Annotated in this window: 107 protein-coding genes and 1 riboswitch (1 of these 108 running past the window's edge); of the genes, 73 read left to right on the top strand and 34 right to left on the bottom strand. The window is 67.2% G+C overall.

The window, feature by feature from the left end; genetic code table 11:
* Window positions 1-409 precede the first annotated feature (409 nt).
* The 4 genes from I6N89_RS25750 (at window position 410) to I6N89_RS11110 (ending at window position 4,796) form a co-directional block, all read left to right on the top strand.
* Window positions 410-871, top strand: a complete 462-nt coding sequence (locus I6N89_RS25750; protein ID WP_207018515.1) for a YadA C-terminal domain-containing protein — start codon at window positions 410-412, stop codon at window positions 869-871.
* A gap of 496 nt (window positions 872-1,367) precedes the next feature.
* Window positions 1,368-3,068: a thiamine pyrophosphate-requiring protein gene (locus I6N89_RS11100; protein ID WP_207018516.1), complete on the top strand. Its 1,701-nt coding sequence runs from the start codon at window positions 1,368-1,370 to the stop codon at window positions 3,066-3,068.
* An 11-nt stretch (window positions 3,069-3,079) separates the two neighbouring features.
* Window positions 3,080-4,291: an alpha-hydroxy acid oxidase gene (locus tag I6N89_RS11105; RefSeq protein WP_207018517.1), complete on the top strand. Its 1,212-nt coding sequence runs from the start codon at window positions 3,080-3,082 to the stop codon at window positions 4,289-4,291.
* The gene (locus I6N89_RS11110) at window positions 4,275-4,796 is read left to right on the top strand and encodes a TIGR02444 family protein (protein WP_207018518.1); all 522 of its coding nucleotides are present in this window, start codon (window positions 4,275-4,277) and stop codon (window positions 4,794-4,796) included. The genes I6N89_RS11105 and I6N89_RS11110 overlap by 17 nt, the downstream gene beginning before the upstream one ends.
* A gap of 6 nt (window positions 4,797-4,802) precedes the next feature.
* Here the strand turns inward: I6N89_RS11110 and I6N89_RS11115 are convergent, their stop codons facing one another.
* Both I6N89_RS11115 and I6N89_RS11120 read right to left on the bottom strand, forming a co-directional pair.
* Entirely contained in the window at window positions 4,803-5,375 is a 573-nt protein-coding gene (locus I6N89_RS11115; protein WP_076703146.1) for a UbiX family flavin prenyltransferase, read from the bottom strand.
* Between the two features lie 84 nt (window positions 5,376-5,459).
* Window positions 5,460-6,392 (bottom strand): LysR family transcriptional regulator, encoded by a 933-nt coding sequence (locus I6N89_RS11120; RefSeq protein WP_207018519.1) that lies wholly within the window; start codon window positions 6,390-6,392, stop codon window positions 5,460-5,462.
* A 124-nt stretch (window positions 6,393-6,516) separates the two neighbouring features.
* On the opposite strand from I6N89_RS11120, the gene I6N89_RS11125 reads away from it, so the two are divergent.
* The 11 genes from I6N89_RS11125 (at window position 6,517) to I6N89_RS11175 (ending at window position 20,561) form a co-directional block, all read left to right on the top strand.
* Window positions 6,517-7,953, top strand: a complete 1,437-nt coding sequence (locus I6N89_RS11125; RefSeq protein WP_207018520.1) for a UbiD family decarboxylase — start codon at window positions 6,517-6,519, stop codon at window positions 7,951-7,953.
* On the top strand, window positions 7,946-9,151 hold the full coding sequence (locus I6N89_RS11130) for a mandelate racemase/muconate lactonizing enzyme family protein (protein ID WP_207018521.1): 1,206 nt from the start codon (window positions 7,946-7,948) through the stop codon (window positions 9,149-9,151). Before I6N89_RS11125 ends, I6N89_RS11130 begins: the two co-directional genes overlap by 8 nt.
* Before the next feature lie 57 nt (window positions 9,152-9,208).
* Window positions 9,209-10,213 carry a TAXI family TRAP transporter solute-binding subunit gene (locus I6N89_RS11135; RefSeq protein ID WP_207018522.1) on the top strand — a complete coding sequence of 335 codons (1,005 nt, stop codon included), beginning with the start codon at window positions 9,209-9,211 and terminating at the stop codon, window positions 10,211-10,213.
* A 79-nt stretch (window positions 10,214-10,292) separates the two neighbouring features.
* Entirely contained in the window at window positions 10,293-10,532 is a 240-nt protein-coding gene (locus I6N89_RS11140; protein WP_207018523.1) for a hypothetical protein, read from the top strand.
* A 60-nt stretch (window positions 10,533-10,592) separates the two neighbouring features.
* On the top strand, window positions 10,593-12,497 hold the full coding sequence (locus I6N89_RS11145) for a TRAP transporter permease (RefSeq protein WP_207018524.1): 1,905 nt from the start codon (window positions 10,593-10,595) through the stop codon (window positions 12,495-12,497).
* The gene (locus I6N89_RS11150) at window positions 12,487-13,959 is read left to right on the top strand and encodes an aldehyde dehydrogenase family protein (RefSeq protein ID WP_236016566.1); all 1,473 of its coding nucleotides are present in this window, start codon (window positions 12,487-12,489) and stop codon (window positions 13,957-13,959) included. The genes I6N89_RS11145 and I6N89_RS11150 overlap by 11 nt, the downstream gene beginning before the upstream one ends.
* A gap of 2 nt (window positions 13,960-13,961) precedes the next feature.
* A complete protein-coding gene (locus I6N89_RS11155; RefSeq protein ID WP_207018526.1) occupies window positions 13,962-16,889 on the top strand; it encodes a xanthine dehydrogenase family protein molybdopterin-binding subunit in 2,928 nt (975 codons plus the stop codon).
* A complete protein-coding gene (locus I6N89_RS11160) occupies window positions 16,886-17,716 on the top strand; it encodes an FAD binding domain-containing protein (RefSeq protein WP_207018527.1) in 831 nt (276 codons plus the stop codon). The genes I6N89_RS11155 and I6N89_RS11160 overlap by 4 nt, the downstream gene beginning before the upstream one ends.
* Window positions 17,713-18,219, top strand: coding sequence for a (2Fe-2S)-binding protein (locus tag I6N89_RS11165; protein ID WP_207018528.1), 507 nt, complete (start codon window positions 17,713-17,715; stop codon window positions 18,217-18,219). Before I6N89_RS11160 ends, I6N89_RS11165 begins: the two co-directional genes overlap by 4 nt.
* Window positions 18,212-19,735: an AMP-binding protein gene (locus tag I6N89_RS11170; protein WP_207018529.1), complete on the top strand. Its 1,524-nt coding sequence runs from the start codon at window positions 18,212-18,214 to the stop codon at window positions 19,733-19,735. Before I6N89_RS11165 ends, I6N89_RS11170 begins: the two co-directional genes overlap by 8 nt.
* A 25-nt stretch (window positions 19,736-19,760) precedes the next feature.
* Window positions 19,761-20,561 (top strand): enoyl-CoA hydratase/isomerase family protein, encoded by an 801-nt coding sequence (locus tag I6N89_RS11175; RefSeq protein ID WP_076703165.1) that lies wholly within the window; start codon window positions 19,761-19,763, stop codon window positions 20,559-20,561.
* 85 nt (window positions 20,562-20,646) lie between these two features.
* On the opposite strand, the gene I6N89_RS11180 is transcribed toward I6N89_RS11175, so the two are convergent.
* Together I6N89_RS11180 and I6N89_RS11185 are read right to left on the bottom strand one after the other, a co-directional pair.
* Window positions 20,647-24,342, bottom strand: coding sequence for an efflux RND transporter permease subunit (locus I6N89_RS11180; RefSeq protein ID WP_207018530.1), 3,696 nt, complete (start codon window positions 24,340-24,342; stop codon window positions 20,647-20,649).
* The gene (locus I6N89_RS11185) at window positions 24,339-25,685 is read right to left on the bottom strand and encodes an efflux RND transporter periplasmic adaptor subunit (protein WP_207018531.1); all 1,347 of its coding nucleotides are present in this window, start codon (window positions 25,683-25,685) and stop codon (window positions 24,339-24,341) included. Before I6N89_RS11185 ends, I6N89_RS11180 begins: the two co-directional genes overlap by 4 nt.
* 290 nt (window positions 25,686-25,975) lie before the next feature.
* Here I6N89_RS11185 and I6N89_RS11190 point away from each other — a divergent pair, with 290 nt between their 5' ends.
* The 3 genes from I6N89_RS11190 (at window position 25,976) to der (ending at window position 29,545) form a co-directional block, all read left to right on the top strand.
* On the top strand, window positions 25,976-26,632 hold the full coding sequence (locus I6N89_RS11190; protein ID WP_207018532.1) for a hypothetical protein: 657 nt from the start codon (window positions 25,976-25,978) through the stop codon (window positions 26,630-26,632).
* Window positions 26,633-26,653: 21 nt separating this feature from the next.
* Entirely contained in the window at window positions 26,654-28,000 is a 1,347-nt protein-coding gene (locus I6N89_RS11195; RefSeq protein WP_236016567.1) for a PQQ-like beta-propeller repeat protein, read from the top strand.
* An 81-nt stretch (window positions 28,001-28,081) separates the two neighbouring features.
* Entirely contained in the window at window positions 28,082-29,545 is a 1,464-nt protein-coding gene (gene der / locus I6N89_RS11200) for a ribosome biogenesis GTPase Der (protein ID WP_207018533.1), read from the top strand.
* Between the two features lie 457 nt (window positions 29,546-30,002).
* On the opposite strand, the gene I6N89_RS11205 is transcribed toward der, so the two are convergent.
* The 3 genes from I6N89_RS11205 to I6N89_RS11215 form a co-directional block, all read right to left on the bottom strand.
* Window positions 30,003-30,374, bottom strand: coding sequence for a DUF2237 family protein (locus tag I6N89_RS11205; RefSeq protein WP_207018534.1), 372 nt, complete (start codon window positions 30,372-30,374; stop codon window positions 30,003-30,005).
* 195 nt (window positions 30,375-30,569) lie between these two features.
* A complete protein-coding gene (pth, locus tag I6N89_RS11210; RefSeq protein ID WP_207018535.1) occupies window positions 30,570-31,256 on the bottom strand; it encodes an aminoacyl-tRNA hydrolase in 687 nt (228 codons plus the stop codon).
* Window positions 31,257-31,410: 154 nt separating this feature from the next.
* On the bottom strand, window positions 31,411-32,031 hold the full coding sequence (locus tag I6N89_RS11215) for a 50S ribosomal protein L25/general stress protein Ctc (RefSeq protein WP_076703258.1): 621 nt from the start codon (window positions 32,029-32,031) through the stop codon (window positions 31,411-31,413).
* Window positions 32,032-32,191: 160 nt separating this feature from the next.
* Between I6N89_RS11215 and I6N89_RS11220 the strand changes: the two genes are divergently transcribed.
* On the top strand, window positions 32,192-33,340 hold the full coding sequence (locus tag I6N89_RS11220; protein ID WP_207018536.1) for an MFS transporter: 1,149 nt from the start codon (window positions 32,192-32,194) through the stop codon (window positions 33,338-33,340).
* Between the two features lie 94 nt (window positions 33,341-33,434).
* Here the strand turns inward: I6N89_RS11220 and I6N89_RS11225 are convergent, their stop codons facing one another.
* Window positions 33,435-34,601: an alpha-hydroxy acid oxidase gene (locus I6N89_RS11225; protein WP_207018537.1), complete on the bottom strand. Its 1,167-nt coding sequence runs from the start codon at window positions 34,599-34,601 to the stop codon at window positions 33,435-33,437.
* Window positions 34,602-34,743: 142 nt separating this feature from the next.
* Here I6N89_RS11225 and I6N89_RS11230 point away from each other — a divergent pair, with 142 nt between their 5' ends.
* Together I6N89_RS11230 and argC are read left to right on the top strand one after the other, a co-directional pair.
* Window positions 34,744-35,511, top strand: a complete 768-nt coding sequence (locus I6N89_RS11230; RefSeq protein WP_207018538.1) for a ZIP family metal transporter — start codon at window positions 34,744-34,746, stop codon at window positions 35,509-35,511.
* 123 nt (window positions 35,512-35,634) lie between these two features.
* Window positions 35,635-36,579, top strand: coding sequence for an N-acetyl-gamma-glutamyl-phosphate reductase (gene argC, locus I6N89_RS11235; protein ID WP_207018539.1), 945 nt, complete (start codon window positions 35,635-35,637; stop codon window positions 36,577-36,579).
* Window positions 36,580-36,688: 109 nt separating this feature from the next.
* Here the strand turns inward: argC and trpA are convergent, their stop codons facing one another.
* Window positions 36,689-37,480 carry a tryptophan synthase subunit alpha gene (trpA, locus tag I6N89_RS11240; RefSeq protein WP_207018540.1) on the bottom strand — a complete coding sequence of 264 codons (792 nt, stop codon included), beginning with the start codon at window positions 37,478-37,480 and terminating at the stop codon, window positions 36,689-36,691.
* A 220-nt stretch (window positions 37,481-37,700) separates the two neighbouring features.
* Between trpA and ppk2 the strand changes: the two genes are divergently transcribed.
* Window positions 37,701-38,660, top strand: a complete 960-nt coding sequence (ppk2, locus tag I6N89_RS11245) for a polyphosphate kinase 2 (protein ID WP_207018541.1) — start codon at window positions 37,701-37,703, stop codon at window positions 38,658-38,660.
* A 19-nt stretch (window positions 38,661-38,679) separates the two neighbouring features.
* On the opposite strand, the gene I6N89_RS11250 is transcribed toward ppk2, so the two are convergent.
* Window positions 38,680-39,321, bottom strand: coding sequence for a TIGR02453 family protein (locus I6N89_RS11250; protein WP_207018542.1), 642 nt, complete (start codon window positions 39,319-39,321; stop codon window positions 38,680-38,682).
* 111 nt (window positions 39,322-39,432) lie between these two features.
* On the opposite strand from I6N89_RS11250, the gene I6N89_RS11255 reads away from it, so the two are divergent.
* The 5 genes from I6N89_RS11255 (at window position 39,433) to I6N89_RS11275 (ending at window position 44,672) form a co-directional block, all read left to right on the top strand.
* Window positions 39,433-40,068: a DUF1007 family protein gene (locus I6N89_RS11255; RefSeq protein WP_207018543.1), complete on the top strand. Its 636-nt coding sequence runs from the start codon at window positions 39,433-39,435 to the stop codon at window positions 40,066-40,068.
* On the top strand, window positions 40,050-40,952 hold the full coding sequence (locus tag I6N89_RS11260; protein ID WP_207018544.1) for a nickel/cobalt transporter: 903 nt from the start codon (window positions 40,050-40,052) through the stop codon (window positions 40,950-40,952). The genes I6N89_RS11255 and I6N89_RS11260 overlap by 19 nt, the downstream gene beginning before the upstream one ends.
* A 349-nt stretch (window positions 40,953-41,301) precedes the next feature.
* On the top strand, window positions 41,302-42,678 hold the full coding sequence (locus I6N89_RS11265) for an MATE family efflux transporter (RefSeq protein WP_207018545.1): 1,377 nt from the start codon (window positions 41,302-41,304) through the stop codon (window positions 42,676-42,678).
* A 39-nt stretch (window positions 42,679-42,717) separates the two neighbouring features.
* Window positions 42,718-43,815, top strand: a complete 1,098-nt coding sequence (gene ychF / locus I6N89_RS11270) for a redox-regulated ATPase YchF (RefSeq protein WP_207018546.1) — start codon at window positions 42,718-42,720, stop codon at window positions 43,813-43,815.
* A 71-nt stretch (window positions 43,816-43,886) separates the two neighbouring features.
* The gene (locus I6N89_RS11275) at window positions 43,887-44,672 is read left to right on the top strand and encodes a hydroxypyruvate isomerase family protein (protein WP_207018547.1); all 786 of its coding nucleotides are present in this window, start codon (window positions 43,887-43,889) and stop codon (window positions 44,670-44,672) included.
* On the opposite strand, the gene I6N89_RS11280 is transcribed toward I6N89_RS11275, so the two are convergent.
* Window positions 44,669-46,042, bottom strand: a complete 1,374-nt coding sequence (locus I6N89_RS11280; protein ID WP_207018548.1) for an FAD-binding oxidoreductase — start codon at window positions 46,040-46,042, stop codon at window positions 44,669-44,671. The two genes, I6N89_RS11275 and I6N89_RS11280, sit on opposite strands and share 4 nt — an antisense overlap.
* A 119-nt stretch (window positions 46,043-46,161) precedes the next feature.
* Between I6N89_RS11280 and I6N89_RS11285 the strand changes: the two genes are divergently transcribed.
* From I6N89_RS11285 to I6N89_RS11295, 3 genes are all read left to right on the top strand, one after another.
* On the top strand, window positions 46,162-46,899 hold the full coding sequence (locus I6N89_RS11285) for an SDR family oxidoreductase (RefSeq protein ID WP_207018549.1): 738 nt from the start codon (window positions 46,162-46,164) through the stop codon (window positions 46,897-46,899).
* A gap of 23 nt (window positions 46,900-46,922) precedes the next feature.
* Window positions 46,923-47,768: a fumarylacetoacetate hydrolase family protein gene (locus I6N89_RS11290; protein WP_207018550.1), complete on the top strand. Its 846-nt coding sequence runs from the start codon at window positions 46,923-46,925 to the stop codon at window positions 47,766-47,768.
* 480 nt (window positions 47,769-48,248) lie between these two features.
* Window positions 48,249-49,592: a cytochrome P450 gene (locus I6N89_RS11295; protein ID WP_207018551.1), complete on the top strand. Its 1,344-nt coding sequence runs from the start codon at window positions 48,249-48,251 to the stop codon at window positions 49,590-49,592.
* Between the two features lie 49 nt (window positions 49,593-49,641).
* On the opposite strand, the gene I6N89_RS11300 is transcribed toward I6N89_RS11295, so the two are convergent.
* From I6N89_RS11300 to I6N89_RS11330, 7 genes are all read right to left on the bottom strand, one after another.
* Window positions 49,642-50,622, bottom strand: a complete 981-nt coding sequence (locus tag I6N89_RS11300) for a HesA/MoeB/ThiF family protein (protein ID WP_207018552.1) — start codon at window positions 50,620-50,622, stop codon at window positions 49,642-49,644.
* A complete protein-coding gene (locus I6N89_RS11305) occupies window positions 50,619-51,215 on the bottom strand; it encodes a thiamine phosphate synthase (protein WP_207018553.1) in 597 nt (198 codons plus the stop codon). The genes I6N89_RS11300 and I6N89_RS11305 overlap by 4 nt, the downstream gene beginning before the upstream one ends.
* Window positions 51,212-51,982, bottom strand: coding sequence for a thiazole synthase (locus I6N89_RS11310; protein ID WP_207018554.1), 771 nt, complete (start codon window positions 51,980-51,982; stop codon window positions 51,212-51,214). Before I6N89_RS11310 ends, I6N89_RS11305 begins: the two co-directional genes overlap by 4 nt.
* Window position 51,983: 1 nt before the next feature.
* Window positions 51,984-52,178, bottom strand: coding sequence for a sulfur carrier protein ThiS (gene thiS / locus I6N89_RS11315; RefSeq protein WP_207018555.1), 195 nt, complete (start codon window positions 52,176-52,178; stop codon window positions 51,984-51,986).
* Complete coding sequence (locus tag I6N89_RS11320; RefSeq protein WP_207018556.1) at window positions 52,162-53,139, bottom strand: FAD-dependent oxidoreductase; 978 nt, start codon at window positions 53,137-53,139, stop codon at window positions 52,162-52,164. Before I6N89_RS11320 ends, thiS begins: the two co-directional genes overlap by 17 nt.
* Window positions 53,136-53,939 (bottom strand): bifunctional hydroxymethylpyrimidine kinase/phosphomethylpyrimidine kinase, encoded by an 804-nt coding sequence (gene thiD / locus I6N89_RS11325; RefSeq protein WP_207018557.1) that lies wholly within the window; start codon window positions 53,937-53,939, stop codon window positions 53,136-53,138. The genes I6N89_RS11320 and thiD overlap by 4 nt, the downstream gene beginning before the upstream one ends.
* A gap of 54 nt (window positions 53,940-53,993) precedes the next feature.
* A riboswitch (TPP riboswitch) is annotated at window positions 53,994-54,094 on the bottom strand.
* A 159-nt stretch (window positions 54,095-54,253) separates the two neighbouring features.
* On the bottom strand, window positions 54,254-55,633 hold the full coding sequence (locus I6N89_RS11330; protein WP_207018558.1) for an aminotransferase: 1,380 nt from the start codon (window positions 55,631-55,633) through the stop codon (window positions 54,254-54,256).
* Between the two features lie 287 nt (window positions 55,634-55,920).
* On the opposite strand from I6N89_RS11330, the gene I6N89_RS11335 reads away from it, so the two are divergent.
* Genes I6N89_RS11335 through I6N89_RS11345 form a run of 3 tightly spaced genes read left to right on the top strand, consistent with a single transcriptional unit; the run spans window position 55,921 to window position 59,507 of the window.
* Window positions 55,921-57,018 (top strand): AbrB family transcriptional regulator, encoded by a 1,098-nt coding sequence (locus I6N89_RS11335; protein ID WP_207018559.1) that lies wholly within the window; start codon window positions 55,921-55,923, stop codon window positions 57,016-57,018.
* 15 nt (window positions 57,019-57,033) lie between these two features.
* Window positions 57,034-58,518 (top strand): aldehyde dehydrogenase, encoded by a 1,485-nt coding sequence (locus I6N89_RS11340; RefSeq protein WP_207018560.1) that lies wholly within the window; start codon window positions 57,034-57,036, stop codon window positions 58,516-58,518.
* Between the two features lie 47 nt (window positions 58,519-58,565).
* Entirely contained in the window at window positions 58,566-59,507 is a 942-nt protein-coding gene (locus tag I6N89_RS11345; RefSeq protein ID WP_207018561.1) for an NAD(P)-dependent oxidoreductase, read from the top strand.
* 18 nt (window positions 59,508-59,525) lie between these two features.
* Here the strand turns inward: I6N89_RS11345 and I6N89_RS11350 are convergent, their stop codons facing one another.
* Window positions 59,526-60,281 carry an IclR family transcriptional regulator gene (locus tag I6N89_RS11350; protein ID WP_268957302.1) on the bottom strand — a complete coding sequence of 252 codons (756 nt, stop codon included), beginning with the start codon at window positions 60,279-60,281 and terminating at the stop codon, window positions 59,526-59,528.
* A 230-nt stretch (window positions 60,282-60,511) separates the two neighbouring features.
* On the opposite strand from I6N89_RS11350, the gene I6N89_RS11355 reads away from it, so the two are divergent.
* The 5 genes from I6N89_RS11355 (at window position 60,512) to I6N89_RS11375 (ending at window position 66,080) form a co-directional block, all read left to right on the top strand.
* Window positions 60,512-61,678, top strand: coding sequence for an extracellular solute-binding protein (locus I6N89_RS11355; RefSeq protein ID WP_207018563.1), 1,167 nt, complete (start codon window positions 60,512-60,514; stop codon window positions 61,676-61,678).
* A gap of 100 nt (window positions 61,679-61,778) precedes the next feature.
* Window positions 61,779-62,861, top strand: a complete 1,083-nt coding sequence (locus I6N89_RS11360) for an ABC transporter ATP-binding protein (protein ID WP_207018564.1) — start codon at window positions 61,779-61,781, stop codon at window positions 62,859-62,861.
* The gene (locus tag I6N89_RS11365) at window positions 62,858-63,862 is read left to right on the top strand and encodes an ABC transporter permease (RefSeq protein ID WP_207018565.1); all 1,005 of its coding nucleotides are present in this window, start codon (window positions 62,858-62,860) and stop codon (window positions 63,860-63,862) included. Before I6N89_RS11360 ends, I6N89_RS11365 begins: the two co-directional genes overlap by 4 nt.
* Window positions 63,859-64,725, top strand: a complete 867-nt coding sequence (locus I6N89_RS11370; protein WP_207018566.1) for an ABC transporter permease — start codon at window positions 63,859-63,861, stop codon at window positions 64,723-64,725. The genes I6N89_RS11365 and I6N89_RS11370 overlap by 4 nt, the downstream gene beginning before the upstream one ends.
* Window positions 64,726-64,745: 20 nt before the next feature.
* Entirely contained in the window at window positions 64,746-66,080 is a 1,335-nt protein-coding gene (locus I6N89_RS11375) for an NAD(P)/FAD-dependent oxidoreductase (protein ID WP_207018567.1), read from the top strand.
* Window positions 66,081-66,170: 90 nt separating this feature from the next.
* Here I6N89_RS11375 and I6N89_RS11380 read toward each other — a convergent pair whose 3' ends face one another.
* The 4 genes from I6N89_RS11380 to dapA all read right to left on the bottom strand — a co-directional run bounded on the left by I6N89_RS11380 (window position 66,171) and on the right by dapA (window position 69,482).
* Complete coding sequence (locus I6N89_RS11380; RefSeq protein WP_207018568.1) at window positions 66,171-66,698, bottom strand: DUF3035 domain-containing protein; 528 nt, start codon at window positions 66,696-66,698, stop codon at window positions 66,171-66,173.
* 53 nt (window positions 66,699-66,751) lie between these two features.
* The gene (gene lspA / locus I6N89_RS11385; protein ID WP_207018569.1) at window positions 66,752-67,231 is read right to left on the bottom strand and encodes a signal peptidase II; all 480 of its coding nucleotides are present in this window, start codon (window positions 67,229-67,231) and stop codon (window positions 66,752-66,754) included.
* A gap of 67 nt (window positions 67,232-67,298) precedes the next feature.
* On the bottom strand, window positions 67,299-68,459 hold the full coding sequence (locus tag I6N89_RS11390; RefSeq protein WP_207018570.1) for a serine hydrolase: 1,161 nt from the start codon (window positions 68,457-68,459) through the stop codon (window positions 67,299-67,301).
* Between the two features lie 147 nt (window positions 68,460-68,606).
* Window positions 68,607-69,482: a 4-hydroxy-tetrahydrodipicolinate synthase gene (dapA, locus tag I6N89_RS11395; RefSeq protein WP_207018571.1), complete on the bottom strand. Its 876-nt coding sequence runs from the start codon at window positions 69,480-69,482 to the stop codon at window positions 68,607-68,609.
* Between the two features lie 135 nt (window positions 69,483-69,617).
* Here dapA and I6N89_RS11400 point away from each other — a divergent pair, with 135 nt between their 5' ends.
* Window positions 69,618-71,567, top strand: a complete 1,950-nt coding sequence (locus I6N89_RS11400; protein WP_207018572.1) for a lytic transglycosylase domain-containing protein — start codon at window positions 69,618-69,620, stop codon at window positions 71,565-71,567.
* A 15-nt stretch (window positions 71,568-71,582) separates the two neighbouring features.
* On the opposite strand, the gene I6N89_RS11405 is transcribed toward I6N89_RS11400, so the two are convergent.
* Window positions 71,583-72,134 carry a TIGR00730 family Rossman fold protein gene (locus tag I6N89_RS11405; protein ID WP_207018573.1) on the bottom strand — a complete coding sequence of 184 codons (552 nt, stop codon included), beginning with the start codon at window positions 72,132-72,134 and terminating at the stop codon, window positions 71,583-71,585.
* A 102-nt stretch (window positions 72,135-72,236) separates the two neighbouring features.
* On the opposite strand from I6N89_RS11405, the gene I6N89_RS11410 reads away from it, so the two are divergent.
* The 6 genes from I6N89_RS11410 to I6N89_RS11435 all read left to right on the top strand — a co-directional run bounded on the left by I6N89_RS11410 (window position 72,237) and on the right by I6N89_RS11435 (window position 79,746).
* A complete protein-coding gene (locus tag I6N89_RS11410) occupies window positions 72,237-73,430 on the top strand; it encodes a LysM peptidoglycan-binding domain-containing protein (protein ID WP_207018574.1) in 1,194 nt (397 codons plus the stop codon).
* Window positions 73,431-73,586: 156 nt separating this feature from the next.
* Complete coding sequence (locus I6N89_RS11415) at window positions 73,587-75,395, top strand: ABCB family ABC transporter ATP-binding protein/permease (protein ID WP_207018575.1); 1,809 nt, start codon at window positions 73,587-73,589, stop codon at window positions 75,393-75,395.
* Between the two features lie 135 nt (window positions 75,396-75,530).
* On the top strand, window positions 75,531-77,675 hold the full coding sequence (locus I6N89_RS11420) for a malate synthase G (RefSeq protein WP_207018576.1): 2,145 nt from the start codon (window positions 75,531-75,533) through the stop codon (window positions 77,673-77,675).
* 173 nt (window positions 77,676-77,848) lie between these two features.
* On the top strand, window positions 77,849-78,277 hold the full coding sequence (locus I6N89_RS11425) for a GlcG/HbpS family heme-binding protein (RefSeq protein ID WP_207018577.1): 429 nt from the start codon (window positions 77,849-77,851) through the stop codon (window positions 78,275-78,277).
* Between the two features lie 65 nt (window positions 78,278-78,342).
* Window positions 78,343-79,119: a gamma-glutamyl-gamma-aminobutyrate hydrolase family protein gene (locus I6N89_RS11430; RefSeq protein ID WP_207018578.1), complete on the top strand. Its 777-nt coding sequence runs from the start codon at window positions 78,343-78,345 to the stop codon at window positions 79,117-79,119.
* A gap of 84 nt (window positions 79,120-79,203) precedes the next feature.
* Window positions 79,204-79,746 carry a flavodoxin domain-containing protein gene (locus I6N89_RS11435; protein ID WP_207018579.1) on the top strand — a complete coding sequence of 181 codons (543 nt, stop codon included), beginning with the start codon at window positions 79,204-79,206 and terminating at the stop codon, window positions 79,744-79,746.
* A 7-nt stretch (window positions 79,747-79,753) separates the two neighbouring features.
* Here I6N89_RS11435 and I6N89_RS11440 read toward each other — a convergent pair whose 3' ends face one another.
* The 8 genes from I6N89_RS11440 to rsxA are packed head-to-tail and all read right to left on the bottom strand — an operon-like array spanning window position 79,754 to window position 86,170.
* Window positions 79,754-80,737, bottom strand: a complete 984-nt coding sequence (locus tag I6N89_RS11440; protein WP_207018580.1) for an FAD-dependent oxidoreductase — start codon at window positions 80,735-80,737, stop codon at window positions 79,754-79,756.
* 39 nt (window positions 80,738-80,776) lie between these two features.
* A complete protein-coding gene (locus I6N89_RS11445) occupies window positions 80,777-81,034 on the bottom strand; it encodes an RnfH family protein (RefSeq protein WP_207018581.1) in 258 nt (85 codons plus the stop codon).
* Window positions 81,031-81,759 (bottom strand): electron transport complex subunit E, encoded by a 729-nt coding sequence (locus I6N89_RS11450; protein ID WP_207018582.1) that lies wholly within the window; start codon window positions 81,757-81,759, stop codon window positions 81,031-81,033. Before I6N89_RS11450 ends, I6N89_RS11445 begins: the two co-directional genes overlap by 4 nt.
* On the bottom strand, window positions 81,759-82,415 hold the full coding sequence (gene rsxG, locus I6N89_RS11455; RefSeq protein WP_207018583.1) for an electron transport complex subunit RsxG: 657 nt from the start codon (window positions 82,413-82,415) through the stop codon (window positions 81,759-81,761). Before rsxG ends, I6N89_RS11450 begins: the two co-directional genes overlap by 1 nt.
* Window positions 82,412-83,476, bottom strand: coding sequence for an RnfABCDGE type electron transport complex subunit D (locus I6N89_RS11460; protein WP_207018584.1), 1,065 nt, complete (start codon window positions 83,474-83,476; stop codon window positions 82,412-82,414). Before I6N89_RS11460 ends, rsxG begins: the two co-directional genes overlap by 4 nt.
* Complete coding sequence (gene rsxC, locus I6N89_RS11465; protein WP_207018585.1) at window positions 83,473-85,008, bottom strand: electron transport complex subunit RsxC; 1,536 nt, start codon at window positions 85,006-85,008, stop codon at window positions 83,473-83,475. The genes I6N89_RS11460 and rsxC overlap by 4 nt, the downstream gene beginning before the upstream one ends.
* A complete protein-coding gene (locus I6N89_RS11470; RefSeq protein WP_207018586.1) occupies window positions 85,005-85,568 on the bottom strand; it encodes an RnfABCDGE type electron transport complex subunit B in 564 nt (187 codons plus the stop codon). Before I6N89_RS11470 ends, rsxC begins: the two co-directional genes overlap by 4 nt.
* Window positions 85,569-85,588: 20 nt before the next feature.
* Window positions 85,589-86,170: an electron transport complex subunit RsxA gene (gene rsxA / locus I6N89_RS11475; protein ID WP_207018587.1), complete on the bottom strand. Its 582-nt coding sequence runs from the start codon at window positions 86,168-86,170 to the stop codon at window positions 85,589-85,591.
* Between the two features lie 661 nt (window positions 86,171-86,831).
* On the opposite strand from rsxA, the gene I6N89_RS11480 reads away from it, so the two are divergent.
* The 5 genes from I6N89_RS11480 (at window position 86,832) to I6N89_RS11500 (ending at window position 89,661) form a co-directional block, all read left to right on the top strand.
* On the top strand, window positions 86,832-87,119 hold the full coding sequence (locus I6N89_RS11480) for a 2Fe-2S iron-sulfur cluster-binding protein (protein ID WP_207018588.1): 288 nt from the start codon (window positions 86,832-86,834) through the stop codon (window positions 87,117-87,119).
* A gap of 48 nt (window positions 87,120-87,167) precedes the next feature.
* Window positions 87,168-87,368, top strand: coding sequence for a 4Fe-4S binding protein (locus I6N89_RS11485; protein WP_207018589.1), 201 nt, complete (start codon window positions 87,168-87,170; stop codon window positions 87,366-87,368).
* A 7-nt stretch (window positions 87,369-87,375) separates the two neighbouring features.
* Window positions 87,376-87,864 (top strand): SoxR reducing system RseC family protein, encoded by a 489-nt coding sequence (locus tag I6N89_RS11490; RefSeq protein ID WP_207018590.1) that lies wholly within the window; start codon window positions 87,376-87,378, stop codon window positions 87,862-87,864.
* A complete protein-coding gene (locus I6N89_RS11495) occupies window positions 87,861-88,958 on the top strand; it encodes an FAD:protein FMN transferase (protein ID WP_207018591.1) in 1,098 nt (365 codons plus the stop codon). The genes I6N89_RS11490 and I6N89_RS11495 overlap by 4 nt, the downstream gene beginning before the upstream one ends.
* 160 nt (window positions 88,959-89,118) lie before the next feature.
* Entirely contained in the window at window positions 89,119-89,661 is a 543-nt protein-coding gene (locus tag I6N89_RS11500) for a peroxiredoxin (protein WP_207018592.1), read from the top strand.
* A 67-nt stretch (window positions 89,662-89,728) separates the two neighbouring features.
* Here the strand turns inward: I6N89_RS11500 and I6N89_RS11505 are convergent, their stop codons facing one another.
* Entirely contained in the window at window positions 89,729-90,868 is a 1,140-nt protein-coding gene (locus tag I6N89_RS11505) for an FUSC family protein (RefSeq protein WP_207018593.1), read from the bottom strand.
* Window positions 90,865-91,335, bottom strand: coding sequence for a MarR family winged helix-turn-helix transcriptional regulator (locus tag I6N89_RS11510; RefSeq protein WP_207018594.1), 471 nt, complete (start codon window positions 91,333-91,335; stop codon window positions 90,865-90,867). Before I6N89_RS11510 ends, I6N89_RS11505 begins: the two co-directional genes overlap by 4 nt.
* A gap of 298 nt (window positions 91,336-91,633) precedes the next feature.
* On the opposite strand from I6N89_RS11510, the gene nifH reads away from it, so the two are divergent.
* The 23 genes from nifH to nifA all read left to right on the top strand — a co-directional run.
* On the top strand, window positions 91,634-92,521 hold the full coding sequence (gene nifH / locus I6N89_RS11515) for a nitrogenase iron protein (protein WP_207018595.1): 888 nt from the start codon (window positions 91,634-91,636) through the stop codon (window positions 92,519-92,521).
* A 112-nt stretch (window positions 92,522-92,633) separates the two neighbouring features.
* Complete coding sequence (nifD, locus tag I6N89_RS11520) at window positions 92,634-94,139, top strand: nitrogenase molybdenum-iron protein alpha chain (protein ID WP_207018596.1); 1,506 nt, start codon at window positions 92,634-92,636, stop codon at window positions 94,137-94,139.
* Window positions 94,140-94,262: 123 nt separating this feature from the next.
* Window positions 94,263-95,801 (top strand): nitrogenase molybdenum-iron protein subunit beta, encoded by a 1,539-nt coding sequence (nifK, locus tag I6N89_RS11525; protein WP_207018597.1) that lies wholly within the window; start codon window positions 94,263-94,265, stop codon window positions 95,799-95,801.
* A gap of 244 nt (window positions 95,802-96,045) precedes the next feature.
* Window positions 96,046-97,686 (top strand): nitrogenase iron-molybdenum cofactor biosynthesis protein NifE, encoded by a 1,641-nt coding sequence (gene nifE / locus I6N89_RS11530; protein ID WP_207018598.1) that lies wholly within the window; start codon window positions 96,046-96,048, stop codon window positions 97,684-97,686.
* 1 nt (window position 97,687) lies between these two features.
* A complete protein-coding gene (nifN, locus tag I6N89_RS11535; RefSeq protein ID WP_207018599.1) occupies window positions 97,688-99,073 on the top strand; it encodes a nitrogenase iron-molybdenum cofactor biosynthesis protein NifN in 1,386 nt (461 codons plus the stop codon).
* On the top strand, window positions 99,048-99,533 hold the full coding sequence (gene nifX / locus I6N89_RS11540; protein ID WP_207018600.1) for a nitrogen fixation protein NifX: 486 nt from the start codon (window positions 99,048-99,050) through the stop codon (window positions 99,531-99,533). Before nifN ends, nifX begins: the two co-directional genes overlap by 26 nt.
* Entirely contained in the window at window positions 99,533-100,003 is a 471-nt protein-coding gene (locus I6N89_RS11545) for a NifX-associated nitrogen fixation protein (protein WP_207018601.1), read from the top strand. Before nifX ends, I6N89_RS11545 begins: the two co-directional genes overlap by 1 nt.
* Window positions 100,004-100,137: 134 nt before the next feature.
* Window positions 100,138-100,347: a CCE_0567 family metalloprotein gene (locus tag I6N89_RS11550; RefSeq protein ID WP_207018602.1), complete on the top strand. Its 210-nt coding sequence runs from the start codon at window positions 100,138-100,140 to the stop codon at window positions 100,345-100,347.
* Between the two features lie 4 nt (window positions 100,348-100,351).
* Window positions 100,352-100,657 (top strand): ferredoxin III, nif-specific, encoded by a 306-nt coding sequence (gene fdxB, locus I6N89_RS11555; protein WP_207018603.1) that lies wholly within the window; start codon window positions 100,352-100,354, stop codon window positions 100,655-100,657.
* On the top strand, window positions 100,641-101,195 hold the full coding sequence (locus I6N89_RS11560; protein ID WP_236016568.1) for a nitrogen fixation protein NifQ: 555 nt from the start codon (window positions 100,641-100,643) through the stop codon (window positions 101,193-101,195). The genes fdxB and I6N89_RS11560 overlap by 17 nt, the downstream gene beginning before the upstream one ends.
* On the top strand, window positions 101,182-101,820 hold the full coding sequence (locus I6N89_RS11565; protein WP_207018604.1) for a hypothetical protein: 639 nt from the start codon (window positions 101,182-101,184) through the stop codon (window positions 101,818-101,820). The genes I6N89_RS11560 and I6N89_RS11565 overlap by 14 nt, the downstream gene beginning before the upstream one ends.
* Before the next feature lie 86 nt (window positions 101,821-101,906).
* Window positions 101,907-102,227, top strand: coding sequence for an iron-sulfur cluster assembly accessory protein (locus I6N89_RS11570; RefSeq protein WP_207018605.1), 321 nt, complete (start codon window positions 101,907-101,909; stop codon window positions 102,225-102,227).
* Window positions 102,228-102,242: 15 nt separating this feature from the next.
* Window positions 102,243-103,262, top strand: coding sequence for a Fe-S cluster assembly protein NifU (gene nifU, locus I6N89_RS11575; protein WP_207018606.1), 1,020 nt, complete (start codon window positions 102,243-102,245; stop codon window positions 103,260-103,262).
* 10 nt (window positions 103,263-103,272) lie between these two features.
* Entirely contained in the window at window positions 103,273-104,490 is a 1,218-nt protein-coding gene (nifS, locus tag I6N89_RS11580) for a cysteine desulfurase NifS (RefSeq protein ID WP_207018607.1), read from the top strand.
* 32 nt (window positions 104,491-104,522) lie between these two features.
* Window positions 104,523-105,725, top strand: coding sequence for a homocitrate synthase (gene nifV / locus I6N89_RS11585; RefSeq protein ID WP_207018608.1), 1,203 nt, complete (start codon window positions 104,523-104,525; stop codon window positions 105,723-105,725).
* Window positions 105,725-106,462 (top strand): serine O-acetyltransferase, encoded by a 738-nt coding sequence (cysE, locus tag I6N89_RS11590; protein ID WP_207018609.1) that lies wholly within the window; start codon window positions 105,725-105,727, stop codon window positions 106,460-106,462. The genes nifV and cysE overlap by 1 nt, the downstream gene beginning before the upstream one ends.
* A 20-nt stretch (window positions 106,463-106,482) precedes the next feature.
* Complete coding sequence (gene nifW, locus I6N89_RS11595; RefSeq protein WP_207018610.1) at window positions 106,483-106,830, top strand: nitrogenase stabilizing/protective protein NifW; 348 nt, start codon at window positions 106,483-106,485, stop codon at window positions 106,828-106,830.
* 8 nt (window positions 106,831-106,838) lie between these two features.
* Window positions 106,839-107,108, top strand: coding sequence for a hypothetical protein (locus tag I6N89_RS11600; RefSeq protein WP_207018611.1), 270 nt, complete (start codon window positions 106,839-106,841; stop codon window positions 107,106-107,108).
* Between the two features lie 14 nt (window positions 107,109-107,122).
* Window positions 107,123-107,863 carry a molybdate ABC transporter substrate-binding protein gene (modA, locus tag I6N89_RS11605; protein ID WP_207018612.1) on the top strand — a complete coding sequence of 247 codons (741 nt, stop codon included), beginning with the start codon at window positions 107,123-107,125 and terminating at the stop codon, window positions 107,861-107,863.
* Window position 107,864: 1 nt separating this feature from the next.
* Complete coding sequence (gene modB / locus I6N89_RS11610; RefSeq protein WP_207018613.1) at window positions 107,865-108,560, top strand: molybdate ABC transporter permease subunit; 696 nt, start codon at window positions 107,865-107,867, stop codon at window positions 108,558-108,560.
* A complete protein-coding gene (locus I6N89_RS11615; RefSeq protein WP_207018614.1) occupies window positions 108,557-109,261 on the top strand; it encodes an ATP-binding cassette domain-containing protein in 705 nt (234 codons plus the stop codon). The genes modB and I6N89_RS11615 overlap by 4 nt, the downstream gene beginning before the upstream one ends.
* 93 nt (window positions 109,262-109,354) lie before the next feature.
* Entirely contained in the window at window positions 109,355-110,635 is a 1,281-nt protein-coding gene (gene rpoN / locus I6N89_RS11620; RefSeq protein WP_207018615.1) for an RNA polymerase factor sigma-54, read from the top strand.
* A 353-nt stretch (window positions 110,636-110,988) separates the two neighbouring features.
* On the top strand, window positions 110,989-111,632 hold the 5' portion of the coding sequence (nifA, locus tag I6N89_RS11625) for a nif-specific transcriptional activator NifA (protein WP_207018616.1). The gene runs 1,033 nt beyond the window's last position; 644 of the gene's 1,677 nt are visible here — the first part of the coding sequence; it begins with the start codon at window positions 110,989-110,991; its stop codon lies off the right edge, out of view.

Here is a 111,632-nt window from a genome sequence, read left to right on the forward strand (position 1 = left end):
GTTGCGCCAATGGTACTGCGACTCAAGTCGTGGGAGAGTAGGTCACCGCCAAACCTAGTAAATACCAAAATCATCTCTCAATACGTTCAAATACCAAAAACACAAAAAAAGCGCCCAAAGGGCGCCTTTTTGCGTTCCAAAATGAGTCCAAACTTCGGAAATAGCGAACACAGAGTCCAAACTCAGCACCGGGTTTGCCGGAGGCTCTGAGCCAGGCTGGGCTAACAATCAAGCCGGGCCACGATGGGGCAGACCAACATCCCTGTGGGGTTGTTATCTTGCTGCGGAACGCTCGCGATGGTGGTAAAACTGTCGCAGCAAAGTCCAGTCATTTCATCAGAGCATAGCTTTGACGGCTTGCTCCGCGTCTAATCGCTTCAGGATTCTTGGGTCGATGAGAGGTGATTCGGTGAAATACGTTCTTGCAGCCATTCTTCTTCTGCCAACTGCCACTCCGGTTTTTTCTCAGGGCCTGTGCGGTTCAGGTTATTGCCTCAGCACCAATTCGGCAGGGGGCGGCGTTTACAAGAGGCGGGGTGACGGCCCCGGCAGGTTTCAAAATCTTTCGCCCGGTGTCGAGGACTCGGATGCTGCGACGGTGGGGCAGCTGAACAGCGCGGTCTCCGGGCTCGAAAGCCTGAAGGAGGAAAGCGCCGCCGGGATCGCGAGCGCCTTCGCGATGTCCCAGATTCCCAGTGTCGGTGCCGGCGACACCTATTCCTTCGGCTTTGGCAGCGGGCTCTATAACGGTGAATCCGCCTTTGCGATCGGCGGGTCGGTTCGATTGCAGAACAATATGGTTTTGAATGGTGGCATGACCACGGATCGTTTCAATAACGGAGTCGGGGCCGGGCTCGGATGGTCCTGGTAGTTCCCGGTAGAAAGTTCGTGAACCGGTTGCGCCTAGCTCAGGACCGTTGAGCCCTTAGGAAACGGGCACGGCCTCTCGATGCGGTCGCCGCGCCGGCCAGGGGTATCAACATCCCGCTGGCAAAGGGGAGCAACGGCTTGTTCCGGGCAGAGGCCATTCGCCGGCGCCGTCCGTGTAGGTGCGTCGAAGCGGTCGGTTGCGCTATGCTGGAATGGGTTAACATCCGCCGGCCACTCGAGCCCACCGGAAACCTGCCGCCAAACGAAGGCAGCCGCAAACTTCTACGAAGATTCGGAAACTGAAACCCGGGTGGCGTAGATACTGAACTCCAGACGCTGCCAAACCCGCGCCGGTCCAGCTCCGTTTCCGCAAGCATTACGCTGCCGCTATGCCCATCGCCGCAATGCTATCGTGAATCGCTATGGGCTGCTGAAGCACTTCCTATTTGAACCGGAGGCGCCTTGGGCCGACACTTGCGCCCAAGGAGGACTATCCCATGAATCAACATCTGACGGACGCGGTGCAGACGGCGACGTCCTCGGCCGCCGACACGCTGCTGACGCAGCTGCAAACCGCCGGGATCGACTTTCTCTTCGCCAATGGCGGCACCGATTTTCCTCCCATTGTCGAAGCCTATTGCAAGGCGGAGGTCGACGGGCGGGCGCTGCCGAAGCCCGTGGTCGTGCCGCATGAGAACACCGCCGTAGCCATGGCGCATGGCGTCTATCTCGCCACCGGGCGGATGCAGGCGGTCATGGTGCATGTGAACGTGGGCACCGCCAATACGATCAACGCGGTGCTGGATGCGAGCCGCGAACAGGTTCCGATGCTGCTGATGGCCGGGCGCTCGCCGTTCTCCGAAAAGGGCCATCACGGCACCCGCACGCGCTATATCCATTGGGCACAGGAGATGTTCGACCAGGCCGGCATGCTGCGCGAGGCGGTGAAGTGGGATTACGAGCTGCACCTCGCCGACCAGGTGCGCGACGTGGTGAACCGCGCGCTGGAGATCGCCGAATCCACGCCCAAGGGGCCGGTCTACCTGACCCTGCCGCGCGACGTGATCGCCGCCGAGGATGCGCGCAGCGAGGAGCAGATCCCGCCGCGCCCGCCGGTCTCCGCCCCCGTGGTGCCGCGCGAGCGGATCGAGGAAATCGCCGGCTGGCTGCGCGAGGCGGAGAAGCCGCTGATCGTCACGGCCAATGCCGGGCGCGATGCGGCGGCCTTCCATGCACTCTCCGAGTTCGCAGAGCGCTACGCAGTGCCGGTGACCAGCTATCACCAGCGCTTTGTTTCTATCTCCACCGAACACCCGTTCGAGGCGGGTCACGATCCCATGCCCTGGGTGCGCGAGGCGGATTTCATCCTGGTGCTGGATTGCGATGTGCCCTGGGTGCCGCAGCTTGCCGAGCCGCGCGCCGACGCGAAGATCGTGCATGTGGGCGAAGACCCGGTCTTCGCCCGCTACCCGATGCGCAGCTTCCGCTCCGACATGTCGCTCGCCGGGCGCCCGGCGGATGTGCTGGAGGGGCTGCTCGACATCCTCGGCCCGTCGCTGCCCAAGGGCGAGGCACGCCGCGAGGCGCTTACGGCCAGGATCGCCGAAGACCGCGCCTCCACCCGCGCCAAGGGCGAGCCGAAAGAGGCGCTGACGCCGGAATATATCAGCCGGGTGATCGGCGAGATCGCTGCGCCGGAAGCGGCCATCGTCAACGAATACCCGCTCAGGGTCGAGCATTGCCAGCGCACCGAGCCGGGCAGCTATTTCGGCCTGTCGCCTGCGGGCGGCCTTGGCTGGGGCCTCGGTGCCGCGCTGGGGATCAAGCTGGCGCAGCCCGAGCGTGACGTGATCTGCACCATGGGCGACGGCGCCTATATCTTCACCAACCCCACCGCCAGCCACTGGGTGGCGCAGGCGCAGGGGCTGCCGGTGCTGACGGTGATCTTCAACAACGCGCTGCATGGTGCGGTGCGCAACTCGACGCTGGCGATGTACCCCGAGGGGCATTCCTCGCGCGGGGGCGGGCGGATGCTGGCCGATCTGAGCCCGGCACCGGCCTTTGAGAGCCTTGCCGGCGCCGAGGGTCTGGGCCTGCGGGTCGAGAGCGTGGCCGAGCTGCGACCGGCGCTGGAAGAGGCGCTTGCCGCGACGCGGGCCGGCCGTCAGGCGCTGGTCAACGTCATCTGCGACTACTGACGGGGGCGAGCATGGCCAAATCCGCCTGGGGCCCCGGGTCGCGCAGCGGGCGCGCGGCGCAGATGACCTATGCCGCGCCCACCTATGAATTCCTTGAGGACCGCGCCCGCCGGCGCGTTCCCAAATTCGCCTTCGATTTCGTGCAGGGCGGCACCGGCGCTGACTGGGGTGTCGAGGTCAACCGCCGCGCGCTCGACGCCATCGAGATCGTTCCGCGCTATGGCGATCTGCGCAAGGCCGATCCCGCCGCCACGCTCTTTGGGCGCAGTTACAGCGCGCCCATCGGCATCGCGCCCACGGGTATGGATGCGCTGATCTGGCCCGGCGCCACCATGTCGCTGGCGCGCGCGGCGAAGGACGGGGATATTCCCTACATCACCGGCACGCTGGCCAATTCCACCATGGAAGAGGTGGCCTCGGTCGCCGGCGGCAACACCTGGTTGCAGCTTTACGGCTTCCCGCGCGACGACCACAAGGTGACCTTCGACATGATCGCCCGCGCCAGGGCGGCGGGGGTGACAGCGATTGTCGCCACGCTCGACGCGCCGGTGCGCGCCAAGCGCCCGCGCGATCTCAACAACCGGCTGGTGGTGCCGTTCCGGCCCACCCCGCGCACCGTCTGGGAAGTGGCCACAGCCCCCGCCTGGAGCATGGCGCTGCTGCGTCACGGGGCGCCGAAATTCGCCAATATCGACCGTTATGTCGACGGCAAGCCGACGCTCGACCGGGTGGCGGGCTTTGTGCAGAAGGAACTGGTGGGCAGCTTCTCCTGGGACGAGATCGCCCGCATGCGCCGGGTCTGGGACGGGGCGCTGATCGTCAAGGGCGTGCTGCATCCCGACGATGCGGTCTCGGCGGTGGACGCCGGGGTCGACGGCATTCTGGTGTCGAATCATGGCGGGCGCCAGTCCGATGCGGCGCCGAGCCCGGCCGACGTGCTGCCGATCATCCGCGACAAGGTGGATGGCAAGGCCACGCTGCTTTTCGACAGCGGCGTGCGCTCGGGGCTCGACGTGGCGCGGGCGCTGGCGCTGGGGGCGGAGGCTGCGTTCTGCGGTCGCGCCTTCCTCTATGCGCTGGCGGCGCTGGGGGACGATGGCGGCAGCCATTTCGCCGGCTTGATCCGCGAGGAATTCGCCGTCACCATGGCGCAGTCGGGGGCGTGGAGCGTCTCGGACCTGCCCAATGTGACGATCCGGCACCGCGATGCCTATTCAGCCTGACCCCGACGCGCATCCGTTCTGGCGCTTTTCCCTCGACCGCTACGGGCGGTCGGGGGTGCCGCCGCTCTGTCTGGAGATCCAGGAGGAGACCGGAGCCGATGTGAACCTGCTGCTCTTCGGGCTTTGGCTGGGCTCCGAGGGCTGGTGCATCACCGGGGCAGGGGCCGGGCGCTGCGCCGAGGCGGTCGCCGCCTGGCATGCGGAGATCGTGCGCCCGCTGCGCGCGGTGCGGCGGCGGCTCAAGGGCTGGCAGGTCTGCCCCGATGCGCCGCGCGAAACCCTGCGCGCCGGCATCCAGAAATGGGAGATCGAGGCCGAGCGGCTGGAGCAGGACATGCTCTTTGCGCTCTACGAGGGGCTGTTGGTGGCAGAACCGGCGCTGATCGAGGCGGAACCCGACCGGGCCGCCGCGATGACGGCCAATCTCGACACCTTCGCGGCGCTGGCGCCCAAGGGAAAAGGCGCGGCGGAGCCACGCGACAAGCTGGTGGCGCTCTGCCTGTAAGGCCGCTCAGGCGTCGTCTTTCCAGCGTTTGACGGTGCCCGTCTCGATATCGAACATGTCCATCACCCGGCCCAGCGTGTGGCCGATCATGTCGTCCAGCGTCTCGGGCTTGGCGTAGAAGGCGGGCACCGGCGGTGCGATGATGGCGCCGATCTCGGCCAGCGTGGTCAGCGTGCGCAGATGGCCCAGATGCAGCGGCGTCTCGCGCAGCATCAGCACCAGACGGCGGCGCTCCTTCAGCACCACATCGGCGGCGCGGGTGAGCAGGGTGGAGGTCACGCCATTGGCAATCTCGGAGGCGGAGCGCACCGAACACGGCGCCACTACCATGCCCAGCGTGTGAAACGAGCCGCTGGAGATCGAGGCGCCGATATCCTCCTGCTTGTACCAGCGGTCGGCGAGCGCGCGGATATCGGCGATCTTCCAGTCGGTTTCATGCGCGACGGTGATCTCGGCGGACCGCGACATGACGAGATGGCTCTCGATGGGCAGATCGCGCAGCATCTGCAACAGCCGGATTCCGTAAATGACGCCCGAAGCGCCGGAAATGCCGACGATCAGCCGGTTGTTTCGTGCCATGACGTGGTCCTCCCGGGCCGCAGAGTGCCAAGCGCGGCATGCGGAAAACAAGATCTTTGACGCGATGGGGGGTATCGCAATCCGCTATGCCGGAGCGTCTTTGTCCTCAAGGGAAACAGATACATCATAGGAAAAGTCGATCATCCGCTCGCGCAGCTCGTCGACCAGCAGCGTGGCCGCGCGCGACAGTGGCCGGTCCGGCGCGGTGATGCAGACCAGACGGCGCGGGATCGCCGGGGTGATCCGGTAGGCTTTCAACTGGCCGGAGCGCAGCGCCCGGCTGACCGCGAGCGGCGGCAGGATGGTGAAGAACTCGGAATTCATCACGAAATCCTCGATGGGTTTGAGGTCGTCGAATTCCATCTGCGGCGCCAGGTTCACCCCGACGGACGAGGCGGCGCGGTCGAGAATCGTGCGCAGCCCGTGACGGGCCGAGGGGATCACGAGCTTCACATCGTTGATGCGCGCATAGTCGACGGGCTCGGGCAGGGGCAGCGGCGTGCCCGCCGCGCCGATGAGCACCAGATCCTCGCAGATGATATCGGTCATCTCCGGCGTGCGTGCCTGCGGCGGCACATTGATGATGATGAGATCGAGCTGCCCGCCACGCAGCATGTCGCTCAGCTCGCCGGTATAGCCGCCCGTCGCGCGCACATGGACATCGGGATATTTCTTGTGAAAGCCCAGCAGCGTATCGACGAGCGCGTTGTTGGCCACCGAGGTGACGACCCCGAGGGTCACCGTGCCGCGGACCTGACCGTCATCCTCCTCGAGCTGCTGACAGGCGGAGCGCAGGTCGCGCAGAATGCCGCTGAAGAGCTGATAGGCCTCGGCGCCGTGCTCCGTCGGCACCATGCCCTTTGGGGTGCGGCTGAAGAGTTGCCGCCCCAGCTCTTCCTCGAGCTTGGAAATCTGCTGGCTGATCGCCGGCTGCACGACATTGAGCCGCTGCGAGGCCCGGGTGACCGAGCCTTCCTCATAGATCGCCGTGAAATATTGCAGCTGCCGCAGTTCCATCGGTTCCTCCGTGGCGGGCGGCCTCTGTGCCGCCCCATAGCAAAGCCCTATACCTTTAATCATTCGATGTTAATGGAAAGTAATACCCGGCCTTCTTACTGTCCACCGCAACGGGAGGACCAGCATGAACGCTTTCGAAGAACAGCGCGGCGTGAAAGCCGCGGCCGCATCTCGGCCCCGTCGGGACATGGATTTGCGCGACTGGCTGATCCGTCTCCATGCCAGCGACCGCCTGGCTACGGCCAAGCCGGGAATGCCGCTGCGATTCGGTGTGGCGGGGCTGGCCAACCGGCTCGACGGTCACAAGGCGCTGGTTGCGCCGGCGCCAGAGGGCAACGAGTCCGGGACGGTTATTTCCGGTCTGCTGTCGCGCCGTGAATGGATGGCCGAGGCGCTTGGCATCGAATCCGACGCGCTGCTCACCGAGTTTCAGAAAGCCGCATCGCAGCCGCTACCCTGCCGCGAGGTCGCAAAGGCCCGCTGTCAGGACAAGGTCTATGAAGGCGATGATATCGACCTGATGCGCCTGCTGCCGATTCCCACCCATAACGAGCATGACAGCGGTGCCTACATCACCGCCGGGCTGATGATCTGCAAGGATCCTGCGACGGGCATCCAGAACGTTTCGATCCACCGGCTTCAGGTTTCCGGTCCGCGCGAGCTGGGGGCGCTGCTGCTGCCGCGCCACACGCTGAACTATTTCAGCACCGCCGAGGCGGCGGGCAAGGATCTCGAGGTTGCCGTGGTGATCGGCGCCTCGCCGGCCTGCCTGCTCGCCTCGCAGGCCATCGTGCCCATCGACGTGGACGAGCTTGAGATCGCCGGCGCGCTCGGCGGGGCGCCGCTCGACGTGGTGCGCTGTGTCGGCAAGGATATCTTTGTGCCGGCGCAGTCGGAGATTGTCATCGAGGGCCGGCTGCTTGCCAATACCATGCGCCCCGAAGGCCCGTTCGGCGAGTTCCCGCAATATTACGGCCCGCGCGCCGACCGCCATGTGATCGAGATCGACGCGGTGACCACCCGCAAGCAGCCGCTTTTCCACACCATCGTGGGCGGCGGGCTGGAGCATCTGATCCTTGGCGGCATCCCGCGCGAGGCGACGATCCTCAACACCATGCAGGCGATGTTCCCGAGCGTGAAGAACGTGCATCTCGCCCCCGGCGGCACCTGCCGGTATCACCTCTATGTGCAGATGGCGCCGCGTCAGCCGGGCGAGGCCAAGAACGTGATCATGGCCGCCTTTGCCGCGCATTACGACATCAAGCATGTGGTCGTGGTGAACGAGGATGTCGATATCTTCGATGCCGAGATGGTCGAATGGGCCGTTGCCACGCGCTTCCAGGCCGACCGCGATCTCGTTGTGATCGGCGGAACCCAGGGCTCCAAGCTCGACCCATCCACCGATGAAGGCTACGGCGCCAAGATGGGCATGGACGCGACCGTGCCGCTCGATGCGCCGGAATTCCGCTTCAAGCGTATCAGCGTGCCGGGCGAGGCCGAGATCGACCTCGACGCCGTGCTCGATACCGCCAGCCCCGACTGGGACGTCTGCGATGACTGAGCTCCTCTCAGCGGAGCATAAGGAGCGCCTGCACGAGGCGCCGCGCGGCGCGCTGCGGATCGCCGATGTGACCGCCTATGCGGTCTCGGTGCCGCTGCCCGAGCATGCGCAGGTGCGGCTCGGCGTCGGGCGCACGATCAAGCGTGACGCCGTTGTGGTCCGTGTGCGCAGCACCGAGGGGCTGACCGGCTGGGGCGAAGCGCATCACGGCCGCGCCCCCACAGCCATTGCGGCCATGGTCAACGATACCCTCGCCGAGGGGCTTGTCGGGCAGGACGGCGGCGATGTGGTTGCGCTGAACCGCCATATGGCGCGGGCGCTGCAACTGACGCAGGGCAGCTCCGGCGCCGCGGCGCTGGCGATCTCGGGCATCGATATGGCGCTCTGGGATCTGCGCGCCCGCGCCGTGGGCTGGCCGCTCTGCCGGCTGCTCGGCGGCGCGCCGAAGCCGGTCGCCGCCTATGCCGGCGGCGTCGCTCTCGGATGGGACGCGCCTGAGGCGCTGGCCGAGGAAGCACGCGGGCTGGTGGCGCGGGGCTTTCGCGCGGTGAAACAGCGCATCGGCGACAGCGTCGAGCGCGATGTCGCGCGGCTGAGAGCCCTGCGCACGGCGCTTGGCCCGGATGTGTCGATCCTCAGCGATGCCAATTCGCTCTATAGCCCGCGTGACGCGCTGCGGATGATGCCGCATCTGTCGGAGCTCGATATCCGCTGGCTCGAAGAGCCCTTCATGCCGCAGGAAATGCGTCGCTACGCCGATGCTGCCGTCTATGCCACGGTGCCGCTCGCGGCGGGGGAGAACCTCTTTACCCGCCAGGACTTCGCCCAGCTCATTGCGGCAGGTGCGGTGACCGAGATCCAGCCGGACCTGTCCAAGGCCGGCGGCATCACCGAGGGGCTGCGCATCGCCGGCATGGCGCTGGCCAACGGGCTCGACATTCACCCGCACGCCTCGATGACCGCGCTCAATGCCGCGGCCACGCTGCATTTCCTCAGCGCCATCGAGGGTGGCGGCTGGCTCGAGGCCGATGTCTCACGTTACAACCCCCTGCGCGACGATCTCGTGCGCGGGGCCCCGCAGATCGGATCGGACGGCTGTGTCCGTGCCGCCGAAACCCCCGGGTTGGGAGTCGAGGTTAACCAAGACTTCCTAAGGGAGCATCCACCGATCCCCGGTTCCGCATATCGCAGGGACTGAGGGCACCACGCCGATACCGGACCGGCTTTTCGTTCGGAACATCAGGGAGGAAACCAGATGAAACTCAATCGCAGATCGCTCATCGCCGGTGGCGCAGCTGTCGTTGCAGGCAGCCTTGCCGGGGTGCCGCTGCGCGCGCAATCGCCCGTGAGCCTCAAGATGGCCTCGTTCAACGTGGGCGGCAGCTGGTATATCTATGCAACCGCGATCGCCGAGCTGGCGCAGGAGAACCTGCCCGAAGGCTCGCGCGTCGAAGTGCTGCCCTATCAGGGTGGCGTCGGCAACCCGATCCTCGTCAACCGCGGCGAGGCCGATATGGGCCTCAGCTTCTCGGCGCTGTCGAACTGGGCCTATAACGGCAAGGTCGTGTTCAACGAGAAAGCCGAAAACATCCGCTCGCTCTTCGGCGGTCTGAACCGTCCGCACCGTCTGGGCATCGTCGTGCGCAAGGATTCCGGCATCGAGAGCCTCGCCGATCTTGGCGAAAAGGGTGGCCGTCTGGTGACGGTGCAGCGCGGCGGCGCCGGCGAGGCACTGGCGCGCATGGCGCTGGAAACCTACGGGCTCGACTACGACGCCGTGCAGAAGGCCGGCGGTCGTGTGTCGAATGTCGACCTGCCGGTGGCGGTGCAGCAGATGCGCGACGGTCAGGCCGACGTGTTCATTCACAATATCGGCTACAAGCAGCCCGACGTGATGGAGCTGGCGCTTGGTGGCAAGGTGAAGTTCATCGCGCTCGGCGACGAGCAGATGCAGGCGCTGGCCGACCAGTACGGCCTTCAGCCGGGTCTGGCGGTCGAAGCCGGCGAGTTCGAGGGCGTGACCGAGGACGTTCCTTCGGTGGGTTACCCGACCGGCGTCATCGCCAACGCGAACATGTCGGATGACGTGGCCTATGCCATCGTCAAGGGCGTCTGCGAAAACCCCGACCGCATCCGCGAGGCGCATGCGTCGCTGGCGGCCTTCGATCCGGCCAAGGCGGGCGAGGCGCTGCGCAACGGCAACGTGCCGCTGCACCCGGGCGCCAAGCGCTATTTCGACGAGGCAGGCACCGGTAACTGATCCGGTCAGCAAGAGCCAGGCGGCGCCGTGGAGACTCGGCGCCGCCACTAGCAGGGAAAGACACGAGGGGGAGGACAACATGAGACGTCAGGTTCGGCATATCGCGCAGGCGGTCTGTCCGGCGAAGACCCTGACCTCCCTTGTGGTCCTCCCGAGGCGCGCGGGCGAGGGGCAGGGCGCCCCGCTGCCGCCGCGCGGGACGCCCGGGCGCATCGGCGCCCGCGTCCGGACCGACGATTTCCGCCCGAGGATCCCGGCGCGCGCCATGCCGCCGCAAAGCGGATCCGCAGGCGAGGACCGCGAGGCCCCCGGTCTCTGACCGCAGGCCGCGCATATTTTGCGACAGGGTGGCCGCCCCGATGCGGCCGGAGGAAACGCGATGGACAAGGCACTCAACACGGCAACGCGCGCGATCGCCCTGGCGATCACCGGGCTGCAACTCTACAGCGTGGTGTTGCAGCCGCTGCCGCTGCACATGCATTACATCCTGATACTCGGGGCGATCTGCCTGCTGGTCTTCGGGCGCAGCCTGGAGGCGCGCAGCCCCGCGCGGCTGGCGATGGATCTGGCCTGGGTCGCGGTGACGCTGGCCTGGCTGATCTACCTCACCGCCAATCACGAGCGCTATCTGATGCGCATCGCCTTTGTCGACCGCCCGACGCAATGGGATGTGGTCGCCGGCATGGCGCTGCTCGCGACGCTGCTCGAGGCGACGCGGCGGGTGGCCGGGATGGGGCTCTTTGTCATCGCGGGGATCTTTGTGGCCTACGGGTTCTTCGGCCATCTGCTGCCGATTTCCATCGGCCATTCCGGCATGGACATGTCGCGCTTTGTCGATGTGGAGGTGCTTTCCAATAACGGCATCTTCGGCATCCCGATGGGCGCCGTGGTCTCCTATATCTTTTACTTCATCCTCTTCGCGACCTTCCTGGAGCTCTCGGGGGGCGGGCAGCTCTTTATCGACCTGGCCTTTGCCCTGACCGGCCGCACACGGGGCGGCCCCGCGAAAAGCGCGGTCATCGCCTCGGGCCTGATGGGCTCGATCAACGGCTCGGCGGTCGCCAACGTGGTCGGCACCGGCACCTTCACCATTCCGCTGATGCGCCGCTTCGGCTACAAGCCGCATTTCTCCGCCGCGGTCGAGGCCGCGTCCTCCACCGGCGGGCAGCTCATGCCGCCGATCATGGGCGCCGCCGCCTTCGTCATGGTCGAGCTGACAGGGCTCGACTATGTGACGATCCTTGCCGGCGCGGCCATTCCGGCGCTGCTCTACTATCTCTCGATCCTCTTCGCCGTCGACCTGACCGCCAAGAAGGACGGGCTGCGCGGCATTCCCAAGGCCGAGCTGCCGGATATCAAGAAGGGCATCTTCAAGCGCCTGCACCTGCTCGCGCCGCTGGTGGTGCTGGTGGGGATGATGGTCAACGGCTCCTCGCTGATGATGTCGGCCATCTATGCCTTTGTCACCGCCATCGCCGCGAGCTTGATCACCAAGGAAACCCGCATCGGCCCGCGCTCGATGCTGAAGGGGCTGGAGCAGTCGGCCTATGCGATCATCGTCGTGGCCATTCCCTGCGCCACCGCCGGTCTGATCATCGGCATCATCGTGCAGACCGGCATCGGGCTGAAATTCACCGGCTTCGTGCTGTCGCTGGCCGAGGGCTCCATGCTGCTGTCGCTGCTGGCGGTGATGGTCGCCTGTATCATACTCGGCATGGGGATGCCCACGGTCTCGGCCTATATCATGGTGGCGATCCTGATGGCGCCGGCGCTGTCGCAGCTCGGCATCTACGTCCTCTCGATCCACCTCTTCATCCTGTATTTCGCGCTGCTCAGTTTCGTCACGCCACCTGTGGCGCTGGCCTCCTACGCGGCGGCGGCTTTGGCCAAGACCGACAGTACCAAGACCGGCCTCACCGCGTTCAAACTCACGCTGCCCGGCTTCATCGTGCCCTTCGCCTTCGTCTACAACCCGGCGCTGGTGATGAATGGCGCGTGGTACGAGATCATGCTGGTCACCGCCACGTCGATGCTGGGCGTCTATGCGCTGGCGGGCTCTGTGGTGGGCATGCATCTGCGCCGCAGCCGGGGGATCGAGCGTCTCGCCGCCTTCGCCTCTGCGGTGATGCTGATCGTGCCGGACCTCATCACGGATATCGTCGGCCTCGCGGTCTTTGCCGGGCTTCTGGTGCTGCAATCTCGCCGCCCGGAGGATGCCGCCGAGCCCCGTGCCAAGTCCGAAGATACCCCTCGTTCGAAGGAAGGATTTCAAGTTGCCGAATGATCTGAGCAACCCCCGCTACGCCGCCACCCATTCCATCGCCGGTCAGCCCTGCGATGCCGGGGACGAGGCGCTTTCGGTCAATCCCGCCACCGGCGAAATCGTCGGGCGCTTCCCGGCGGGCGGCCGGGCCGAGGCCGAGGCGGCGATTGCCGCCGCGCGCGGCGCCTTCGACACCACGCTCTGGGCGCAGTCGCCGCGCCAGCGCCAGATGGTGCTGCTGCGTTGGGCCGATGCCATGGAGCGCGACACCGAAGCCCTGGCCGAGCTGCTGACCCGCACCAACGGCAAGCCGCTGGCGCAGGCCCGTGGCGAGATCGGCGGCGCGGTCTCCGAGATCCGCTATTACGCCGGCCTCACCCGCCACAACCCCGGCCACGCGCTGGAAGTGGCGCCGGGCGAGATCTCGGTCATGCTGCGCGAACCGGCGGGTGTCGCCTCGCTGATCATCCCGTGGAACGCGCCGGCCGTGCTGCTGATCCGCTCGCTGGCCCCGGCGCTGGCGGTGGGCTGCACCACGATCACCAAGCCCGCGCCGCAGACCGCGCTTTTCACCGCGCGCTGCATGGCGCCGCTGATCGCCGATCCGGATGTGCCGGCAGGCGCCGTCAACCTGCTCTTCGAGACCGGCCACGAGATCGCCGAGCTGATGACCACCCACGAGGATGTGGATGTGGTGAGCTTCACCGGCTCCAACCTCGTGGGCCAGCGCATCATGTCCGCCGCCGCGCCGACGATGAAAAAGCTGTCGCTGGAGCTTGGCGGGAAATCCTGCTGCCTGGTGATGGAAGACGCCGATGTCGCCGCCATCGCGCCGAAACTGGCGGGTGCTGCGCTGATCATCTCGGGCCAGCAATGCACCGCCGCGCGCCGCGTGCTGGTGCATGAAAGCCGCTTTGACGAGATGAAGGTGGCGCTTTCCGGCGCCCTTGCCGCCGCGAAAATCGGCAACGGTCTGGACGCGGGCGTCACCATGGGCCCGCTGATCGACGCCGGTTCGCGCGACAAGGTCTGGACCGAGATCGAGGCCAGTTTCGATGCCGCCGACGAGGTCGTCCTGCGCGGCGCGGTGGGCGAGGGGCCGGAGGGAAGCGCCTTCATGTCGCCCTCGCTGGTCGCTCACAGCGACGACAATGCCGGTTTCGTTCAGGAAGAAATCTTTGGCCCGCTGCTGGTGATGGAGCCCTTCGGCTCCGAGGCCGAGGCGGTCGCCAAGGCCAATAACACGGTCTACGGGCTCTCGGCCTCGGTCTGGACCCGGCAGAGCGACACCGCCTGGCGGCTGGCGCGCGCGCTGCGCAACGGCACGGTCTGGATCAACGATCACAACAAGCTCTTTGCCGAGGCCGAGACCGGCGGCTACCGCCGCTCGGGGCTGGGGCGGCTGCACGGCTATGACGCGCTGCTCGATTTCTGCGAACTCAAGCATGTCTATCAGGACGTGGGCGTGATCGGGGCGGCCTGAGCATGACGGTACGGCCAGATACTTTCCGCTCGCCCGAGCGCGTCGAGGACGCGGCGCTTTTGACCGGGCGCGCGCAGTTCGTCGACGATCTGCCGGAGCCGGGCAATTGCCTGCATCTGGCGATCCTGCGCGCGGGCGAGGCGCATGCGAAGATCACGCTCGACATCGCGGCGGCGCAGGCGCTGCCCGGTGTCGTGGCGGTGCTGACCGGCGCGGATGTGGCGGCGCTGACCAAGCCTTTGATGGTCGGCGTGCGCCTGCCCATGGAGTGCTGGCCCATCGCCCAGGACCGGGTGCGCTATGTCGGCGAACCGGTGGCGCTGGTGGTGGCGCGCTCGCGCTACATCGCCGAGGACGCGCTGGCGCTGATCGACGTGGTCTATGAAAAGCTGCCCGCCGTGGTGGCGCCACGCGACGCGCTGGCGGACGAGACGGTGCTGCACGAGAGCGTCGGCAGTAATCTGGTCTCGGACCGCAGCTATCGCTACGGCGATCCCGAGGCGGCCTTTGAAGAGGCGACGCACCGGGTCGAGATCTCGGTCTCCTATCCGCGCAACGCCGTGACGCCCATCGAATGCTACGGGCTCATCGCCGCTTACGATCCGTTCGAAGAGGCCTATGACGTCACCGCAAACTTTCAGGGGCCGTTCTCGATCCACTCGGTGATCTCGCGCGCGCTCAAGGTGCCGGGCAACCGGCTGCGCCTGCGCACGCCGCCGTCTTCGGGCGGCAGCTATGGCGTGAAGCAGGGGATCTTTCCCTATATCGTGCTGGCCTCGGTCGCCGCCCGTGTCGCCGGTGCGCCGGTGAAATGGGTCGAGGACCGGCTGGAGCATCTCACTGCCTCCGTTTCGGCGACCAATCGCGAAACGACGCTGGCGGCGGCGGTGGACGCGGAGGGCCGGGTCACTGCGCTCGATTGGGATCAGCTCGAAGACGTGGGCGCCTATATCCGCGCGCCGGAGCCGGCGACGCTTTACCGGATGCACGGCAATATGTGCGGCGCCTATGACATCCAGAATCTGAGCATCCGCAACCGCGTGGTGGTGACCAACAAGACACCGACCGGGCTGGTGCGCGGCTTTGGCGGGCCGCAGGTCTATTTCGCGCTGGAACGGCTGATGCGCAAGATCGCCGTGACGCTGGGGCTCGACCCGCTGGAGGTGATCGAACGCAACCTGATCCCGGCGGAGGCCTTTCCCTACCGCACCGCCTCGGGTGCGCTCTATGACAGCGGCGATTACCAGAAAGCGCTGGAGATCGGTCGCACCGACGCGCGGCTCGCCGAGCTGCTGGAGCGGCGCGATGTCGCGCGGGCCGAGGGGCGGCTCTATGGCATCGGCTATGCGGTGGCGGTGGAGCCGTCGGTGTCGAACATGGGCTATGTCTCCACCGTTCTGACCAAGGAAGAACGCGCGAAATCCGGCCCCAAGAACGGCGCGCAGGCCACGGCGACCGTGGCGCTCGATCCGCTGGGCTCGGTCAGCGTGCATGTCGCCTCGGCGCCGCAGGGGCAGGGGCACCGCACGGTGCTGGCCGGTGTCGTGGGCAAGGTGCTGGGCCTGCCGGCGGAGGCGGTGCAGGTGCGCACCGATCTCGACACCGGCAAGGACGCCTGGTCCATCGCCTCGGGCAATTATTCCTCGCGCTTTGCCGCCGCCGTTGCTGGCACCGGCAAGCTGGCCGCGACGCGCATGCGCGACCGGCTCGCCGCCATCGCCGCGCCGATGCTGGGTGTGAGCGCGGAAGAGGTGCAGTTCGAGGGCGGCATGGTGACGGCAGAGGGTGCCAAGCCCATCCCCTTTGCCCGGCTCGCGGCCACCAGCCACTGGGCGCCGGGCACCGTGCCCGAGGGCGCCGAACAGGCGCTGCGTGAAACCGTCTACTGGACGCCGCCGCAGCTTGAGGCACCGGACGAGGCCGACCGGGTGAACAGCTCGCTCTGCCACGGATTCATCTTCGATTTCTGCGGTGTCGAGATCGACCGGCTCACCGGCGCGCTGCGCATCGACCGCTATGTGACCGTGCATGACTGTGGGCGCATCCTGCATCAGGGCATGGTCGACGGGCAGATCCGGGGCGGCTATGCCAATGCCATCGGGGCGGCGCTTTACGAGGAGTACGCCTATGACGCGGGCGGGGCCTTTCTGACCGGCACTTTTGCCGATTACCTCGTACCCACCGCGACCGAGGTGCCGGCGCCCGAGATCCACCATCTGGAAACCCCGTCGCCTTTCACGCCGCTGGGCGCCAAGGGCGTGGGTGAGGGCAATTGCATGTCCACACCGGCGTGCCTCGCTAATGCCGCCTCTGATGCTTTGGGGGCGGAGATCCTGACCCTGCCGATGACGCCCGCCCGGCTGCGCGCGCATTTTGCGGGCGAGGAACCGGCGGCGCCCGAAGGCGTGAAACCCGCCGCAGCCCCCGGCGGGCGGGGCCTCACCGGTAGTGGCGAGGTCGAGATCGCGGCGCCGCGCCAGACCGTCTGGGACACGCTGCTCGACCCGGAGACGCTGGAGCGCATCGTGCCTGGCTGTCACGGGGTGAAGAAGGTCACCGACACGCATTTCCGCGCCGATGTCACGCTGGGCGTCGGCCCGGTCAAAGGCCGCTACACCGTCGATGTGAAGCTCACCGATCTGGTCGAGCCGCAAAGCGCCACGCTCTCGGGCGGTGCGCGCGGCGCGCTTGGCTCGGGCGAGGGCTCGGGCCGGGTGGTGCTGGAAGAGACGCCCGAGGGCGGCACGCGGATGCGCTACGATTACGAGGCGCAGGTGGGCGGCAAGGTCGCCGCTGTCGGCGGGCGGATGCTGGATGGTGCCGCGAAGGTGGTGATCGGCCAGTTCTTCCGCGCGCTCGCGGCGCAGACCGGTGGCGGCACGGCGAAATCCGGGTTGCTCGACCGGCTCATGTTCTGGAGGCGCTCATGAAACCGGCTCCTTTCGATTACATCCGCGCCGAGACCCGCGAAGACGCGCTGGCGGCGCTCTCTGAGCATGGCGAGGCGGCGCGCATTCTGGCGGGCGGGCAATCGCTGCTGCCGATGCTCAATATGCGGCTGGCGACGCCCTCGGTGATCGTCGACACCTATAGGCTGAGCCGCGCCGCGCAGATCCGCGAGGCGGGTGATGCCGTCGAGATCGAGGCGGGCGTGACCCAGGCGCGGCTGCTGGGCTGGGACGGACTGGCAAAGGCGTTGCCGCTTTTCGCCAAGGCGCTGCCCTGGGTCGGCCATGCGCAGACCCGCGCGCGGGGCACCGTCTGCGGTTCGGTCGCTCATGCCGACCCCTCCGCCGAGATCCCGCTTTGCGTCGCGGTGCTGGGGGGCGAGGTCGTGCTGTCGAACCGGCGCAAGTCGCGCAAGGTGGCAAGCGGCGAGTTCCATATCGGCATGATGATGACCGACCGTCGCGACGACGAGATGCTGACCGCGCTACGCCTGCCGCGTGCCAAACCGGGCGAGGGTTATGGCTTTGCCGAATACGGCCGTCGCCATGGCGATTTCGCCGTGGTGGCCTGCGCCGCGAAGGTCACCGCCGACAGCATCACATTCGGTGTCGGCGGGGTCGGCGACACGCCCGTGGTCGCGCGCTGGGACGCGCTCGACGGCAGCGCGCTCGACGATGCGCTGAACGCCTGCGCCTGGGGGCTCGGCGCCCGCGATGACGTGCACGCGGATGCGCGCATGCGCCGCGATCTGGTGCGCGGGCTGGGGCGACGGGCCATCGAGGCGGCACGCAGGGAGATCACGGCATGACAACTTTGAGCAAGGACGACACCACGCTCATCCGCCTCACGCTGAACGGGCGCGAGGTCCAGGGCCGGGCCAGCCCGCGCCTGCTGCTGAGCGATTTCCTGCGTCACGAGCTTGGCGCCACCGGCACCCATGTGGGCTGCGAACACGGCGTCTGCGGCGCCTGCACCGTGCGGGTGGACGGCGTCATGGCGCGCTCCTGCCTGATGCTGGCGATGCAGGCCGAGGGGGCGCAGGTCGATACGGTCGAGGGGCTCGCCCCGCAGCCCGACCGGCTCTCGGTGCTTCAGGCCGCGTTCCGCCGCCACCACGCTCTGCAATGCGGCTTCTGCACCGCCGGGATCCTGATGTCGCTCGACACGCTGCTGCGCGACGAGCCGGACGCCGACCGCACCCGTATCGAAGAGGTCGTGGGCGGGCATCTCTGCCGCTGCACCGGCTATGCCCCGATCATTGATGCCGCGCTCGACGCCGCGGCGGAACTCAGAGGAGGAGACCATGTTTGATCTCGCAACCAGCTTTCTTGCCAGCGTCGAGCGCGACCCCGCCCGCATCGCCATTGTCGATGGCGACACGCGGCTGAGCTATGCCGATTGGGCGGGGCGCGTCGGCGCGCTGACCGCCTGGCTGGCAGAGCAGGGCGTCGGCATGGGCGACCATGTGGTGACCGCGCTGCAAAACTCCTGGGAGGCGGCGACGCTGCACTGGGCCTGCCAGTTCGCCGGCGCCATCGTGACGCCCATCAACTGGCGCGCCACCGCCGAAGAGCTGGGCTATGTGCTGGGCGACAGCGCGGCCAGGTTGCTGCTTTGCGAGCCGGTCTCGTCCGAGGTGTCGCAAGAGGCCGCGCAGACGGCGGGCATCCCCTGCTTCGATATCGAGGCGCTGGGGATCGCCGATTTGCCGACGGTCGCGCTGCCGAAACCGGTGATCGGGGCGGAAGACTATTCGCTGATGCTCTACACCTCGGGCACCACCGGCAAGCCCAAGGGCGTGCCGCGCCGGCACCGGGCCGAGCGCGCGGCGGCGGTGGCGCATGTGGCGCAGAACACCTATCGCCAGGGCGAGGTGACGCTGGGCGTGATGCCGCTCTATCACACGATGGGCGTGCGCTCGCTGCTTGCCATGAGCCTCATCGGTGGCACCTTCATCTGCCTGCGCCGCTTCGACGTGGCCGAGGCGCTGCGGCTGATCGCGGCGGAAAAGGTGAGCTGTCTCTACCTCGTGCCGACGCTCTATCACGCTATGCTCGATGCGCCCGATCTGGCGCAGACCGATATCGCCTCGGTGCGGCTCTTGGGCTTTGCCGGCGCGTCGATGTCGGACGGGCTGCTGAAGCGGCTGCAAGAGACCTTCCAGCCGGACCTGTTCGTGAACCACTACGGCTCGTCCGAGGTCTATACCTTCACCATCCACCAGAACGCGCCGTCCAAGCCCGGCTCGGCGGGGCGCGCGGCGCTGAATCAGCGCATCCGCATCGTCGATCCGGCGGCCAAGGATCCTGACGCGCTCTGCCCGCAGGGTGAGGAGGGCGAGATCATCGCCGATCTGGCCGGCGACGAGGCCTTCGAGGGCTATTGGAAACGCCCCGACGGCGACGCGAAATCGCTGCATGGCGGCTGGTATTTCACCGGCGACATGGGCCGTTTCGACGAAGACGGCGACCTCTTTGTGACCGGGCGCACCGACGACATGATCATCACCGGTGGCGAGAACGTCTCGCCGGTCGAGGTCGAGAGCTATATCTCGCTGCTCGACGGCATCGGCGATGTCGCCGTGGTCGGCCTGCCGGACGAGCGCTGGGGCCAGGTCGTGGCGCTCTTCGTGGTGCCGACGCCCGGTATCACCGCCGAGACGATCAAGGCCTATTGCCATGCCGGGCTGCCGGCGCATAAGCGCCCGCGCCGCATCACCTTTGTGACGGAATTGCCGAAATCGCCCGTCGGCAAGCTGCTGCGCCGTCTGCTGATCGCGGGCGAATACACCGAAACCACGCCGGACGCCGAAACCCAGGCGGTCTGACCACATACACCAAGGAGCGACCACTATGACCAAGCATTTCACCGATCTTTCCGGCCAGAGTTTCGACGGCTTCACCGTCGAGGTGGACGAGGCGCGCCAGCGCGGCGACATCATCCTCGACCGCGGCGATTACAACACGATCTCGATGGGCCAGCGCGACGAGCTGCGCGCCGCCTTCGAGGCGCTCGACGCCGATCCGCGCGTCCGCGTGATCGTGCTGCGTGCCATCGGCGAGCATTTCTCCTCGGGCGGCTATATCCGCGGCTTCCTCGAAGCCAGCCCCGAGCATGTCTCGAAACTGGCCGACAATATCGCCGCCCCCGCGCGTTGCGAAAAGCCGGTGATCGTGGCCAACCGCGGCTACACGTTCGGCGTCGGTTTCGAGATCTCGCTGGCCTGCGATTTCCGCCTGGTGACGCCCACCACCCGCTACGCGCTGCCCGAGCAGAAGCTGGGCCAGATCCCCGGCTCCGGCGGCTCGGCGCGTCTGCAAAAGATCGTCGGCATCACCCGGACCAAGGATATCGTGATGCGCTCGCGCCGGATCTCCGGCCAGCAGGCCTATGACTGGGGCATCGCCACCGAGATCCACGAGGACGACCAGCTCGAAGCGGCCACCGACAAGCTTGCCGAAGAGCTGCTGGCCTTCTCGCCGATGGCGCAGCGCACCGCCAAGAAGATGCTGAACCAGGCCGAGGAATGCCACCTTCAGACCGCCATCGAGGTCGAGGGCTACAACTACTCGCGCCTGCGCCAGTCCGACGATTTCCGCGAGGGTGTGCTTGCCTTCCACGAAAAGCGCGCGCCGAAATTCCAGGGCAGCTGAGCTTTTCCGCCTTTGCGGCACTAATCAGGGGCGCCTCCGGGCGCCCCTGTCTTTTTGATCTGCGGGGTTTCCCCGGGGCCTCCGCTTATTCGGCGGCTTTCAGCGGCGGTCGCGTGGCCGGGGCGGGGCTGGCGACGGGCGGCAGGTCATCCCAGAGGATTTCCGGCGCCTTCACCTTGCGGGCCGCCCGCGTCAGCGCCCAGTCGCGCGCCGCGCGGCTGCCGCGCCCGAAGGAGAGCGCCGCCAGCGCCCGGGCGATCCACATCAGATAGGTGTTGAACCACACTCGCAGCGCCAGCATCGCCGGCGTGAAGACCAGCGTCAGCACCGTGGCGATGCCGAGCCCGAAGACCACCGCCGTGGCCAGCGGCTTCCACCAGAGCGAGGTCGGGCTGTCGATGGCATAGCCGCCGCCGAAGAAATCCAGCGACAGGCCGATCATCATCGGGAACAGCCCCGCCATGGTGGTGATCGTGGTCAGCAGTACCGGGCGGATGCGGTCCTCGGCGGTGCGGATGATCGCCTCGATGCGCGGCATATAGCGGGCGTAATCCTGGAAGGTGTCGATCAGCACGATATTGTTGTTCACCACGATCCCGGCCAGCGCCACCACCCCTGTGCCCGACATGATGATAGAGAAGGTCTGGTCCATCACGATCATGCCGAGGAACACCCCTGCGGTCGAGAGCACCACCGCCAGCAACACCAGCACCGAATTATAGAAGCTGTTGAACTGCGCCAGCAGGATGATGAACATCAGCGCAAGGGCTGCGGAAAACGCCTGCGCGAGAAACGCCTGGCTGTCGGCTTCTTCCTCCTGATCGCCGGTCCATTCCCAGGTGACATCGGCGGGCAGGGGATCGGTCTCCAGCCACTCGGTCAGCGCCGCGATCCGTTCGTTCGCCGTGACCTGCACCGCGTGTAGCGCGCCGTTTTCAGCCAGCTCTGCCAGCGTGGCGGCGCTCTGGCCGGTGCCGGGCAGGGTCACATCGTAGCTCTTGCCGCGCAGCGCCACCGCGCCGCCGGAGGCCTCTTTGCCATAGCCCACCGTCTCGCCATCGGCGGTGAACTTCACCAGCCCGTCTCGCACGCCGGCCCGGATGTCGAAATGGCGCTTTTGATCGACGCGTTCGATCTCGGCCAGTTTCGCCACCGGCTGGCGGGTGATGAAATTCGACAGCGGCACCAACCCGTCGCTGGTGCGTACCTTGAGCGTGTCCAGCGTCGAGAGCACGCGGTCTTCTTCGGGCAGGCGCACGCGGATGTCGATCTCCTCGTCGGAGCTGTCCACCCGCATCGTGTCGAGCGTCAGCCCGCGGGTCACCAGCTGCACCATGGCGCCCACGGTCGCCACATCGGCACCGTAGCGCCCGGCTTTTTCCACATCCACGTCGATCTGCCAGTCGATGCCGGGCAGAGGGCGAGTGTCTTCGACGAGCCGCAGCCCGGGCAGGGCGTCGAACTGGGCGCGGGCCTCGGCGGTGGCGTCCTGCAAGGCCTGCCAGTCGTCGGATTTCAGCCGCAGATGCACCGGCTTGGCCGAGGCTGGCCCCATGGCGAGATCCATGATCTCGATCTCGATGCCGGGGATCGCCTGCATCGCCTCCGTGAGCTCCGCCAGAACGATATCGCCGTCGAGCTCGGGCCGGTCGCGGCGATCTTCCCAGCGCACGATTTCCAGCTGGATCTGCCCGATCGTGTCCTTGGGCGCCTCGGCGCCGCCGGTATTCGAACTGAGCCCGCCATCGCCGGCAAAGGCAAAGGCGGTCTCGATTCCGGGATGCGCAAGCACGATGCGCTCGGCGCGGCGCACCAGCGCGTCCTTTTCCTCGAGCGAGAGATTGCCGCGCGCGCGGACATAGACCAGCGCCTGTTCCGGTTCGCTCTCGGTGAAGAACTGCGTGCCGTTGTTGTTCTCGCCGTAATAGCCGAAGACCGAGACCACGAAGAACACCACCGCGCCGATGGTGACGAGCGGCATCACCGGATTGCCCGCGACGAGCTGGATGCCGCGCCCGAAAAGCGTGCGGCGATAGCTGCCGCGGATGCGGGTCGCGCCATGCTCGGGGCGCGCGGCGTCGAGCGCGACGGAGGCCAGCACCGCGAAGGCGACAAACACCGCGACGCCGGGGAGGCGCGCGCCGTAGCCGGAGAACGGGCTGTAGAACAGGAAATCGGGGTTCAGCACCATCATCGCGCCGGTGAACATGCCGAGCAGCGCCACCGGCACCAGCGCGGCGCGCGCCCACCAGCTTGGCCAGGCGCGGCGCAGCTTCTCCGAGGCATGGTGCAGCACACGCGAAAACCGCCCCGAGACGCCGCCCATCACCGGCAGATAGATCAGCGCCACCACCAGCGAGGCTGAGAGCACGAAGATCAGCGTCACCGGCAGCATGCCCATGAACTGCCCCGCGACACCGGGCCAGAACAGCATCGGCAGGAAGGCGCAGAGTGTCGTGGCGGTGGAACTGACCACCGGCCAGAACATGCGCTTGGCGGCCTCGACATAGGCGTGCATCGGGCCGGTGCCCTGGGCGATGCGCTTGTCGGCATATTCCACCACCACGATGGCGCCGTCGACCAGCATGCCCACCGCCAGGATCAGCCCGAACATCACGATGTTCGACACGGTGATTCCCATGCCCCAGAGCAGCAGGAAGCAGAGCAGGAAGGAGGTGGGGATGGCAAAACCCACCAGCAGCGCCGCGCGGGTGCCGAGCGAGGCCAGCACCACGATCATCACCAGCGCGATGGCGGTCAGCACCGACCCTTCGAGCTGTTTGACCATGGAATCCACGATCACGCTCTGGTCGTTTGAGGCGGCGACGGTCACCGAGGCGCGCAGCTCGGGCGGCCAGTCGGCCTGCGCGGCATCCACCACCTCGCGCACCGCCGCCGTGGTGTCGATCAGGTTGAAGCCCTTGCGCTTGACCACCTGGAGCGCAACCGTGCTGTTGCCGTTGAAGCGCGCAGTGCCCTGACGGTCCTCGAAGGTGAGGTGGATCGTGGCGAGATCGCCCAGCGTTACCACCCGGTCGCCATTCACCTTGACCGGCAGGTTGTAGACATCGCGCGGCTCGTCGAAGCTCGACGGGATCTTGACCGAAAACGCGCCGTTGCGGGTTTCGACCTCGCCGGCAGCGACCAGCAGGTTGTTGTTCTGCACCACATTGATCAGCTCGCTGGCGGTGACGTTGTAGCTTTCCAGCCGTAGCGGGTCGATAGTGACTTCGAGCATCTCGTCGCGGTTGCCGGCGATGCCCGCCTCAAGCACCGAATCGAGCGATTCGACCCGGTCCTGAAGATCCTTGACCACCTGTGCCATGGTGCGCTCGGGCACCGGGCCGGTCAGCGAGACGATGAGGATGGGGAACTCCGAGAAATTGATCTCGTTGATCGAGTATTTCTCGGCGCCGTCGGGGAAATCGGCCTCGGCGGTGTTCATGGCGTCGCGCACATCGGCCATGGTCTCGGTCTTGTCCCAGCCGAACTCGAATTCCAGCGCCACGCCGGCATAGCCCTCGGCAGCGGTGCCCGAGAGCGTCTTGAGCCCGTCGAGATCGGCAAGCTCGGTCTCCATCGGCTTGACCAGCAGCTTTTCGCTGTCCTCCGCCGAGATGCCGGGGAAGGGCACCGAGACGAAGAGCGCCGGGATCTCGATATCCGGCTCGCCCTCCTTGGGCAGGGTGACATAGGCATAGGCACCGGCCACCAGCGACAGGAAGACGAAGGCCAGCACCATGCGGGCGCGCCGGGCGGCCCAGTCGACAATGCCGGTCACTGGATCACCTCCTCGAAGCTGGGCACCACGGGCACGCCGTCGGTGACGTATTCCTGACCCACGGTGATCACGTCGACGCTCTCGGGCAGCCCGCCGACCCAGAGCCCGTCGCGGGTGTCGCGCAGGATCTCCACCGGCAGGAAGCGCGCGGTGCCCCCGTCTGAGACCGCACGGATGCCGAGCGCGCCGTCATCGTTCAGGGTAAGCGCCGAGGCGGGCAGCAGATGCGCCATGGCGCCCTCGGCCTCGATCCCGATCTCGGCGGTCTGGCCGGCACGGATCGCCAGATCGGGATTGGGCAGGGTGATGTCGACGCGGAAGGTGCGGGTGGTCTCGTCGGCGCGGCGGGCGACGAAGCTGACGGTGCCGGTCACCATGCGCTCGCCGGTGAGCCGTGCGCCGGCGCGGGCGCCGGTTTTGACGCGGGCCACATCGGTTTCGGGCACGTAGCCCACCAGCCGGATAGGATCGAGCTGGAGCACAGAGGCGCAGCTTGTGCCGACGCTCATCAGGCTGCCGAGCTCGGCGGTGTCGCTTTCCAGCACCCCGGCAAAGGGTGCCTCGATGGCGAGATCGGCGACAGTGCTCTCGGCGCGGGCGACGGAGGCGCGGGCGCTTTCGATCCGCGCCTCCAGCCCGTCGCGCCCGGCACGGGCGGCTTTCAGCCCGGCCTCGGCGCTGCTCACCCCGGCCTCGGCGCTGCGCTGGACGGCGCGGGCGGAGGCCAGTGCTGTGCGCGAGCTGTAGCCGTTCTTGGAAAGCTCCTCGGCGGCGGTGAGGTTGATCTGCGCCTCTTCGAGCTGTGCCTGGGCCTGGGCGAGCGCGGCCTGCGCCTCGGGCACGCGGGCCTCGACCTCGGGGCGCTGGGCTTGCGCTTCAGCCAGCGCCGCCTCGGCCTCGGCCAGCGAGGCGCCGGAGGTGCCGGGGTCGAGCTCGCAGAGCACCTGTCCCGCCTCGACCGCGCTGCCCTTGGGAAGCGGCGTGGAGATCACCCGGCCGCCGGTCTCGGCCATGACCTCGACCTCGCGCGAGGCCTGGGTTTCGCCGCGCAGCACCACGGCGCCGTCGATCTCCTGCGCGGTGGAGCGCATCGCCATGACGGAAACCGCGCCGTCGGGCTTTTCTTCCTCGGCGACCGCTTCGTCGATCGCGGGCGCTGCCTCCTCGGCATCGGAAGCATCAGCGGTCGCATCGGAATTTGACGCGCCGGCGGGCGCATTGGAACTTGACGCGCCGGCGGGCGCGATGGCCTCGGCCCAGCCGATCAGCCGCTCGCGTTCCATGATCACGCCGTAAAGGGCGGCAATCACCAGCAGGGCCGTGAGGATCGAGATAATACGCATCGTCCGGGCCTTTCCACCTTGTCCGCGTCGCGGCGGACATTATTATGATACCATAGCATGACAAGCCCGCCCTATCTGGGCATTGTGCCGCATCCGGTGCGCGGCAAACCGCTTCCCGAAATAACTAAACCGATTAGTTCAGTTTAGCCCTGACCGCTCTGCCGATCAAGCGCTTGTCGAAAATTGCGGCGATTGCGCCCGTGTGCCTGCCGGATCGGCCGGAGGTGATGCCTTGGCAGGCCCGGCGCGGGGCTGTAAGGAGGGGGCAAAGCAAGCGCAGCGAGGCCCCCTTGAGCGACACCGACAGTTTCATCGACGAAGTGACCGAAGAGGTCCGCCGTGACAGGCTTTTCGCGCTGCTCAAGCGCTATGGCTGGTTGGCGGTGCTGCTGGTTCTGGTGCTTGTGGGCGGGGCCGCCTGGCGCGAATATTCCGCCGCGCGCGACCGCGCGGCGGCGCAGGCACTGGGCGACGAGATTCTCGCGGCGCTCGATGCCGATGAGGCGCCGGCGCGGGTCGATGCACTGGCCGCGATCGACGCGCCGACACCCGGCGCCCAGGCGGTTCTGGCGATGCTGACCGCCGCCGAGGCCGGTCGTGCGGATGAAAGTGACGTTGCGGCACAGAGCCTGGAGGCGGTGGCCGCCAATGGCGACGTGCCCGAGATCTACCGCGAGATCGCCGGGTTCAAGGCGCTGAGTCGCCCCGAATCCGGGCTTTCGGTCGAGGAGCGCCGCGTCGGGCTCGAAGCGCTGGCGGTGCCGGGCAAGCCCCTGCGGCTGCTGGCGGAGGAACAGCTGGCGCTGATCGAGATCGAAGAGGGCGCGCGCGAGGACGCGGTGGCGCGGCTGCGGCGCATCATCGAGGATGCCGAGGCCAGCACGGGCTTGCGCCAGCGTGCGTCTCAGTTGATTGTGTCGCTGGGCGGCACGCTCGAGGCTGGGTAAACCGGTGCAAAGACGGCAGGAATGACGGGGGCAGGGCATTTGCGTATCACCACGATCACGGCGGGGCTGCTCGGGCTGACGGTGCTGTCGGCCTGCGAGGAGCCGGAGATCATTCTCTCCGGCGAACGCTACGGCACGCGCGAGGTGCTGCAAACCGAAGCGCCGGTCGAAGACGCCACGCCGGAAAACACCGCGCGCGCCATCGCGCTGCCGGCGGCAAGCCGCAACGCGGACTGGGCGCAGAGCCCGGTCTCGCCCTTTGCGCGGGTCGGCAACGCGGCGCTGGGCGCCTCGCTGCGCCAGGCCTTTGCGGTCAATATCGGCGCCGGCGACAGCCGCCGCGAGCGGCTCAATGTCGATCCGGTGGTCGCCGGCGGCCGCATCTTCACCATGGATGCCGAGCATACGCTCAGCGCGGTCAGCACCGCGGGCGAGATCCTCTGGCAGAAAAGCATGGTGCCCGAACGCGATGCGGCCAAGCAGGCGCAGGGCGGCGGGCTCGCCGCTGCCGGCGACCGGATCTATGTCGCCTCGGGCTTCGGCCGGCTGACCGCGCTCGACGCCGCCACGGGTCGGGAAATCTGGACACAGCGTCTCGGCGGCACCGCAACCGGCGCTCCGACCGTGTCGGGCGGGCTGGTCTATGTCACCTCGGGCGACAGCCGGGGCTGGGCGATCGAGGCCGAGGATGGCCGCATCCGCTGGCAGATCGACGGCATCGAGGACATCCACAACGTGGCCGGCGCGCCGCCGCCGGCGCTGAGCGAAGACAAGGTTATCTTTGCCTTTGGCAGCGGCGCGGTGCAGGCGGCCTTTCGGCAGGGCGGGCTGCGGCTTTGGAGCGCCGATGTGGCGGGCACGCGCAACGGCACGGCGCTGGCGTCGATCTCGGATATTACCGGGGCGCCGGTGATCTCCGGCGAGCGGGTCTTTGTCGGCAACCATTCCGGGCGCGTCGTGGGCTTCAACCTCGGTAGCGGCGAGCGGCTCTGGACGGCGCGCATGGGCGCGCGCGGGCCGGTCTGGCCTGCGGGCGACTCGGTGTTCTTTGTCTCCGACATGAACGCGCTGGTGCGGCTCGACGCCGCCACCGGCGAACAGATCTGGTCGGTGGACCTGCCGGGCTACGAGCCAGTGCGGCGTCCGCAGCGCAAGCGCGACAGCGCCTATGCGCATCACGGGCCGGTTCTGGCTGGCGGGCGTCTGGTGCTGGCCTCCTCGGACGGGCTGCTGCGCAGCTTCAACCCGGAGAACGGCGCGCTGCTCTCGGCCATCGAGATCCCGGGCGGTGCCACCACCGCGCCGGCGGTGGCGGGCGGCACACTCTATGTGGTGACCAAGAAGGGCCAGCTCGTCGCCTATCGCTGAGGCGCGGGCGATGCGTTCACGCCCCTTTCGCCGTGGCGACAAATGCGCTATCGGGGCGGCTTGTGATCAAGGACGCATGAGATGAGCTTTTCCCTCGCCATTGTGGGCCGCCCGAATGTGGGCAAATCCACGCTGTTCAACCGGCTGGTCGGCAAGCGCCTGGCGCTGGTCGACGACCAGCCCGGCGTGACCCGCGACCTGCGCGAGGGCGTGGGCCGGCTGGGCGATCTGCGCTTCACGGTGATCGACACGGCGGGGCTGGAAGAGGCCACCGACGAGAGCCTTCAGGGCCGCATGCGCAAGCTCACCGAGCGCGCGGTGGACATGGCCGATATCTGCCTCTTCATGATCGACGCGCGGGTGGGGGTCACCCCCACCGATGAGGTCTTTGCCGAGATCCTGCGCAAGCGCGCCAAACATGTGATCCTGGCGGCCAACAAGGCCGAGGGCTCCGCCGCCGATGCCGGCGTGCTGGAGGCCTATGCGCTGGGTCTGGGCGAGCCGCTGCGGCTTTCGGCAGAGCATGGCGAGGGCATGCCGGATCTATACGGCACCTTGCAGCCGCTGGCCGATGCCTTTGCCGAGCGCGCCGCCGAGGAGGCACCGGAGACCGATGTGAGCCTCGACGAAGAGGTCTCGGAAGAGGCCGATGAGGCGCTGCCCGAGATTACCGCTGCAAAACCCTTGCAGATCGCCGTCGTGGGCCGGCCCAATGCCGGGAAATCGACGCTGATCAACAAGATCCTCGGCGAGGAGCGGCTGCTGACCGGCCCCGAGGCGGGCATCACCCGCGACGCGATTTCGGTGCGGCTCGACTGGCAGGACGTGCCCATGCGGATCTTTGACACCGCCGGCATGCGCAAGCGCGCCAAGGTGCAGGAAAAGCTGGAGAAACTCTCGGTCTCGGACGGGCTGCGCGCGGTCAAGTTCGCCGAGGTCGTGGTGGTGCTGCTGGATGCGGCGATTCCCTTTGAGCAGCAGGATCTGCGCATCGCCGATCTCGCCGAGCGCGAGGGCCGCGCGGTGGTGGTTGCGGTGAACAAATGGGATGTGGAAGAGCACAAGCAGGAAAAGCTGCGCGATCTGAAAGAGGCCTTCGATCGGCTGCTGCCGCAGCTGCGCGGCGCGCCGCTGGTGACCGTCTCGGCGCGCACCGGGCGCGGGCTCGACCGGCTGCACGCGGCGGTTATCAAGGCGTGGGAGGTCTGGAACCGCCGGGTGCCCACCGGCCAGCTCAACCGCTGGCTGGAAGGAATGATCTCGTCGCACCCGCCGCCCGCGCCGCAGGGCCGGCGGATCAAGCTGCGCTACATGACCCAGGCCAAGACCCGTCCGCCGGGCTTCGTGGTGATGTGCTCGCATCCCGACAAGATCCCCGAAAGCTACACGCGTTATCTGGTCAACGGTCTGCGCGAGAGCTTCGACATGCCGGGCACGCCAATCCGGCTTTATATGCGCGGACAGGGGGACAAGAACCCCTATAAAGGCCGGCGCGAGAAGAACGCCGGGGCGCTGAAAAAGCATCTGGGCAAGCGCAAGGACTGAGCGGGGCATAGCGCTTCGTCTCAGGCATGGCGGGCACAGGTGGCTTTTGGCTTGTCTGCGGCAAGGTCTTCGAGAACCGCAATCGAGTGAGATCCGTCGCCGTCTTCGTATGGGGCCTGAACGGATATGCCGGCCACCGCGCTGATGCGAAAGCCGTTGCCGCTCGCAAACACCCTCATCCGCGAGCAAGGACAGGATGCGGTCGCCGAAACCATCTTGACCACAAGCGGGAGACTTGCCTCCAGCGCAAAGGACCGTTCACCTATTCCTAAGACAAAAACAGATCTGAAAATGCGGTTCCCTTGAATGCCCGCGCGCCTGGGACTTACGCATTGCTGATTTAGGGCAGCAGGAGATGGAACGCCCTCGTGAGTACCTCGCCGAGGAAGACATCCATGGTATTTGACGCGCGTTTCGCGAAGCCCGGACTGGCATGAAAATCGGGGTCCGCTGAGCGTTAGACCGCGTGGCCCTGCAACACCTCCAGCGTCACCACCTCCAGGGCGCGAAGATGCGTCGCCTCCAGCGCCACTTTCGGCGCGCATCCCTCGTCATGGGCCTGAAGGAACCGCATGGCGCAGAGACACCAGCGGTCGCCGGGCTTCAACCCGGGAAAGCGCAGGCCGGGGCGCGGGGTCGAGAGATCGTTGCCGACATAGGCCGAGAAGGCCAGGAACTCCGCCGTCATCACCGCGCAGACCGTGTGGCTGCCGTGATCCTCGGCACAGGTGTTGCAATGACCGTCGCGGAAAAAGCCGGTCAGCGGCTCTGTCGAACAGGGCGAGAGCGGCTCACCCAGCACATTGACGGCAGGCTCTTTTTCGATCATGGCGCGTCTCCTTGCGGGGCAGGGTGACAAAGAGCGGCGTGGCTGTCCAGAGCGGACAGCGGGGAGGTTTCTTGTGTGCGGGAGCGGTGGGCAGATTGCCCACCCTACTGGTCCCTGTGTGTGTCACACCGTCCCGTTCCGTAGGGTGGGCAATCTGCCCACCGTCCGTCTGTCACACCCGACGTCCGAAACCGCTCAACGGAACTTGTCCGCCAGTTTTTGCAGCGCCGAACGGGTGTCGGTCTCAGGCTCCGCTTCGGGCGCCGGGGCAGGGCTCCCGGCTGTCTCCGGCTTGGCGGGGTTCGGCGAGCGTGCCGGCGCCATGCGCCGCGCCACGGCGTTCTGAAAGCCGTTCTGATCGCCTCCTGCCAGCGCCGGGGCGCCGTCCGAGAGCCCGCGCAGCAGATCGTCGAGCCACTCCGCATCCGCCTTGGCGAAATCGTGCAGCACATAGGGTGCCACCAGATCCTTGCGCCCGGGATGCCCGATACCCAGCCGCACCCGCCGATAGGCCTCGCCGATATGCTGGTGGATCGAGCGCAGCCCGTTATGGCCGGCGTGCCCGCCGCCCAGCTTTACCCGGCATTTGCCCGGCGCCAGATCGAGCTCATCGTGGAACACCGTCACATCGCCCGGCTCCAGCTTGAAGAAGCGCATCGCCTCACCCACCGCCTGACCAGAGAGATTCATGAAGGTGCCGGGCTTCAGCAACAGCACCTTCTCGGAGCCGAGCCGCCCCTCGCTCACCTCGCCCTGAAACCGCGCGCGCCAGGGGCCGAAACCGTGATCCTCGGCGATCCGGTCGACGGCCATGAAACCGATATTATGGCGGTTGCCGGCATATTTGCCGCCGGGATTGCCAAGACCCACGAAAATCTGCACCGCGTTTCTCCGAGTTGCGCCGTCCTGTGCCTTAGATAGGGCGGGGAGGCGCGGTTTCACAACCCGTCCCGCGCCGCCTGCCGTCCGGCAAATGCAAAACGGCCCCGCCAGAGCTGGCAGGGCCGTCCGTCTTTCGGTGAAAAGCTGCGGAGGATTATTCCTCGGCGGCCTCTTCTTCATCCTCTTCGGCGTCGCCGGCGCGCAGGCCGCGCGGGGCCGAGATATTGGCGATGACGAAATCGCGGTCGATGGTCGGCTTGGCGCCTTTCGGCAGTTCCACATCCGAGATGTGGATCACGTCGCCGATATCCTTGCCCGCGAGGTCCACGGTGATGTGGTCCGGAATGTCGCCGGCCAGCACGTTCAGCTCGACTTCCTGACGCACGATGGTCAGCACGCCGCCCTTCTTGATGCCGGGCGCGGTGTCCGCGTTGAGGAAATCGACGTGGATGAAGAGGTTGATCCGGCTGGTGCGGCGCAGGCGCATCAGGTCGAAATGCGTCGGCAGGTCCTTGACCACGTCGCGCTGCACGTCGCGGCAGATCACCCGCACATCCTCGTGGCCATCGACCTTGAGGTTGAAGAGCGTCGACTTGAAGCGGCCTGCCTTCAGGCGCTTGAGCAGCTCGTTGAACGGAACCTGGATCGGCAGGGGCTCGCCCTCGCCGCCAAAAACGATCCCCGGAACCATGCCGTCGCGGCGGGCCTGACGAGCGGCGCCCTTGCCTGTCCCCGTCCGTTCCAGGGCTACGAGATCAGGAATCTCACCAGCCATCTTGATATCTCCATAAATAAGGGCAGGGTGCCTCCAAGGCTGTCACCCCGCGTAAGAGCCGCTCCGATAGACCGGATCGCGCAAAGTCTCAACCTTTTTTTGCCGTGCGGCCGGATCAATCGCTCTGGACCCTCCCGTGCGGCCATGGCAGGCGGGCGGCATGGGTTTGAAACGCGATCTTCTGGCCAGCCGTGCGCCGGCGGCGGCGTTTGCGGCGATGGGGCTGTACTGGGGCGGATTCGCCGCGCTGGTGCCGGACCTGAAGCCGCAGGCGCAACTCTCGGACGAAGGGTTCGGTCTGGCCATGCTGATCGCGGCGGTCGGCGCGGTGATGGCGATGTGGCTGGCGCCGCTGGCCGAGCGCCGGCTGGGCCGGCGCGCGCTGCCGGTGCTGATGCTGGTGATGATCGCGACCTTCCTGCTGCCGGGAGTCTCCTACGACTGGCTGGGTTTCACCATCGCCATGACGCTGGCAGCGGGGGCGGTGGGCGTGCTCGATGTGGTGATGAACGCGCAGGTCTCGGCCATCGAGCAGAGTCATGGCCGCTCGCTGATGAACCTCAATCACGGAATCTATTCGCTGGTCTATGCCGCTTCGGCGGTGGGCACCGGTCTGGCGCGAGAGGCCGGCGCCGGCCCGCTCACCGTCTTTTCCTGCCTTGCGGCGATTGCCCTGGGGCTGACGGTCGTCTCCTTCCGCGCGCCGCTTCTGAGGTCGGGCGATGCCCCGGGGGCCACCGGTCGCGCGCCGGGCTGGGCGCTGATCCTGCCCGGGGGCATCGTCATTCTCATCGGCTTTCTGGCGGAACAGGCGACCGAAGGCTGGTCGGCGCTGTATCTGGAGCGCAATCTCGGCGCGGGCGCCGCCGCCGGCTCCGTCGGCCCGGCGCTGCTGGGGTTGACCATGGGGGCGGGGCGGCTCTTTGCGCAATCGCTGGCGCAGCGCTTTTCCGAGCCCTCGGTGATCCGCGCCGGCGCCGCCATTGCCGCGCTCGGCGCAGCCCTTGCCGCCTTCGCACCGGCGCTCTGGCTGGCCTATGCGGGTTTTGCCATCCTGGGGCTCGGCGGTTCGGTGATCGTGCCCATGGCCTTCGCCTTCGTCGGGGCGCGCGTCGCCGCCGACCGGCGCGCCCAGGCGATCTCGCGGCTCTCGGTGATCGGCTATGCCGGTTTCTTCCTCGGCCCGCCGATGATGGGCGGGCTGTCCGGGCAGTTCGGCCTGAACGCCGCCTTCGCCGCGGTGGCGCTGATCCTCGCGCTGATCCCGCTGGCGCTGGTGCCGCTCATGCGCCGCACCCTGAGGCCCTGACCCGGCCCGCGTGTTTCCATTGGCCTGAAATATCCCGGGGGAGGCGCCGCGCAGGCGGCGGCGGGGGCAGCGCCCCCGTGCCCCTCCGGCGATATCACTCTTCCCAGTCGCCGGAAAATCCTTTCGGAATCATGAGGATGTCGCGGTCGACCCCGGTGATGTCCGTGCGCCCGCAAAGCGCCATGGAGGTGTCGAGCTCCTTGTGGATCACCCGCAGCGCCTCCGAGACGCCCGCCTCGCCCATGGCGCCCAGCCCGTAGATATAGGCGCGCCCGGCCCAGCAGCCCTTGGCGCCCATCGCCACCGCCTTGAGCACGTCCTGGCCCGAGCGGATGCCGCTGTCGAGATGCACCTCGATCCTGTCGCCCACCGCATCGAGGATCGGTGTCAGCGCCCGGATCGAGCTCAGTGCGCCGTCGAGCTGCCGCCCGCCGTGGTTGCTGACCACGATGGCATCGGCGCCGACATTGCAGGCCTCCAGCGCGTCGCGTGGATCCATGATGCCCTTGATGATCAGCGGGCCGTCCCACATCTTGCGGAACTGCCGGATCCGGTCCCAGTCGAGCGCCTGGTCGAAGCTTTCGGCGGTCCAGTTGGTCAGGCTGGAGGCGTCGGTCACCCCCTTGGCATGGCCGACGATATTGCCGAAGAAGCGCCGCTTCGTTTGCAGCATCTCCAGCCCCCAAGGGATCTTGGTCATCAGATTGGCGATGGATTTCGGCGTCAGCTTGGGCGGGGCCGAAAGCCCGTTCTTGATGTCCTTGTGACGTTGACCGAGCAGCTGAAGATCCACCGTGATCACCGCCGCCGAGCATCTGGCATCCTTCGCGCGGTCGAAGAGCCGCTGCATGTAATCGTCGTCCTTGATGGTATAGACCTGCATCCAGAACGGCTTGCTGGTGTTCTCCGCCACATCCTCGATCGAACAGATCGACATCGTGGAGAGACAGTAGGGCACGCCGAACTTTTCCGCCGCGCGGGCGGCGAGGATCTCGCCATCGGCATGCTGCATGCCGGTCATCCCCACCGGCGCCAGCGCCAGCGGCATCGCCGCATCCTGCCCGATCATCTGGGTTTTCGTGCTGCGCCCGGTCATGTCGATGGCGACGCGCTGGCGCAGATAGATCTCGTCGAAATCCGAGACGTTCTCGCGGAAGGTCTGCTCGCTCCAGCTGCCGGATTCGCAGTAATCGTAGAACATCTTGGGCACGCGCCGCCGGTAGAGGCGTTTGAGATCCTCGATTTCCGTGATCACGGGCATGGCGCGGTCCTTTCTGGATGAGCGGTCAGGTTTTGTTACCAATTGCGACGATCCCGCGCAATCGCCGAGGCTGGACATTCCCGGCCTCGCGGGCGCAACTGGCGCGGCGATACGGATTTTCAAAGCGGTTCGAGGGCAAGCGATGATCCTGATGGGGTTTCTGGCCAGTCTCGGTGCGGGGCTGATGACGGCGGTGGGCGCGCTGGCGGTGCTGTTCGGACGCGAGATCTCGCGGCGCACCAATGACATGATGCTGGGGTTTGCGGCGGGGGTGATGATCTCGGCTTCGTTCTTCTCGCTGATCCTGCCGGGGATCGAGCGGGGCGAGGTCTATTACGGCTCGACGCTGGCCGCGGCGCTGGCGGCGGGGCTGGGCATCGCGCTCGGGGCGCTGGTGGTGTCGCAGATCAACCGGTGGGTGCCGCATGAGCATTTTGTGACCGGCCCCGAAGGTGCCGATCCGGGCGCGCTGTCAAAGCTCTGGCTGTTCATTCTCGCGATCACCATCCACAATTTTCCCGAAGGCATGGCGGTGGGAATCGGCTTTGGTGGCGGCGATGTCACCAACGGCATGTCGCTGGCCACGGGGATCGGCTTGCAGAACGCGCCGGAGGGTCTGGCGGTGGCGGTGGCGCTGCGCGGGCAGGGCTACGGGCGGCTGCGCAGCGTCTGGATCGCCACGCTGACCGGGCTGGTGGAGCCTGTGGGCGGGCTCATCGGCGTCGCCGGTGTGACCGTCTCGGTCTATGTGCTGCCGGTGGGGCTGACTTTTGCCGCGGGCGCGATGCTTTATATCATCAGCCACGAGATCATTCCCGAGACCCACCGTCATGGCCATCAGAACCGCGCCACCACCGGGCTGATTGCCGGGCTCATCCTGATGATGCTGCTCGACGTGACGCTGGGCTGAGGCGAGGAGAGGCCGCAAGGGCTCGACGAGCGGCGGCGCTCCTCCGCCCTTGCGGGCGTCCTCGCCGTTTCCTTTGCATCCTGTCTCTGCTATACGCGCGACCCGTAACAAAGGAGTCGGGCCATGGCCTACAAGGTGTTCATCGACGGCGAAGCCGGAACCACGGGATTGCAGATCCGCGAGCGTCTCGACGCGCGCGCAGATATCGCGCTGGTACAGGTCGCCCCGGAACGCCGAAAGGATCCGGGCGCGCGCTCCGAGGCGCTGGCCGAGGCCGATGTCGCCATTCTCTGCCTGCCCGACGACGCGGCGCGCGAGACCGTGGCGCTGGCCGAGCCGCATGGCACGCGGATCATCGACGCCTCCACCGCCCACCGCGTGGCCGAGGGCTGGGTTTTCGGCTTTGCCGAGATGGCGAAAGGTCAGCGCGAGGCGATTGCGTCGGCGCGGCATGTGTCGAACCCCGGCTGCTGGTCGACCTGCGCCATCGCGCTGATCCGGCCGCTGGTCGAGGCGGGGCTGATCGTCCCCGGCGCGGCGCCGGCGATTTCCGGCGTCTCGGGCTATACCGGCGGCGGCAAATCGATGATCGCCGAGTTCGAGAGCGGCGAGATGCAGGGCGGCTTTCTCTACGGCGTGAGCCAGGCGCATAAGCACCTGCCGGAGATTGCCAAACACGGGCTGCTGGACGCGGCGCCGGTCTTTGTGCCGTCGGTCGGGGATTACGCTCAGGGCATGGCGGTGGCGGTGCAGTTGCCGGGTCTCGGTGCCGAGGGCTTTGCGGCGGCGGAGGCGGCGCTGCGCGCGGCCTATGCCGGCGAGCGCTTCGTCTCGGTGGTCGATCCCTCGGTGCATGAGCCACGTGTGATGCCGCAGCGGCTCAACGGCACCAACCGGCTGGAGCTGTCGGTGCATGGCAATGCGCAGACCGGCGCGGCGGTGCTGGTGGCGGTGCTCGACAATCTCGGCAAGGGCGCGTCGGGCGCTGCGGTGCAGAACCTCAATATCATGCTGGGCGTCGATGAGGGCGCCGGGCTGGAGGGCGGTGCCGCGGCGGCGGCCGAATAGGCGCGCAGACGTCGCGAGACAAAGGAAACGGCGCGCCCGGTCGGACCGGCGCGCCGTTTTGCGTATTTGCAAAGAGAAGAAGACAGGGGCGCGGCGCCCCTGCCGGATGTCAGGCGCGGTGGGCGCCGTCGGCCAGGGATTTCACGAAGGCCAGCACCTCGGAGGCGGGTTTGCCCTCGGCCTGCGCCGCGACGATGGCCGAGCCCACGACGCAGCCATCGGCGACGCTTGCGATGCTTTCGGCGCTTTCCGGCGTGCGGATGCCGAAGCCCACGATCACCGGCAGATCGGTCTTCGCCTTGATCCGCGCCACTTCGGGGCCGACATCGGCGGCCTCGGCGGCGGCGGCGCCGGTGATGCCGGTGATCGAGACGTAATAGACGAAGCCGGAGGTGTTTTGCAGCACCTTGGGCAGGCGCTTGTCGTCGGTGGTGGGGGTGGCGAGGCGGATGAAGTTCATCCCCGCCGCCTGCGCCGGAATGCAGAGCTCTTCGTCCTCCTCGGGTGGCAGGTCGACCACGATCAGCCCGTCGATGCCGGCGGCTTTTGCATCGGCGAGGAAGGTCTCGACGCCGCGATTGTAGATCGGGTTGTAATAGCCCATCAGCACGATGGGAGTGGTGTCGTCCGTCTCGCGGAAGGCGCGCACCATCTCCAGCGTGCGCTCCAGCGTCTGGCCCGCCTCCAGCGCGCGCTGGCCGGCGAGCTGGATCGTCGGGCCGTCGGCCATCGGATCGGTGAAGGGCTGGCCGAGCTCGATCACATCCACCCCGGCGCCAGGCAGACCTTTGACCAGCTCGAGCGAGTTGTCGTAGTCGGGGTCGCCCGCCATGACATAGGCGACAAAGGCCTTCTTCCCTTCGGCTTTCAGCGCGGCGAATTTGGCGTCGATGCGAGTCATCTCTGTCCTTCCCTGACAATCGCAGCCGGTCTGCCGGAACGGAGGGGGAAAATCAATGCTTCGTGAGCGCGGCTGCCGCCCGGCGCCTGGGCGGGGTGGCGCGGAAGCGGTCATCTGGCCGGAATGCGGCGCCGTCCAGGGGCGATTCCTTGACACCCGTCAAGGCGCTGCGGTCTGCTCTTTGATAGGCTGGTCCAAGATCAGCCAGGAAAGGACGTGCATGACCGAAACGCCGACGCCCCCCGCAGAGACCGAGACCGCCACCGCCGCCACGCCCGCGCCCAACGGGGCCGCCGGCGCGCCGCGCGCGCGCCGTCATGCGCCGACGCCCGACGAGATCCGCCGCGCCTTCGAGACCGGGGAATACCCTTACGAGACCAAGCTGTCGCGCCGCAGCTACGAGCGGCAGAAGGCGCAGCTTCAGGCCGAGCTGCTGAAGGCGCAGCTCTGGATTCAGGAGACCGGGCAGAAATTCGTGCTGCTCTTCGAGGGGCGCGACGCTGCCGGCAAGGGCGGCACCATCAAGCGCTTTACCGAACATCTCAATCCGCGCCATGCTCGCGTGGTGGCGCTGAACAAGCCCAGCGACGTGGAAAAGGGGCAGTGGTATTTCCAGCGCTATATCGAGCATCTGCCCACCGCGGGCGAGATCGTGCTCTATGACCGGTCGTGGTACAATCGCGCCGGGGTCGAGCGGGTCATGGGGTTCTGCGAGCCCAACGATTATCTGGAATTCATGCGCCAGACCCCCGATCTCGAACGGATGTTCGTGCGCTCGGGGGTTCGGCTCTACAAATACTGGTTCTCGGTTACCCAGGACGAGCAGAAGCGCCGCTTCAAGAGTCGCGAGACCGATCCGCTGAAACAGTGGAAGCTCTCGCCCATCGACAAGGCCAGCCTTGACCGCTGGGACGATTACACCGAGGCCAAGGAGGCGATGTTCTTTTACACCGATACCGCCGATGCGCCCTGGGTGGTGGTGAAGTCCAACGACAAGAAGCGGGCGCGGCTCGATTGCATGCGGCATTTCCTGTCGACGCTGGATTACCCGGGCAAGGACCGCAAGATCGCCACGCCGCCCGATCCGCTGATCGTCGGCGGGGCCGGCCATGTGATCCACCGTTCCGACCATATCCTCGGCACCGCGCTGCATCCGAGCGCGCGGCACGTCTCGGGCTGAGGGCGCGCCGGCGCGCGGCTCAAAGATGCGCGCCGAGCCAATCCTGGAGCGGCGCCAGCCGGTCGAAGGCGGAAAGGAGCGCTTTGGCTGGGTCGGGGCTCAGCGAATCGAAAAGATCGTCGCGCCAGAGTACGCAGCCGGTCCGGCGCAGCAGTGGCGCCTGCGGGTGATCCGGCGTGAAGGGCGGCGGCACCTCGGCCAGTGCCGGCGGGTCGAGGCGCGCACCGATCCCTTCCAGATGCGCGGCGAGATCGACGCCGGCGGGGCCGGTGACGGCGGCGCGCCAGCGCGCGGTCTGCTCGGCATCGAAGCGCATCATCCCGGCACCGGCGGTGGCATAGTCGGGCGACAGGCCGAAATACCAGCCGCGCCCGTCGGGCGCCGACCAGGCGGCGTGAAGATGGGTGAGATAGGGGCTCTTGTCTTCGGAAAAGCGGATATCGCGATGCAGCCGGAAAAGCTTTGATCGCACCGGCACGCCCGAGCGCGCGGCCAGCGCCGCTGCAACACCGGTCAGAATATGCTCGGCGGGTCGTTTGACGTCGGTATCGTAGCGGCGCTTGTTGCTGCGAAACCAAGCGTGGTCGTTATTGCTCGACAGGTCTTGCAGAAACTGCCGTGCGCGGAGCGCAAAAGCCTGCACCTCACTCTGCGCGCACATCGCGCAACTCTGAAAGGACTCGTCCATACATCGCGCAAAGATAGCACGATCCCGCCGAGCCTGTCCGCGCGCGTTCTTGTAAAGCGCTGCGCGGGCGGCTAATTCCATCGCATGACCCGGTGGTTTGCCTGCTTTCTCATCCTCTTGACCGCCGCGCAGGCGCAGGCGCATCCGCATGTTTTCGTCGATACCGCCCTGCGGGTCGAGATCGACGAGGCGGGCCGGGCGACGGGGATCGAGGTGAGCTGGTCCTATGACGATTTCTTCACGCTGCTGATCTTCGAGGATATGGGGCTCGACCCCGATGGCGACGCGGAGCTGACCGAGACGGAGCTGGCGGCGCTTCAGGGCTTCGACCTGGACAACTGGCCCGAGGATTTCGAAGGCGATCTCTACGTCTATGCGGGCGAGCGAAAGCTGCCGCTGGGCACGCCGGAGCCGCGCGGCGTGCGGGTCGAGAACGGGCGGATCGTCTCGGCGCATTACCGCCCGCTGCCCGAGCCGCCCGCCGCCGACGGGCTGCGGATCCTGCAATACGATCCCACTTATTACGTGGCCTACGAGGTGACGCGCGGCGTGGAGCTGCCCGCGCCCTGCTGGGCCGAGGTGACAAAGCCCGATCTCGATGCCGCCGCCGAGGCGATGAAACAGGAACTTGCGAGAGTGCCGGAGGATGCGTTCGAGGTGATGGAGGTGGGCGATCTCTATGCCGACCGGGTGACGATCTCATGCGATCCCTCCTCCTGATCGCGGCGGCGGCGGTCGCCGCGCTGGCGGTCTGGCTCTGGGGTTTCGGCGGCGCCGGCTGGCTGGCGCGGGTCGCGGCGGAGGGTCAGCGCGAGGCGCAGGTCGCCATGGCGGGCGGGCTGAGGGCGCTGCGCGCCGGCGAGGGCGGGGCGCTCTGGGGCCTGCTTGGGCTCTGCTTTGCCTACGGGTTCTTTCACGCGGCGGGGCCGGGTCATGGCAAGCTGTTGATCGGCGGCTATGGCGTCGGGCGCCGGGTGCCGCTCATGCGCCTCTCGGCACTGGCGCTGGTGTCGAGCCTGGCGCAGGCCGCGGCGGCCGTGGCGCTGGTCTATGCCGGGGTCTGGGCGCTGGGCTGGGGCCGCGCGCAGATGGCCGATGCCGCCGAGGACTGGTTCGCGCCGGCGAGCTATGCCGCCATCGGGCTCATTGGCCTGTGGCTGCTGCTGCGCGGGCTGCGGCGGCTCTGGGCCGGGGCGGGGCGGGGTCACCATGAGCATACTCACGCGCATGGCGAGGTCTGCGCGAGCTGCGGCCATGCGCATGGGCCGAGTCTGGAGCAGGCGGAACAGGTGCACTCGCTGCGCGATGCGCTGCTGCTGGTCGGGGCGATTGCCATCCGGCCCTGCACCGGCGCGCTGTTCCTGCTGATCCTGACCTGGCGCATGGGGATCGACTATGCGGGCATTCTGGGGGCTTTCGCCATGGGGCTGGGGACGGCCTCGGTCACCGTGGCGGTGGCGCTGGCCTCGGTCACCCTGCGCGAAGGCGCGCTGTCGCGGCTTGCGGCGGGGGCCGGTGCGCCGCGCGTGATGGGCGCGATCGAGGCGCTGGCCGGCGCGGTGATCGCGGTTCTGGCGATGCAGTTCGTGTTGCGGGCGATCTGAAAGACCTGCGTTAAGTTCCCCCGCGCCGTTGGCCCGGAACGAGCTCGAAGGTCGGCTCTCACATATCGTAGAGCGATGTGTTGCCGGCAGGCATTTGCAGGAGAACGCGTAGAGGCGGAGCCAGCGTCATGCCAGAGGCATGACCCGTCCCGTCGCACCAGAGGTGCGCTGAGCATAATTTGCACGCCTTTGGCGGGACGGGCCGCCGCCGGGCCCGGCTTTGGTTGCACTTGAGACCAGGTCCGCTATCGGCAGGACACCGCCGCCCAAAGCCCGCTTTCCGGAACGCTACGGCACCCTGCGCGCCCGCCCCTTGCCGCAGCCTGTCGCGATCTCTAAAGCCGCTAACATGACCCGTCAGCAACCCTATATCGCCCATGCCAGGGCCATTCTGCTGCTCGGCCTGCCGCTGATCGGCGGGCAGATCGCGCAGATGCTCATCAGCCTCACCGATACGGTGATGATGGGCTGGTACGGCGTGCCCGAACTGGCGGCGCTGACGCTGGCCAATACGCTCTTCATGACGCTGTTTCTCGTCGGTTCCTGCTTTGCCTGGGCGGTGATGCCCATGGTCGCCTCCTTCGCGGCCTCCGGCGACGAGCGCCAGATCCGCCGCGTCACCCGCATGGGGCTGTGGCTGTCGCTGGCGGTCTTCGCTGTCTGCCTGCCGGCGCTGTGGTTTTCCGCGCCGCTGCTGCGGATGCTGGGGCAGGCGCCGCAGGTGGCGCAGGACGCGCAGGGCTATCTGCGCATCGCCGGTTGGGGACTGGCCTTCGCGCTCGGCGTCATGGTGCTCAAGAGCTATCTCGCCGCACTCGAACACACCCGCGTGGTGTTCTGGATCACCGTCATGGCGGCGGTGGCCAATGCCATCGCCAATTATGCGCTGATCTTCGGCAACTGGGGCGCGCCCGAGCTGGGGATTCGCGGCGGCGCCATCGCCTCGCTGGTCTCGCATGGCGTGTCGCTCGTAGGGGTGGTGATCTATGCCCGGGTGAAGCTGCCGCAATACCCGCTCTGGCAGCGCTTCTGGCGCCCGGATACCGAGATGCTGCGCGATGTCTTCGCGCTCGGCTGGCCCATCGGGCTCACCACGCTGGCCGAGGTTGGGCTGTTTGCCGCCTCGGCGCTGCTCATTGGGCTGCTCGGGACCGCGCCGCTTGCGGCGCATGGCATCGCGCTCCAGATTTCGGCGATCACCTTCATGGTACATCTGGGCCTTGCCAATGTCGCGACCGTGCGTGCCGGGCAGGCGCGGGGTCGCGGCGACACCGGCTTTCTGGTGCGCGATGCCCATACGGTCTTTGCGCTCTCGGTGGCGGCGGTGGTGGTCACCGTGGTGGTCTTCCTGACACTGCCCGAGCTGCTGGTCGGTGTGTTCCTTTCACCTACCGACCCCGACCGCGACATCATCCTCGCCATCGGCGTGGCACTGTTGATGGTGGCGGCGCTGTTCCAGCTTGTGGACGCGTTGCAGGTGGTGACGCTGGGCCTGCTGCGCGGCCTTCAGGACACCCGCGTGCCCATGGTCTTCGCCAGCTTCGCCTATTGGGGCCTGGGCCTGCCCGCCGCCTGGGGGCTGGGCATCGTGGCCGAGCTCGGTGCTGTCGGCGTGTGGTTCGGGCTGGTGACCGGTCTCGGCGCCGCCGCCGTGTTGCTGCAATACCGCTTCTGGGTGCGTGCGGTGCCCGCGCTTAGGCTTGCACGCGGCGCGGCGCGCGACTAGACACGCCGCGTCCGTCCGCCGCTTACAGGGAGCATTAGCATGGGATTTCGCATGGGGATCGTGGGTCTGCCCAACGTGGGCAAGTCGACCCTGTTCAACGCGCTGACCAAGACCGCCGCGGCACAGGCGGCGAACTTCCCGTTCTGCACCATCGAGCCCAATGTGGGCGAGGTGGCGGTGCCCGACGCGCGGCTCGACAAGCTGGCAGAGATCGCCAAGTCTCAGAGCATCATTCCCACCCGCATGACCTTTGTCGATATCGCGGGTCTGGTGAAGGGCGCCTCCAAGGGCGAGGGTCTCGGCAACCAGTTCCTCGCCAACATCCGCGAGACCGACGCCATCGCCCATGTGCTGCGCTGTTTCGAGGACGATGACGTTACCCATGTGGACGGCCGCGTCGATCCGGTGAGCGATGCCGAGACCATCGAGACCGAACTGATCATCGCCGATATGGAATCGCTGGAAAAGCGGCTCCAGAACATCACCCGCAAGGTGCGCGGCGGCGACAAGGAGGCGGTCCAGCAGGAGCGGCTGATGAAGGCCGCGCTGGCGATGCTGGAAGAGGGCAAGCCCGCGCGTCTGGTCGAGGTCGATGCCGAGGACATGAAGCAGTGGAAGATGCTGCAACTGCTGAGCTCCAAGCCGGTGCTCTATGTCTGCAATGTCGACGAGGACGAGGCTGCCACCGGCAATGCGCTTTCCGCCAAGGTGGCCGAGATGGCCGCCGCGCAGGGCAATGCGCATGTGGTGATCTCCGCCAAGATCGAGGAGGAAATCAGCCAGCTCGACGCCGAGGAGGCCGAAATGTTCCTCGCCGAGCTGGGGCTGGAAGAGGCCGGGCTCGACCGGCTGATCCGCGCCGGCTACGAGCTGCTGCACCTTGAGACCTATTTCACCGTCGGTCCCAAGGAGGCGCGCGCCTGGACGATCCGCACCGGCACGCAGGCGCCGCAGGCGGCGGGTGTGATCCATGGCGATTTCGAAAAGGGCTTCATCCGCGCCGAGACCATCGCATTCGACGATTTCGTTGCCTGCGGCGGCGAGCAGGGCGCCAAGGAAGCCGGCAAGATGCGCGCCGAGGGCAAGACCTACACGGTCAAGGACGGCGACGTCCTGCATTTCCTCTTCAACACCTGAGCCCGCGCCGGGGTGGGGCCCGGGGAGGGGCTTTGCCCCTCACCGGCCAGCGGTTCGCGAGGAGGACGGTCATGCGCATCTCGGCCAATCTGGGCTTTCTCTACAGCGATCTGCCGCTGCCCGCCCGCATCCGCGCCGCCGCGCGCGACGGGTTCGATGCGGTCGAGTGCCATTTCCCCTATGACATCCCCGCAGCGGCGCTGCGTGCCGCGCTGAATGAGACCGGGCTTGAGATGCTGGCGCTGAACACCGCGCCGGGCGATCTGGCGGCGGGAGAGTTCGGCCTGGCCGCGCTGCCGGGGCGCCGCGATGACGCGCGCGCGGCGGTGGCGCAGGCGGTGGCCTATGGGGCAGAGATCGGCGCCGCGCATGTGCATGTGATGGCCGGGCGCAGCGGCGGCGGCGATGGGGCGGAAGCGGCGTTTCGCGAGACGCTGGCCCATGCCTGCGATCTCGCCGCCGCGCAGGGCATGGGCGTGCTCATCGAGCCGATCAACCGGCGCGACGTTCCGGGCTATCACCTGCACAGCGTCGAGCAGGCCGCCGAAACCGTGGTGGCGCTGGGGCGGGACAATCTCCGCATCATATTCGACTGTTATCACGCGCAGATCGAAGGCGGCGACCTGATCCGTCGCTTTGAGGCGCATCTGCCGCTGATCGGACATGTGCAGATCGCCGCCGTGCCGGACCGGGGCGAACCGGATGGCGGAGAGATCTGCTACGAGCGGCTGTTGCCGGCCTTCCGCGCAGCGGGCTATCGCAGTGCCGTCGGGGCGGAATACCGCCCGCGCGGCGGCGATACGCGGGCCGGGCTCGGATGGCTGCCCCGTCTGCGCGCGGCGCTGGCCGCCGTCTAGATCGCCGACGGAAGCATTTTCCCCGGGTTTAGAATGCCTTGCGGATCGAAGCTCATCTTGATCCGCCGCATCCAGTCGAGCGCCGCGCCATGCTCGGCATCCATGTATTTCTGCTTGCCCAGCCCGATGCCGTGCTCGCCGGTCACCGTGCCGCCCAGCCGCAAAGCCGCCTCGGCCAGCGCGCCCGAAAAGGCCAGAACCTGCGCCACCTGATCGGTATCCTTTGGATCGAAACGCAGCCCGCAATGGAAATTGCCGTCGCCCACATGGCCGACGATGGTGCAGATCAGCCCGCGCGCGCTGGCCTCCTGCCGGGCCAGCGCCACGGCCTCGGCCAGCCGCGAGATCGGCACGCAGACATCGGTGGAATAGGTGCGCTTGCCGGCGCCGGGATCGAGCGCGCCGATGGCCGGCAGCGCGCCATGGCGCAGCGCCCAGAGCGCGCTGCGCGCCTCGGTGGTCGCCGCCTCCTGCCAGCCTTCGGCGCCCGCCTCCGCCGCCAGCTCGCGAAACCCCGCCACCTGCTCGGCCAGCGCAGCCGGCCCGCCGTGAAATTCCACGAACAGATGCGGGCGCTCGGGCAGGCCGGTGCCCGCATGCAGGTTGAAGCCGCGCACCATCATCTCGTCCACCAGCTCGATCCGCGCCATCGGGATACCGCTCTGGATCGTCGCGATGACGCAATCCACCGCCGCCGTCACATCGCCGAAATGACAGGTCGCCGCCGCCACCGCCTCGGGCTGGCCATGCAGCTTCAGCGTCAGCTCGGTGATCAGCCCCAGCGTGCCCTCGGAGCCCACCAGTAGATGCGTCAGATCGTAGCCGGCAGAGGATTTCCGCGCCGCGCTGCCGGTGCGGATGATGCTGCCATCGGCCATGACCGCCTCCAGCGCCAGCACGTTCTCGCGCATGGTGCCGTAGCGCACGGCGGTGGTGCCGCTGGCCCGCGTCGCCGCCATGCCGCCGAGGCTGGCGTCGGCGCCGGGATCGACCGGAAAGAACAGCCCCGTGGCACGCAGCGCGTCATTGAGCTGTTTGCGTGTCACACCGGGCTGCACGGTGACGTTCATGTCCTCGGGGTGGATCGCCAGAATCCGGTTCATCCGCGAGAAATCGAGGCTGATGCCGCCGTCCACCGCCAGATGCTGCCCTTCCAGCGAGGTGCCGGTGCCGAAACCCGTCACCGGAATCCCGTCCGCCGCGCAGGCGCGCAGGATCTGCGCCACCTCTTCCGCGGTTTCGGGATAGGCCACCGCATCGGGCAGCGCCTCGTCGTAATGCGCTTCGTTTCCGGCATGTTGCCGGCGCGCGGCGAGGCCGGTGGCAAAGCGTGCGCCGAGCAGGTGGTCGAGGGTGTCAAAGGCGGTCATGGGATCTCCGGGGCGCCGGGAAGGCGCTTGCAATCGCTATATCAGCCGGGGAAGGTGAGGCAAATGTCGCCCCGGACGCCAGTGAGCGCCGGGGCGGTGAGGGAGCAAGGGGGAGAGCCATGAGGCAGAGTATCGTGATCACCGGCGCGGGCAGCGGCATCGGTCGGGCGACCGCGCGGGCCTTTCTCGACGCGGGCTGGCGTGTGGCGCTGGTCGGGCGCCGCGAGGCGCCGCTGCGCGAGACCGCGAATGGCGATCCGAACGCGCTGATCCTGCCCTTCGACGTTTCCGACCCGCAGGCGGTCGAGGCGGGGTTCGACCGCGCCGTCGAAAGCTGGGGGCGGATTGACGCGTTGTTTAACAATGCCGGCATCTTCCTCAAGGGCGCCCCCATCGACGAAATCCCGGTGGAGGACTGGCTGGCGCTCTCCTCGGTCAATATCACCGGCATGTTCCTCTGCGCCCGCGCCGCCTTTGCCCGGATGCGCCGACAGGATCCGCAGGGCGGGCGGATTATCAACAACGGCTCGATCTCGGCGCATGTGCCGCGCTGGGGCTCGTCGCCCTATACGACCTCGAAACACGCGATCACCGGGCTCACCCGGTCGCTGAGCCTCGACGGGCGGGCTTTCAACATCGCCTGCGGCCAGGTGGATGTGGGCAATGCGCTGACCGATATGGCGGCGCCGATGGCGCAGGGGGTGCCGCAGGCCAATGGCGAGATCGCCGCCGAGCCGCTTATGGACGCGGCACATGTGGCCTCGACCGTGCTGCATATGGCGACGCTGCCGCTCGACGCCAATGTGCAGTTCGTGACGGTGATGGCCACCGCGATGCCCTACATCGGCCGGGGCTGAAGAACCGCAGAAGGAGACCTGAGATGAAACTGCTACGAGTGGGCGCGCGCGGCGCGGAAGTGCCGGCACTGCTGGACGATGGCGGCCAGGTTCGCGATCTCTCCGGCACCGTGCCGGATTTCGCCGGGCAGGGCGTATCGCTGGAGGCGCTGGCGGAGATCCGGGCGCTCGACGCCTCGGCACTGCCGGTGATCGCGCCGGAGACGCGGATCGGTGCCTGCCTCGCCTCGGTGCCGAATTTCCACTGCATCGGGCTGAACTATACGGCCCATGCCGCCGAGACCGGGGCCAAACCGCCGAAGGAGCCGATTCTCTTCTCAAAGGCCAGTTCGGCACTGTCCGGCCCGAACGACCCGGTGGTGTTGCCGGTGGGTTCGGAGAAATCCGACTGGGAGGTGGAGCTGGGCGTGGTCATCGGCCGCCGCTGCGAGCGCGTTTCGGAGGCGGAGGCGCTTGCCCATGTGGCGGGCTATTGCACCGTCAACGACCTGTCGGAGCGCGCCTGGCAGATGGAGCATGGCGGCCAGTGGATCAAGGGCAAGTCGGCCCCGGGCTTTGGCCCCTGCGGCCCTTGGCTGGTGACTGCCGACGAGGTGCCCGACCCGCAGGCGCTGGCCTTGTCGCTGGATCTGAACGGCACGCGGGTGCAGGAGAGCGACACCTCCGACATGATCTTTGGCGTGGCGGAGATCATTTCCTATATGAGCCGCTTCATGACGCTGCTGCCCGGCGATCTCATCGCCACCGGCACGCCCTCGGGCGTGGGGCTCGGCATGAAGCCGCCGCGCTTCCTGCGCCCGGGCGACACTCTGGCGCTGCGGGTCGAAGGATTGGGCGAGCAGAATCAGAATGTCGTTGCGGCAGAGTGAGCGTAACAGGGCAGCGCCACGGGGGGGACGCCGAAAAAGCCGCGAGCGATTTTTGAAGAAAGGACCGTGTGAAGGTGGAGATAAATCCGTATGGCTGGCATCCGTTTCCAGCTTCCCGAATTCGCGGATTTTTACCTAAACATTTTCTTTAAAATGTTAAATTCGCATACGCCTCTTGCGCTCCGCCGTCTTTCGCGCCCCAACCGGCTTAAAGCGCGGAAGGCTCTCGGGCAAAATCCTTACTGACCGCGCGCGGATTTCTTCCCCCCCGGATCGTCATCGAGATCTGCGCCGCAATCGCTCGGTCGTCAAACCTGGTTGCCGGTCGATCCTATGCTGTATCGCCTCCGCTCGTGTCGCTGACGGGGCCATGGCCATGAGCGGGGCGCAAACTTCCCCCGCCGCTATTCTGTCAACAGGCGGTGGCTTGATCGCATCGTGAAAGGGAATAGCTTTTCCTCATCCAAGCAAGGATGGGTCATGACACAAAAGCTGCCGCCCCGCATCGAGCCCGCGACTGAGCCTCTGGGCATGCTGGCAAGCCTCCGGGCCGCCCGCAGCAACGTGCTGCGGATCATTCCGGCCATCGCTTATACCCAGCCTATTGTCACCGGCACCACGGGGCACGCCCGCTGGCACATGGTGCAGGGCCCCGAAGGCATGAAGCGGCTGTTTCTCGACAATGTCGAAAACTACCCGAAATCCGAAGTCATGCTGCGCATGCTGCGCCCGGCGGTGGGCGACAGCCTGTTCACCTCCGAGGGCGCGCAATGGCGCTGGCAGCGCCGCGCCATCGCGCCGGTCTTTGCCGCCCGCAATGTCGAGGCGCTGGCGCCGATGATGACCGCCACCGCCGAACGCGCCTGCGAGCGGCTCGCGCGTGCCGACAGCGCCGAGATGGTCACCGAAATGCTCTCGGCCACCTTCGATGTGATCTGCGACGTGGCGCTCTCGGGGCGCGAACATTTCGATGCCGAGACCTATGGCGAGGCCATCACCCGCTATTTCCTCACCGTCGGCCGCGCCTCGCTGCTGGATTTCCTGGAGGTGCCGCATTGGGTGCCGCGCCCGGCCGAGCTTTTCGGGCGCGGTGCGGTCAAGACCATGCACAGCATGGTGGCCCGCGCCATCGAGGCGCGGCGGCGCGAGGCGACGGGCGGGGCCGACGATCTGCTCGATCACATGCTCGCCGCGCGCGATCCGGAAAGCGGGCGGACCATGTCGCCGCGCGATCTGCTCCACAACATGCAGTTCTTCATCGTGGCGGGTCACGAGACGACGGCGCTGTCGCTGGCCTGGGCGCTCTACCTGCTGGCTCATGATCCGCCGGCGCAAGATCGCGCGCGGGAAGAGGCGCGGGGAGTATTGCAGGGCGGCCCCTGCGGTCACGAGGCGCTCGACCGCATGCCCGGCATCACCGCGATCCTCGACGAGACCATGCGGCTTTACCCGCCGGTGGGGATGCTGGCGCGCAATGTGCGCGAGGCCGATACGCTCTACGACCGCGAGATCCGTCCGCGCGAGACGATTTTCGTGAACACCTGGGCGCTGCACCGGCATCAGACATATTGGGAGAGGCCGGACGCGTTCGACCCGATGCGCTTTGCTCCGGACCAGCAGAGAGACCGCTACCTGCATCTGCCCTTCGGCGCCGGGCCACGGATCTGCGTGGGGGCGAACTTTGCCATGATGCAGGCGGGGATCATCCTGGCCACGCTGCTATCGCGCTACCGCTTCTTGCCGAAGGGGCCGCGCCCCGAGCCCGTCATGCACATGACCGTGCGCCCCGATCCCGGCGTCATGCTGGAGGTCGCGCCGCTCTGAAGGCGGACCGGCAGGCCGCTTGAAAGGCAAGGGCAGGGCGCGCACCTCCTCAGCCCACTGCCGCAGGCGCGCCCAGGGCGACGAGGCAGATCTCACCGTCCCAGACCTCCGCCAGCCGCGCGGCGGCGGTCCAGGAGCGTTGACCTGAGCGGCAGCAGAGCACGGCGCGCTGGCCCGAGGCGGGCAGCGGTCCGCCGGGGCCGAAGGCCGCTACCGGAAGGCGCAGCGCTGCCGGGCAGACCAGCGGGGCCTCGTCTTCGGCACGCAGATCCACCACGAAATCGCCGGCGCGGATTTCCGAGGCTGCCAGAAAGGCCGGGCGGCGCGCGGGTTCCGGCGCGTCGGAGAAGCGGAATCCTCCGAAACGCAGGCTGCCGCCATCGACGGTGACGAGCTGACCGAGTGGCGAGGGCGCGATCCCGGCCAGAAGTGCCAGCGCCATCTGCGCCTGAAGCGCGCCGACGATCCCCACCACCGGGCCGAGCACGCCGTCTGTATCGCAGGAGCCCAGATGTTGTGGCAGATCCGGAAAAACCGCCCGCAGGCTTGGGGCGCCGCCGCAGAAGACCCCGGCATAGCCATCGAGCCCGATCACGGAGGCGCTGACGAGCGGTTGCGTGTTGCTGTGACAGATGTCCGACAGGATGTAGCTTGCGGCGAAGCTGTCGGCGCAATCGAGCACCAGATCCATCCCGGCGCAGAGCGTGCCCGCATTGGCCGGATCGAGCGCGGCAACCACCGGCTCGACGCGGCACTCGGCGTTAAGCGCGGAGATCGCTCCGGCGGCGCACCGGGCTTTGGGAACGCCGATATCAGCCGCGCGGAAAAGCGTTTGACGGTGCAGGTTGGTCTCTTCCACCACGTCGGGATCGGCCAGCCGGATATGCCCGACACCGGCGCCTCCGAGATATTGCAGCACCGGCGCGGCGAGCCCGCCCGCGCCGACGACCAGAACGTGCGCATCGCGCAGACGGGCCTGCCCCTCGGCGCCGAATGCGGGTACTGCGATCTGGCGGGCGTAGCGGCTCATCGCGTGGCCCCGATCCAGTCTCTGACACGCGCTTCGGGGTCGGCGTTCAGAGTGATGTCGGTGACGACCGACACGATATCGGCCCCGGCGGCAAAGGCGCTTGCGGCGCGCGCGACGCTCAGCCCGCCGATGGCGACAAGGGGGATCTCGCCGATCAGCGCTTTCCATTCGGTGACGCGGTCGAGCCCCTGCTGTTCCCATTTCATCTTTTTGAGGATCGTCGGCCAGACCGGCCCGAGCGCCACATAATCCGGCGCCAGCGACAGCGCCCGGTCCAGCTCGTCCCGGTCATGGGTGCTGATGCCGAGTTTCAGACCGGCCCGGCGGATCGCGGGCAGGTCGGCGTCGTCGAGATCTTCCTGCCCCAGATGCAGCCAATCGCAGCCCGCGTCGATGGCGATCTGCCAGTGATCATTCACAACCAGCACCGCGCCATGCGCGCGGGCCAAAGCCTGCGCCCGCACCACCGCGCGCCGCAGCTCCGGCTCGGGCCTGTCCTTGATGCGCAGCTGCACCAGCTTCACGCCCAGCGGCAGCATGCGTTCCAGCCAGTCGGCGCCGTCGAAAATCGGATAGAAACGATCCAGCGTCATGACAGGAAGGCTTTCCCGATCACCGGCGTGGAGGGGGCGGCCATGTCGCGCGGCTCCATCGGGTCGGCCTCGAAGGCCAGCCGTCCGGCCTCGACCGCGCGGGCAAAGCCCTCGGCCATCGCCGCCGGATCGCCCGCCTTTGCGACGGCGGTGTTCAGCAGCACCGCGTCATATCCCATCTCCATCGCCATGGCGGCCTGGCTGGGCAGCCCGAGCCCGGCATCGACGACCATCGGCACATCGGGGAACTGCGCGCGCAGGGTGCGCAGCCCGTAGATGTTGGTGAGCCCCAGCCCGGTGCCGATGGGCGCGCCCCAGGGCATCAGCACCTCGCAGCCCGCATTCAGCAGGCGGTCGGCCAGCACCACATCCTCGGTGGTGTAGGGGAAGACCTGGAACCCTTCTTCGGTGAGGATCCGCGCCGCCTCCACCAGCGCGAAGGGATCGGGCTGGAGCGTGTCGGTATGGCCGATCACTTCCAGCTTGATCCAGGATGTGCCGAAAAGCTCGCGTGCCATCTGCGCCGTCGTGACCGCCTCGCGCACCGAATGACACCCGGCGGTGTTGGGCAGAAGTGACACGCCCAGCTCACGCACCAGATCCCAGAAGGCAGCGCCGGCCTTTTCGCCACCCGCCTCGCGCCGCACGGAGACAGTGGCGATCCCGGCGCCGGAGCGGCGGAAAGCCTCGGCCAGCACGGCGGGCGAGGGATATTGCGCGGTGCCCAGCATCAGTCGCGAGGCGATCTCTGTTCCGTAAAACCGCATCTCAGCCTCCCTGCCTCGGCGCGACGATTTCGAGCCGGTCGCCGGGTGAGAGCGCCAGATTGCGCCGCGTGGCAGGCACAAAGGCTTCGTTCACGGCGGTGGCGACCGTCGCGCCGCCGTAGCCGAGCTCGTCCAGAACCGCCGCAAGCGTGGCCGCCGCTACGTCGGTTGGGGATCCGTTAACCATGATCTGCATGCATCAACTCCGGTGTTGTCCCGTCGCAGGCCATCTCCGCCGCCATGCGCGCCAGTGCGGGGGCGAGCAGGAAACCGTGGCGGAAGAGGCCGTTGACGCGGATGGTGTCGCCGCGCCGGGACAGGCGCGGCAGGTTGTCGGGAAAGGCGGGGCGCGCATCGGCGCCGATCTCCACCAGTTCGGCCTCGCCGAAGGCCGGGTGCAGCGCGTAGGCGGCAGAGAGCAGTTCGAGGACGGACCGGACGCTGCGGCGGCGGTCGTCGCTCTCGATCTGCGTGGCGCCCAGCATGAACAGTCCGCCGGGCCGGGGCACAACGTAAAGGGGAAAGCGCGGATGGAGTAGCCGGACCGGGCGGGAGAGCCGAATATCGGCGCTGCGCAGCACCGCCATCTCGCCCTTGACGCCGCGCAGATCCGGCAGCACGTCCCGCGCCGCCAGCCCGCGACAATCGACTGTCAGGCCCGCGCCGGGCGCCGGCGCAGAGGCGAAGACGGCCCCGGCTTGCGAGAGCCTTTCGCGCAGATGCCGCAGGGCCGCGCGGGGGTCGAGATGCGCCTCCTCCGCGACGTGAAGGCCACGCTCGAAACGTCCGCCCAGATCGGGTTCCAGCGCCGCAAGCGCCGCGCCATCGAGCCGCCTGTGCTGGGGGACGCGCCGTGCAAAGCGGTCGAGTTCCCGTCGGTCGCGGCCGAGCGTCACGACGAGGGTTCCTTGGCGGATCACCGGAACGCCCTGCCGCGCCCACCAGTCGGCGGCTTTGCGGCCAAGCCGGACCACGGGCTCCTCGGCGGTCTCGCCCTCGCAGAACGGGGCCAGCATCCCGCCCGCCCACCAAGAGCAGGCGTGCGGACCGTGCTCTGGCGCCGGATCGACCACCGTCACCGCGCAGCCGCGTCCGATCAGCTCCGTCGCCACACAGAGCCCGGCCACGCCGGCGCCGAGGATCGTCGCGCGGGTCATGCCCAAACCTCGTGGAAGTGATGGACCGGTCCATGACCGGCGCCGATGCCGAGCCCGTCCGCCGCGCGGATTGCGCCGTGCAGCCAGACCTGCGCGCGCGCGACTGCGTCGCCGACGGTTGCCCCCTTGGCCAGCTCCGCCGCGATGGCCGAGGAGAGACTGCATCCGGTGCCGTGGGTGTTGCGGGTCGCGAGCCGTGGCTGCTCCAGTGTGAGAATCGTGTCGGCGCCTATCAGGCGGTCGATGCAGGTCGGCCCCTCGGCGTGGCCACCCTTCATCACCACGGCCTTCGCCCCCAGCGCGAGCAGGTCGCGCCCCTGCGCTTCGGTTTCGGCGGCGGTTTCGGCCTGGTCGCGCCCCAGCAGGCGCGCGGCTTCGGGCAGGTTCGGTGTCAGCACATCGGCGCGTGGCAGAAGGCGGGTCACCAGCGCGGTGCGGGCGTCTTCGGTCAGCAGCATGTCGCCCGATTTGGCGACCATGACCGGGTCCAGCACGACCGGTCCGCCGTAGCCGTTCAGCGCATCGGCGACGGCGGCGGCGACCTCGGACGAGGCCAGCATGCCGATCTTGATCGCCTGCGGGCGGATGTCGTCGAGCACCGCCGCGATCTGCGCGATGACCAGGGCGGGCGGCATGGCTTCGACGGCAAAGACACCAAGGGTGTTCTGCGCGGTGATCGCGGTGATGGCGCTGGTGCCGTAGACGCCAAGCGCTGAAAAGGTCTTGAGATCGGCCTGTATGCCCGCGCCGCCCCCGCTGTCGGAGCCGGCGATGGTAAGTGCGGATGGGTGCGGCGTCATCGTTTCCTCCACCAGAGAAGGGTGGAGGCGGATCGGGCAACGGCCAAAAGCCGCGCAAGATCGTACTCCGTTCCCTACGCCGGTATTGCCCGGATCAGGTTCGATGGGTTGGCTTTCGCCTCTCAGCCCCGAGCAGGGCACCCCAACGGATTCCCGTAATGCTTAGCAACCATCTTACGAGCCCGCAACCTGTGTCGGGCGGGCCGCTCTCGCATGCCCGTCCTGCGGGACGACTGGCCGCAGCGCGTTCGGCCCGCGGCACAGGCGTGCCGCGGGCCGGGATCAAAAGGAGACGGGAGCGCGAAACGCGGGCGTCAGGCGGCCGGGAGCGTTTTGAGACATTCGTCGAGCGCCGCGCGCAGGCGGGTGAACATCTCCTCAACCTCCGGCGCGGTGATGATCTGCGGCGGGGCCAGCGCAATCCGATTGCCGATCAGACGGGTGATCAGCCCGTGCTTGCGCGTCAGCCGGTCGAGCATCGGCATGACCTTGAGCTCGGGGGCGTGCATCGCCTTGGTGTCCTTGTTGGCCACGACCTCCACCGCGCCGATCAGACCGATGCCATCCACATCGCCGATCAGCGGATGATCGGCGAGGTCGTGGAACCCCTTGAGAAATCCGAGCTCCAGCGCCTTCACATGGTTGACGAGGTCCATCTCCTGGTAAATCGTCAGCACTTCGGAGGCCACGGCGCAGGCTACCGGGTGGCCGCTATAGGTATAGCCATGGGTGAAGGAGCCGAATTTGTCGCTCTGCGCCATCATGCCCTCGAACACCCGGTCGCCGATGATGACGGCGGAGATCGGCACCATGGCGGCGGAAAGCGCCTTGGCGCAGCAGATCATGTCGGGTTTGAGCTGATAGGTTTGCGTGCCCCACATCTCGCCGGTTCTGGCGAAGCCGCAGATGACTTCGTCGGCGACAAAGAGCACGCCGTATTTGTCGAGAACGGCCTGGATCTTTTCGAAATACCCTTTGGGCGGCGTGATCGCCCCGCCGGAGCCCAGGACCGGTTCGGCCCAGAAGGCGGCGACGGTCTCCGGACCCTCGCGCAGGATCAGCGCCTCGATTTCCTCGGCGCAGCGGGTGGAGAACTCCTCTTCGCTCTCGCCGGGCTCTGCCATGCGGTAGTGATAGGGCATCGTGACGTAGTGAAAGCCGTCGAAGGGCAGGCCGTAGCCGTCATGGAACTTGACCTTGCCAGTCAGGCAGGAGGTCAGCGTGCCGGTGCCATGGTAGGCCTCGTTGCGCGAGATGATCTTGCGGCGCTGCGGCGCGCCCTGGCTGTTCCAGTAGTACCAGACCAGTTTCAGCGCGGTATCGTTGGCTTCGGTGCCCGAGGACTGAAGCAGGATCTTGTCCATGCCGTTGGGGGCGATATCGGCGAGCTTGCCGCAAAGCTCTGCTGCCTGCGGCGTGCCGGAACCGCGGAAATTGTGGTAATAGCCGAGATTGGTCATCACCTCCTTGGCCACATTGCCCAGCCGTTCCGACCCGAAGCCCAGCGAGGAGCACCACAGTGCCGCGGCGCCTTCGATATAGTCCTTGCCGTCGGAGTCGAACACATTGATGCCCTCGCCGCGCACAAAGAGTTCGCTGGGGCCGGTTTTCAGATGTGCGCGCAGATCGGTATGCGGGTGGACCTGATGCGCCGCGTCCATGGCGGCCGTCGAGTTGGGGAGCGGTTTGTTCATGATCCATCCTTTCAGACCGGGAGGGCGGGGGCGGAGAGTGTGCAAGATAATTCCATTCAGTAGAATGGTATTTTTATCAATAGAACTATCTACCTTTGGAGCGTCAAGCGGTTTTCAGCGCGGGTTCGCCTCATAGCCGTTGAGATGCCGGCGCGCTGGGCAGTGCTCTCGTGCCTGCTCTGCCGTGGCGGTTTGCCGCTTGTCATCGGTGGGAAAGGTTGTTCTATTAATTAGAAGAGCATTCTACTGGGTGGAATTTATGCCATCTCACCCTAGCGAACCGTAGCATGCCCCGGGTTGGGATGGAGGCGTTTTTGCCGCGTTACATGCTGTTACTCTTGGTCTTTTCGCTGGCGGCGGCCGGCGGCGCCGTCGCCGATGCGCTGGGGCTGCCGCTGGCATGGATGATCGGAGCCATGGTGGTCAGCGCCGGGTTCGCCTGGGCCGGGGTGAGCGTCCGCATCGACAAGATCCGCTCCTACGGGCTGGTGGTTCTGGGGCTGTCGCTGGGGCAGAGCTTTACTCCCGAGGTGATGGCGCAGGTGGCGGTCTTTCTGCCGCTGATCGCTTTTTGTGCGCTTGCCACCTTGCTGGTCGGGCTGCTGCTGATCCGCCTCTATACGCGCGGCGCGGGGCTTGACCCGGCGACCGCCTTTTTCTGCGCGGTGCCGGGGGGGGTCGTGCTGATGGCGGTGCAGGCGCAGCGCGCGGGCGCTTCGGAGGCGCATGTGACCCTGTCGCAGACCGTGCGCCTTGCGGTCGTCGTGCTGATCTATCCTTTCCTGCTGACCTTCCTGATGCCGGATCATGCCGCCGGAGCTGCGCAGGTCGCGGCGGCGCGGAGCCAGCCTTTCGCGCTTGCCGATCTGCCCTGGATCGCCCTGTTGCTGGCGGCGGGCATGGGGGTTGCGCATCTGGCGCGCTACAGCTTCCTGCCCAATCCCTGGATGATCGCGCCATGTCTCCTGGCCATCGTGCTGCAACAGACCGCGCTCCAGCCGGTGCCGCTGCCGCATTGGGTGATCCTGCTGTGCCAGCTGATCCTCGGGGTCTCGCTGGGCGCGCGCATGTCGCCGGAGTTCCTGCGCAGCTCGATGCGGCTGGTCATGACCTCGGTGCTGGCCTCGGTGCTGTTGACGGCGGCGCTGGTGGTGGCGGCGCTGGTGGTCTCCGCGGTCAGCGGCCTCGACCGCGCGCCGCTGCTCTTCGGCATGTCTCCGGGCGGGATGCCGGAGATGACGGTGGCGGCCGGCAGCCTCGGCGTGTCGGTGCCGCTGGTGCTGAGCTTTCACCTGACCCGCATTCTTATCGCCAATCTGACGCTTGAACCCTTGTGGCACCTCCTGAACCGCAGGCTGCGGCACGGCGGGGGCGGCCCGCGCTGAAAAAGGACCGATCTCATGAGCATCGAAACGCTTGCCAACTTTGTCGATGGCAGGGGCTGCCCACCCGCGAGTGGCACCTATCTCGACTGCGAAAACCCTTATAGCCGCACGGTCTGGGGGCGCATCGCGCGCTCTGACGCGGCGGATGCCGAGGCCGCTGTGAGCGCTGCGCGCCGCGCCTTTCGCGAGGGGCCTTGGTCGCGCTTCACGGCGCCGCAGCGCGGCGCGATGCTCCATGCGATGGCCGATGTCGTGGCGGCTCATGCGGAGGAACTCGCCCGCATCGAGGTGCGCGACAATGGCAAGACCTACAAGGAGATGCTGGGGCAGGTGAAGCGCATCCCAGAGTGGTATCGCTTTTATGGCGGGCTTGCGGACAAGATCAACGGCGCCGTGCTGCCCACCGAAAAGCCTGGCCAGATGAACTACACCCTGCATGAGCCGCTGGGGGTGATCGCGATGATCACGCCCTGGAACTCGCCGCTGATGCTGCTTGCCTGGAAGCTGGCACCGGCGCTGGCGGCGGGCAATGTGGCGGTGGTGAAACCCTCGGAATTTACCTCGGCCTCGGCGCTGCGCTTCGCCGAGCTGATGACGCAGGAGGCGGGCTTGCCCGCCGGGGTTCTGAACGTCGTGACCGGGCTCGGCGCGGAAGTGGGCGCGGCGCTCACCGCGCATAAGGACGTGGCGAAGGTCGCCTTTACCGGCGGCGTCACCGGCGGTCGCGCCGCCTATGTGGCGGCGGCGGAAAAGCTGCGCCCGGTGAGCCTTGAGCTGGGCGGCAAGTCGCCGAACCTGGTGTTTGCGGATGCCGACCTGGAGCAGGCCGCGCGTGGGATCGTATCGGGAATTTTCGGCTCGGGCGGGCAAAGCTGCGTGGCGGGCTCGCGCGCGCTGGTGCATGTCTCGGCCATGGAAACCTTCGTGGCGCGCGCGGTCGAGCTGACGGGCAAGATCCGGCTTGGCGATCCGATGTCGGCCGATACCGATATCGGCCCGGTCGCCACACCGGCGCAGTTCGACCGTATCATGACCTGTATCGGCTGGGCGAAGAAGGACGGCGCCACCACCGCCATCGGCGGCGCGCCCGTCTCAGACCCGTCGGGGGGCGAGGCGCTTTTTGTGGCGCCGACGATCTTTACCGGGGTCTGGAACGACATGCGGATCGCCCGTGAAGAGGTCTTCGGTCCGGTGCTCGCGGTGATTCCGTTCGAGACCGAGGAGGAGGCGATCGCCCTCGCCAATGACAGCGATTTCGGGCTCGGCGCCGGCATCTGGACCCGCGACATCTCGCGGGTGCACCGGGTCGCCGCCGCGCTGGAGGCGGGCTCGGTCTGGGTCAACAGCTACAAGGGCGGCTCGCAGATCTCGCCATTCGGCGGCTACAAGATGTCCGGGCTGGGACGCGAAGGCGGCATGGAGATGATACGCGACTACTTGCAGGTCAAGAGCGTCTGGCTCAACCTCGCCGATGAGGTGGCATACCCGTTTCCGCTATAGTTCGGCCGGCATGCCCACCTGAGATCCGCCATGAGAAGGAGTATGCCGTGACCGGCCCGGTGATCGTCAATCAGATCGACGAAGCGTTCGGCGCGATGCTGGCGGCGCAGCCCTGCAAGCCGCGGGTGATCAATCATTTTGAAAAAGATCGCCCCTGGACCTTTCCGGCCGAGGCGGAAGTGCTTGTCACCGCCGCGTTCAAGGCCTGGCCGAAGGCGCCCGACCGGGCGCACAGGCCCGCGCTGAAATGGGTTCAGACCTATTCCGCCGGGATCGAGGCCTATCCCGGCTGGCTGCTGGACGGTGTGATCGTGACCAACGGCCGGGGTTTGACCGCGCCGCAGATCGCCGAATATGTGCTGGCGGCGATGCTGGTGGCGGAAAGGGACATTGTCGGCGCCCGGGCCACCGGTCCCGACGACTGGGGCGCGCGCAGCTTCGGCACGCTGGAGGGCCGTGTGCTCGGGGTGTTGGGCTACGGTGCGATCGGCGCCGAGACCGTGGCGCGGGCACGCGCCTTCGGCATGGAAATTCTGGTGAACCGGCGCGGTGCATGGGGCAGGGTGCCCGAAGGGGTCACCCCCTGTGCCAGCCCTCAGGAGGTCGTCTCGCGCGCCGATCATCTGCTTCTCGCGATGCCGCATACCGCCGAGACCGACCGGATCCTCGATGACGCGCTGCTGGCGCAGGCAAAACCGGGGCTGCATCTGATCAACGTGGCACGCGGCGGGCTGGTCGACGACGCGGCGTTGCTGCGCGCGCTGGCGGACGGCCGGATGGGGCGGGCGACGCTGGATGTGACCGCGCCGGAGCCGCTGCCGGAGGGCCATGCCTTCTGGACCCATCCCAATATCCTGCTGACGCCGCATGTCTCCTATATCGGCGGGGCGGAGCGCGAGCGCTTCGACCGGAAGACCAAGGCAAATCTTGAGGCGTTTGTCAGCGGGGCGCCGATGCAGGATATCGTGGATCTCGCCCGAGGTTATTGAGACCGGGGCGCGCCCGCGTCAGAGGCGCATGGGCCAGGCCGAATAGAATTCGGAGCCCAGCGCCTCGCCGATGCTGGCCGCCGCTGCCAGGATGAGAGGCGACATCTCCTGCATGCGCTCTTCGGTGAAGCGCATGGATGGGCCGGAAATCACCAGCGCGCCGAGGATTTCGCCGCTGGCGGCAAAGATCGGCACCGAAATGCCGCCGATGCCGGGGCCGCGCTCGCCGACCGAGGCGACGGGGATCTCGTGCAGCACGTCGAGCGTCGCCGGGGTGTCGCCGCGCAGATCGTCGTAATCGGTGAGAACGTGGCCGGCCGCGCCGCGGTCGATATCGACGGCGTCGCCCTCGGCCACATGCTCGCGCAGCAGCTGATCGCAGTCTTCGCGGAATACGCAGACGCGCTTGTTGCCTTCGCGGCGGAAAAAAGAGGCACTTTCGCGCGTTTCATCCACCATCTTCTTCAGAACCGGCCGCACGATGCCTTCGAGACTGAAGGTCTGCTGGTAAATATGGCCGACGCGAAACGCTTCTGGCCCGACGATATAGAGCTTGTCCGGGGTCATCGTCAGATAGCCCGCCTTCTGGAGCGACACCAAAAGCCGAAGCGCCGAGCTCTTGACCAGCCCGGTGCGCTCGCTGATGTCCCCAAGCGAGAGCCGGTTGGCGCCGCGCCCGAAAAGGCTCATTATTCTCAGAGCCTTATCGACGGCTTCCACGCCTTTTGTCTTGAGCTTCGGTGGCTCTTTATATCCGTTCCCGGCGTCACTCATCGCCCAATCCTTTTGCGATTACACACATTATTGCGCTCTTGCTGGACCGAATACTTGACGGTCGCGGCGTCCAATGGTCAGCATTCTATCAAGCAGCAAGGCATTCTGCTAGATAGAATTATCGGGTTGGAACCGCAGGGGGATCCCAAGATCCCCAATGCCTCGACCGAAGCGCGGCAGGCCCGAACCGAATTCACGCAGCAGAGCTGCGCCAACATGGAGTGAGACAGATGACAAAGAAAGACAGTTCCAACGGGACCGCCCTCGCGGGCTCTGCCGCCAAAGCCTTTACCCGCCGCAGCCTGCTGCGTGGCGCCACCAGCCTCGGGCTCGGTGCCGCGCTGGCGCCGCTCTATGTCAAACGGGCCTTTGCCAATAGCGGCGAGCTGAACATCCTGTGCTGGTCCGCCGAACTGCCCGAGGAGGTGATGACCGCCTTTACCGAGGCCACGGGCATCACCGTGAACAAGACGCCGTTCTCGTCCAACGAGGAAGCGATCAACAAGATGCAGGCGACCTTTGGCGAAGGCTTCGACCTGGTGATGCCCTCGGTGAACCGCGCTTCGGAATTCCAGTATATCGAGGTGCTGCAACCCTTCGACGAGGCGCGCGTGAACCTCGATGCCTATCAGCCCGGTCTGCTCAAGGCCTCGTCCGACAGCTGGAGCTGGGACGGGCTCTATCACCTGCCGCATATGTGGGGCGCCGAGGGGCTTTCCTGGGACAACAGCGTCGCTGATCTGAGCTATGCGGATGCGAGCTATGGCCTGGTCTGGAGCGATGAATATTCCGGGCGTGCCCAGGTGCGTCCGACCTCGGCGCTTCTGGGGCTGGGTCTCTTTCTGGATGCGTCGGGCCAGCTGCCCTCGAACCGGATGATGGATGCCTACAAAGATCCCGAGACCATGCGCAAGATCTACGAAGAGATCCTGGCCTACGCGGTGGCCCGCAAGGGCAATATCAAGCAGTTCTGGGACAGCACCGACACCATTCGCGCCGGGTTCAGCGAAAACGGCTGTGTGATCGGCCAGACCTGGGACGGGCCGGTGAAGCAGATGGCCAAGCAGGGCCAGCCGATGAGCTTCATGGCGCCGCAGGAGGGCGGGCTGACCTGGATGGACGGCTTTGCCATGTCCGCTGCCGCGCGCAACGTGGACGAGGTCTATGCCTTCCTTGGATTCACCCAGAACCCGGAGATCGCGGGCCGCATCGCGGAACTGGCCAGCTATAACTCGCCGGTCAAGGGCGCTGCCGAATTCACCCCCGAGATCGACCGGGAGCTGTTTGACAAGGCCTATCCCGAGGATGCCCTGGACAAGCTCTGGTGGTATCCGGCGAGCCCGGAATGGTTCAACCCGATCCGCAACGAATATGCGGAGAAGTTCCGGGTCGCCTGATCCGCGTCCGGCAGCATGACGGGAAGGGGCGCGGCCGTGGCCGGCCGTGGCCTTTCCCAACCCCCTACCTCCCTCTGACAAAAAGTAGACCGGACCAGCCATGACGACTGCAATCGAACTGGAAAAGGTGCGCATCACCTTCGGCACATTCACCGCCGTCCACGACACCAATCTCGACATTCGCGACGGTGAATTCTTTTCCTTCCTCGGTCCGTCCGGCTGCGGCAAGACCACGCTGCTGCGCACCATCTCCGGCTTTACCGAACCCAGCGCCGGCGTGGTGCGGATCGGCGGCAAGGATATGGCGGGGATCGGTCCCAACAAGCGCCCGACGGCGCTGATCTTTCAGAACCTCGCGCTGTTTCCGATGATGACGGTGGCGGAAAACGTGGCCTATGGGCTGCGGGTGCGCGGGGTCGGCAAATCGGAGCGCGAGCAGCGCGCGATGAAGCTGCTCGACCAGGTGGCGCTGACACCGCATGCGCATAAGAAGATATCGGCCCTGTCGGGCGGTCAGAAACAGCGGGTGGCCATCGCGCGGGCACTGGCGGTGGAACCCAAGGTGCTGCTGCTCGACGAGCCTCTGTCCGCGCTCGATCTCAAGCTGCGCCAGCACATGCGGCGCGAGCTGCGCGAGATCCAGCAGCGCGTCGGCATCACGTTTATCTACATCACCCACGATCAGGGCGAAGCGCTGAACATGTCCGACCGCATTGCGGTGATGAATGCCGGTCACATCGAGCAGGTGGGCACCGGGCGCGAGATCTACAGCAAGCCGCAGAGCGCCTTCGTCGCCTCCTTTGTCGGCGAAAGCAACGAGCTGCCCGGAAAGGTGAGCCGGATCTCCGACGGCATGTGCACGGTGGACACGCCGCTGGGCGCGCTGAGCGGGCGCGTCGGTGGCGATTTCCGGGTCGGCGACGCGGCAACGCTGTTTGTACGGCCGGAACAGCTTCGGCTCGCGGCGCCGGGCGGCGACCATGCGTTCCGGGCGCGGGTCGATGATCTGTCCTTCGAGGGCAGCATGACCCATCTGGGGCTCGACACCGGGCTGGCGCAGGATTGCGCGGCGACGCTCATGACCTCCAATCACGAAAGCCTGCCGGAGATCGGCGCGGATCTCGGGCTGAGCTTCAACCCGCTCGATGCCATCGTCCTGAAATCCGGAGCGCCGGCGGCATGAACAATCTCGACACCACTTTCATCGCCACGGCACTGGTCGTCGTGCTGTTCTTCTTTCTGGTACGCTACGACCGTCAGCGCCGCCCGGAGGCGATCGGCTTTTTCCGGCGCAACGGCGCGGTGGTCGGGGGCTATCTGATCCTCGGCGTCGGCTTCTGGCTGATCATGACCTTCATCATGCCGATGGTGTTCATGGTCGATCTGTCGTTCCACCACAAACTGCCGCCCTCCAAGGTGGGCGGGCCCGAGGATGTCTATACGCTGGACAATTACCGGATGTTCCTGTTCGGCTCGCGCACCAGCACCGAGAGCCTGAACTGGCTGCATCTGCGCAGCTTCTTCGCGACCATCGGCATTTCCATGGCGCTGACGCTGATCACCTTCGCCATCAGCTACCCGCTGGCCTATTACATGGCGCAGTCGGCCAAGGCCCAACAACTGCGGGTGTTGCTGCTGCTGCTGATCATCCCCTATTGGGTCAACGATATCCTGCGGGCGTTTTCCTTCCGTATCCTCATGGCGGAAAACGGCTTTCTCAACGGTATCCTGCAAGGCATCGGGCTGACCGGTCAGCCGATCGACTTCCTGGGGCAGAATATCGCGCTCTATGTGGCGCTGTGCTATTCGCATCTGCTGATCATGATCTTTCCGCTCTACAACGCCATCGACGCGCAGGATCACAACCAGATCGAGGCGGCGCGCGATCTGGGGGCGCCCTGGTGGCATATTCACCTGTTCATCGTCATGCCGCACGCCAAACCCGGCATCGGTTCGGGGATGACCTTGTGCTTCATGCTCACCGCCGGCGCCGTGGCCACGCCGCTTGTGCTGGGCGGGCCGAATTCGCTGTGGTTCACGCCCATCGTCTATGACCGCTTCTATCAGCTCTTCGACTGGCCGCAGGGGGCCGCCTACGCCATCGTCCTGCTGCTCGCCTGTATCGCCATCGTCTTCACCGTGTTGAAGCTCGCGGGCCTCAAACTCGGGGAGATCGCCAAATGAACGCCCGTTTCGTTACTTCGAGGGTGGTGATCTTCTACCTCGTGCTGTTCTTCATCTTCCTGCTGGGGCCGCTCGCGGTCATGGGGGTGACCGCCTTCAACACGCCCAGCTATCCGCAGGTCTGGCCCATCGAAGGGCTCACCCTCAACTGGTTCACCGAGCTGTTCCAGGATCAGGAGATGCTCGAGGGTCTGCGGACCTCGGTCATCATCGGTCTGAGCGTCGCCGTCCTGTCGGTGGCGATGGGGCTGGCGGGTGCGCTGGTCATGACCCAGCTCTTTGGCACGTCGCGGTCCTACTACTATTTCCTGGTGGTGGCGCCGGTGCTGATCCCGGGCATTGTCCTCGGGATTTCAACGGTGGTCTTCTGGCGCGATTTTACCGGCATCCTCGGCATGCGCTCGACCCTCTATAACGGGACCGTGCTGACGATCCTGGCGCAGTCGAGCTTTGTCTCGTCCTACTGCATGCTGATCATCCTGGCGCGTCTGCAACGGTTCGACGTGTCGCAGGAAGAGGCCGCGCTGGATCTCGGCGCGACCTATCCGCAGGTCTTTCGCGACGTGCTGCTGCCCTTCCTGCGGCCGGCGCTGCTGTCCTCGGGCATGCTGGCCTTTCTCACCTCCTTCGAGAACTACAACGCCACGACCTTCGCCATCCTCGCCGACAAGACGCTGACCACGGTGCTCGCCTCGCGGGTGCGCATGGGCTCCGACCCGACAATTTCGGCGCTGGCCACGGTGATCATAGTGCTGACCATCGTCGCGGCGCTGGTCTTCGAATGGCTGAAACGGCGCGAGCAGAAGCGGGCGCAGCTGCTGCAACGCGAGCGGCGGCGCCTTGAAGCCGCCGAACTGCTCTGACGGAAAAGGACACTCTCCGAATGCCACCCTTTGTCGACCCCGTCGTCTGTGACGAAGCCCTGCCAGCCGAAAGCGACGTGGTCGTCATCGGCGCCGGGATCATGGGCATCGCCACGGCGATGTTCCTCGCCGAACGCGGCGTTTCCGTCACCGTCGTGGAAAAGGGCCGCGTCGCCCATGAGCAATCCGGCCGCAACTGGGGCTGGGTGCGCGAGCAGCTTCGGTCCAGCGCCGAGCAGCCCCTCGCGATGCTGTCGCTGCGGCTCTGGCGGCAGATGTCGGAGCGCATCGGCCGGGATGCAGGGTTTCGCAAGACCGGCATGATGGTGGTCTCCAAGGACGATGCGGAAATCGCCCGCTGGCAGGCTTGGATCGACGCCAACGCCCATCTGGATCTGCCCGGCGGCATCCTGTCGGCGCGCGAGGTCGCGGCGCTGATCCCCGGCTCTGCCGAAACATGGAAGGCGGCGATCCACTCGCCCGAAGATGGCTGGGCCGAGCCCCGGATCGCGGTGCCCGCCATGGCCGCCGCCGCGCGCGAGAAGGGGGCTGTCATCATCGAGAACTGCGCCGCGCGCGGCTGGGAAACCGAGGCGGGGCGCGTCTCGCATGTGGTGACCGAAAAGGGCAGCATCCGCACCGGCGCGGTGCTGCTCGCCGGCGGCGCCTGGTCCGCGATGATGCTGCGTCACCATGGCGTGCGCTTTCTGCAATCGGGCGTCTTCGGCACCGCCTTCCGCACCCAGCCGGGGCCCAATGTCTTCGACGGCGGGGTGGGCAGCCCGCTGTTTTCCTTCCGCCGCCGCACCGATGGCGGCTATGTGGTCGGGCTGCGAGGACGCGGGCGGATCGAGCTCAGCCCCATGGGGCTCCGCGACACCGTGCCCTTCGCCTCGCTGTTCCTGCTGCGGCGCGCACAGCTGAATCTGCGCGTCGGGCAGTCCTTCTTCAACGGCCCCTTCGCCTGGCGCTCATGGGCATTGGACAGCCGCTCGCCCTTCGAGGCGCATCACGCGCGCGTCTACGATCCGTCCCCTGATCCGCGGATCGTCGACGGCGGACTCAAAGCCTTCACCGAGGCCTATCCCGAGCTGAAAGGACTGCGCGTTGCCGAGAGCTGGGGCGGCGTGATCGACGCCACGCCCGACATGGTGCCGGTGATCGGCACGGTGCCGGGGACCGAAGGGCTGTATCTGTCGAGCGGCTATTCCGGCCATGGCTTTGCCTTCGGTCCGGGGGCCGGCTGGGTCATGGCGCAGCAGATCGTGGGAGAGACCCCGGATGTGGATCTCTCTCCGTTCCGTTTCTCGCGCTTTGCCGAGGGCAAGGCGCATGAGGCACATCACTGGGTCTGAGCGTGCCGGTGCCGCCCGGGTTGCGGGCGGCGCTGTGGAGAGAGGTTTTCGAAAGCGCCGCCGCCGCGTCCTGCGTCGGGCGGGAGGCGCTTACTCTTCCCAGCCCTCGGGTGGGGCGGAGGGGGTGCGCACGCCGGCGCGGCGGAACGCGTCGAGCACCCCGTAGGTGTCGAGCCACTGCGCGCGATAGGCTTTGTAATACTCGTCTTCCGGCACGATCTTCCAGCTGAACAGCGACTTGCGCTTGCGGAACTCCAGATCCTCGGCGGCGAGCTGCTGGCGGATGCCAGCGTCGCGTCCGAAGCGCGAGGCGCGGTTGATCAGTGCGCTGTCGCCGCGCGGGGTGCCGCTCTCGTCGAGCCGCGCGGGATTGCCGCCGAGCGCGGCCACCGCATCGGACCGCGGGGTCTGCGCGGTGCGGTTGGTGGCACCGGGCGCAGGCGCCGGCAGCGCGTTCAGATCCGTGGGCGTTTCCAAAGGCTTGTTAGGAACGATGGCGAATTCCTCGGGCTGCCCGCTATTGGTCTTGAGATAGTGCAGACGGATATCCCGCTCGCGCCCGGAACAGGCGGCGAGCCCGATCAGACCCATCATCAACACCATGTGCGACAGCTTCATTGTCACCCTCCGGTTCTTGCCTTGTCCTGCTTTAACGCATGTGATCCGCCGCGTCACGAGCCCTTTTTCCCATGCTTGCGCCCGGGCAGCAGCACCAGCCCCAGCGCGCCGGCAAAGATCGCGATATCCGCGACGTTGAAGGCAAAGGGGTTGTCGATGCCGCAGCAGGACATGTTGAGAAAATCCGCCACCGCGCCATAGAGCAGCCGGTCGACCACATTGCCGAGCGCGCCGCCGATCAGAAGCCCGGCGGCCACCAGCCCGGGCCAGCCCGGCGGATCGCGGCGCAGCCAGACCAGCACGAAGAGCACGATGCCGAGCGCGACCGAGATCAGGATCCATTTGGTCGCCTCCGCCCCGCTGCCCATCAGGCCGAAATTGATGCCGTCGTTCCAGGCCATGCGGAAATTGACAAAAGGCGGCCAGACGTCGATGGCCAGCCGCGTGTCGAGCGACATCACATGCACCACCAGCCATTTCGTCAGCTGGTCGATCACAAAGGTGATCGCCGCCACCCATGCCACTGTCCGCATCGCTCGTCCCCGCCCGTTTCTGCCCGCTCCGCTCTACAAGCTGCGGCGCGCGATGGAAAGCCGCTGCTCAGGGTGTGGCGGCAAGGCCGCGCAGAAAGGCGCCAAAGGCGCCGATCGCGGCATCGAGCGCCACGGTGCCGGGGTCGTTCACCGTGAGCGCTGCGCAATAGTCGCGCCCGTCCGCGTCGCGCAGCAAGGCGGTGAAATTCAGCACACCGGTCTCCGAGCCGCCCTTGTAGGCGATGCGCGTCCAGGGCGCGCCCGGGGGCACCGGACCGGGATTGACCTGCATCAGCGGCAGCTCCGCCAGCGGCGCCCCGAGCGCGCAGAGCCGTTCCAGCGGCAGGTGCCATTCCAGCCCGTCCACATGCGGCCCGGTGACCGCCGCGACCGGCGGCAGCACGCGGGCGGCACGCGCGGCGAGGGCAGGGCGGTCGGAGGTATCCGCCGCCAGCCACTCCGTGCGCAGATCGGCATCCGCCTTGAGCCCAAAGAATTCCCGCGTGCTCAGCAGATCGCCGGGGGCGAGCCCCAGCCGCGCCGCCACTGCATCGCGCCCCAGCGTGTCGAGCAGCAGATCGGTGGCGGTGTTGTCGCTCTCGGCGATCATCGCCAGTGCCGCCGTGTGCAGCGTCACCGGCGCGTCTTCGGGGAAATCCTGCAACCGTCCGGTGGGCAGCGAGCGGTGGCGCGCCCCGATCCGCACCACATCCGCCCAGTCCCGGCGCCCGGCCGCGATCTCCTCGACCAGCACCGAGAGCACGCCGAGCTTGAAGGCCGAGCCCACCGCCAGCCGCTCTCCGGCGCGATGTGCGGCCAGCGTCTCGCCGTCGCGCAGCGCCAGCCAGGCCACGTCCTGCCCGAGATCCGCCAGCAGTGCCTCCGCGGCGGCGAGATCGGCGACGCGCGGCTCGGGTGTGCCAAACCAGAGCATCGCCACGCGGCCCTCTGCGTCCAGACCGATCCGCGCCGGCACCCGATGGCTCTCTGTGATCACCGTGTAGCCCTCCGGCGCGGGCGCGATCTCTTGCACCGGGCCGAACTGCGTCCGCAGCCCCGACAGAATGTCGTTGAGCGTCGCGCGCGGCACCTGGTTTAGAAAGACCGGTGCAATCGTGGTCTCCGCCGCGCCCTCGCGCCAGAGCCCGCGCAGCACTGTTTCCGGGGACTGAGCCGCCGCGAAACCAGCCGCCAATGTCAGCAGAGCGGAGAACAGGATGGGTTTCATTGGGGGGCGCCGCTTGCAGTGATACATTCTCGACACAGCACATCGCCGGGGCCTCGAACGCAAGAGGCGAGCGCCACGGTCGGGCGCTCGCCTGCTTTCATCTTTCTGGAAAATACTCCCGGCGCGACCTGGGCGCCGGGCACGGCCTCAGTTCAGAAGCCCGGCATGACGCAGCGCATCGTCGAGCCGCGCGCGGGTGGGTTCGGTGACCGGCAGCAGCGGCAGGCGCATTTCTTCGCTGCACAGCCCAAGCCGCGCCATGGCGTATTTCGCGCCGCAGAGCCCCGGCTCGGCAAAGATCGCCTGATGCAGCGGCATCAGCCGGTCCTGAAGCGTCAGCGCCTTGCCGTAATCGCCGGCCAGCGTCGCCTCCTGAAGCTCCGAGCAGAGCTTCGGCGCCACATTGGCGGTGACCGAGATGCAGCCGGTGCCGCCCTGGGCGTTGAACCCGTGCGCGGTGGCGTCCTCGCCCGAGAGCTGGATGAAGTCCGGCCCGCAGGTGATGCGCTGGGCGCAGACCCGCGCCAGATCGCCGGTGGCGTCCTTGACGCCGATGATGCGCGGCAGTTTCGCCAGCTCGCCCATGGTGGCCGGGGTCATGTCCACCGCCGAGCGGCCGGGGATGTTGTAGATCACGATCGGGATCTCGGCGCAGTCGTGCAGTGCGGTGAAATGCGCGATCATGCCGGCCTGTGTCGGCTTGTTGTAATAGGGCGTCACCACCAGCGCCACGTCGGCGCCGACCTTCTCGGCGAACTGCACGAAGCGGATCGCCTCGTCGGTGTTGTTCGATCCGGCGCCCGCGATCACCGGCACGCGGCCGGCGGCGGCGGCGACCACGCAGGCGATCACCGCCTCGTGCTCGGTATGGGTGAGGGTGGGGCTTTCGCCCGTGGTGCCCACCGGCACCAGCCCGTGGCTGCCCTGTTCCACATGCCAGTCGACCAGGCGTTTGAGCGTGTCGAAATCCACTGCGCCGTCCTTGAACGGCGTGACCAGGGCAGGCATTGACCCTTTCAACATGACACGCTCCTTTGCTTCTGTTTCTATCTCAGGCGGAACACCGCAATCTGCCGGGAATGTGAGTTGGACGCATTCCGGCGGCACGGTATCCTCTGGCACGCGTCTATTCCTTTTCAGATCGGAAATTGCAAGCTCATGTCGCGCCTCTGCGCCCTTCTCCTCCTGATCGTCACGACCTTACCGGCCAGCGCCCAGCAGGACAGGCCGCTGGCCCAGGCCATGGATGCCATGCGCGGCGGCAACTGGGCCGCCGCCCTGATCGATTCGCGCGGTGACGGGCAGGCTGCGCTCGACGTGATCCTGTGGCATTACCTGCGCTCCAGCCGGGGCGATCCGGGCCAGATCATGGATTTCATCGCTCGCAATCCCGACTGGCCGGGCATGCCCTATCTGCGCGAAAAGAGCGAGATCGCGATCTCGGAATCCGGCGATGCCGGCATCGTGCGCGCGTTTTTCGAAGGCTACCGCCCGCAGACCGGCGCCGGCGCGCTGGCGCTGGCGCGCGCCTATCGGGCTGAGGGCGAGACCGGCGCCGCCGAGGCCGAGGTGGTGATGGCCTGGCGGACCCTGCCGCTCTCCGCCGAAGAACGGCAGAGCTTTCTGTCGCAATGGGGCACGCTGCTGAAGCCGCATCACGAGGCGCGGCTCGACATGGCGCTGTGGAAGGGCTGGGAATCCAATGCCCGCGCCATGATCCCGCTGGTGAGCGAAGGCTGGCAGAAGCTGGCGGAGGCGCGAATCGCGCTCCGCGACATGGATCCCGGCGTCGATGCGCGTATCGCGGCGGTGCCCGATGCGCTTAAGGATCATCCCGGGCTCGCCTATGAGCGTTTTCTCTGGCGGGTGCGCAAGGGCCGCGACGCCGATGCCGTCTCGCTGCTGCTGGCGCATTCCCAGAGCGCCAAGACCCTGGGAGAGCCCTGGGCCTGGGCCGGGCGCCGTGACGATCTCGCCCATGCGCTGATGCTGGAGGGAAACTATCGCGAGGCCTATCGCGTCGCCTCCAGCCACCATCTCAGCGAGGGCGCAAATTTCGCCGCGCTGGAATGGCTTTCGGGCTATCTGGCGCTGCGCTTCCTCGACGATCCGCAAACCGCGCTGGCGCATTTCCGCGGCCATGGCGAAGAGGTCGACACGCCGATCTCGCTGGGCCGTGCCGGCTACTGGACGGGCCGGGCGCTGGAGGCGATGGGCGACAGCGAGGGCGCGTTGACCGCCTACAAGCAGGGCGCGCGCTGGCAGACCTCTTTCTACGGGCTGCTGGCCGCCGAAAAGGCCGGTCTGCCCGCCGATCCCGGCCTCTCGGGCACCGAGGAATTCCCCGACTGGCGCGAGGCGCCCTTTACCGAGACGAGCGTCTACAAGGCGGCGATCCTGCTGCTCGCCTCTGGTGAGCTGAGCCTCGGCGAGCGTTTCCTGACGCATCTGGCCGAGGGGCTCGACCGCCAGCAGATCGGCCAGATGGGCGACATGCTCGCCGAGATGGGCCGCCCGCATGTACAGGTGATGCTGGGCAAGCGCGCCGCGCGCTACGGCATCGAGCTGCCGAAACCCTATTACGCGCTGCACCCCGATATCGTGAAGACCGAGTTTCCGGTGCCGAAAGAGATGGTTCTGGCCATCGCGCGGCGTGAATCCGAGTTCGATCCGAGTGTCGTCTCGGGCGCCGGCGCGCGCGGGCTGATGCAGCTGATGCCGGGCACTGCCAAGGAGGTCTCGGGCTGGCTCGATATCGCTTATTCCCATGACGGGCTGACCGACGATCCCGCCTATAACGCCCGGCTGGGCTCGGCCTATCTCGCCAGCCTCGCGCGGCGCTTCGACGGCAATGCGGTGATGATGGCGGCGGGCTACAATGCCGGGCCGTCGCGTCCGATCCGCTGGATGGAGCAGTTCGGCGACCCGCGAAAGGGCGAGATCGACGTGGTGGACTGGATCGAGATGATCCCCTTCAACGAGACCCGCAACTACGTGATGCGCGTCACCGAGAGCCTGCCGGTCTACCGCGCCCGGCTGGGCCGCGACCCGCTGCCGGTGCCGTTCAGTCAGGAACTGACGGGCGGTACGCTGCTGGCGACGGACTGAGCGCCGCGCCGGGGCTCAGCCGAGGGCCCGGCGCAGGATCTCCATTACGCCTTCGGCGGTCTCGGCGCTCTGCACGAAATCGAGCAGCGAGGCATCGGCAAAGCCCTCATCGGCGATATGGTGCAGCAGCGCCTTGAGCGGGCCCCAGAAGCCTTCGGAATCGAGCAGCACGATGGGTTTGTCATGCAGGCCGAGCTGGCGCCAGGTCAGCACTTCGAAGAACTCGTCGAGGCTGCCGGCACCGCCGGGCATCACCACGATGGCATCGGCATTCATCACCATGACCTTCTTGCGCTCATGCATGGTCTCGGTGACGACAAAGCGGGTGAGATCGGTCTTGCCGACCTCGCGTTGCAGCAGGTGCGTGGGGATCACGCCGAAGGTCTCGCCGCCGCCCGCCTGCGCGGCCCGCGCGACGATGCCCATCAGCCCGACATCGCCGGCGCCATAGACCAGCCGCCAGTTTTGTGCGGCCAGCGCATGCCCCAGCGATTCGGCGGCGCTTGCATAAGCGGCAGAGCGGCCCGAGCGGGACCCGCAATAGACACAGACGGATTTGGGGGTCATGGCGCGGGAGAATCCAATTTGCCGTTTTGACCGGTGATAGCGGGATTGATATAGGTTCTCAACCGCGCTGCATTGCGGCGCGCCGGGGACATAAGGGACGCAATGAACACAAAGCTTCTGGGCTGGGGACTTCTGGGCGCCGTGGCGCTGACCGCGGTGCTGTATCTGAGCGGGGTGATCGGCCCCGCCACCGGTCCGGTTGCGCCATCGGAACCGGCGCCGGAAACGGTCGGAGCGCCTGCGCCGACCCCCGCCGCGCCCGAGGCCGATGCGCCGCCGGGGGCGCCGCTGGAAACCGCTGCGGTCGAGACCGTGGCGCAGCCCGGCTCCGATGCGCCCGCACCGCAACTCGCCCCCGTACCGCCGCGCTTCGATCTGGTGCGCGCCGATCCCGACGGCCAGACCCTGATTGCCGGCAGCGCTGCGCCCGGCGCCGAGGTCACCGTGATACTGGACGGCGAGGCGCAGCCCTCGGCGCCGGCCGATGGCAGGGGCCGCTTCGCCCAGTTCCTCGATTTGCCGTCCTCGCCCGAGCCGCGCGTGCTGCGCCTCAGGATGAGCTGGCAGGGGCAGGAGATCGAGTCCGAGGCGGAGGTAATCCTGGCGCCCCCCGCGCCGCCGCCGGCCGCCGGCGAGCCCGTTGTCGTTGCCGATGCTCCGCCGCCGACGGATGCCGCACCCGACGCGGGCGCTCCCGCGATTGCCGCCGCTCCCGATACCGAGTCCGGCGCCGCGCCCGAGGCCGCCCGCGAGACCGGCGCGCCCGCCGTGCTGCTTTCCAGCGCCGAAGGGGTCGAGGTGCTGCAACCCTCCGCGCCCACCGCGCCGGGCGAGGTGGCGATCGACGCCATCACCTACGACAATGCCGGCGGCGTGACGCTGTCGGGCCGGGGCAGCGCCGAATCCGAGCTGCGCATCTATCTCGACAACCGCTCCGTCGCCACCGCGCGGGTGCCCGAGAGCGGTCGCTGGCGCGCCGCGCTGCCACAGGTCGAGAGCGGTACCTACACGCTGCGCGTCGACCAGATCGACGCCGCGGGCGAGGTCAGCGCCCGCGCCGAAAGCCCCTTCCTGCGCGAGGATCCCGAACGGCTCGCCGCCGCCAGCGACGCCGCCGATCCCGGTGCCGCGCCGCTGCGCGCGGTGACCGTGCAGCCCGGCCACACGCTCTGGGCACTGGCGCGCGACCGCTATGGCGAGGGCATGGCCTATGTGAAGCTCTTCGAGGCCAATCGCGACCAGATCCGCGACCCCGACCTGATCTATCCCGGGCAGGTCTTCGACATGCCGGACTGACCCAGGGCTTTCATCTTTCCGGCAAATACTCCGTCGGTCCCGTCGATCCGGGCGTGCCGTCCGGACAGCCGTGCCCGGAACGGGATCCGGCCATGCACTGGCACCTGCCGCCGGACGGGGGTATGGGACAGCCGAGCCCAGCCATAAGGATCCGCCATGCCCACCGACAGCACCGCCGAGATCGCCCGCGAGGAACGCCGCTCGGGCTGGCGCACGATCCGCCGGGTCGGCCCTTATCTCTGGCCCGAGGGCCAGGCCTGGGTGAAACGCCGGGTGGTGATCGCGCTGGGCTTTCTGCTGCTGGCCAAGCTGATCGCCGTCGGCACGCCGATCCTATACAAGCGCGCTGTCGACAGCCTCTCGGGCGAGGTGCCCGACCTGATGCTCGGCGCGGTCGGGCTGACCGTGGCCTATGGGCTGGCGCGGCTGATGAATGTCGGCTTCCAGCAGTTGCGCGATGCGGTCTTCGCCCGGGTCGGGCAGCGCGCGCTGCGGCGGCTGGCGCTCGAGACCTTCACTCACATCCACCGGCTAAGCCTGCGCTACCACATCACCCGCAAGACCGGCGGGCTGTCGCGTATCATCGAGCGCGGGGTGAAGGGGGTGGAGTTCCTGCTGCGCTTCCTGCTCTTCAGCGTCGGCCCGCTGATCATCGAGCTTTTGCTGGTGGCGGGGGTGCTCTTCGTGCTCTTCGACGTCTGGTATCTGGCGGTGGTGGCGGTGACCATCGCGCTTTACGTTTGGTTCACCTTCAAGGTCACCGAATGGCGCGTGCGCCTGCGCCGCACGATGAACGAGCAGGATACCGACGCCAACCAGAAGGCGATCGACAGCCTGCTGAATTTCGAGACGGTGAAATATTTCGGCGCCGAGACCCGCGAGGCGGCGCGCTACGATGCCGCCATGCGCGGCTACGAGGCGGCGGCGGTCAAGACCAACACCTCGCTCGCCATGCTGAATTTCGGTCAGTCCCTGCTGATCACCTCGGGGCTGGTGATCGTCATGGTGATGGCGGCGCTGGGGGTGCAGGCGGGCGACCTGACCGTGGGTGATTTCGTCATGGTCAACGCCTATATGATCCAGATCACCATGCCGCTGAACTTCCTCGGCACGGTCTATCGCGAGATCCGCCAGAGCCTCGTGGATATGGGCCAGATGTTCGAGCTGCTCGACCAGAAGCAGGACGTCACCGACACGCCCGGCGCGCCGCCTATCCAGGTGACCGGCGGGGTTGTGGAATTCGACCATGTGGCCTTCGGCTACGATGAGGAGCGGTCGATCCTCAAGGGCGTGTCGCTGCGCGTCGGGGCCGGGCAGAACGTGGCGCTGGTCGGGCCGTCGGGCTCGGGGAAATCCACCATCGGGCGGCTGCTCTTCCGTTTCTACGACGTGCAGGACGGGGCGATCCGCATCGACGGGCAGGATCTGCGCGAGGTCACCCAGCAAAGCCTGCATGCCGCCATCGGCGTGGTGCCGCAGGACACGGTGCTCTTCAACGACACGATCCGCTACAATATCGCCTATGGCCGCGACGGCGCCAGCGAGGCCGAGATCGTCGCGGCGGCGCAGGCGGCGCAGATCCACGCGTTCATCGAAAGCCTGCCCGAGGGCTACGACACCCAGGTTGGCGAGCGCGGGCTGAAACTGTCGGGCGGCGAAAAGCAGCGGGTGGGCATCGCCCGCACCCTGCTCAAGAACCCGCCGATCCTGCTGCTCGACGAGGCGACCTCGGCGCTCGACACCGAGACCGAGGCGGAGATCCAGACCGCGCTGAAACGCGCCGGCGAAGGCCGCACGGTGATCACCATCGCGCACCGGCTCTCGACCATCGCCGATGCCGACCGCATCGTGGTGCTGGAAAAGGGCGAGGTGGTCGAGCAGGGCACGCATGAGGCGCTTCTGGCGCGCGGCGGGCGCTACGCGCAGCTCTGGGCGCGCCAGCAGGCGGAACGCGACGCGGCCTGAGCCAGGGGGGCAAATTTTTTGCCAAAAAATTTGGGCGCGGGCAGGCGAAATTGGTCAAGTAATATGACCGGGCTTGTTTCCGATAGGAAACTTACGTAGGTGAAAGGGACACCCGAATCCGCCTGGAGGCTTGCCATGACAGACCGCATCACCCGCAACGGGTTGCAGATCGACCCCGTTCTGTTCGAATTCCTCGAAGAGAAAGCGCTGCCGGGCAGCGGTGTGGAGCCGGCGGTGTTCTGGGAAAAGCTGTCTGTGCTGGCGCATGGGTTCGGCCCGCGCAACGCGGTGCTGCTGCAAAAGCGCGAAGACATTCAGGAAAAGATCGACGCCTGGCATCTGGCGCATAAGGGCCAGAAACATGACGCCGCCGCCTATCGCGCCTTTCTCGAAGAGATCGGCTATATCGTGCCCGAGGGCCCGGATTTCGAGATCGAGACCGCCAATACCGACCCCGAATTCGCCTCGGTGCCCGGGCCGCAGCTCGTGGTGCCGATCACCAATGCCCGCTATGCGCTGAACGCCGCCAATGCCCGATGGGGCTCGCTTTACGATGCCTATTACGGCACCGATGCGATGGGCTCGCTGCCCTCGGGTGGCGGTTTCGACATGGATCGCGCGGCGCAGGTGGTGGCCACCGCCAAGGCGTTTCTCGACGAGACCTTCCCTGTCGCGGGAGGCAGCCATGCCGGCGCGGACGGCTATTCGGTCGTGGGCGGCACGCTGCGGGTCTCCGGCAAGCCGCTGGAGAGCCCGGCGCAATTCGCGGGCTATCGCGGGGCTGCCGAGGCGCCCGAGGCGGTGCTGCTGCGCAATAACGGCCTGCATGTGGAGCTGGTGATCGACCGGGATCATTTCATCGGCAAGACCGATCCGGCGGGGCTGGCGGATGTGCTGATGGAGGCGGCGGTCTCGGCGATCATGGATTGCGAGGATTCGGTGGCCTGCGTCGATGGCGAGGACAAGGCGCTGGCCTATGGCAACTGGCTGGGGCTGATGGCGGGCGATCTCGCCGATACGTTCGAGAAGGGCGGCAAACCCGTCACCCGCACCCTGCATGCCGACCGGAGCTATACCGCGCCCGACGGCTCGGAGCTGGTGCTGAAGGGGCGCGCGCTGATGCTTGTGCGCAATGTCGGCCACCTGATGACCAACCCGGCGATCCTGCTGGAAGACGGCTCGGAGATCTATGAAGGTCTCATGGATGCGATGGTGACCACGCTGATCGCCAAGCGCGATGTCGACAAGACCGGGGGTCCGCGCAACTCCACCAAGGGCTCGGTCTATGTGGTCAAACCCAAGATGCACGGGCCGGAAGAGGTGGCGTTTGCCGACGAGATCTTTTCCTTTGTCGAAGACGCGCTGGGGCTGCCGCAATACACCGTCAAGCTCGGCATCATGGATGAGGAGCGCCGCACCTCGGTGAACCTCAAGGAATGCATCCGCGCGGCGAAGCATCGGGTGGCCTTCATCAATACCGGCTTCCTCGACCGCACCGGCGACGAGATGCATAGCTCGATGGAAGCGGGGCCGATGATCCGCAAGGGCGATATGAAGGGCACCGCCTGGATCGCCTCTTATGAGGACCGCAATGTCGATATCGGTCTGGCCTGCGGGCTGCGCGGCAAGGCTCAGATCGGCAAGGGCATGTGGGCGATGCCGGATCTGATGGCCGACATGCTGAAAGCCAAGATCGGTCACCCGCAATCGGGCGCCAATTGCGCCTGGGTGCCGTCGCCCACCGCCGCCACGCTGCACGCGCTGCATTACCATGCGGTGGATGTGCTGGCGTGTCAGGCCGAGATCGCCGCCGGCGGGCCGCGCGGCACGCTGGAGGATCTGCTGACCTTCCCGGTGGCGGCGGGTGCCAACTGGTCCGACGACGAGATCCGCGAGGAGATCGAGAACAACGCGCAGGGCATCCTGGGCTATGTGGTGCGCTGGGTCGATCAGGGCGTCGGCTGCTCCAAGGTGCCGGACATCCACGATGTCGGGCTTATGGAGGACCGCGCGACCTGCCGGATCTCGTCGCAGCATCTGGCCAACTGGCTGCATCAAGGGGTGGTCTCGCATGACGAGGTCATGGCGGCGATGAAGAAGATGGCCGCTGTGGTGGACCGGCAGAACGCGGGCGATGCGGCCTATATGCCGATGGCGCCGGGCTTTGACGGGGTGGCCTTCAAGGCGGCCTGCGATCTGGTCTTCGAGGGCCGGGTGCAGCCCTCGGGCTATACCGAGCCGGTGCTGCACCGGCGCCGGCTGGAGCTGAAGGCCGGTTGATCTCGGCCGAGGGTCACCCCGCAGTGGGGGAAGTGTGGCGCCGCGGCTTTGCCGCGTCACTCCGTAGGAGTGCTTGAGGAATGGCGCCGCGGCAAAGCCGCGTCGCCGGGGGCGCGGGCCTGCGGCCCGCGCGAGATGCGTATTTGCAAAGAGAAGACGCGAAGGAGATTGAGATGGCCGGGATTTCGCTGAGCCGGGCGCGGGTGATGATCCGCAAGACGCTGGAGAAAGGCAAGGAGCTGGGGCTGAACCCGCTCTCGGCGGTGGTGCTGGACGATGGCGGCAATATCATCGCCTTCGAGCGGCAGGACGGCGCCAGCCCGGGCCGGTTCCAGATCGCCCATGGCAAGGCCTATGGGGCTGTGATGCTGGGTATGTCGGGCAGCGCACAGATGGCGCGCGCTGAAGCACAGGCCTATTTCATCGCCGCCGCCAACGGTGCCTTCGGCGGGCAGCTGATTCCCGTGCCGGGCGGCGTTTTGGTCAAGGATTCCAAGGGCCGCGTTCTGGGCGCGCTCGGCGTGACCGGCGACAGCTCCGACAATGACGCGGCTGCCGCGAAAGCGGGCGTCGAGGCCGCTGGGTTGGTCGCGGAGGTCTGAGCGGGCTTTCAGCGGGGCGGGCGATGCACTATGTTTCAGTGCAGTAGCAGAGAAATGAGGTTTCCATGGCCCGCCCGGTCGTCGGTATCATCGGCAATCACCATCTGATCAACGACAGCTACCCGGCGCATGCGGGTGGCGAGATGAACACCGAAGCCGTGGCCTGCGTCTCGGACTGCCTGCCGCTGCTGGTCGCCGCCGATCCGCGCTTTGTCAGCGTCGAGGAGCTGATGGAGGTCTGCGACGGCTTTCTGCTCACCGGCGGGCGGCCGAATGTGCACCCCGAGGAATACGGCGAGGAGGCGACCGAGGCGCATGGCGCTTTCGACCGGGCCCGCGATGCCATCGTGCTGCCCCTGGTGCGCGCCTGCGTCGAGCGCGGGCAGCCTTTCCTGGGTATTTGCCGGGGCTTTCAGGAGGTCAACGTCGCCATGGGCGGTACGCTCTACCCCGAAATCCGCGATTTGCCGGGCCGCATGAATCACCGCATGCCCCCCGACGGCACCATCGAGGAGAAATTCGCCCTGCGCCACAAGGTGACGCTGAGCGAGGGCGGGGTGTTTCATAAGCTTTTCGGCGCGCCGGAGGTGATGACCAACACGCTGCACGGGCAGGGCATCAAGCGCCCTGGTGCCAGGATCGAGATCGAGGGCTTTGCCCCCGACGGCACGCCCGAGGCGCTTGTGGTCAAGGGCGCGCCGGGCTTTACGCTCTCGGTGCAATGGCATCCGGAATGGGACGCGGCCAACGATCCGGTCTCGCGCCCGCTCTTCGAGGCCTTTGGCGACGCGGTGCGCGCCTGGGCCGCGTGCAAACGTACGCCGCAACGGATTTCCGCCTGATCTTTTGCCGCGCCTTGCTCTGACGCAAGGCGTCTTCCGCGCATCCGCGCTACCCTGACTGCGATTTTGCAGAGGGAGGCAGCAATGCGCATTCTCGTTCTTTATGCCACCACCGAGGGGCAGACCCGCAAGATCTGCCGCTTTGCCGCCGATCGTCTGGTGGCGGAGGGCCATAGCGTCGAGCTGCTCAATGCGGAGGACGCCGAGGGGCTCGATGTGGGGCGCTTCGATGCCGCGCTGCTGGCGGGCTCGGTGCATATCGGAAAGATCCAGCCGGCGCTGATCGCCGCCGCGAGGGATCACGCGGGCGGGCTGGCCGCGATGCCGACGCTCTATCTGCAAGTCTCGCTGGCCGCCGCCGGCAAGGATCCGGGCGAACTGGACGAGCTGCGCGAGATCGCCCGGGAGACTGCGGACGGCTTCGGCTGGGGGCCGTCGCGCACCGAGCAGGTGGCCGGGGCTTTCCGCTTTTCCGAATACGATTTCTTCAAGAGCTGGGCGATGCGCTGGATCGCCTCGCAGCATCGCCAGAAGGTCGATCCGGCGCGCGACAGGGAATACACCGACTGGGCGGCGCTGGGGGCCATCGTCGACGATTGGGCCGAGGGCGCGGCGGAGCGGCGTTGAGCGGGGGCTAGACGAGAGCATTTGCGCCGGAGGCGAGGGCGGAGGCGATGCTGCGCGGGGCATCGCGCCGGGCATCGCCGAGGATCGCGGCACTTCGGCGTATGAGCGAGCGCCCGGCGCCGTCGCAGGGACACCAGCCGCTCTCGTCGGTGAGCCCGGCAATCTGCGCGATCTGTCCGGCCTGCCGGGGCGTGAGGAAATTGACGACATCGGCGTACAGCCGGCCGGCGGAGGTGTCGATCACCCCGCGCGGTGCGTCGAGGCGCAGCACGGTGCCGCCGTCATCGGCTGTGTGCCAAGCGGCATGCCCGCCCCTGGCGCGGAATCGCGCGGCGAGGGGGGCGTCGGGGGCACCGTCGAGCACGGTCATGCGGGCGCCGGGCCGGTTGCGGCGCAGCCAGCGGTCGAGCTCCAGCGCGCGGGCGAGCGCAATGTCGGGATGGCTGAGCCCGGTGCCGGGCAGGCGCAGCACCAGATGGCCGCTGGTGGGCAGGGCGGAAAGCTGTGCGGCGAGGCGCCGGGCTTCGCGGGCGCTGCCCCAGGCGGCGGGCCAGAGATGCCGCGCGACCGGGCCGAGCCCGTCGAGCGCTTCGGCCACCGGCGTGGTGCCGGGTGCCAGCAGCAGCCGGTCGAACGCCATAAGCCGCCCGCTGAAGAGCGACAGCCGCGCGGCGCGCCAGTCCACCTCCGTCACCTCGTCCAGCGCCACGGCGATTCCGGCCTGGCGCAGCGTTGCCAGATCGACCGGCGCGCCGGGCTGGGCGAAACGCGCGGCGGGACCGCCGGCAAGACGCGAGGGGTCGCGCTCGATCAGCAGGATATCGTCTTTGGGCCGCGCACGGCGCAGCGCCAGGGCGGCCGTCGCGCCGGCGGGGCCGCCGCCAACGATGACGTTGCGCCCGGCGCCCCGGGCGGTGAGGGGGATGGCGGCGCTCAGCGCGCTGGCGGCGAGCAGGGATCGGGTGAAACGGCGGCGGCTCAGCTCAGGCATGTCCGGATCTCCATGGTGCATCGGCGGCGAGGGCCGCTCTCATCGTTTCTTTTCAAGCAGTTCGGCATCGGGGTGGATCGGGCGGTAGATCTCGACCCGGTCGCCGTCTTTGACCGGCTTTTCCAGCTTGGCGACGGCGCCGAAGATGCCGACCTTGTTGGTTCCGAGATCGAGCTCGGGGAATTGATCGAGAAGCCCGGAGCGTTCGATCACCTCGCGCACCGTGGCGCCCTCGGGCACCTCGATATTCTTCCAGACCTGCGCGGTCGGCTTGGCATAGGCGATCCCGACATTCATGACGCGTCTCCGGGTTCGGTGGCAGGGCGCAGCACGCCGGCGGCGGTGAAGACCCGCGCGCCCTGTGGCGCGGCGGGGACGGCCCCGGCGCGGCGGCGATTGTCGGCGAGTGTCTTCAGCGCCAGCAGAAAGCCCAGCACCACAAAGCCGCCGGGCGGCAGGATCAGCAGCAGGAAGCCCTGATAGTCCGGGACCACCACGGTTTCGAGAAAGCCGAAACGGGGGCCGAGCAGCACCGAGGCATTGGCAAAGAGCGTGCCCGCGCCGAAGATCTCGCGCAGCGCGCCCAGCAGGGTCAGCGCGAAGGTGAAGCCGATTCCCATCATCAGCCCGTCGAACGCGGCGGCGGGGGCGCTGTTGCGCGAAGCGAAGGCTTCGGCGCGGCCCAGGATCGCGCAATTGGTGACGATGAGCGGGATGAAAAGGCCCAGCACTTTGTGCAGATCGTGGCTCCAGGCGTTCAGCGCCATGTCGACCACGGTCACGATACAGGCGATGATCAGCACGAAGGCGGGAATGCGGATTTCGGGGGTGATTGCGCCGCGCAGCAGCGCGATCGCGAGGTTCGAGACCACCAGAACGGCGGTGGTGGCGAGTCCCATGCCGAGCCCGTTGGTGGCGGTGCCGGTGACCGCAAGAAGCGGGCAGAGCGCCAGCATCTGGCCGAAGACGACATTGTTGTCCCAAAGCCCGTCGCGGGCGATCTTTGCATAGGCGTTGGCCATCAGTCTCTCTCCTCGGTAGCGTGCGGGACGAGCAGCGCCGCGCGGTTGCGCTCGAACAGGGCGAGGCCGCGCTGCACGGTGGCGACCACCGCGCGCGGGGTGATGGTGGCACCGGAGAACTGATCGAATACGCCGCCGTCCTTTTTGACCTTCCAGCCTGCGGGCGGCGGATCGGTCAGGGAGCGCCCGGCAAAGCCTTCGATCCAGTCGCTTTTCGCGGCCTCGATCTTGTCTCCGAGCCCGGGGGTTTCGGCATGCGACAGCACCCGCGCGCCGAGCAGCGTGCCATCGGGCGCGATACCCATCAGCACACGGATCGCACCGCCGTAACCGTAGCCGGTCAGTCCGAAGGCCACGGCGGTGACGCGGCCCTCGCGCATCGCAATATAGACCGGCACCTCGCCCTCATCGGCATCGCGCAGCACGCGCCTGTCGGCCGTGGGGTCGTTGTCGTGCAGGGCGGGCGGCACCACCTGGGCCAGCGAGGCATAGAGATCCTCGGTGGCGCGGCGGGCGATGAGCTCGCGTGTCAGCGCATCGGAGCCTGCCAGCAGCAGTGCGGTGCCGAGCGAAAACGCGGCGAGCAGCAGCCCCGGCGCGGCGGGCGAGCGAAGAAGCCTACGCGCCCAGGCGGCGGATGTGTCGATGTCGCTCATGGCGTCTCTTCCAGCGGCAGCGGTTTGCCCGAGCGGGTGCGTCCGAAGATGCGCGGGCGGATATAGGTGTCGATCAGCGGCGTGCAGGCATTCATCAGCAGCACCGCAAATGCGACGCCCTCGGGGAACGCGCCCCAGCTGCGGATGACGAAGATCAGCGCGCCGATCCCCGCGCCGTAGAGCGCCTTGCCGGCGGCGGTCACCGGGGCGGTGACGTAATCGGTGGCGATGAAGAAGGCGCAGAGCATGGTGGCGCCGGAGGTGAGATGCATGAGCGGTGGCGGGAAGCTCTCGGGCGCGATCAGCCGGGCGATCCCGGCAAGGCCGAAGAGCGTGCCGAGCAGCGCCAGCGGTGTCGCCCAGGTGATGATGCGCAGCAGGATCAGCCCGACCCCGCCGATCAGCAGCAGAAGCGCGCTGGTTTCGCCGAGACTGCCGGCGGTGAAGCCGTAGATCTGGTCGCGCAGACTGTCGGTGGTGGCGAGGATCTCTGACATCGGCAGCCCGGCGTCGAGCTGGCTTTTCAGATGTCCCAGCAGCGAGGCGCTGCTGACCGCATCCACCGGCGCGCCGGCGCCGAAGGTGATGGCGAGGGCCGCGGCGAGATCGGGGCCATGGGCGGGATCCGTGGGCGCGGCCCATTGCGTCATCGGAACCGGCAGGGCGACGAGCAGCATGGCACGCGCCACCATGGCGGGGTTGAAGAGGTTCTGTCCGAGCCCGCCAAAGACGTGCTTGCCGATCACGATGGCGATGCCGGCGCCCAGCACGCCGATCCACCAGGGCGCCCAGGGCGGCAGGGTGAGCGCCACCAGCCAGCCTGTGAGCAGCGCCGAGCCGTCCGTGGCGAAGGGCCGGATCGGCCGGCCCGCGACGGCGAGGCTCAGGATCTCGAAGAGCAGCGCGGCGGCAAGGGTGACGGCGAAGAGCAACGCCGCCGGCCAGCCGAACTGGTAGAGGCCCAATGCGGTGGCCGGGCTCAGGCAGACCATGACCGCCACCATCGTGCGCGAGACGGTGAACATGGAATGGGTGTGGGGGGCGCTGGCCAGCAGGGTCATTTCGCGGCCTCCCGGGGCTCGGGGGCGGCCTCATCAGCCGCTTGCGCCGCCTCTTCGGCGGCGCGGCGTTTCTTCTCGGCCATCATCGCCTTGTGGCGCGCCATGGCGGCACGCTTGGCCTCGGCTATCGCCTCCTCTCGCGCGGTGCGGGCGGCGGCGAGGCGCTTGGTTTCCTCCTGCTGGTGCTTGCGGCTCTCCTTTTCGGCGAGCCGGCCCCGGGCAAAGCTGAACCCCTGCACCAGTGGAATGTTCGACGGGCAGATATAGGAGCAGCAGCCGCAGGAGACGCAATCGAGCAGCCCGACGCGCACCGCGCCGTCGAGATCGTCCGCCTGGATCCTTGCATTCAGCTCGAAGGGCGTGAGCCCGCAAGGGCAGGCCTGCACACAGGTGCCGCAGCGGATGCAGGGCATGACCTCGGGCTTGCGGGTCTCGGCGCGGGTCAACGCCAGAATGCCGTTGGTCCCCTTTACGATGGGCACCCGCCGGTTCTCGATCGGCTGACCCATCATCGGCCCGCCGAGCAGCAGCCGGTCGGGCTCGGCGGCGAGCCCGCCGCAATGCTCCAGCAGATCGGCGACCGGCGTGCCGATCAGCGCCTGAACGTTGGCGGGACGGCCGACGCCGCGCCCCGAGACTGTCACCACACGCGAAATCAGAGGCTCTCCATAGCGCACCGCCTGATGCACCGCATAGGCGGTGGCGGCGTTGTGCACCACGACGCCCAGTTCGGCGGTGAGCGCGCGGGCCGGGGTCTCCCGTCCGGTCACCGCACGCACCAGATGCTTTTCCGAACCCATCGGGTATTGCGTCGGCACCACCTTGACCTGGATCGGGCGGCCCAGCCCGAGATTGTGGCGGCGCATGGCGGCGGCGGCCTCGGGCTTGTTGGCCTCGATGGCGACGACGATCCTGTCGACCCCCAGCGCGCGCGCCATGATCCCGGCGCCGTCCGCCAGCTCCTCGGCGCGCTCGCGCATCAGTCGGTCGTCGCAGGTGAGGTAGGGTTCACATTCGGCGGCGTTGACGATCAGCGTGTGCAGCCGGTAGCGGTCTCGCAGGTTGAGCTTGACGGACGCCGGGAAGGTGGCGCCGCCCATGCCGACGATGCCGGCCTCGGCGACGCGCTGGGCGATCTCCTCGGGGCCGGCATCCTCGGGGCGCAGCCGGGCCATGCGCGGGCCCCAGGCGTCTTCGCCGTCGGGGCGGATGGTGATCGTGGGCACCGGCAGACCCGAGGGGTGGGGCGCCGGGAAATGCCCGACCGCGATCACCCGGCCCGAGGTCGGCGCGTGCAGATTGGCCGAAATCGCGCCGCGCGCGCGGGCGATGAGCTGGCCCTTCAGCACATGGTCGTCGCGCGCCACCAGCGGCTCGGCGGGCGCGCCGATATGCTGTTGCAGCGGCACACGGAGCAGCGCCGGCAGGGGCATCGGCTCGATGGCGCAGCCGGCGCTGAGGAATTTCCGCGTCTCGGGATGCACCCCGCCGCGGATGCGCGAGAAAAGGGAGGAAAAGACCGCGCCCATCATGCATGCCCCGCGCTGGCGAAACGCTGGGCGTCGGGTTTTTCCCAGTACCAGCTTTGCAGGGTCCGGGGGCGGGTGCGCAGCACGATGGCTTCGGTCGGACAGACCTGCACGCAGGCGTCGCAGCCGGTGCAGGCGTCCCAGATCACCGTGTGGATCTGCTTGGCGGCGCCGACGATGGCGTCGGTCGGGCAGCGCTTGAAGCATTTCGTGCAGCCGGTGCAATGATCCTCGAAAATGAAGGCGACCTGCGGTTCGGTTTCGGCTATGCCGGAGATCTCGGGTCCGCCGGAGCAGCTGACGCCGACGATTTCGGCCAGTTGCAGCGCCACGTCGCGCCCGCCGGGCGGGCAGAGCGTCACCGGGGCGCTGCCCTCGGCGATGGCTTCGGCGGCGCCCCGGCAACCGGGATAGCCGCACTGACCGCAATTGGTGCCGGGCAGCACGCTTTCCATCTCGTCGACCACCGGGGGCGTCTCGACATGGAACTTCCGCGCGGCGGCCCCGAGCAGCAGGCCGAGACCGAGCCCGAGGGCGGACATTGAGGCAGCGGCGGTGATCATGGCGTCGGTCTCCCTTTCGGTCAGTTGGGCACGAGCCCGGCAAAGCCCATGAAGGCCATGGACAAGAGCCCCGCCGAGATGAAGGCGATGGGCGGGCCGGCGAAGGGCGCGGGAACGGAAAGCTGCGTCAGCCGCTCGCGCATGCCGGCGAAGATCACCAGCACGATGGTGAACCCCAGCGCCGAGCCGAAGCCGTAGAGCAGGCTCTGGGTGAAATCGTGCCGTTCCTGGATGTTGAGCAGCGCCACGCCGAGCACCGCGCAGTTGGTGGTGATGAGCGGCAGGTAGATGCCGAGCGCGCGATAGAGCCCCGGCGCGAGCTTGCGCATCACCGTTTCGGTGAACTGCACGATGGCGGCGATCACCAGAATGAAGCTGAGGATGCGCAGAAAGCCCAGATCGAGCGGCACGAGGATCGCGGTCTCCACGACCCAGCTCGCCACGGAGGCGAGCGTCAGCACGAAGGTGGTGGCGAGCCCCATGCCGATGGCGGCGTCGACCTTGCGCGAGACGCCCATGAAGGGGCAGAGCCCGAGGAACTTCACCAGCACGACATTGTTCACCAGTGCCGTGCCGAGCAGGATGATGAAGAACTCTTGCATGGGAAACTCCCTGGTGTTGCGAGGGGGCGCGGCCTGAGCGGTATCGCGGGCCTTTGGCGGGAAACAGCAAGGATTGTGCCAGCTGTACCGGGGCGGGGAGTTGCGGCGTTGTGCGATTGTCCGGGCGGCGGCGCGTAGGAGGGTTCGGCGGCGGTGGGCAGGATTGCCCACCCTACGGGCATCTCACCGCGCGCCCCGGACGTGATCCGGGGCCTCGCCGGTTAACGCGGCGGTGCAAACGCCCGCGTCTCCGAGGAAGCTCTGGTGACGTTGTGAAATCTGGCTGTGCCGCCGTGCCACCGGCGGCGCGCGGGATGGCGATCTGGCGGCTGGACCCCCTCGGTTGATGCATGCCAAGTCCGAAGGGCTTCAAAACGAGGCGCTGGCGTTACCAAATCGCCAGCCCGGCGGGGCGGGCCGGCGATGGCGCGGCGCGTTCCGGGCTTGATTCGGCGCGGGGGTCTTTGGGCATCGACCGCCGGGAGAGGGGCTTTGACATTCTCCGGCCCCTCTCAGTGTCGGATACCCGACAAATTGTCGGACAGCGCCGCGCCGGGCACCCTCTGCCGCCCGCATCTGCCCGCCGACCACATGGCACATTCCTTGCTGCTCCCCCATCACGAGGCGCGCTTCGCCGCCCGCGCAATCAGGGGAGCCACCGATGGCCAAATCGCAGCTGATCTTTGCCGATATCGACCTCACGGTGACCGTGCCCGCGGGCACCCGTATCATCGAGATCTCGGAAAAGATCGGCGCGGGCATCACCTATGGCTGCCGCGAAGGCGACTGCGGCACCTGCCTCACCCATGTGATCGAGGGCAGTGAATTCCTGTCCGACGTCTCGGCGCTGGAGCTGCGGGTGCTGAAGGAAAACCTCGCCGGGCGCGACGACCGCCTGGCCTGCCAGTGTCAGGTGCTGGGCGGCACCGTCAAGGTGCGCCCCGGCTGATCCTCCCCGCTCTCCCATTGTCCAGTCAAACCAGAAAGGACTCCTCCCATGGCCATGTTCATCGTTTCCGACCTCTGCACCTCCTGCGGCGATTGCGAACCGGTCTGCCCGACCGGCGCGATCATCCCCAAGAAGGGCGTGTTCTTCATCAAGCCCGAGGTCTGCACCGAATGCGAGCCGGACCACGACGTGCCGCAATGCCTCAGCGTCTGCATGGAAGACGGCTGCATCATCCCCGCCGAGGCCTGAGCCCGCGATGTCCGCCGCCCCTGAATCAGAGACCGCCGATTGCACCGACGACCGCAGCCTGCGTCAGGTCATGCGAGTGGTCGCGGTCGACGGCGACCAACTGCGGCTGGAGGGGCGGCGGGCCACGGCCTGCGCACAATGCGCGGCGCGCAGCGGCTGCGGCGCCGGGGCGCTGGCCGAGCTTGCCGGCAGCGCGTCCCTGCGCCTGACGCTGCCCGCGCCGCAGATGCTGCGCCCGGGCGACGCGGTGGTGGTGGCGCTGCCCGCCACGCGCTTTCTCGCCGCCGCCGGGCTCGCCTATCTGCTGCCGCCGGCGGCGCTGGCGGCGACGGCGGTGCTGGCGCGCGCCTCGGGGCTGTCGGACGGGGCGGCGGCGCTGCTATGCCTGCCAGTGCTGGCGCTGTCGCTCTGGCCGCTGCGCCGGGCGGAACGGCGGGGGCGGGTACTCTCGGCGCTGCGTGTCGAACGGGTGTTACCGGCGGGAGAGATCTCATGAGCCCGCTCGCCCTGCGCCGCCTGATCATCGTCGCGGGCCTCTCGCTGGCGCTGGCTTTCGGTGCGGTGCGCGCGGCGCAGCCCGAGCGCGAATATCACGAGACCTTCTATATCTTCGGCACGCTGGTCGAGATCGTCATCTATGGCGAGGAGGACGACACCGCCCGCGCCGCCGCCGCCGAGGCAGGGCAGCTGCTGCAAACCCTGCATCGCGACTGGCATGCGTGGCGGCCCGGGCGGCTGGGCGATCTGAACGCCGCCATCGCCGCCGGCCACGGCCTGACGGTGGATACCCGCCTTGCCGCGCTGCTGCGCGAGGGGCGGCGCCTCTCCTGTCTGAGCGGCGGGCGGTTCGAGCCGGCCATCGGCGCGCTGATCGGGCTCTGGGGGGTCCACGCGGACACGCCGCCCGAAGGAGCGCTGCCCGACCCTCAGCGTATCACCGATCTGCGAACCAAAGCGCCGCGCATGACAGATCTGCGCTTCGACGGCGAGACGGTGACCTCGGTCAATCCGGCGGTGCAGCTCGATCTCGGCGGCTTTGCCAAGGGTGCCGCGCTGGCGCTGGCCGGGAGCGTGCTGGAGGCGCGCGGCATCCGCAACGCGGTGCTGAACGCCGGCGGCGATGTCAATGTGATCGGCCGCCACGGCGCGCGGCCCTGGCGGGTGGCGATCCGCGATCCCTTCGTCTGGGGTGCGGTCGGCGCGGTGTCTCTGGAGCCGGGAGAAGTGCTTTATACCTCAGGTAATTACGAGCGGTTCTTCGAGCATGAGGGCGCGCGATATGCGCATATCATCGACCCGCGCAGCGGCTGGCCGGTGCGCAAGATCGTCTCGGTCTCGGTGCTGGCGCGCGACGCCACGCTGGCCGATGCGGCGGCGACCGCGCTCAGCGTCGCCGGGCCCGGAGACTGGCCGCAGGTCGCCGCCGCGATGGGGGTGACGGCGGTGCTGGTGATCGACGGCGAGGGCGCGCTCTACGCCACGCCGCAGATGCGCGCGCGGCTGGAAACCGTCAGCGAAAGCCTTGCCGAGACGCTGCGCGAGGTGCCGTTGCCGCAGATTTCAGCGGCGCCCGACTGCGAAAGATTTTGAGGTTGTGAAAGATGGGCGTTCGACTCGACATTTCCCGCCGGACGTCCGAAAAGCGCAGCACGTTTAGGGCGGAGCGGCGGCTTCGTCCCGCGTACGTGTCGGGAGGAGGGTCCGGCGCGAAGCCGGGCAAAAAGATTGTGTTTTCAAAAGGAGCCAACCCATGAAGACGAATGTAAAGCTGCCCGATGTGACCTTCCGCACCCGCGTGCGCGACGAAAGCGTGGGCGGTCCCAACCCGTTCCGCTGGCAGGACATGACCACTGCGGATTACTTCGCCGGCAAGCGCGTGATCCTGTTCTCGCTGCCCGGCGCCTTCACGCCGACCTGCTCGACCTACCAGCTGCCGGGCTTCGAGAACAATTTCGAGGAATTCAAGGCGCAGGGCATCGACGAGATCTACTGTCTCTCGGTCAATGACAGCTTTGTCATGAACCAGTGGGCCAAAGCCCAGGGCATCGAGAACGTCAAGGTGATCCCCGACGGTTCGGGCGAGTTCACCCGCAAGATGGGCATGCTCGTGAACAAGGACAATCTCGGCTTTGGCGCGCGCTCCTGGCGCTATGCGGCCATCGTCAACAACGGCGTGGTCGAAGCCTGGTTCGAAGAGCCCGGCCTGATGGACAACTGCCCGGACGACCCCTATGGCGAGTCGAGCCCGGAAACCCTGCTGGCTTATCTCAAGCAGGCGGTTGCGGCGGAATAAGCCTTTCGCAACGATGAATTGAAACGCCCCGTCGTGCCCGGCACGGCGGGGCTTTCCGTTGGGCGGCTCAGCGCTTTGCCCGTTCCGCGTGCTGCGTGGCCAGATGGTGACGGTCGTCGAGCGAGGAGAGCAGCACCGCGATCGCGATGCCCACGCTGGCGCCCAGCAGCGTGTCGAGTACCCGCTCCGGCGCCATGGCGGCACCCGACGCATGCGGCGCGGCAAGCTGGGTCATCAGTAGCGCCATCGGGGTCACAAAGATCTGCCCCAGCGCGTAATTGCTGCCGATCACCAGCTCGGTGACGAATTGCAGCAAGAACAGAACGGCGATGACCGTCCAGGCCGAAGGATCCTGCGACAGGATGACCCAGGCGAGGGTCGCCCCCAGCACCGTGCCCGCCATCCGTTGCAGCGCCCTGTGCAGGTTGATGTGCAGATGCGGTCCCTGCATCACCGCGAGCGCGCCCATGGCCGCCCAGACCGGGTGATCGGCCCCGGCGACGTGGCTGACAAAGAGCGCGATCGCGGCACCGACCACGATCCGCGCGGCAGCTACCAGCCGGTGGCGCAGCGGGCGCGCGGGTTCGGCGGGAAAGCGGCGCTCGGGGCCGGGGCGGTCGCGGAATCTTTCGGTGATCAGGCAGATGAGCCAGGCGAGCAGGGCGACTGCGCCGGTGGCGGCGCCGCGCTCCAGCACAACGGCAAAGCTGCCGGGGTGGCTCAGCGCCGCGCCGGCGGCAAAGACGAAGATCAGCGAGCCCGGCGGGCCGAACCGGCCGGTGACTGTGACGAAGAACAGCACGCCGCAGGCCAGCGCCAGCGCCACCAGCTCGGCTGCAACGGGCAGGCCGAGCCAGGCGACGGTGGACATCGCGAGCACCGCCAGGGTCTGGCAAAGCGCGCTGAGCAGGACGATGCGGCTGCGGCCCCGGCGCGTCTCGAACCGTCCGAAAAGCGCTGCGAGCGCGCCGAGCGCGGCAAAGCCGATCAGATGCGCCCAGGGCGACAGCAGCACCAGCGGCAGCGCGATGGCCACGGTCAGCCCGGCCTGAAGGCCGACCAGAACCGAGTTGCGCAGCGAGGGCTGAGGCGCAAGCGCCGCGCTATCCTCAAGGTGCCAGCGTTGCAGCAGATGACGGGCGGAATCGATCCGCCGCGGCGGCGGTGTCATGCCGGAGGACATGGGCGGCTGAGGGGCGGCACTCATGAGGAGGGCTCCTGTTGCTCGCGGTCCTGAAGCTCGGTCAGGCGCCGGTCGATGGCTTCGAAATGGCCCAGCATCCTGTCGATCTCGGCATCGCTCAGATCGGCCATGATCAGCGTCTCCGCACGGGCGAGCTCTGCGCGGATCTCGGCCACGCGGCGCTTGCCCCGGGCGGTGAGGTGGATCAGCCGGGCGCGGCTGTCGCTCTCGTCGGTCCGCCGCTCGACCAGCCCCTGGCGCGAGAGGATGTCGATCACCCGCACGAGGCTCGATCCATCGACACCGACCAGCGCGGCGAGGGCCTTTTGCGTGATGCCGCCGCCGGTCTCTTCGAGATGGATCAGCGGCACCCAGGTGGCATCGGTGAGCCCGGCCTTGGCCAGATGCGCATCAAGCGCGCGTCGCCAGCGCCGGGCGAGCAGCGAGAAACGGATTCCAAAGCGGAATCGGAGGGAGGAGGGGGTGGACATAGCGAAGAGATACCGCAAAAAATTTGATTTGCAATTCAAATTAAATTCACCACTCCCACCCGGTTCGTCGTGTCGGTCCGGGGGGCGCTCCGTCATGTGGGGATGACAGTGCCAGACAGGGATTTGTCGGGTTTTGTCGGCTTTGCGCCAAATCGCGATAAATTTTCAATGTATTGATTTTATGTAAATTTCTACGGTCTGCGGCTTGGCACGCTTCCTGCTCAACTCTTCCTGAGCGCGGTCACGAGCCGTCTCACCTCGTGTGATTGAAACGACCAACAGACCAAAGGAATAGGATATGAGCGAACTTCGTCAGATCGCCTTTTACGGCAAGGGGGGGATCGGCAAGTCGACCACCTCGCAGAACACCCTGGCCGCCCTCGTCGAGATGGGCCAGAAAATCCTGATCGTCGGCTGCGATCCCAAGGCCGACTCCACTCGTCTGATCCTCAACTCCAAGGCGCAGGACACCGTGCTGCATCTGGCCGCCGAGATGGGCTCGGTCGAGGATCTGGAGCTGGAGGACGTCCTCAAGGTCGGCTTCAAGGATATCAAATGCGTGGAATCCGGCGGCCCGGAGCCGGGGGTCGGCTGCGCCGGGCGCGGCGTGATCACATCGATCAACTTCCTCGAAGAGAACGGCGCCTATGACGATGTCGATTACGTCTCCTATGACGTGCTTGGCGACGTGGTCTGCGGCGGCTTTGCCATGCCGATCCGCGAAAACAAGGCGCAGGAAATCTATATCGTCATGTCCGGCGAGATGATGGCGCTCTACGCCGCCAACAACATCGCCAAGGGCATCCTGAAATACGCCAACTCGGGTGGCGTGCGCCTCGGCGGGCTGATCTGCAACGAACGCCAGACCGACAAGGAGTTGGAACTGGCCGAGGCCATGGCCGCCAAGCTCGGCTCGCAGCTCATCCATTTCGTGCCGCGCGACAATATCGTCCAGCATGCCGAGCTGCGCCGCCAGACGGTGCTGCAATACGCGCCCGACAGCGCGCAGGCCAATGAGTACCGCCAGCTCGCCCAGAAGATCCACAACAACTCGGGCAAGGGCGTCATCCCGACCCCGATCACCATGGAAGAGCTGGAAGAGATGCTGATGGAATTCGGCATCATGCAGTCCGAGGAGGAACGCCTCGCCGCCATCGCCGCCTCCGAGGGCGCGGTCGCGGGCTGAGCCCCGACAAAGGCGCGGGAGGCGACGATAGCATTTTCCGCGCCGCAACACGCATGGGATGCGCCCTGCCGGCGCATCCGCCTATCCCCATCAGTGAGAAGGAGCCAAAAGGATGGCCAAGGATCACGTCAGCGGGCCGGAAGATTACGAGGCAATGATCGAGGAAGTCCTCGACGCCTATCCGGACAAAGCCAGAAAGCGCCGCGCCAAGCACCTCACGGTGTCGAAGCCCAGCGATGAGGAACCCGATGCCACCACCGGCATCGCGTCGAAATGCGACACCCAGAAATCCAACATCAAGTCGGTGCCCGGCGTGATGACCATTCGCGGCTGCGCCTATGCGGGCTCGAAAGGGGTGGTCTGGGGGCCGGTCAAGGACATGGTCCATATCTCGCACGGGCCTGTGGGCTGCGGGCAATACAGCTGGTCGCAGCGCCGCAACTATTACATCGGCAAGACCGGCGTGGACAGCTTCGTGACCATGCAGTTCACCACCGATTTCCAGGAAAAGGACATCGTGTTCGGCGGCGACAAGAAGCTCGGCAAGACCATCGACGAGATCAACGAGCTGTTCCCGCTGTCGAACGGCGTCACGATCCAGTCGGAATGCCCGATCGGCCTCATCGGCGACGACATCGAGGCAGTGGCCCGCGAGAAGAAGAAGGAGACCGGCAAGACCATGGTGCCGGTCCGCTGCGAGGGCTTCCGCGGCGTGTCGCAGTCGCTGGGTCACCACATCGCCAACGACGCCGTGCGCGATTGGGTCTTTGAACAGCCCGAGAGTGACGCCGTGAAGGCCTATGAGCCCGGCCCCTACGATGTGAACGTGATCGGCGATTACAATATCGGCGGCGACGCCTGGGCCTCGCGCATCCTGCTCGAAGAGATGGGGCTGAACGTGGTCGGCAACTGGTCCGGCGACGCCACCCTGGCCGAGATCGAGCGCGCGCCCAAGGCCAGGCTCAACCTCATCCACTGCTACCGGTCGATGAACTACATCTGCCGCTACATGGAAGAAAAATACGGCATCGGCTGGATGGAGTACAATTTCTTCGGGCCCACCCAGATCGCCGCGTCGCTGCGCGCCATCGCGAAGAATTTCGACGAGACCATCCAGGAGAACGCCGAGAAGGTCATCGCCAAGTACCAGCCGCTGGTCGACGAGGTGATCGCCAAGTTCCGCCCGCGCCTCGAAGGCAAGTCGGTGATGCTTTACGTCGGCGGGCTGCGCCCCCGGCATGTGGTCACCGCCTATGACGATCTGGGCATGGTCATCGCCGGCACCGGCTACGAGTTCGGTCACAACGACGATTACAAGCGCACCGGCCATTACGTGAAGGACGGCACGCTGATCTATGACGACGTGACCGGCTACGAGCTGGAGAAGTTCATCGAAAAGATCCGTCCCGATCTCGTCGGTTCCGGCATCAAGGAGAAATACCCGGTGCAGAAGATGGGCATCCCGTTCCGTCAGATGCACAGCTGGGATTATTCCGGCCCGTATCACGGCTATGACGGCTTTGCCATCTTTGCCCGCGACATGGATCTGGCGATCAACAACCCGGTCTGGGGCCTCTACGGCGCGCCCTGGGAAAGCCCGGCCATCGCCGCCGAGTGACGGCGTGGTGGGCGGATCGCCCACCCTACGGATCCCGAAGGGCGTTCGCGCCCTTCCTTCCCCGACTTTTCCTCAACACAGGCGCGTCTCGGAATGCGGACGGCCAACAGAAGGATTACGACCATGCCTCAGTCGGCAGACAAGGTGCTCGATCACGCACCGCTTTTCCAGCAGCCCGAATACAAGGAGATGCTGGCCCAGAAGAAACTGAAATTCGAATGCGGCCATCCGGACGAGATGGTGCAGGAGATCGGCGACTGGACCAAATCCTGGGAATACCGCGAAAAGAACCTCGCTCGCGAGGCGCTGACGGTGAACCCCGCCAAGGCCTGCCAGCCGCTGGGCGCGGTCTTTGCCAGCCAGGGCTATGAGGCCACCATGCCCTTTGTGCACGGCTCGCAGGGCTGCGTCGCCTATTACCGCTCGCACCTGTCGCGCCACTTCAAGGAGCCCAGCTCCTGCGTTTCCTCCTCGATGACCGAGGACGCGGCGGTGTTCGGCGGGCTGGTCAACATGGTGGACGGTTTGGCCAACACCAAGGCGCTCTACAATCCGCAGATGATCGCGGTCAGCACCACCTGCATGGCCGAAGTGATCGGCGACGATCTCAACTCCTTTATCCAGCAGGCCAAGGAGAAGGGCTCGGTCGAGGCCAGCTTCGATGTGCCCTATGCCCATACGCCCGCCTTTGTCGGCAGCCATGTGGACGGCTACGACAATATGCAGAAGGGCATCCTGAGCCATTTCTGGGACAAGGCCGATCGGGTCGAGGGCGAGAGCATCAACATCATCCCCGGCTTCGACGGTTTCGCGGTGGGCAACAACCGCGAAATCAAGCGGATGCTCGATGCGATGGGCGTGACCTTCACCTTCCTGTCGGATGTGTCGGATGTCTATGACACGCCGTCGGACGGCGAATTCCGCATGTATTCCGGCGGCACCACGCTCGACGATGCCAAGGCGGCGCTGAACGCCAAGGCGACCGTCTCGCTTCAGGAATGGTGCACGCCGAAGACCATGGAATACATCGCCGAAAAGGGTCAGCAGACCGCGGCGCTGCATTACCCGATGGGCATCCAGGCCACCGACGAGTTCCTGATGAAAGTTTCGGAACTGACCGGCAAAGCGATCCCGGACTCGCTGAAGCTGGAACGCGGCCGTCTGATCGACGCGCTGGCCGACAGCCAGGCGCATCTGCATGGCAAGACCTATGCCATCTACGGCGATCCGGATTTCGTCTATGCCATGGCGCGCTTCGTCATGGAAATGGGCGGTGAGCCGCTGCATTGCCTGGCCACCAACGGCGGCAAGACATGGGCCAAGCAGATGGAAGAGCTGCTCGCCTCCTCGCCCTTCGGCAAACAGGGCCAGGTCTGGGCCGGCAAGGATCTGTGGCACATGCGCTCGCTGCTGAATACCGAGCCGGTGGATATGCTGATCGGCAATTCCTATGGCAAATATCTGGAACGCGACACCGGCACGCCGCTGATCCGGCTGATGTTCCCGATCTTCGACCGCCACCACCATCACCGCTTCCCGACGATGGGCTATCAGGGCGCGCTGAACGTGTTGGTCAAGCTGCTGGATACGGTCTTTGACAAGCTCGACGACGACACGATCGTGCCGGGCGAGACCGATTACAGCTACGACCTGACGCGCTGACCGGCGGTTCTTTGTAAGACGCGACCGGCGGGCCGAGGGCCCGCCGGTTTTGCGTTTGTCGCGGGGCGCCCGGCAGGGCGGGGCCGTGTCCGGCGAGGCGGGCGGATTTTTTTGAGTATTTGAAGAAAGATGAAAGACGCTTTGTCGGGAAGGCGACAATGGCGGGGCGTCCGGGGCCGGGTTTGCGGGGCGGGAGCATGGCACAAAGCTTGCTGTTTCTCTCTCGACAACCGGGAGATGCGCCATGGCCGATGCCTTGAAGAGCAAGATCGCAGATGTGTTCGACGAACCGGCCTGCGGGACGAATGTCTCGAAGTCCGAGCAGCAGCGCAAGAAGGGCTGCGCCAAGCCGCTGACGCCCGGCGCGGCGGCGGGGGGCTGCGCCTTCGACGGCGCCAAGATCGCGCTGCAACCCATCGTCGATGTCGCCCATCTGGTGCATGCGCCGCTGGCCTGCGAGGGCAATGGCTGGGACAATCGCGGTGCGGCGTCGTCGGGATCGGAGCGTTATCGCACCGGGTTCACCACCGATATGACCGAGCTGGATATCGTCATGGGGTTCGGCGAGAAGAAGCTTTTCCGTGCGCTGCGCGAGCTGATCGCGGCGGAACGGCCGCCGGCGGTTTTCGTTTATGCGACCTGCGTGCCGGCGCTCATCGGCGACGATATCGACGCGGTGTGCAAGGCGGCGAGCGAGGCCTTCGCCACCCCCTGCATCCCGGTCAACGCGCCGGGCTATGTGGGCTCCAAGAACCTCGGCAACAAACTGGCGGGCGAGGCGATGCTCGATCATGTGATCGGCACGGTGGAGCCTGCGGAGTGCACCCCCTACGACATCAATATCGTTGGCGACTACAACCTCAGCGGTGAGCTTTGGCAGGTGAAGCCGCTGCTCGACCGGCTGGGCATCCGCATTCTGGGCTCGCTGGCCGCCGATGCGCGCTACCGGCAGGTGGCGATGATGCACCGCGCCAAGGTCACGATGATGGTCTGCTCAAAGGCGTTGATCAATGTCGCCCGCAAGCTGGAGGAGCGCTGGGGCATCCCGTTTTTCGAGGGCTCCTTCTACGGCATTTCCGACACGTCGGAGGCGCTGCGCAGCATGTGCCGCATTCTGGTGGACCAGGGCGCCGATGCGGAGCTTCTGGAGCGTTGCGAGGCACTGATTGCGGAGGAAGAGGCGCAGGTCCGGGCCGCGCTGGAGCCGCTTCGGCCCCGCGTCGCGGGCAGGAAGGTGCTGCTCTACACCGGTGGGCACAAGAGCTGGTCGGTGGTCTCGGCGCTTCAGGAGCTGGGCATGGAGGTGATCGGCACCTCGGTGCGCAAGGCCACTGAGGAGGACAAGACCCGGGTGGTCGAGATCATGGGCTCGACCGCGCACATGTTCGACAATATGGCGCCGAAGGACATGTACCGGCTGCTGAAACAGGCGGGCGCGGATGTGCTGATGTCGGGCGGGCGGTCGCAGTTCGTGGCGCTTAAGGCCAGGATGCCTTGGGTCGATGTGAATCAGGAAAAGCACGAGCCCTATGCGGGCTATATAGGCATGGTCGATCTGGTGCGCGCGCTTGATCGGTCGATGAACAACCCGATGTGGGAAGAGCTGCGCGGGGCCGCGCCCTGGGATGCGCCGCTGACCGAGGGCCGGGTGTTGCCGGCGCTGAGCGGCGCCTGCCCGGTGACCGGCGCCGAGGGCATGACGCGACCCGTGAGCCTGGTGCCGCCCATGCCGCCGCGCTCGGGGACTGAGGGTGAGGCCCCGGATCACGTCCGGGGCGGGGGGAATGAGACACCCGTGGCGGGCTTGACCCGGCACCTCCCGGCCGATCCCGCGACCGGCGTGGCCGGGTTTACCTCCTCAGAAACCGATTTTGAGGATTGCTGAGATGGCGAAGCTCGTTCACCCCAAACGCGCGCTCAGCACCAACCCGCTGAAAAGCTCCGCCCCCCTTGGCGCCGCGCTGGCCTATCTCGGGATCGAGAAATCCATCCCGCTGTTCCATGGCTCGCAGGGCTGCACCGCCTTCGCGATGGTCCATCTCGTGCGCCATTTCAAGGAGGCGGTGCCGCTTCAGACCACGGCGATGAACGAGGTCTCGACCATTCTCGGCGGCGCCGAGCAGATCGAGGAGGCCATCGAGAACCTGCGCAACAAGAGCGCGCCGAAATTCATCGGCATCGCCTCCACCGCGCTGACCGAAACGCGGGGCGAGGATGTGCCGGGCGAGCTGCGCGAGATCGTGGCGCGCCGGCCGGATTTCGACGACACAAAGATCGTCTATGCCAGCACCCCCGACTTCGACGGCGCCATGCAGGATGGCTGGGCCAAGGCGGTGACCGCCATCGTGGAGACGCTGGTGCCGCGCGTTACCGAGCGCGACCCGGATCTGCGTCAGGTCACGCTGCTCTGCGGGTCGCATCTGACGCCTGCCGAGATCGAGGAGCTGGTCCGCATGATCCGCGCCTTCGGGCTGACGCCCGTGGTGCTGCCCGACATTTCCACTTCGCTCGACGGCCATGTGAGCGACGACTGGACGGGTACCTCGCTGGGCGGCACGCCGCTTGATCACATCGCGGCGGCGTCGCGCAGCGCCTTCACGCTCGCGGTGGGCGAGAGCATGCGCGACGCGGCCAGGGCGCTGGAAGAACGGGCCATGGTGCCCTACCGCGTCTTCCAGTCGGTGACCGGGCTGAAGCCTGTGGATGCCTTTGTGCGCACGCTCATGGGGCTTTCCGGCGTGCAGGATCCGCCACGCTCGGTCAAGCGCGACCGCGCGCGCCTCATCGACGCCGCGCTCGATGCGCATTTCCACACCGGCGGGCTGAAGGTCGCCATCGGTGCCGACCCGGATCTGATGTTTTCGCTATCGACCGCGCTGACCTCCATGGGCGCCGAGATCGTCACCGCCGTGACCACCTCCCAGCACACACCGCTCATCGAGCGGATGCCCTGCGACGAGGTGATCCTCGGCGATCTGGGCGATTTCGAGCGCAGCGCGAAGGAACAGGGCGCGCAGATCCTGCTCACCCATAGCCACGGGCGGCATGCCGAGCACCGGCTGCATGTGCCTCTGGTGCGGGTGGGCTTTCCGGTCTTCGACCGCATCGGCGCGCAGGATGCCAGCCGCGTCGGCTATCGCGGCAGCCGCGCCTTTCTCTACGAGATCGCCAACACCGTCCAATCCATCCACCACCGCGCGCGGCCCGAGGATTTCGGCGCCGCCCCCATTGCAGAGGAGTTCGAGCATGTCCCGCACGCTACGCGTCATTGAGGCGGATGCCCCGCAAGACGGCCCCGCACCGGGCGAGACGCCGCTGCGCATCGCCATCGCCACCAACGATATGGACTATCTCGGGGCGCATTTCGGCTCGGCCCGCAAATTCGCCATCTACGAGGTCTGGAAGACCGGCGCCCGTTTTGTCGAGGCGCATGAATTCGACAATGTGACCAAGCAGAAGGGCAAGCACGACGATCAGGACGACAAGATCACGCCCAAGGTCGAGGCGCTGACCGGCTGCGCGCTGCTTTTCGCTCTGGCCATCGGCGGGCCCTCGGCGGCCAAGATCGTCAAGGCGGGGGTGCACCCGATCAAGCGCAAAGAGCCCGAGCCCATCGAGGCGGTGCTGGCGCAGGTGCAAGAGATGCTCAACGGCACGCCGCCGCCCTTCCTGCGCAAGATCCTGGGCACGCAGCAGAAACCGGATTTCATGGATGAAGAGGAGTGGGTCTGATGACCACGGATGTGATGGAGCCGCGCGGCGGCGCAATGGTCGAAAGCGATTTCCTGACCCAGCTCGCGGCGGTGATCCGTGCCGAGGACAGCTATGGCCAGTGGGACGACAAGAGCGATGCCGATATCATGGCGGAGTTCATCGTCACCAAGGAAGAGCGCCGCGAGATCCCGATCATCGGCGACCCGGACCCGGATGTGATGTGGCGCGTAGGCAAGTTCTACGACGCCGTGGGGCTGCTCATCGAAAAGCGCTCCGGCTGCATGGCCAGCCAGATGCAGAAGATGAGCCATGAGGGCTTTGGCCGCGTGGTGCTGATCGCCGGCAAGCTGGTGGTGGTGTCGAAACATCTGCGCGACATCCACCGCTTCGGCTTTGTCAGCTGGGAGAAGCTGGCCGAGGCGGGCGACAAGCTGGTCGCAAGCGCGGTCGAGGCCATCGACGCCTATCCCGACGCGGCGCGGGCCTGAGCCATGATCCAGATCGCGCCCCTGCCGAAACCGAAAAAGCCCCTTCCGCCGCTGGTGCTGAAGCCGGCGGCGGGGCGCACCGCCGCCTCGCGGTTTCTGCGCAAGGGCGCCAAACCCAGAAAAGGAGTGCTTCTATGAGCCTCGAAGAGCTGGAAACCCGCGTCAAGAAACTCTCGATGCGCGCCACCGATGCCAAGATGAACCTGCACGATCTCGCCGAAGAACTGCCGGTGGACTGGGAAAAGATCCCCGAGACCGCCGAGGCGACCTATGCGATCTACAAGGAACTGACGGCGGCGCGCAAAGAGCTGAAGGCGGCGAAAAAAGCCGCGGCGGAGGCCTGAGCGCATGAGTGTGGTCGCCTATACCCGCGGCGGGGCGGAATATGTTCCCGAGTTCCTCATGGCCATCGACAAGGAGAAATGCATCGGCTGCGGCCGCTGCTACAAGGTCTGCGGCCGCGATGTCATGACCCTGCACGGGGTGACCGAGGAGGGCGAGGTGCTGCGCCCCGGCACCGAGGAATACGAGGATGTCGAGGACGAGATCGTCAAGAAGGTCATGGCGATGATCCATCCCGAAAACTGCATCGGTTGCGGCGCCTGCGCGCGTGTCTGCCCGTCGGACTGCCAGAGCCATGCGGCCCTCGACTGACATTGCCGCGGCGGCGCACGGGCGTGTGACCGATGCCATGGTCACCGTGTCGGATTTCTCCTGTATCCTCGACCACGCGCTCTATGAGCGCGAGGCGGGGGCGGGGCCGTTGACCGAACGACTGGGGCTCTCGGGCGCCGAGATCGCGGTGCTGCGCGACCGCTGGCTGCCGCGCGCGGCGCTGCCCGACCTCGATCTGGCCGCGCCGGCGATGCCCGACGACCAGCGGGCGATTTTTACGCTGATCCTTTGGCGCGGGGGCTCTCCGGCGCGCGAGGCGCGCTGGCTGGCCGCGATCCTCGCCCGGCGGGCGATGGAGACGCGCCACCTCTGGGAAGACCTCGGCCTGCCGTCGCGCGCCGCGCTTTCGGCGCTGATCGCCCGGCACCTGCCGGGGCTGGCCGCCGCCAACAGCCAGAACATGCGCTGGAAGAAGTTCTTCTACCGCCAGATCTGTTCCGACGCGGCGTTTTCGCTCTGCCTCTCGCCCAGCTGCGACGATTGCGAAGAACGGGCGGAGTGCTTTGCCCCCGATTGATCCCGCGCGGCTGCTGGCCGGGGCCGAGGCCGCGCGCACGCAGCCCGAGCAGAGCGCCGAGGTGATCGCGCGGGCGCTGGCGGCGGCGCCGCAGGATCCCGAGATCCGGCTCGCCGCCTATCGCTTCCATTTCTACAATCACGATTACGACGCGGCGCTGGGCCATGCCCGGGCGCTGCTCGGCCATGCGGCGCGGCGCCTGAACGTCGCGACCGAGTGGCGCGCGGTTGCGCCCGGCGATGCGGCGTTTTCGGCACATGAGACGGCGCCCGGGCTCTATATGCAGGCGCTGATCGCCATGGGCTATTGCCTGGCGCGAAACGGCGCGCGAGGTGCTGGGCAAGGCGGCCGAGCTCGACCCCTCCGACCGGTTCGGCGGCGCCTGGCTGCTCGGCTGGGTCGAGGCGGCGGGGCGGGAGGAGTGACCTCCGGCGCAGCGCCCGGCTCTGCGGCAGCAAGAGCGTATTTGGAAAGAGAAGAAGTGCAGGGGGTGGCCACCGGCCGGATTGCCCCTGTCACGGGTGTGCCGAGGCGACGGGCCGTGTTTTGTCGCACGCATGACAGCGCTTTTGTCGGTGTCGCAAAGCCCCCAATGTTGGCCTGTTCCTTGCCGACGTTTTTGTAACGAATTGGAAAATAAGGAATATGGCGCTTGGCCCGTTCCTTGCTGTGCTTCTCCCAAAGGCCATGCCACCGACAGGAGACACGCAGATGATCGAGATCACCGAACCCGCCCGCACCGCCATCAAGACCGCCATCGACGGCGCCGGACAGCCCGTCGCGGGGCTGCGCGTCATGGTGCAGGGCGGCGGCTGCGCCGGAATGAAATACGGCATGGCGCTGGAGCTGGAGGCCCAGCCCGACGACGCAGTGGTGACCGCCGGCGAGGTCACCGTGCTGATCGACCCGGAAAGCCAGGCGCATCTCTCGGGCACCACGATCGACTTCGTCGCCGGGCTCGAAGGCTCGGGCTTCGTCTTCGACAACCCCAACGCCAGCAGCTCCTGCGGCTGCGGCAAGTCGTTCTGCTGATCGGAGGCGAGGCGGATGTGGGACTATAGCGACAAGGTCAAGGACTATTTCTTCAACCCCCGGAACGCGGGCGCGCTCACCGACGCCAACGCGGTGGGCGAGGTGGGTTCGCTTTCCTGCGGGGATGCGCTGAAGCTCATGCTTAAAGTGAACCCCGAGACGGATGTCATTGAAGATGCGAAGTTTCAGACTTTCGGCTGCGGCTCCGCCATTGCCTCCAGCTCGGCGCTGACCGAGCTGATCATCGGCAAGACCATCGCGCAGGCGAAGCTGCTGACCAATCAGGACATCGCCGATTTCCTCGACGGGCTGCCGCCGGAAAAGATGCACTGCTCTGTCATGGGGCAGGAGGCACTGCACGCCGCCGTCGCCGCCTATACCGGCGAGGAGGTGGACGAGGACGAACATGAGGAGGGCGCGCTGATCTGCAAGTGCTTCGGCGTCGATGCCGGCATGATCGAGCGCGCGATCCGCACCAACAAGCTGACCACGCTGGAGATGGTGACCTTTTACACCAAGGCGGGTGGCAGCTGTGCCTCCTGCCGCGAGCCGCTGGAAGAGCTGCTTGCCGATATCAACAAAGAGATGGTGGCCGAGGGCGCCATCAGACCGGAAGAGGCCTATGTCTTCGGCTCCGCTCCCAAGCCGAAGAGGAAGAAGGCGCAGGGCTTCGTGATCCCCGACGCGGCCCCCGCGCCGATGCCCCCGGCACAGCCCTCGGCCCCCATTCAGATCGCCATGCCCGCCGCCGCGGCCCCCGTTGCGGTGGCCGAGGCGCCCCAGCCGGCGAGCGGTCTGAGTGCGGCCAAGGAGGCAATCCTCGTGTCGAAGATCATCGAGGAGATGCGTCCCACCTTCCGCCGCGACGGCGGCGATGTGGAGCTTGTCGACATGGAGGGCAGCCTCGTGCTGGTCAGCCTCGTCGGCGCCTGTTCGGGTTGCCAGCTTGCCGCCAGCACGCTCGGCGGGATCGCCCAGAAGATCACCGAAACGCTCGGACGCCCGATCCGGGTGATGCCCGTGGCCCGCAGCTGAGGAGGCAGCAATGAAAGACACCGTCCTTCCCCCCGTTTACCTCGACAACAACGCCACCACGCGGGTGTTCCCCGAGGTCGTGGAGGCCATGCTGCCCTATTTCACCGAGCAGTTCGGCAATGCCTCTTCGATCCATGCCTTCGGCTCCGAGGTCGGCGGCGCTCTGCGCCAGGCGCGCAAATCGTTGCAAAAACTGATCGGCGCCGAGTTCGATCACGAGATCATCTTCACCTCGGGCGGCAGCGAATCCAACAACACCGCGATCCGCTCGGCGCTTCAGGTGCAGCCGGGGCGCGACGAGGTGATCACCTCCGCCGTCGAGCATCCGGCCATCCTGACGCTGTGCGACTGGCTGGAAAAACACGAGGGCGTCACCGTGCACCGCATCCCGGTGGACAAGCTGGGGCGGCTCGACATCGACGCCTATCGCGCGGCGCTGTCGGAAAAGACCGCCGTGGTGAGCTTTATGTGGGCCAATAACGAGACCGGCACGGTGTTCCCGGTCGACGGTCTGGCGGAGCTTGCCCATGAGGTCGGCGCGCTTTTCCACACCGACGCGGTGCAGGCGGTGGGCAAGCTGCCCATCGACCTCATGAGCACCGAGATCGACATGCTGTCGCTGTCGTCGCACAAGTTCCACGGGCCGAAGGGCCTTGGTGCGCTCTATCTGCGCAAGGGCACGCGGTTCCGCCCGCTGCTGCGCGGCGGGCATCAGGAACGCGGCCGCCGTGCGGGGACCGAGAACGCCCCCGCGATCATCGGGCTGGGCAAGGCCGCCGAGATGACGCTTGCCACCATGGCCGAGGACAGCGCCCGCATGGCCGGTCTGCGCGACCGGCTGGAAAAGGGGCTCGTGCAGCGCATCGGCCATTGCTTCGTTACCGGCGACCCGCATGACCGGCTGCCCAACACCGCAACCGTGGCCTTTGAGTATATCGAGGGCGAGGCGATCCTGCTGAAGCTCAACCAGGCGGGCATCGCCGCCAGCTCGGGCAGCGCCTGCACCTCGGGCTCGCTGGAGCCCAGCCATGTGCTGCGCGCGATGGACATCCCCTTCACCGCTGCCCATGGCGCCATTCGCTTCTCGCTCTCGCGCGAGACCACGGAGGAGGAGATCGACCGCGTGCTCGACGCCATGCCGGGCATCATTTCGGGTCTGCGCGAAATGTCGCCCTTCTGGTCCGGCGACGGGGCGCAACCTGACGGTTTCAACCCGGCCTACGCCTGACCCCCAAGAAACCCCGCAAAAGGAGCTGCCCCATGCGTCCCGAGCTGTTCGACACGACCCGCGCCAGCCCTGCCGTGACGATCTGCGACACCACGTTGCGGGACGGCGAGCAGACGGCGGGGGTGGCGTTTTCGCTGGCGGAAAAATGCGCCATCGCCCGCGCGCTCGACCGGGCGGGGGTGGCCGAGATCGAGGTCGGCATTCCGGCCATGGGCTATGAGGAGATCGCCGAGATCCGCGCGGTCATGGCCGAGCTGACCCGCGCGGTGCCGGTCGCCTGGTGCCGGCTGCGGTTCCATGATCTCGACATGGCGCAGAAGACCGGCGTGCGGCGGGTGCATTTCGCCGTGCCAGCCTCGGACCGGCAGCTTGCGGGCAAGCTGCGCGCGGATCGCGACTGGGCGCTGCGCGAGACCGCCGCGCTGGTCTATTGCGCGGCGCAGCGGGGGTTTGAGGTTTCGGTGGGCGCCGAGGATGCCAGCCGCGCCGATCCAGATTTCCTCGTGCGGCTGGCCGAGGTGGCAGAGGCGGCAGGGGCGATCCGCTTTCGCATCGCCGATACGCTGGGCATCCTCGATCCGATGAGCGCCTACCGGCTGGTGGCGGATCTGGCGGCGCGCATCTCGCTGCCGATCGAGATCCACGCGCATAACGATTTCGGCATGGCCACCGCCAACACCATGATGGCCACCTTCGCGGGCGCCTCGCATCTTTCGGTTACGGTCAACGGGCTGGGCGAGCGGGCGGGCAATGCCGCGCTGGAAGAGGTGGGCGCCGCGCTGGAAGCGGGCGGCATCGCCACCGGGCTCGACCTGCGGGCGCTGCCGGCGCTTTCTGCCGTGGTCGCCACCGCGTCGGGCCGGGCGCTGCCGGTGGCGAAACCCATCACCGGCGAGCTGGTCTTTGCCCATGAGGCGGGCATCCATGTGGATGCGATCCTGAAACAGGCCGACACCTACGAGGATCCGCGCTGCGCGCCCTCGCGCTTCGGCCGGGAGCGGCAGATCGTCATCGGCAAACATTCCGGCCTCGCGGGCCTGCGCGCCGCGCTCGCCGCTGCCGGGCTGCCCGCCACCGATGAAATCGCGGTGCGGCTGAAGCCGCTGCTGCGCGATCACGCGATCCGAGCCAAGCGCCCGGCCAGCGCCGAGGATCTCGCGCGCATGGTGGCGCGGGTGACCGGTGGCCAGCTCATCGCTTTGCCGGGCGGCCTGCCCGGCGGGGAGGCGGCCTGATGGCGTTCCTCGCCCTGATCCGCAGCGACTTCGCCGCCATAAGGGGCCGAGACCCCGCCGCGCGCGGCAAGCTGGAAACCGCGCTCACCTATCCCGGCCTGCATGCCATCACGGCTTATCGCATGGCGCACGGTCTCTGGCGGGCGAACTGGAAAGGCGCCGCGCGGCTGCTCTCCTATCTCGCCCGCATGGGCACGGGGATCGACATTCATCCGGGCGCACGCATCGGTTCCGGGTTCTTCATCGACCATGGCGCCGGTGTGGTGATCGGCGAGACCGCCGAGATCGGGCGCGACGTGACGCTTTATCACGGTGTGACGCTGGGCGGCGTGTCCTGGTCGCCGGGCAAGCGCCACCCGACGCTGGGCGATGGCGTGATGGTGGGGGCGGGGGCCAAGATCCTCGGCCCGATCCTGGTGGGTGCTGGCGCGCGTGTCGGCGCGAATTCCGTGGTGGTCGAGCCGGTGCCGGCCGAGGCCACAGTCGTGGGCATCCCGGCCCGCGTCGTGCAGACCGACCGCGCGCCCGGCGCCGACCCTTACCGGGTCGACCTCAACCACCACCTGATGCCCGATCCGGTGGGCCGCACTCTGGCGCGGCTGGCCGACCGCATCGCCTTTCTCGAGGCGCGGCTGGCGGCGCGCGACGCGGCACTGAACCGGCACGAAAGCCACTGCACCGCCCGGATCGCCATTTCGGGATGTTCCGAAACACCGAACCACGACCTTCCCAACTGACGCGAAGAGGAGACCGACCAATGCCCAAGGATTTCGAGGAAACCGGCGTTCTGGACCATATCAACAAGCTTTCCGCCGCCGAGGAGATCTTTACCTATCTGCTGCTACCCTATGAGCAGGAGGTGGTGAATGTCTCGCGCCTGCATATCATGAAACGCTTCGGCGCCTATCTGCGCGATGCGGATTTCGGCGGCAAGGGCGAGGAGACGGTGTTCCTGGAGGCGCGCCAGATGCTCAAATCCGCCTATGCGGATTTCGTCGAAAGCACGCCGCTCAAGGAAAAGGTCTTCAAGGTGTTTCGCGACGAGGAGGCCAAGCTCAAGGCGCGCTTCGTCGGCATCGACAGCCTGAAACTCTCCGCCGAGTGAGCCCGCCGATGCACCGCGCCGCCAAGAGACCCAGCCATTCCGCCCATGTCGGCGGATTCCGCATCGAGCTACGCCGGCGCGCCGAGGACAGCGCCGCGCTGCGGGCGCTGACCCGGATTTGTCCCTCTGCCTGCTTCCGCTTCGGCGCAGGCGACCGCATCGAGTTTTCGTCGGAAAACTGCACCCTCTGCGGCACCTGTCGCCAGGTCTGCGGCGCCACCGGCGAGATCGCCTGGTTCGCGCCGGATCGGATCGCCGCATCGCCCCGTCTCGCCTGAAAAGGAGCGTCCCCGTGAAACACCGCCTGCTGTTCCTGCTGCTCTGGCTTGCGATGCCGGCGATGGCCGTGGCCGAACCGATGGTACTGGCCGCCGCCTCGACGCGCGCGGTGGTCGATGACGGCATTGCCGAAAGCGGCCTCGCCGCCGTGGCGAGCTATGGCGCCTCGGGCGTGCTGGCGCGGCAGATCGAGCAGGGGGCGCCCGCCGATCTGTTCATTTCTGCCAACCCGAAATGGATGCAGCATCTGGTGGAACTTGGCCTCATCGAGGCGGAGGTGGTTTCGGTGCTGATGTCCAACCGGCTGGTGCTGATCGCGCCCGAGGCAGCGCCCGCGCTGGCGCCGGACGAGATCGGCGCGCGGCTTGAGGGCGAAAATTTCGTCATGGCCGATCCGCAGACCGCCCCGGTTGGCAGCTATGGCCTTGCTGCGCTGGAGAATCTCGGGCTCTGGGCCGAGGTCGAGAGGCATTTCGTGCCGACCCGAAATACCATCGCTACGGTTGCCGCCGTGGCGCAGGGCGAGGCGGCGCTGGGGCTGGTCTATGCCAGCGACGCGGTAGGCCAGCCGGGGATTCGCGTGGTCTGGGAAGTGCCCGCCGACAGTAATCCGCCGATCCGCTATCTGATCGCGCCGCTGGCGCAGGGCGACGACCCAGAGGGCGGCGCAGCCCTGATGCGCTACCTGCTGAGCGCCGAGGCGAGGCGTCTTCTGACCGAGAAGGGCTTTTTGCCGATGGCGGGGGGCTCCTGAGATGCTGTCGCTCACCCCGATGGAGCAATCGGCGCTGATGCTCTCGCTCAACGCCTCCGCGCAGGCAGTGCTTTGGTCGCTGCCCTTGGCCGTTGGGCTGGGCTGGTTGCTGGGCGTGCGGCGCTTTCCCGGCCATGCCCTGCTGAACGCGCTCGTACATTTGCCGCTGGTACTGCCGCCGGTGGTGCTGGGCTATCTGCTGCTGGTGCTTCTGGGCCGCAACGGTGTCATCGGCGGGCCGCTTTACGAGATGTTCGGCCTCCGCATCGCCTTTTCCGGTGAGGCGGTGGTGATCGCCTGCGCGGTGGTGGGTTTTCCGCTCATGGTGCGCGCGATCCGGCAATCGGCCGAGGCCATCGACCCGCGCTATGCCCGCGCCGCGCGCAGCCTCGGCGCCTCCGAGCTGCGTATCTTCGTCACCGTGACCCTGCCGTTGATGGCGCCGGGCATCCTCACCGGCATCACGCTCGCCTTTGCCCGCGCGGTGGGCGAGTTCGGCGCCACGATCACGCTGGCGGGCAATATCCCGGGCCGCACCCAGACCCTGCCGCTGGCGCTGTTCACCGTGACGCAAAGCCCGGGCGGCGAGGCAGAGGCGATGCGGCTCTGCCTGCTGTCTCTGGCGTTGGCGGGCGCGGCGCTGCTCGCCTCGGAAAGCATCGCGCGGCGCATGACCGAGACGAGGGCGCCGGCATGATCGAGATCCATCTGCGCCACCGGCAGGGCAGCTTCCGCCTCGATGTCGATCTGGCGCTTCCGGCGCAGGGCATCATCGGGCTGATCGGACGCTCGGGCTCGGGCAAGTCGACGCTGTTTTCCTGCCTTGCCGGCCATATCCGCCCGACGCGCGGCTGTATCTCGCTCTGCGGCCGGCCGCTCTATCACAGCGAAGAGCGCATCAACGTGCCGCCGGCGCGGCGCGGTATTGGCGTGGTGTTTCAGGACGGCGCGCTGTTTCCGCATATGAGCGTGGCGCGCAATCTCGCCTATGGCGCCAACAATGTCGGCACCGCCTTCTGGCACGAGGTCATCGAGGCGCTGGATCTGGCGCATCTGCTGGGCGCCCGCCCGGCGCGGCTTTCGGGGGGCGAGCGCCAGCGCGCCGCCATTGCCCGCGCGCTGATGGCCGAGCCCGCGCTGCTGTTGCTTGACGAGCCGGTCTCGGCGCTCGATCCCGGACTGAAGGCGCGCACGCTCGATCTGATCGCCAAGGTGCAGGCGCGGACGCAGGTGCCGATGATCTTCATCAGCCACGCCCCCGAGGAGGTGCGCCGCCTCTGCGACCAGGTGGTGACGCTTCAGGGCGGGCGCATCCATTCCGTCGCGTCGTCGGAATGGCGGGCGGCGCGGCCGTTTGCCGCCGTCGCCTCGGTGGGAGGGCTGCGCTGTGCCACCTGAGCCCGCGCAAGAAATGGGCGCCTCGCGCCCCGAGATGTGTTTTCGCGCCCCGCCCGCGCCTTGGGCCGGGCGCTCTGTGATAGGCTGAGAGCCATGGAATTCGCCCAGACGATTTCGCAAAGCCAGACGATGCAGATGGGGGGGCAGCTGCTGCAATCCCTCGCGATCCTCGGGATGGCCTCGAACGATCTGTCCGAACATGTGCAAGAGCGGGCAGAGGCCAACCCCTATGTCGCCTACTCCCCGCCCTCGGCCTTTGCCGCGCGCGGCGGCGAGGCCTTCGACGCCATGGCCGCCATTGCTGCCGACCGGCCCAGCCTCATGGCGCATGTGGTCGAACAGATCGAGCGTGCTTTTCCCGCGCCAGCCGACCGCATGATCGCGCTGCATTTCGCCGAAGCGCTGGAGCCCACCGGCTGGCTGGGTCAGCCGGTCGAGACGATCGCGCTGCTGGCCGGCTGCCCGGTGGCGCGGGCCGAGCAGGTGCTGGATGTGTTGCAGGCACTGGAGCCGGCGGGGCTGTTCGCGCGCTCTCTGTCGGACTGCCTGCTGATCCAGGCGCGCGAGGCCGATCTGCTGACCTGGGAGGTGGAAACGCTGATCCGCAATCTCGACATGATCGACGGCCGTCGTGCCGAGCTGGCCGAGCTTTGCGATTGCGAGGTCTCCGACATTCCCGACATTCTGGCGCAGATCCGCGGGCTGAATCCAAAGCCGGGGCTGGCCTATGACCATGTGCCGGTGCCGGTCTTTCCGCCCGACCTGATCGCCACCCGCAGCGAGGCCGGCTGGACGGTGGAGCTCAACCGGGCGACCACGCCGCGCATCACCGTGCGCGAGGATCACCTGACCGGAGACAGCGCCGACCGCGAGGCGCGCAAGCTGCGCCGCAAGGCGCTGGCCGAGGCGCGCGCGCTGGCGCTGGCCCTGGAGCGTCGCGGCGACACGCTGCTGCGTACGGCGGCGGTGCTGGTGGCGCGGCAGTCGCGCTTTCTCGACAAGGGGCCGGCCTATCTGACGCCGCTGACCCTCGACGACGTGGCGGGCGAACTGGGGGTGCATCCCTCGACCGTGAGCCGCGCGGTCTCGGGCCGGATGATCCAGACCGAGACCCGTGCGCTGCCGCTCCGCGCGTTCTTTGCCCGGCCGGTTTCGGCGGTGGGCGGCGCGGCGGTGTCGCGCGACAGCGTGATGGATTTCGTGCAGCGGGTGGTGACGGAGGAGAACCCTTCGGCACCGCTCAGCGACGACGCCATCGTCGCGCTCGCGCATCGCTCGGGCATGCGCATCGCCCGACGCACGGTGGCGAAATACCGTTCCGTGCTGGGGCTCGCCTCCTCCTACGAACGCCGCCGCCGCGCGCTCGGCATCTGAGCGCCCGTGATTCTGTTGCCGGCGCAAAATCTGCATGAAAAAGTCAGGATTTTTCACATGACGCGAAACGCGCGGTTCTGCCGAAAGCTTGCGCAATCCCAGCCGAATTCTCTCTTAACCGAGCGGTTTTTGGGGAAACCGGCGCCGTTCCGCCCATGGTTGAGCGCGGAGAATGATACGCTTTCGAGGAGGAGGCCCGCTGCCGCGGCAGGCAGCGGTGGACAGACTTCGGTACGGCACGGAGGAGACACCCCGAGAGACAGCGAGGTCCGACGATGAACGACCCAGCGACCGAAAATACCACCATTGCGCGCGGCGGAGCGACCGCAAGGAGCCCCTTTCAGGGGCCCTCTATGGATCGCCTCGCGCTGGATGCGATCTATGAAATCGCCCGCACCTTCGCCACCGCGCCCGACCCGATCGACGTGGTGCCCGATATCCTCAACGTGTTGTCTTCGTTCCTCGATCTGCGCCATGCGGTGCTTGCGCTGCTGGCCGAGCCGGGTGCCGGGACGGTGCCGGGCACGGTCAATCCCTACCGCATTGCCGCCACCGCTTTTGTACGCGACGACGATGCGCCGACCGAAGACGTGATCCCCGACGCGGTGGCGCGCATCGTGTTCCGCTCAGGCGTGCCTCTGGTGTCCTTCGACCTGGCCGAGGAGTTCGGCGCCGAGGCGGTGCCGGCGCGGCTGCAGGGCGAGGGCCAGACCATTATCGCGGTGCCCCTGCGCGACCCCGAGCGCAGCCATTTCGTGCTGGGCGTGCTCTGCGCCTATCGCAGCCACGAGGATGCGCGCGCCGGGCGCTCGGATCTGGATGTGCGGGTGCTGACCATGGTCGCCTCGCTGCTGGAGCAGGCGCTGCGTTTTCGTCAGCGCATCGCCCGGGACCGCGAGCGCGCGCTGGAGGATACGCGGCGGCTGCTGCAAAGCGTCAGCGACCAGAACGGCGCCCGCGCCACGCCGGTCTCGCTCGACGGGATTATCGGCGACAG

The organism is Salipiger abyssi (assembly GCF_017311415.1).
Taxonomy (GTDB): domain Bacteria; phylum Pseudomonadota; class Alphaproteobacteria; order Rhodobacterales; family Rhodobacteraceae; genus Salipiger; species Salipiger abyssi_A.

What these genes read in the sequence shown, in the direction of transcription:
- I6N89_RS11100 (WP_207018516.1), top strand. Translation starts at nt 1,368, where the DNA reads ATGAATCAACATCTGACGGACGCGGTGCAGACGGCGACGTCCTCGGCC.
- I6N89_RS11105 (WP_207018517.1), top strand. Translation starts at nt 3,080, where the DNA reads ATGGCCAAATCCGCCTGGGGCCCCGGGTCGCGCAGCGGGCGCGCGGCG.
- I6N89_RS11110 (WP_207018518.1), top strand. Translation starts at nt 4,275, where the DNA reads ATGCCTATTCAGCCTGACCCCGACGCGCATCCGTTCTGGCGCTTTTCC.
- I6N89_RS11115 (WP_076703146.1), bottom strand. Translation starts at nt 5,375, where the DNA reads ATGGCACGAAACAACCGGCTGATCGTCGGCATTTCCGGCGCTTCGGGC.
- I6N89_RS11120 (WP_207018519.1), bottom strand. Translation starts at nt 6,392, where the DNA reads ATGGAACTGCGGCAGCTGCAATATTTCACGGCGATCTATGAGGAAGGC.
- I6N89_RS11125 (WP_207018520.1), top strand. Translation starts at nt 6,517, where the DNA reads ATGAACGCTTTCGAAGAACAGCGCGGCGTGAAAGCCGCGGCCGCATCT.
- I6N89_RS11130 (WP_207018521.1), top strand. Translation starts at nt 7,946, where the DNA reads ATGACTGAGCTCCTCTCAGCGGAGCATAAGGAGCGCCTGCACGAGGCG.
- I6N89_RS11135 (WP_207018522.1), top strand. Translation starts at nt 9,209, where the DNA reads ATGAAACTCAATCGCAGATCGCTCATCGCCGGTGGCGCAGCTGTCGTT.
- I6N89_RS11140 (WP_207018523.1), top strand. Translation starts at nt 10,293, where the DNA reads ATGAGACGTCAGGTTCGGCATATCGCGCAGGCGGTCTGTCCGGCGAAG.
- I6N89_RS11145 (WP_207018524.1), top strand. Translation starts at nt 10,593, where the DNA reads ATGGACAAGGCACTCAACACGGCAACGCGCGCGATCGCCCTGGCGATC.
- I6N89_RS11155 (WP_207018526.1), top strand. Translation starts at nt 13,962, where the DNA reads ATGACGGTACGGCCAGATACTTTCCGCTCGCCCGAGCGCGTCGAGGAC.
- I6N89_RS11160 (WP_207018527.1), top strand. Translation starts at nt 16,886, where the DNA reads ATGAAACCGGCTCCTTTCGATTACATCCGCGCCGAGACCCGCGAAGAC.
- I6N89_RS11165 (WP_207018528.1), top strand. Translation starts at nt 17,713, where the DNA reads ATGACAACTTTGAGCAAGGACGACACCACGCTCATCCGCCTCACGCTG.
- I6N89_RS11170 (WP_207018529.1), top strand. Translation starts at nt 18,212, where the DNA reads ATGTTTGATCTCGCAACCAGCTTTCTTGCCAGCGTCGAGCGCGACCCC.
- I6N89_RS11175 (WP_076703165.1), top strand. Translation starts at nt 19,761, where the DNA reads ATGACCAAGCATTTCACCGATCTTTCCGGCCAGAGTTTCGACGGCTTC.
- I6N89_RS11185 (WP_207018531.1), bottom strand. Translation starts at nt 25,685, where the DNA reads ATGCGTATTATCTCGATCCTCACGGCCCTGCTGGTGATTGCCGCCCTT.
- I6N89_RS11195 (WP_236016567.1), top strand. Translation starts at nt 26,654, where the DNA reads ATGACGGGGGCAGGGCATTTGCGTATCACCACGATCACGGCGGGGCTG.
- der (WP_207018533.1), top strand. Translation starts at nt 28,082, where the DNA reads ATGAGCTTTTCCCTCGCCATTGTGGGCCGCCCGAATGTGGGCAAATCC.
- I6N89_RS11205 (WP_207018534.1), bottom strand. Translation starts at nt 30,374, where the DNA reads ATGATCGAAAAAGAGCCTGCCGTCAATGTGCTGGGTGAGCCGCTCTCG.
- I6N89_RS11215 (WP_076703258.1), bottom strand. Translation starts at nt 32,031, where the DNA reads ATGGCTGGTGAGATTCCTGATCTCGTAGCCCTGGAACGGACGGGGACA.
- I6N89_RS11220 (WP_207018536.1), top strand. Translation starts at nt 32,192, where the DNA reads ATGGGTTTGAAACGCGATCTTCTGGCCAGCCGTGCGCCGGCGGCGGCG.
- I6N89_RS11225 (WP_207018537.1), bottom strand. Translation starts at nt 34,601, where the DNA reads ATGCCCGTGATCACGGAAATCGAGGATCTCAAACGCCTCTACCGGCGG.
- I6N89_RS11230 (WP_207018538.1), top strand. Translation starts at nt 34,744, where the DNA reads ATGATCCTGATGGGGTTTCTGGCCAGTCTCGGTGCGGGGCTGATGACG.
- argC (WP_207018539.1), top strand. Translation starts at nt 35,635, where the DNA reads ATGGCCTACAAGGTGTTCATCGACGGCGAAGCCGGAACCACGGGATTG.
- trpA (WP_207018540.1), bottom strand. Translation starts at nt 37,480, where the DNA reads ATGACTCGCATCGACGCCAAATTCGCCGCGCTGAAAGCCGAAGGGAAG.
- ppk2 (WP_207018541.1), top strand. Translation starts at nt 37,701, where the DNA reads ATGACCGAAACGCCGACGCCCCCCGCAGAGACCGAGACCGCCACCGCC.
- I6N89_RS11250 (WP_207018542.1), bottom strand. Translation starts at nt 39,321, where the DNA reads ATGTGCGCGCAGAGTGAGGTGCAGGCTTTTGCGCTCCGCGCACGGCAG.
- I6N89_RS11255 (WP_207018543.1), top strand. Translation starts at nt 39,433, where the DNA reads ATGACCCGGTGGTTTGCCTGCTTTCTCATCCTCTTGACCGCCGCGCAG.
- I6N89_RS11260 (WP_207018544.1), top strand. Translation starts at nt 40,050, where the DNA reads ATGCGATCCCTCCTCCTGATCGCGGCGGCGGCGGTCGCCGCGCTGGCG.
- I6N89_RS11265 (WP_207018545.1), top strand. Translation starts at nt 41,302, where the DNA reads ATGACCCGTCAGCAACCCTATATCGCCCATGCCAGGGCCATTCTGCTG.
- ychF (WP_207018546.1), top strand. Translation starts at nt 42,718, where the DNA reads ATGGGATTTCGCATGGGGATCGTGGGTCTGCCCAACGTGGGCAAGTCG.
- I6N89_RS11275 (WP_207018547.1), top strand. Translation starts at nt 43,887, where the DNA reads ATGCGCATCTCGGCCAATCTGGGCTTTCTCTACAGCGATCTGCCGCTG.
- I6N89_RS11280 (WP_207018548.1), bottom strand. Translation starts at nt 46,042, where the DNA reads ATGACCGCCTTTGACACCCTCGACCACCTGCTCGGCGCACGCTTTGCC.
- I6N89_RS11285 (WP_207018549.1), top strand. Translation starts at nt 46,162, where the DNA reads ATGAGGCAGAGTATCGTGATCACCGGCGCGGGCAGCGGCATCGGTCGG.
- I6N89_RS11290 (WP_207018550.1), top strand. Translation starts at nt 46,923, where the DNA reads ATGAAACTGCTACGAGTGGGCGCGCGCGGCGCGGAAGTGCCGGCACTG.
- I6N89_RS11295 (WP_207018551.1), top strand. Translation starts at nt 48,249, where the DNA reads ATGACACAAAAGCTGCCGCCCCGCATCGAGCCCGCGACTGAGCCTCTG.
- I6N89_RS11300 (WP_207018552.1), bottom strand. Translation starts at nt 50,622, where the DNA reads ATGAGCCGCTACGCCCGCCAGATCGCAGTACCCGCATTCGGCGCCGAG.
- I6N89_RS11305 (WP_207018553.1), bottom strand. Translation starts at nt 51,215, where the DNA reads ATGACGCTGGATCGTTTCTATCCGATTTTCGACGGCGCCGACTGGCTG.
- I6N89_RS11310 (WP_207018554.1), bottom strand. Translation starts at nt 51,982, where the DNA reads ATGCGGTTTTACGGAACAGAGATCGCCTCGCGACTGATGCTGGGCACC.
- thiS (WP_207018555.1), bottom strand. Translation starts at nt 52,178, where the DNA reads ATGCAGATCATGGTTAACGGATCCCCAACCGACGTAGCGGCGGCCACG.
- I6N89_RS11320 (WP_207018556.1), bottom strand. Translation starts at nt 53,139, where the DNA reads ATGACCCGCGCGACGATCCTCGGCGCCGGCGTGGCCGGGCTCTGTGTG.
- thiD (WP_207018557.1), bottom strand. Translation starts at nt 53,939, where the DNA reads ATGACGCCGCACCCATCCGCACTTACCATCGCCGGCTCCGACAGCGGG.
- I6N89_RS11330 (WP_207018558.1), bottom strand. Translation starts at nt 55,633, where the DNA reads ATGAACAAACCGCTCCCCAACTCGACGGCCGCCATGGACGCGGCGCAT.
- I6N89_RS11335 (WP_207018559.1), top strand. Translation starts at nt 55,921, where the DNA reads ATGCCCCGGGTTGGGATGGAGGCGTTTTTGCCGCGTTACATGCTGTTA.
- I6N89_RS11340 (WP_207018560.1), top strand. Translation starts at nt 57,034, where the DNA reads ATGAGCATCGAAACGCTTGCCAACTTTGTCGATGGCAGGGGCTGCCCA.
- I6N89_RS11350 (WP_268957302.1), bottom strand. Translation starts at nt 60,281, where the DNA reads ATGAGTGACGCCGGGAACGGATATAAAGAGCCACCGAAGCTCAAGACA.
- I6N89_RS11355 (WP_207018563.1), top strand. Translation starts at nt 60,512, where the DNA reads ATGACAAAGAAAGACAGTTCCAACGGGACCGCCCTCGCGGGCTCTGCC.
- I6N89_RS11360 (WP_207018564.1), top strand. Translation starts at nt 61,779, where the DNA reads ATGACGACTGCAATCGAACTGGAAAAGGTGCGCATCACCTTCGGCACA.
- I6N89_RS11365 (WP_207018565.1), top strand. Translation starts at nt 62,858, where the DNA reads ATGAACAATCTCGACACCACTTTCATCGCCACGGCACTGGTCGTCGTG.
- I6N89_RS11370 (WP_207018566.1), top strand. Translation starts at nt 63,859, where the DNA reads ATGAACGCCCGTTTCGTTACTTCGAGGGTGGTGATCTTCTACCTCGTG.
- I6N89_RS11375 (WP_207018567.1), top strand. Translation starts at nt 64,746, where the DNA reads ATGCCACCCTTTGTCGACCCCGTCGTCTGTGACGAAGCCCTGCCAGCC.
- I6N89_RS11380 (WP_207018568.1), bottom strand. Translation starts at nt 66,698, where the DNA reads ATGAAGCTGTCGCACATGGTGTTGATGATGGGTCTGATCGGGCTCGCC.
- lspA (WP_207018569.1), bottom strand. Translation starts at nt 67,231, where the DNA reads ATGCGGACAGTGGCATGGGTGGCGGCGATCACCTTTGTGATCGACCAG.
- I6N89_RS11390 (WP_207018570.1), bottom strand. Translation starts at nt 68,459, where the DNA reads ATGAAACCCATCCTGTTCTCCGCTCTGCTGACATTGGCGGCTGGTTTC.
- dapA (WP_207018571.1), bottom strand. Translation starts at nt 69,482, where the DNA reads ATGTTGAAAGGGTCAATGCCTGCCCTGGTCACGCCGTTCAAGGACGGC.
- I6N89_RS11400 (WP_207018572.1), top strand. Translation starts at nt 69,618, where the DNA reads ATGTCGCGCCTCTGCGCCCTTCTCCTCCTGATCGTCACGACCTTACCG.
- I6N89_RS11405 (WP_207018573.1), bottom strand. Translation starts at nt 72,134, where the DNA reads ATGACCCCCAAATCCGTCTGTGTCTATTGCGGGTCCCGCTCGGGCCGC.
- I6N89_RS11410 (WP_207018574.1), top strand. Translation starts at nt 72,237, where the DNA reads ATGAACACAAAGCTTCTGGGCTGGGGACTTCTGGGCGCCGTGGCGCTG.
- I6N89_RS11415 (WP_207018575.1), top strand. Translation starts at nt 73,587, where the DNA reads ATGCCCACCGACAGCACCGCCGAGATCGCCCGCGAGGAACGCCGCTCG.
- I6N89_RS11420 (WP_207018576.1), top strand. Translation starts at nt 75,531, where the DNA reads ATGACAGACCGCATCACCCGCAACGGGTTGCAGATCGACCCCGTTCTG.
- I6N89_RS11425 (WP_207018577.1), top strand. Translation starts at nt 77,849, where the DNA reads ATGGCCGGGATTTCGCTGAGCCGGGCGCGGGTGATGATCCGCAAGACG.
- I6N89_RS11430 (WP_207018578.1), top strand. Translation starts at nt 78,343, where the DNA reads ATGGCCCGCCCGGTCGTCGGTATCATCGGCAATCACCATCTGATCAAC.
- I6N89_RS11435 (WP_207018579.1), top strand. Translation starts at nt 79,204, where the DNA reads ATGCGCATTCTCGTTCTTTATGCCACCACCGAGGGGCAGACCCGCAAG.
- I6N89_RS11440 (WP_207018580.1), bottom strand. Translation starts at nt 80,737, where the DNA reads ATGCCTGAGCTGAGCCGCCGCCGTTTCACCCGATCCCTGCTCGCCGCC.
- I6N89_RS11445 (WP_207018581.1), bottom strand. Translation starts at nt 81,034, where the DNA reads ATGAATGTCGGGATCGCCTATGCCAAGCCGACCGCGCAGGTCTGGAAG.
- I6N89_RS11450 (WP_207018582.1), bottom strand. Translation starts at nt 81,759, where the DNA reads ATGGCCAACGCCTATGCAAAGATCGCCCGCGACGGGCTTTGGGACAAC.
- rsxG (WP_207018583.1), bottom strand. Translation starts at nt 82,415, where the DNA reads ATGAGCGACATCGACACATCCGCCGCCTGGGCGCGTAGGCTTCTTCGC.
- I6N89_RS11460 (WP_207018584.1), bottom strand. Translation starts at nt 83,476, where the DNA reads ATGACCCTGCTGGCCAGCGCCCCCCACACCCATTCCATGTTCACCGTC.
- rsxC (WP_207018585.1), bottom strand. Translation starts at nt 85,008, where the DNA reads ATGATGGGCGCGGTCTTTTCCTCCCTTTTCTCGCGCATCCGCGGCGGG.
- I6N89_RS11470 (WP_207018586.1), bottom strand. Translation starts at nt 85,568, where the DNA reads ATGATCACCGCCGCTGCCTCAATGTCCGCCCTCGGGCTCGGTCTCGGC.
- rsxA (WP_207018587.1), bottom strand. Translation starts at nt 86,170, where the DNA reads ATGCAAGAGTTCTTCATCATCCTGCTCGGCACGGCACTGGTGAACAAT.
- I6N89_RS11480 (WP_207018588.1), top strand. Translation starts at nt 86,832, where the DNA reads ATGGCCAAATCGCAGCTGATCTTTGCCGATATCGACCTCACGGTGACC.
- I6N89_RS11485 (WP_207018589.1), top strand. Translation starts at nt 87,168, where the DNA reads ATGGCCATGTTCATCGTTTCCGACCTCTGCACCTCCTGCGGCGATTGC.
- I6N89_RS11490 (WP_207018590.1), top strand. Translation starts at nt 87,376, where the DNA reads ATGTCCGCCGCCCCTGAATCAGAGACCGCCGATTGCACCGACGACCGC.
- I6N89_RS11495 (WP_207018591.1), top strand. Translation starts at nt 87,861, where the DNA reads ATGAGCCCGCTCGCCCTGCGCCGCCTGATCATCGTCGCGGGCCTCTCG.
- I6N89_RS11500 (WP_207018592.1), top strand. Translation starts at nt 89,119, where the DNA reads ATGAAGACGAATGTAAAGCTGCCCGATGTGACCTTCCGCACCCGCGTG.
- I6N89_RS11505 (WP_207018593.1), bottom strand. Translation starts at nt 90,868, where the DNA reads ATGAGTGCCGCCCCTCAGCCGCCCATGTCCTCCGGCATGACACCGCCG.
- I6N89_RS11510 (WP_207018594.1), bottom strand. Translation starts at nt 91,335, where the DNA reads ATGTCCACCCCCTCCTCCCTCCGATTCCGCTTTGGAATCCGTTTCTCG.
- nifH (WP_207018595.1), top strand. Translation starts at nt 91,634, where the DNA reads ATGAGCGAACTTCGTCAGATCGCCTTTTACGGCAAGGGGGGGATCGGC.
- nifD (WP_207018596.1), top strand. Translation starts at nt 92,634, where the DNA reads ATGGCCAAGGATCACGTCAGCGGGCCGGAAGATTACGAGGCAATGATC.
- nifK (WP_207018597.1), top strand. Translation starts at nt 94,263, where the DNA reads ATGCCTCAGTCGGCAGACAAGGTGCTCGATCACGCACCGCTTTTCCAG.
- nifE (WP_207018598.1), top strand. Translation starts at nt 96,046, where the DNA reads ATGGCCGATGCCTTGAAGAGCAAGATCGCAGATGTGTTCGACGAACCG.
- nifN (WP_207018599.1), top strand. Translation starts at nt 97,688, where the DNA reads ATGGCGAAGCTCGTTCACCCCAAACGCGCGCTCAGCACCAACCCGCTG.
- nifX (WP_207018600.1), top strand. Translation starts at nt 99,048, where the DNA reads ATGTCCCGCACGCTACGCGTCATTGAGGCGGATGCCCCGCAAGACGGC.
- I6N89_RS11545 (WP_207018601.1), top strand. Translation starts at nt 99,533, where the DNA reads ATGACCACGGATGTGATGGAGCCGCGCGGCGGCGCAATGGTCGAAAGC.
- I6N89_RS11550 (WP_207018602.1), top strand. Translation starts at nt 100,138, where the DNA reads ATGAGCCTCGAAGAGCTGGAAACCCGCGTCAAGAAACTCTCGATGCGC.
- fdxB (WP_207018603.1), top strand. Translation starts at nt 100,352, where the DNA reads ATGAGTGTGGTCGCCTATACCCGCGGCGGGGCGGAATATGTTCCCGAG.
- I6N89_RS11560 (WP_236016568.1), top strand. Translation starts at nt 100,641, where the DNA reads ATGCGGCCCTCGACTGACATTGCCGCGGCGGCGCACGGGCGTGTGACC.
- I6N89_RS11570 (WP_207018605.1), top strand. Translation starts at nt 101,907, where the DNA reads ATGATCGAGATCACCGAACCCGCCCGCACCGCCATCAAGACCGCCATC.
- nifU (WP_207018606.1), top strand. Translation starts at nt 102,243, where the DNA reads ATGTGGGACTATAGCGACAAGGTCAAGGACTATTTCTTCAACCCCCGG.
- nifS (WP_207018607.1), top strand. Translation starts at nt 103,273, where the DNA reads ATGAAAGACACCGTCCTTCCCCCCGTTTACCTCGACAACAACGCCACC.
- nifV (WP_207018608.1), top strand. Translation starts at nt 104,523, where the DNA reads ATGCGTCCCGAGCTGTTCGACACGACCCGCGCCAGCCCTGCCGTGACG.
- cysE (WP_207018609.1), top strand. Translation starts at nt 105,725, where the DNA reads ATGGCGTTCCTCGCCCTGATCCGCAGCGACTTCGCCGCCATAAGGGGC.
- nifW (WP_207018610.1), top strand. Translation starts at nt 106,483, where the DNA reads ATGCCCAAGGATTTCGAGGAAACCGGCGTTCTGGACCATATCAACAAG.
- I6N89_RS11600 (WP_207018611.1), top strand. Translation starts at nt 106,839, where the DNA reads ATGCACCGCGCCGCCAAGAGACCCAGCCATTCCGCCCATGTCGGCGGA.
- modB (WP_207018613.1), top strand. Translation starts at nt 107,865, where the DNA reads ATGCTGTCGCTCACCCCGATGGAGCAATCGGCGCTGATGCTCTCGCTC.
- I6N89_RS11615 (WP_207018614.1), top strand. Translation starts at nt 108,557, where the DNA reads ATGATCGAGATCCATCTGCGCCACCGGCAGGGCAGCTTCCGCCTCGAT.
- rpoN (WP_207018615.1), top strand. Translation starts at nt 109,355, where the DNA reads ATGGAATTCGCCCAGACGATTTCGCAAAGCCAGACGATGCAGATGGGG.